The sequence below is a fragment of the Wigglesworthia glossinidia endosymbiont of Glossina morsitans morsitans (Yale colony) genome, from assembly GCF_000247565.1.
Taxonomy (GTDB): domain Bacteria; phylum Pseudomonadota; class Gammaproteobacteria; order Enterobacterales; family Enterobacteriaceae; genus Wigglesworthia; species Wigglesworthia glossinidia_B.
Genome location: NC_016893.1, coordinates 634,386 through 719,535, shown reverse-complemented (window position 1 = coordinate 719,535; position 85,150 = coordinate 634,386). Strand labels below are relative to the sequence as shown.

The window sequence follows — 85,150 nt, the reverse complement described above, 5'->3', positions numbered from 1 at the left end:
CATAGTATATAATAAGTTTTAAAAATTTTAAGCTTATAATATTTTAATTTTAAACTGATAAATAACAAATTATATATATTTTGATAATTACTATAATTTAATATATGAACAAACTTAATATGGAGTTTGGTTTATATATAAAATAATTAATAATTGATTTATTAAAAATGTTATTAATCCACGACAACTATTAAATCTTAGAGCATATTTTTAATTAATTTGCAAGTATACTTAATGTTAATTAGATTTACATATAACGATGATAAAAATTTTTATATTTATAAAAATGTAAATTTTTTAAAATTTATAAAACATTTAAAAATTTTTTATAAAAATGTAAAAATACTTTTTGTAGTTAACAAATTGTTTAATATTTAAATATTCTTCAATTATATTCTTTATATTTCGCTTTATTCTTAGTCAAAAATAAAAATAATTTTAATCTGTATTTAAATGTAATTAATTTTTATTTACAATAAATTTTAGTTTATTTAAAAAAATAATATATACATAATTTTCTATTAATACCTGAAATAAAAAATTTTTTTTAGAAAGAAAAAATAGTTATATAAAAAATTATTAAAATAAATAAAAAATAACTTATTAAATAAATTTTAATTAAAATAAAAATTTATAAAATTATAATTAATATTAATACTTTAGGACACATTTATGTCTTCATTGGTTTATTTTTCTAGTACTTCTGAAAATACTCACAGATTTATAAAAAAACTTTGTTTACCGGCAACAAGAATTTCTTTAAGTGTGCAAAAAAAACTAAAAATGCATACTCCATACATTTTAGTTTTACCTAGTTATAGTAGTAAATTAAAGAACATTGCAATTCCTAAACAAGTAATAAATTTTTTAAAAATTGTATCTAATCAATTTTTTTTACGTGGTGTTATTGGTTCTGGAAATAAAAATTTTGGTGCTGATTTTTGTATAGCAAGTAATTTTATTTCTAAAAAATATCATGTTCCTATATTATATAAATTTGAACTATTAGGTAATCCTGCAGATGTAATTCGAGTAAAAAATACAATAAATAAATTTTGGAAGAAACAAAATTTGGAGAAACAAAATAAAAATGCATAAGATCGATTATCATGCACTTAATGCTATGCTAAATCTCTATGATGACAAAGGTCATTTGCAGTTAGAAAAAGATGCTCTTGCAATAAAAAGTTATTTTAATAAACATGTGTTACCAAATACAAGAGATTTTATTTCTTTGCAAGATCGCATATCTTATCTCGTACAAGAAGGATATTATGAACTCAAAATATTAAATAATTATAAAAAAAATTTTGTTTATTCTCTTTTTAATCAAAGTAAAAAACAAGGTTTTAGATTTCAAACATTCATGGGAGTTTTAAAATTTTACAGTAGTTACGCGTTAAAAACATTTGACGGAAAATATTATTTAGAAAATTTTGAAGATCGTACATGCATGGTAGCGTTAACTTTAGGCGGCGGAAATGAATTATTTGCTATGAACATTATGAAAGAAATACTTTCTGGAAGATTTCAACCGGCTACTCCGACTTTTTTAAATTGTGGCAAAAAACAACGCGGAGAATACATATCGTGCTTTTTACTACGCATAGAAGATAATATGGAATCTATTGGGCGTGCAATTAATGCAGCTTTACAGTTATCTAAAAGAGGCGGAGGGGTATCGTTTTTATTAACAAATTTAAGAGAATCTGGAGCTCCTATTAAATATGTTAAACATCAATCTTCCGGAATCGTACCGATCATGAAAATGTTAGAAGATGCTTTTTCTTATGCTAATCAATTAGGTGCACGACAAGGAGCTGGAGCAGTATATTTACATGCTCATCATCCTGATATTTTAAAATTTCTAGATACTAAAAAAGAAAATGCTGATGAAAAAACTAGAATCAAAACTTTATCTTTAGGCGTTATTATTCCTGACATAACTTTTCAATTAGCAAAAGAAAACAAAGAAATGTATTTGTTTTCTCCATATGATGTTGAAAAAGTTTATCATCAACCATTTTCAGAATTAGTTATTAGCGAAATTTATCATAACTTATCTCAAGATAAACGAATTAAAAAAACTACAATTAATGCACGTAATTTTTTTCAAAAATTAGCTGAAATTCAATTTGAATCTGGATATCCATATATTATGTTTGAAGATACTGTAAATCGTACTAATCCTATTTTTGGACATATTAATATGAGTAATTTATGTTCTGAAATTTTACAAGTAAATAGCCCTTCAGAATATAATGAAGATTTAAGCTATAAAAAAATAGGAACAGACATATCTTGTAATTTAGGATCTTTAAATATTGCTAATACTATGGAGTCTTCCAACTTAGGTCGTACAGTAGAAATTGCTATAAGGAGTTTAACGGCAGTATCAGATATAAGTCAAATACATTCGGTATCTTCTATTTTAAATGGAAATAATAAATCTCATGCAATCGGATTAGGACAAATGAATTTACATGGATATTTAGCTCGGGAAAAAATTTATTATGGTAGTCCAGAATCAATTGAATTTACCAATCTATATTTTTATATTATTACGTATCATGCAATTCGAACATCAAATTTATTAGCTATTGAAAGAAAAAAAAAGTTTTGGGGTTTCTCAAAATCAAATTATGCAAATGGAAAATATTTTTTAAAATATACTACTCAAACTTGGAAACCCAAAAATCATCGAGTACTTCATTTGTTTAAAAAAAATAAAATTCATTTACCTACTCAAGAAGAATGGAAAGCTTTAGCAAAAAGCGTAAAAAAATATGGATTGTATAACCAAAATTTACAAGCTATTCCGCCAACTGGATCAATTTCTTATATTAATCATTCTACTTCTAGTATACATCCTATTGTATCTCGGATAGAAATTAGAAAAGAAGGAAAAATTGGACGCGTATATTATCCTGCACCGTATATGACAAATAACAACCTATGTTATTATAAAGATGCATATGAAATTGGTCCAAAAAAAATCATAGATGTATATGCTGCTGCCACTCAACATATCGATCAAGGATTATCTTTGACTTTATTTTTTAGAGATAATGTTACTACAAGAGATATTAATAAAGCACAAATATACGCATGGAAAAAAGGGATTAAAACATTATATTATGTTCGTATTCGTCAATTAACCTTAAAAGGCACTGAAGTTTCTGGATGCGTATCCTGTGCATTATAATATTAATAACTAACATCAGGAGTTATTTATGCATAATACTGAAAACGATCATAAATCACATATATATGCAATTAACTGGAATCGCTTAGAAGATGAAAAAGATTTAGAAGTATGGAATCATTTAACTTCCAATTTTTGGTTACCGGAAAAGATACCATTATCTAATGATTTTTCGTCCTGGAAAACTCTTACTTTGCAAGAACGTAATTTGACTATACGAGTATTTACTGGATTAACATTGCTAGATACTTTGCAAAATATAATCGGTGCTCCTTCATTAATGAAGGACTCAGCAACTATTCACGAAAAAGCTGTAATTTCTAATATTTGCTTTATGGAAGCAGTACATGCACGTTCATACAGTTCGATCTTTTCGACATTATGTTCTACATCTCAAGTAGATGCAGCTTATCAATGGAGTGCAGAAAATCAATTTTTGCAAAATAAAGTCAATATAATTTTAAAAATTTACTTAGAAAAAAACATTTTAAAAAAGAAGATAGCTAGTGTATTTTTAGAATCTTTTTTGTTTTATTCTGGTTTTTATTTACCTATGTACTACTCTAGTAGAGGAAAATTAACAAATACTGCGGATTTAATTAGATTAATTATTAGAGACGAAGCAGTTCATGGATATTATATTGGATATAAATTTCAAAAATCACTAATTATTTTAAATCAACAAGAAAAGAAAGATACGGAAAATTTTACATTCCTTTTATTAAAGGAGTTATATAATAATGAATTATTATATACTAAATCTTTATACGAAAAAATTTTTTCGACTTCAGATATTATTTCTTTTTTAAATTATAATGCTAATAAAGCTCTTATGAACCTCGGATATGAACCATTGTTTCCTGAATCTAAAACAAATGTGAATCCAGACATTTTATCCGCATTATCACCTAATTCAAATGAAAATCATGATTTTTTTTCTGGATCAGGATCATCATATGTTATGGGAAAATCTGTAAGTACAAAAGATGAAGATTGGATATTTTAAGTTTATTTTTTATATTTTAATTTGCATGCCTAAAGCAATTATACGATCTGAAGGAATTCCATATTTATCAAATATTTCTGAAGAATTTCGTGATAATAACATAAACAATTTTGCTCTTAGTACAAGATACCAAGGACGTTTATCTAATATCAATAATTCATAAGAAAGAAAAAAAGATGAATCCATAATTTGACATGACAATCCAGATAACTCACAAAAATGAAATACTTCTTTAATATCAGGTTTTTCTTTAAATCCATAACGTGCTATCACTTTCCAAAAATTATTTGATAAGCATTCTACATAAACTCGAGATGTATAATTAGAAAATGGAGAATCTTCTGTTTTAATAGTCAAAAATATTACTCTCTTATGCAATACTTTGTTATGATTAATATTATGTAATAAAGTTAATGGGATCATGTTTTCAACTTTAGACATAAACACTGATGTCCCTTCTACTCGTGCAAAAGAAATTTTGTTTAAACTTTCAATAAAAGATTTTAAAGAACCACTATTTTCATAAATTTTTTGTAATAGATTAAATCTTTCACTTTTCCATGTGATCATAATAATAAATAAAAATAATCCTAATAAAATTGATATCCATCCTCCATATTTAATTTTTAAAAACATTAAAGAAAATATTGTGCATTCTAGAATAAGAATGAAAAAAAATATAAAATTTTTAAAAATTTTATATCTTTTAAAATTTTTATTAAAAAAGAAATATGCAAAAGATGTTGTTAATATCATTACATTAATCATTCCCATCCCGTACATTAAAAGTAAATTATGTACATTTTGAAAATTTATAATCATTATAATTATTGAAATATACAGTAACCAATTAATACACGGAATGTAAACTTGTCTAGACTCTTCAGATGTATAAATAATGCGCATAGGTGGCAAGTATCCTAGTCTTACTGCTTGACGTATTAAAGAAAATACACTTACAATAATCATTTGAACAGATAATATAGAAATTATAAATGAAATAATAATTACTGGAATTCTAATTATTTTAGGTATAAGAAATAAAAACGGATTTATTAAAATATCTGGTTTTAATAATAAAACCGCACCTTGACCGAAATAATTTAGCATTAAAGCAGGAAAAATAAAAAATAACCAAAATTTTTGAATAGTTTGATGCTGAAAACGTCCTAAATTAATATATAAAATTTCTGCACTAGAAATTAAAAGAACAATTATTCCAAAAGTAAAGAATGTAAATTTTTTATATATCAAAACAAAATTTACTAAATATTTTGGATTTAATGCATGTAAAATTTCTGGATACATGCCAATTCCACGTACCCCAACTGCACCTATTAAAATAAACCATACCGTTATAATTAGCGAAAAAATTTTACTGTAATCTTTTTCAATCTTTCTTTGTGCAAAGAATATGCATGTTAATACTGTTATAGATAATGGTAAAATAAATTTATTAATTTTTATAGTATATGTGTCTAATATTTCTATCACTGAAACTATAGAGATAGTTGGAACAATAATTATATCTCCATACATTAAGCTAAAACCTAATAATCCAAAAATTACTATGATTAATGTCGATCTAGGTTTTGATTTTTGCCCAGATAATAACATTAATGTTAAAATTCCTCCTTCTCCATTATTATTTATAGAAATTACAAATATTAAATATTTCACGAAATAAATAATTATCAAAGACCAAAAGATAAGAGATAATATTCCAAATACTTCAAGTTTTTCAATTTTTAACCCTAAATTAAAACAAAAAATTTCTTTTAAAACATATATGGGGCTAATAGCTATTTCTCCATATACAATGCTAATTGTTAAAAATATTTTTGATAAAAATAATTTTATGTTATATTTTTTCATGAAAATTAAATTTTTTACTATACAATATTATTTTAAGATCATTAATGTATAAAAATTTATAATTTTTTTGTTTTAATTCAAAATTATTTGCTTTATAAGAAATTAATAATTAAATTTCATTTAAAATCGTTAGTTAATATTATATTATTTATAATAACATCTATTTTTTCTCTAAAATATATTGCTATATTCAGATCATAATAAATTTTATTTATTCAATATTTTGAATTTGTTCTCGAATTTGTTCAGTTAATATTTTTATTTCAATAGCAGATTTAATGATATTTATATTAATAGCTTTTGATGCAATTGTATTAGATTCTCGTATCATTTCTTGCAAAATAAAATTTAATTTCATACCTACTAAACGTTCGCTGTTAAGAATATCAAAAAATCTTTTAATATGTATTGAAATACGATCTATTTCTTCATTAATATCTGTTTTACTAATAATTATTGCAATTTCTTGCTCTAATCTATTAGTATCATATTTTACATTAATTTCGCGTATTTTATTGTTTAATTTTTTTCGATATTCTTTTAAGTAAGTAATCAAATTGGCACTTAGTTTGTTTAATTCTAGATTAATGCTAAATAATTTTTTTTCAACAATTTTTCTTAGTTCTTCTCCTTCGAATAAACGAAATTCTAATAATTTATCTAAAGTACATTCAAAATGCTTTAAAATTAATGCTTCATTTATATTATTAACATTTTGTTTTATAACAACACCAGGCCATTTTAATAGATCTATAAAATTAATTATTCCAAAATCAATTTTATTTTTTATTTTTAGTATTAATTTTACTAATTGATTAATTAAAATTTTATTTATTAATATATGATCTTGATTTTTTTCGATACAATAAATATATAAATTGCAGTCCAACTTACCTCTAAAAATATTTTTCTTAATTTTTTTAGAAATGACTTGTTCTAAATGTTTAATTTGATCTGGAAGATTAATAGAAATTTCAAGATATTTATGATTAACAGATCTTAGTTGCCAAATTATATTACAGTTATTTTTTATAATTTCGTACCTAGAAAAAGCAGTCATGCTATATATCATAATTATGCTCATTTAACTATAAAATGAACGATATTTTATACTATTTTTAAAAATGTTAAATATATTATTTAATGCGTACTAATATTTTATTCCCATTCAATTGTTGCCGGAGGTTTATTAGAAATATCATATACAACACGTGAAATTCCATCAATATTATTAATGATAAGACTAGAAATACGGTCTAATATTTTATATGGTATTTTAACCCAACGAGCGGTCATAAAATCTACTGTATGAATTGCACGAAGCGCAATTACCCATTCATATTTTCTTGAATCTCCCATAATACCAACAGATTGAATTGGCAAAAATATTGCAAAAGCTTGGTTAATATTAAAATATAAATTTTCTTTTTTTAATTCTGTAATAAAAATTTTATCTGCAAGACGCAGTAAATTGCAATATTCTTCTTTTATTTCTCCGATAATACGTATTGCTAGACCTGGACCAGGAAATGGGTGTCTAAAAATTATATTTTTTGAAATACCTAATTTTTTAGCAATTGTTCTTACTTCATCTTTAAAGAGTTTTTTCAATGGTTCTATAAGAGTGAGTCCTATTTTTTTTGGCATCTTACAAGCATTATGATGTGATTTAATTGTACATTGCATGCCTAAATCTCTTGAAGATTCAATAATGTCTGGATAAATAGTGCCTTGTGCTAACCACTTAGCATTTATTACTTTAGATTGTTCTCCAAAAATTTCAAAAAATATTTTTCCGATTTTCTTTCGTTTTTCTTCTGGATTATGAATACCAGATAAAGCGTGTAAAAATAATTTTTTTTTGTTTAAAATAATAAAATTAATGTTTTTTATTTTTTTTAAAATTTTTTGAACTTCTTTCAGTTCGTTCCATCTTAATAATCCATTATCAATGAAAATGCAAAATAAATTTGATCCAATAGCACGATGCATAATCATTGCAGTAGTAACTGAATCAATTCCTCCGGATATTCCTAAAATTACTTTGTCATTTTTAACAGTATTTTTAATTTTTAAGATTATTTTATCTATAGATAAATGATATTTTTTATTTGATATACAATGACAAATATTTTTAACAAATCTTTCTAAGATTACTGTGCCTTCGTAAGAATGAGTAACTTCTGGATGAAATTGTACACCATATAATGCATATTTCTTATTAAAAATTGCGGCATATTTACATTTTTTAGTGTTTGCAATATTTTTAAAATTTTTTGGTATTTTATATATACTATCTTCGTGACTCATCCATACTACAGGTTTATGTATTTTTTGAGATGATTCAGTATTATTTTTATTATATATTAAATCATTTTGAGTATTTGATATGTACAAAGTTTCATATCCAAATTCTCGCACTAAATTTTTTTTTATTATCCCACCCAGCTGGTGAACCATAGTATGCATTCCATAACATATTCCTAACACAGGTACACCATAATTAAGTATTTCCATAGAAATTTGAGGACTGTTATGATCGATTACACTACAAGGGCTACCCGATAAAATAATTCCTCTAGGCGCAAGATTTATAAGTTCTATTTTTGAAATATTCCATTTAGAAATAATAAAATTTATATGCATATCTCGTATTCTTCTAGCTATCAAATAAGTGTATTGTGATCCAAAATCTATTATCAGGATAGTATGTGTATTTTTTTTATTAATCATAAATTTGATGTTCTGTGAATAATTTATATATTATAAATATTTAGTTTTAAATGTAAATTTTATGTTAAATTGTAATTTGGAGCTTCTTTTGTAATAGATATGTCATGTACGTGACTTTCTTTTATACCTGCTTGTGTAATTTTGAGAAAAGTAGTATTATTTCTTAATTGATCTATATTAGCACATCCAGTTAATCCCATACACGATCTTAACCCGCCCATTTGTTGATATATAATATGTTCTACAGAACCTTTATATGGAACTCTTCCTTCAATTCCTTCCGGCACTAATTTTTCCATTTTGTTGTTTTTTTGAAAATATCTGTCTGAAGAACCTTTTAACATAGCGCCTACTGATCCCATTCCTCTGTATACTTTAAATGATCTACCATGATAAATTTCAATTTCTCCTGGACATTCTTTTGAACCTGCTAATAAAGAACCTAACATGACAGATTCAGCACCTGCGGCAATAGCTTTTGCTATATCTCCTGAAAATCGAATGCCTCCATCTGCAATTATAGGAATTTCGGTTTTTCCTATTGCTTCTACAACATCGGATATTGCAGTAATTTGTGGCACACCAACTCCGGTAACAATACGTGTTGTACAAATAGATCCAGGCCCAATGCCTACTTTAACAGCATCTACACCTGCTTGAATAAGTGCTAAAGCTCCTTGACCAGTTGCAACATTACCGCCTATAATTTGTAATTCTTTATGTATACTACGTATTTTTCTGATTTTTTTTAAAATATTTTCAGAATGTCCATGAGAAGAATCAATTAATAATATATCTACACCTGCAATTATTAGTGAATTAATACGGTCATGATAATCATTGCCTATGCCTATAGCTGCTCCTACGCGTAATCTTCCGTATTCATCTTTACAAGCATAAGGTTTTTTTTCTGATTTTTTAAAATCTTTAACTGTAATCATTCCAATTAAACGAAAATATTGATCAACTACCAATGCTTTTTCTACTCTTCTATCATACATTTTTGATAAAACTATTTCTTTAGATTCACCTTCATTAACAGTAACAAGTTTATCTTTCGGTGTCATAAGAGTATGAACTTCTTGGTTAATGTCTTTTGCACAACATGTATCTCTTCTAGTAATAATACCTACCAATTTGCCTTTTTTTGTAACTACGGGGTATCCTCCAAATCCATTAATATTAGTTAGATTTTTTACGCTTAATAAAGTTGTATGTGGTGTAACGCATTTTGGATTAAAAATAATGCCATTTTCATATCTTTTAACTTTTTTGACCTCTTTTACTTGATCATGAATTGACATATTTTTATGAATAAATCCTATTCCTCCTTCTTGCGCTACAGCAATTGCCATATTTGATTCAGTAACAGTATCCATGGCAGCAGACAATATTGGAATATTTAGTCTTATTTTTTTAGTTAATTGAGTGCTTAAATCAACATTTTTAGGAAGTACGTTTGAATGTGCTGGAAATAGCAATACGTCATCAAAAGTTAATCCAGTTTTAATAATGTGCAACATAGCAATATCTATCCTCATTAAAATAAATTAAAAAAATATTGCTATAAAAATATACAGAATATAAATCATGACCTCCAGTGTTTTTAATTTTTTTTAAAATTTTGATACATACTTGCAAAGTAAATACTTGAAATATTTATATTATTAAACTTTCAAAAAAAATAATTTTATTTTTAAAAATTTTGTGTAACTTTAATAAAATATAAGCATAATATTTTATGCATCGTGAAAAATAATTAAAAATCATTATATGATAAACATAATAGTGTATTGAAAGATGATATATTATCTTAAACTAAATTCAAATATTAATATTATATTTTAAAATATTATTGAGACTTAATATGTTAGAAAATACTAAAAATTATATTAATTTAAAAACTTCTAAGATAGCACCCAAAAAAAATAGCAATCCTCCTATAGATTTTGTGCTAATTGGCTGTGGTGTTATGAGTGCTACATTAGGAATATACTTGAAATTACTTGAACCCAGCTGGATTATTCATGCTTATGAAAGATTAGATAAAGTAGGCCAAGAAAGTTCACATGGTTGGAACAATGCTGGAACTGGTCATTCTGCATTTTGTGAATTAAATTATACTTCTATTCAAAAAAATGGCAAAGTTGATATATCAAAAGCAATTTCTGTAAATGAATCTTTCGAAATTTCTAAACAATTGTGGGCTTATTTAGTAAAAAAAGAAATTTTAAAAAATCCAAATACTTTTATTAATACTGTACCTCATATAAGTTTTGTATGGGGAGAAAACAATATTAAATTTTTGAAATCTCGTTTTCATGCATTAAAAAATAATGTTTTATTTAAAGGCATGCTGTATTCGGAGGATTATAATACCATTAAAAAATGGGCACCATTAGTTATGTATAAACGTAATTTAACGCAAAAAGTTGCCGCCACTTATATGTCAATAGGTACAGATGTAAATTTTGGTGAAATTACTCGTCAAATATTTTTATATTTAAATAATCATTCTAATTTTCATTTACATGTCAACCATGATGTTATAAATATCAAACAAAATCGAGATAAAACATGGAAAATACACATCTTATATAAAGATCTAATAAATAAAACTAAAAAATTAATATATATAGATACTAAATATGTTTTTATTGGATCCGGAGGAAATGCATTAAGATTACTACAAAAATCTGGAATTCAAGAATCTCATAAATATGCAGGTTTTCCAGTAGGAGGACAATTTTTAGTAACTAAAAATAAAATATTGACTAATCAACATTATGCAAAAGTATACGGCAAAGCCCCTATTGGAGCACCTCCAATGTCAGTGCCTCATATTGATACTCGAATATTAGATGGAGAAAAAGTGTTATTATTTGGGCCATTTGCTACGTTTAGTAGTAAATTTTTAAAAAATGGATCTTGGACAGATTTGTTTTGTTCTTTAACCTATAAAAATATTTTTCCTATTGTACAAGTAGGCATCAAAAATATTAGTTTAGTCCAGTATTTAATTGGACAATTATTAACTTCTAAAAAAGGAAAATTTATAACTTTATGCAAATATTTCCCAAATGCAAATATAAAAGATTGGCATTTAATTACAGCTGGTCAAAGAGTACAAATAATTAAAAATGATCCAAATCAAGGCGGAACATTACAGTTTGGAACTGAGATTGTTCACTCTTCAGACAAAACGTTATCAGCACTTCTTGGCGCATCTCCCGGTGCTTCTACATCTGCTGCAACTATGTTAGATTTGTTAAAAATTATGTTTAAAGAAAAAATTAATCACAATAATTGGAATACTAAACTGAAAAAAATGTTTATTTCATATAAAAAAAATATGCATAACAATTTCGAATTAACTGCTGAAATTAGAAATTATACTTCAAAATTATTAGATTTATAAAATATGTTTACAGAATAACAAAATTTCATAATTTAAGAATTGACTTTAAAAAATAATCATATTAAAGTATTTTATAGCTTGTTATATATAATAAATTTTGCAATAAAGTTCTTTAAAATTGCTACAAAGTAACCTGTGTAATACATATACATAGAATAATTTTAAAATAAGATTTTATATGCATTAAAAAACAAAAACTTTAAAATTATTTTAAAGTCAACTAAATATGTAAAACTGAAGAGTTTGATCATGGCTCAGATTAAACGCTAGCGGCAAGCCTAACACATGCAAGTCGTGCGGCAGCGTGAAGATTTTCTTTGACGGCGAGCGGCGGACGGGTGAGTAATATCTGGGGATCTACCTAAAAGAGGGGGATAACTACTGGAAACGGTAGCTAATACCGCGTAATATCGACCGATTAAAGTAGGGGACTAAATCAAAATTTTAATTTTGATAAAGCCTTGCGCTTTTAGATGAACCCAGACGAGATTAGCTAGTAGGTGAGGTAAAAGCTCACCTAGGCGACGATCTCTAGCTGGTCTGAGAGGACGGCCAGCCACACTGGAACTGAGACACGGTCCAGACTCCTACGGGAGGCAGCAGTGGGGAATATTGCACAATGGGGGCAACCCTGATGCAGCTATGCCGCGTGTGTGAAGAAGGTCTTCGGATTGTAAAGCACTTTCAGCAGGGAAGAAAGTAAATATGCTAATACCATGTTTATGTGACGTTACTTGCAGAAGAAGCACCGGCTAACTCCGTGCCAGCAGCCGCGGTAATACGGAGGGTGCAAGCGTTAATCGGAATTACTGGGCGTAAAGCGTACGCAGGCGGTTTATTAAGTCAGATGTGAAATCCCTAGGCTTAACTTAGGAACTGCATTTGAAACTAATAAACTAGAGTATCGTAGAGGGAGGTAGAATTCCAGGTGTAGCGGTGAAATGCGTAGATATCTGGAGGAATACCAGTGGCGAAGGCGACCTCCTGGACGAAAACTGACGCTCAAGTACGAAAGCGTGGGGAGCAAACAGGATTAGATACCCTGGTAGTCCATGCCGTAAACGATGTCGATTTGAAGGTCGTAGATTTATCTGTGATTTTCGGAGCTAACGCGTTAAATCGACCGCCTGGGGAGTACAACCGCAAGGTTAAAACTCAAATGAATTGACGGGGGCCCGCACAAGCGGTGGAGCATGTGGTTTAATTCGATGCAACGCGAAAAACCTTACCTACTCTTGACATTTAGAGAATTTAGCAGAGATGCTTTAGTGCCTTCGGGAACTCTAAAACAGGTGCTGCATGGCTGTCGTCAGCTCGTGTTGTGAAATGTTGGGTTAAGTCCCGCAACGAGCGCAACCCCTATCCTTTTTTGCCAGCGAACAAGTCGGGAACTCAAAGGAGACTGCCGGTGATAAACCGGAGGAAGGCGGGGACGACGTCAAGTCATCATGGCCCTTACGAGTAGGGCTACACACGTGCTACAATGGCGTATACAAAGGGTTGCAATCTCGCGAGAGTAAGCTAATCTCACAAAGTACGTCTTAGTCCGGATTGGAGTCTGCAACTCGACTCCATGAAGTCGGAATCGCTAGTAATCGCGGATCAGCATGCCGCGGTGAATACGTTCCCGGGCCTTGTACACACCGCCCGTCACACCATGGGAGTGAGTTGCAAAAGAAGCAGGTAGCTTAACCTTCGGGAGGGCACTTACCACTTTGTGATTCATAACTGGGGTGAAGTCGTAACAAGGTAACCGTAGGGGAACCTGTGGTTGGATCACCTCCTTATTTTAGTATCGATTATTCTATAATATTGTATTTGCATAGGTTACTTAGTGCATTATTGTTTTATCCTTTAGATTTAGGGCAAAATCAGTGTCCCCTTCGTCTAGAGGCCTAGGACATCGCCCTTTCACGGCGGTAACAGGGGTTCGAACCCCCTAGGGGACGCCACAAAAAATAAAAATTACGATGTCCAGTAATTCATGTTCTTTAAAAATTTAAAAACTATTTATAAACAACTTAGGGTTGCAAAGTTAAGTAATTAAGCGTGCACAGTGGATGCCTAGGTAGTCAGAGGCGAAGAAGGACGTGCTAATCTGCGAAAAGCGTCGGCTAGCTGATACGAAGCGTTATTAACCGGCGATATCCGAATGGGGAAACCCGATACAATTTTGTATCAGCATTAAATGAATTCATAATTTAATGCAGCAAACCAAGAGAACTGAAACATCTTAGTATCTTGAGGAAAAGAAATCAACCGAGATTCCCTCAGTAGTGGCGAGCGAACAGGGAACAGCCCAGAGCAATTGCAACACGTATGCTATAAGAATAGTATGGAAAGACTAGCAATAAAGAGTGATAGCCTCGTATTTTAAAGCATACAAAATTGTAGCTCTTATGAGTAAAACGAGACACGTGATATCTTGTTTGAAGATGGGGGGACCATCCTCCAAGGCTAAATACTCCTGACTAACCGATAGTGAACTAGTACCGTGAGGGAAAGGTGAAAAGAACCCCGGCGAGGGGAGTGAAATAGAACCTGAAACTGTGTACGTACAAGCAGTAGGAGCATTAAAACAACAATGTGACTGCGTACCTTTTGTATAATGGGTCAGCGACTTATATTTTGTAGCAAGGTTAACTGTCATAAGGGAGCCGTAGGGAAACCGAGTCTTAACTGGGCGTTAAGTTGCAAGATATAGACCCGAAACCCGGTGATCTAGCCATGAGCAGGTTGAAGGTTAGGTAACACTGACTGGAGGACCGAACCGACTAATGTTGAAAAATTAGCGGATGACTTGTGGTTAGGGGTGAAAGGCCAATCAAACCGGGAGATAGCTGGTTCTCCTCGAAAGCTATTTAGGTAGCGCCTCGTGCATTCATCTTCGGGGGTAGAGCACTGTTTCGGTTAGGGGTCTTATCCAGACTACCAATCCGATGCAAACTACGAATACCGAACAATGTTATCACGGGAGACACACGGCGGGTGCTAACGTCCGTCGTGGAAAGGGAAACAACCCAGACCGTCGGCTAAGGTCCCAAAGTCATAATTAAGTGGGAAACGATGTGGGAGGTCTTAGACAGCCAGGATGTTGGCTTAGAAGCAGCCATCATTTAAAGAAAGCGTAATAGCTCACTGGTCGAGTCAACCTGCGCGAAAAATGTAACGGGGCTCAAATTATGCACCGAAGCTGCGGCAATAATTTTTAAAATTATTGGGTAGAGGAGCGTTCTGTAAGCTTGAGAAGATATATTGTAAAATATATTGGAGGTATCAGAAGTGCGAATGCTGACATAAGTAACGATAAAGCAGGTGAAAAACCTGCTCGCCGAAAAACTAAGGATTCCTGTTCAACGTTAATCGAAGCAGGGTAAGTCGACCCCTAAGGCGAGGCCGAAAGGCGTAGTCGATGGACAACAGGTTAATATTCCTGTACTAAACATAGTTGTGATGGGGGGACGGAGCAAGCTAAATTCGCCAGGTGACGGTTATCCTGGTTCAAGCAGGTAGGTGGAAAAGTAGGCAAATCCGCTTTTTTTAACATCGAGATGTGATAACGAATCACTGTTGAGTGATGAAGGAATCTACGCTATACTTCCAAGAAAATCCTCTAAACGATATAAGCTATGTTTAATCGTACCTCAAACCGACACAGGTAGTTTGGTAGAGCATACTAAGGCGCTTGAGAGAACTCAGGTGAAGGAACTAGGCAAAATAGTGCCGTAACTTCGGGAGAAGGCACGCTGAAATATAGTGAGAAAGCTAGCCTTTTAAGCTAAAATCAGTCGAAGATACCAGCTGGCTGCAACTGTTTATTAAAAACACAGCACTGTGCAAACACGAAAGTGGAAGTATACGGTGTGACGCCTGCCCGGTGCCGGAAGGTTAATTGAAGAAGTTTACCCTACTACTTTGTAGGGAAATGCTTTTGATCGAAGCCCCGGTAAACGGCGGCCGTAACTATAACGGTCCTAAGGTAGCGAAATTCCTTGTCGGGTAAGTTCCGACCTGCACGAATGGCGTAATGATGGCCAGACTGTCTCCACCTGAGACTCAGTGAAATTGAATTCGCCGTGAAGATGCGGTGTACCCGCGGCAAGACGGAAAGACCCCGTGAACCTTTACTATAGCTTGATATTGAATCTTGAACATTAACGTGTAGGATAGGTGGGAGATAATGAAGTATAAACGCCAGTTTATATGGAATCGTCCTTGAAATACCACCCTTTAATATTTAATATTCTAATTCTGACCCGTAACCCGGGTCGAAGACAATGTCTGGTGGGTAGTTTGACTGGGGCGGTCTCCTCCTAAAGAGTAACGGAGGAGCACAAAGGTTAGCTAATCACGGTCGGACATCGTGAGTTTAGTGCAAAGGCATAAGCTAGCTTAACTGCGAGAGTGACAATTCAAGCAGATGCGAAAGCAGGTCTTAGTGATCCGGTGGTTCCGAATGGAAGAGCCATCGCTCAACGGATAAAAGGTACTCCGGGGATAACAGGCTAATACCGCCCAAGAGTTCATATCGACGGCGGTGTTTGGCACCTCGATGTCGGCTCATCACATCCTGGGGCTGTAGTAGGTCCCAAGGGTATGGCTGTTCGCCATTTAAAGTGGTACGCGAGCTGGGTTTAGAACGTCGTGAGACAGTTCGGTCCCTATCTGCCGTGGGCGTTGGAAGATTGAAAGGAGCTGCTCCTAGTACGAGAGGACCGGAGTGGACGTACCTATGGTGTACGGGTTGTCATGCCAATGGCACTGCCCGGTAGCTATGTACGGACGAGATAACCGCTGAAAGCATCTAAGCGGGAAGCTTCCCTTAAGATAAATCTTCCCAGAAACTTTTATGTTTCCTAAAGGGACGTTAAAGACTATGACGTTGATAGGTCGGATGTGTAAGCATTGCAAGATGTTTAGCTAACCGATACTAATGACCCGTGAGGCTTAACTTTGCAACACCTAAGTTGTTTAATTAATAATAATATCCTGACGATGTGAGCGCGATAGAACCACCTGAATCCATTCCGAACTCAGAAGTGAAATGTCGTAGTACCGATGGTAGTGTAAGGCTTCCTTATGTGAGAGTAGGAGATCGTCAGGAAATTTTTCAGGTAATTATTACTTTATCCATAATTCATGGTGCGGTAGTTCAGTCGGATAGAATACCGGCCTGTCACGCCGGGGGTCGCGGGTTCGAAACCCGTCCGCACCGTAAAAAGGGGCATAGCTCAATTCGATAGAGCATCGGTCTCCAAAACCGAAGGCTGAGAGTTTAAATCTCTCTGCCCCTGAAAATTATTTTTAAAAGTCTATTAAATAACAATATTATTACTATGATAATCGTAAAAATTTTTTAAAATACGGAATTTTTTATGTTTGAATTTACTAAACCAGCTCCTTTAGATCCAGTTTTAGGATTAAAAGATATTATTAATCAAGATCAACGTAAAAATAAAATAAATCTTGGTATTGGAATATACACAGATACATACGGGAATACACCAATTTTAGATTGTGTAAAACAAGCTGAATCAATTTTAATTGAAACAGAAACAACTAAAAACTACTTAAATATCGAAGGATTACCATCTTTTATAGAAAAGACAAAAAAAATTATTTTCGGAGAAGATACTATACAATATGAAAATATTGCTAGCGCGCAAACTCCAGGAGGAACTTCAGCTTTAAAAATTATTGCAGATTTCTTAATTAAGAATACACAAATTCGTCGTATTTGGATTAGCAATCCAAGTTGGCCAAATCATAAAAAAATATTTTATACTTCTGGTTTTGAAATTCGCGAATATCCTTATTTTAATAAGGACAAAAATGTAATAAATTTTTTTGAAATGAAAGATTGTTTAAATAATATCGACAAAAATGATGCAGTGATTTTACATGGATGCTGTCATAATCCTACTGGAATGGATCTTAAAAATGATCAATGGATAGAACTTGCGAAAATAGCACAAAAAAAATGTTGGATACCGATATTTGATTACGCTTATCAAGGATTTGCTTATGGATTAAAAGAAGATATGTTAGGAATTAAGGTTTTTTCAAAATTTATTCAAGAATTTATAGTATGTCATTCATATTCAAAAAATATCAGTATATATAACGAACGCGTCGGAACATGTAACATAGTTACTAAAAATCAAAAACATGCAAGTATCGTTTTTAGTCAACTCAAATCAGTTATAAGATCCAATTATTCTAATCCACCAGCGCACGGAGGATCTATAGTAAACTTAATATTATCAAATCATAGTTTGTTTAATTTATGGCTTAATGAATTAAGTAATATGCGTAATCGAATTATATTAATGCGAAAATTATTCGTCGAGACACTATACAATTTAAATTGCAAAAAAAATTTTAATTTTATTTTAAAACAAAATGGAATGTTTTCTTTTATTGGTTTAAATTACGAAAATGTATTAAAATTAAGAAAAATTTATGGAGTATATGTTGTTGACTCCGGAAGATTAAATTTTGCAGCGATGACAGAGAGTAACATTTTATATATATGTAAGGCAATCAAAAAAATACTAAAAAAATAATAAAAATTTATAAAAACGTTTTATGAATAAAATCAATATATTCTTGGTCCATGAAGAAAGTTTCTCCGTGACCAGGAAGAATTTTTACTCTGTCGCTTTTATTAAAGAGCGGAAATATTTTTTTAATTAAGGAATTTTTCATTTGCTTTGTATTACCTCCTAATAAATCAGTTCTGCCTATACTATATTTAAATATAATATCGCCGCTAATCAAGATTTTTTTTTCTATATTCCACAATGCTATATGTCCCGGAGAATGACCTGGACAATAAATTACTTTTAAAACAGACGATCCGACAACAATTTCATCACCATCTGACAACCATCTATGAGGAACAAAAGCACTTATTTTCGGATAAATATTAAAAATTTTAGATTGATTTGGAAGATTATTAAGCAAAAAATTATCATGAATGTGCGGTCCTATAATAGGAATTCTATATAATTTAGAAAAAAAAACCGCTGCGCCAACATGATCGATATGTCCGTGAGTAAGCAATATTTTAGTAATTGATATCTTTAAATTTTTAATAAATTTCAATAGCTTTTTAGGTTCACCTCCAGGATCAACTAATATAGCTTTTGTATTATTATAGCTCCATATGCAATAGCTATTTTCATGAAAATTGGTTACAACCTGAGATTTAAAATTTAACATATATATTTTTGTTTTATCTAATTTTGGAGCTATGCAGAGTTGAACTGCAATCTTCTATATGCCATACAGAAATTTTACCAATTAAACTATAGCCCCTGTATAAAAAATAATTTGTATAGTTTAGTTATATGTTTTATTTATTAGTAATAAACTGTAGTGCAATTTTAATTTTTTTTAAAGTATATATTTTTCCACATGTGTATATCAAAATATCAATCGATGGTGTATTTTCTCTGCCAGATAAAATAATCCTTAAAGGCATAGCAACATTTTTCATATTAGTATTAGTTTTTTGTGCAGTTTTTAATATTATATTTTTAATATCTTTAGTAGACCAAACTTGAATTATCTTTAAATTTTTATATATTAATTCTAAAATAAATTTTTGATTTATCAATAAATATTTACTTAATAAATTTATTTCTATTTTATAGATATCGCGATAAAAATATACTATTTGGTTAAATATTTCTTTTAATGTTTTGCTTCTACTTTTAAATAAATTTACAATTTTTTCTAAATTTGGACCGTGTTTAGTATCTATGTTATATGTTTTAAAATATTCTATAATTTTTGTTAAAATATTTGATGTAGGTATATTACTAATATAGTATTGATTGATCCATAATAATTTGCTTTTATTAAAAATACAGTTTGCTTTATTAATAGATTTAATATCAAATAAATTTTTCATTTCATCTATGTTAAAAATTTCTTGATTTCCACAAGACCATCCTAGACGTACTAAATAATTCAATAATGCTTCTGGTAAAATTCCATCGTCTTTATATTGTAAGATATCAGTATCTTGATTTTTTTTGGAAAGTTTTCTTTTATTTTCATCTAATATCATAGAAATATGTGCATATTTTGGTGGTATTAATTTTAACGCTTTAAAAATATTTAGTTGTCTTGGAGTATTATTAAGATGATCTTCACCTCTAATTACATGCGTAATATTCATTTCGTGATCATCAATGACAGCGCAAAAATTATATGTGGGTATACCATTACTTCTTAAAATTATTAAATCATCTAATTCAGAATTTTGAAATATTATTTTTCCTCGAATTAAATCATAAAAAGTTACGTAACCGATTTCTGGATTAGCAAATCTAATAACATAGTTTTTATTTTTTATACATTTGTTCTTTAATAAACGACAATGTCTATCATATTTAGGTTTTTTACCTGTTTTAATTTGTACAGATCGTAAATTATTTAGGCGTTCTTGGGAGCAGTAGCACGGGTATGCTAATCCGGAATCTATCATATTTTTAATAATAGCACGATAATTAGCAATTTTGCTTGTTTGAAAATATGGTCCTGAATCCCAATTTAAACCAAGCCATTGCATACTATTAATAATTGAATTAACAGATTCTTGATCAATGCGTTTTTGATCGGTATTTTCTATTCTTAATATAAATTTTCCATTAAAACGTTTAGCAAACAACCAAGAATATAATGCAGTACGAATACTCCCTAAATGCAATTTTCCTGTAGGGCTCGGTGCAAATCGAGTAATTACTTCCATTTATAATTTATACCTTTAAGTTGAATTAAAAACTTAAATTTAATTACTATAAATTTATATTAATTAAATTAAAATTGATTATAAAAAATAATTGAGATTTTTTTAAATATCATTTATTATTCACATATATTAGGTGATTAGCTCAGCAGGCAGAGCACCTCCCTTACAAGGAGGGGGTCGACGGTTCGAATCCGCCATCACCTAAAATATTAATAATTTTAAAAAAAATAAATTTTTAAAATTTTTATAACAATTAAAAAAAATATCAAACATTTTGACATAAAAATACTATTTAATCAAAAATTTGTTACTGATTTTTAATATACATTAATACTTTTTAATTTATTCTAAGAGAAATATTATGTTTAATTTAATTGCTGAACTTAGATATCAAGTCGGCAAAAAATCAAGTAGACGTACGCGAAAAATAAAAAACTACATACCTGCAGTAGTATATGGAAATAAAAAACCCACAATTTCTATAATGATTTATTACAATGAAATTGCAAATTTACAACACGAAAAAAATTTTTATCATGATAATATCTGTTTAAACTTTCAAAAAGAAAAAAAAATCATAGTGAAAATTCAATCTATTCAAAGACATGTATTTAAGCCAAAAATTATTCATATAGATTTTTTATATTCTTAATTTAAAAATCATGATTTTGATAATAAAAAAAATTTTTTTTCAAAAAAAATACTTTGAAAATATTTTTTTTCAAAGATTTGAAGCGTTTATACGATTAATGCGCTTAAATAATTTATCCGGATTTTTTTTGTTACTTTGGCCAACAATTTGGTCTTTATGGATATCAACACACGGTAAACCTAGTTGCAAGCAAGTTATTATTTTTGTTCTTGGATGTTTTTTTACTAGAACATCCGGATGCATTATAAATGATATTATAGATCATAAAATTGATAAAAAAATAAATAGAACAAAAAATCGTCCATTGCCTCAAAATATAATTAGATTAAAAGAAGCATTTTTTACTTTTTTAATTTTTGTTGTTTTATCTTTTAGTACTATTTTTTTTCTTAATATTAAAGCATTTTTTTTATCTATTTTAGTGTTAATCTTGATCTGTACGTATCCTAAATTAAAGCTATATAGCTATTTCCCACAAGTTTTTTTAGGAATAACTTTTAGTTGTTCTATATTGATAGTGTATGCTGCTACAAAAAATAACTTTCCAATAACTTGCTGGCTTTTATTTGCTGCAAATATCGCCTGGACTACAGCTTATGATACACAATATGCGCTTTTAGATTTAAATAATGATATCATGCATAACATAAAGTCTACTGCTGTATATTTTAAAAAAAAATCTAAAAATTTTATATTATTATTGCAACTTTTAATGTTATTAATTTTTATTATGATTGGATATATAGAACAATTAGGCATTATTTTTTATTTTAGTTTAATTTTATCTAGCATTGTATTTTATATGCAAAATATTTGGGTATCTAAAAATATCATAAAATATATTTATAATGTTTTTTTAAGCAATAATATAGTAGGGGTACTCATTTTTTTTGGAATATCTATTGGATATTTAAAATAAATTTTATTTTTCATACTTAAATTAAAGACGTTAATATTTTGATCAAAGAATTTATTTTTTTATTTGTATTATTAATAAAATAATATTTTTTGTATAAAATATTAACAAGCGCAAAAAAATTTTTTCTATCAAAATTTTCCAAGAATTGCACTTTGTTTAATAAAAGTAGTTTTTTTACTATACGAAAGCTTTTATTTGTTAATAATGTTTGACTACCGTACGATTCATTTTTTAATACACAACATATTATCATTAGTTTTCTCAAAAATCCTCTTGAATGAAATGCTAATAAATTTAAATTTGATAATTTATTTGTTAAAACATAAATATTCGATTTATGATTAATAATAAAGTTGTTTTTTATTAATATTTGTATAATAGTAAAAGATATATTTGAGATTTGATTTTCATGAAATCTTAAAAATAATTCTATTTTTAAAAAAGGATATAAAATATGCACAATATTATCTAAATCTATATAATTTATATTTTTATGAGTCAAAATGATGTTTGATATTAAGGACGGCAAAACTAATAAATGTTTAATAGTATTACTATGATAGTTTATTTTTATAATATTATGATTTGCAATAAATATTGTATCATTTAATTTATTTTTACCTTTTTTTATCACAAAAGTTTTTTTAAAAATGTCACTATCAAATAATCTTTTTAGATTTAAATTAGGCAATATAATATTTGATGTATACGGAAAATTTTTAAAAAGATTAAAATAAAAATTAATTTGCGATAAAACTTGATAAAATTGTAATGATAAATCAGGAGCAGATATTAATATACTAGAGAATATATCAATTTCATTTACTACTGTAGCGTTATTTATACGTACCATTAAATTAAATGCTAAATTTCCAGTTTTTTTATTTGTTTCATTAATAAATGATTGTTTTTTGTTTATCTGAATTTTTTTTGTTTTAAAAAATTTATTATCAAACCATTGATGCAAAAATATAGGTTTACCAAAATTTATATATGCTTTGCCCAAATTTTTTAATTTATATATTGTTTTTAAAATTAGATATATATTTTCTTTTTCTTTTTTATAACCTAGAATTTCTTTTTCGTAAGACTTCATTTCTATGATATCTTCATATCCAATATAAATTGGCATCAATGCCACTGGTCGATTAATGCTATGCAAAAAAGCTCGTATAGTCATGATGAGCATGCCAGTTTTTGGATATAAAAAAATTCCCGTGCGAGAACGACCACCTTCAATAAAATATTCTATTGAAATTCTTCGAATAAATAGTTCTTTGAGATATTCTTGTAAAATATTAAGATATAATTTATTTCCTTTAAAAGATCGACGAATAAAAAATGCGCCTAATAATTTTAATGTCATACCGATAGGCCAAAAATTTAAATTGATTCCTGCTGCAATATGAGGCGGCACAATACCTTGATTGTATAGTACATAAGATAAAATTAAGTAATCCATATGACTACGATGACATGGTATATAAATTATCGTATATCCTTTTTCTGCTAATTTTTTTATACTATTAATATTATAGATTAATATTTTTTTATATGCATATTTAAAAAATTTTTTTAATATTTTATTTGATACATATATAGCTCCATATGAATAATTAGCAGAAATTTCTTTTATTAAACGTAAAACAAAATTGTAATTTTGTTTTGCATAGTTTAATCTTTTAGATAAAGCTTGACTTATAGATGTAGAAAATTGAATTTTTTTCAATAATTTTTTTTTATTAAATAATTTCGGTCCAACTATAATAAACGTAATACGTATAAATTTAATCTTTAAGAGGCGTATAATTTTTTTCAAAAATATTTTATCTTTATTACACTTTAATGCTATATATTTCATAGATAAAGATTGTAAAAAGACTATTAAAGTATCTCTTCCGTGCCATAACATTAAAAAAAATTTTTTAAAAATTCTGTACAATTTATTTTTAAAATTTTCATTTAACAAAATTTCTTGATTAGGATTACGACCAAAAAAAATAGAAACTGGTATGAATATAATTTCCATAGATACTTTTTTTTTCTTCAAAATAGAATTTATATAAAACAGTTCTTGAATATTATAATTACGAATATTTTTAAAAAAGTTAAATTTTTTATAATGCTTAATAAATATACATCTTGGCAATCTAGTATCGCTAATTTTTATTGTGGATAAAGGATCGGGTAGATGATTTTTTAAACATTCTGTTCTTAATGTTAAGATATCTATAATAGAATAATATTTAAATATATATATTATATATTTTTTAGAATCTTTATTTAACAAATAAGTATTATACGAAATCGGCGCAATTTTACTTTTTATAAAAAAATTAATGAAAAAATTTAGTACTTTATGAAAAAAATTCGCAACCAAAATAGTTTATCCTTTTACTATAATTTAATAAAAATTAGATAAATTTTTATAAAAAATTATTAAATATTTTATATATAAAACAGTATAGTAAATAAAATATAAAATTTATAAAAATTTTAGTTATAATTAATTAAATATATGATAATTAAAGTATACATAAATTTTTAACAAAAATATTAATTTAAGATTTATACAGACATTAATTTATAAATTAAAAAATAAACATTTTATATTTTTAGGATCACATGAATATTAAAAAAATTTTATTTGAAAAAATTAAAAAATCCCAATTAATTTCTAAGGAAAATTATTTTGACTTTTTTAAAGTTAAACAATCTAAATTGTTGAAATTTGGTCATTATCAAATTGACGGAGTTTTAAGAGCTTCAAGAAAATTTAATATAGAGCCAAAAAAATTAGCAAATGAGATCATTCAATTATTTATATCAGATAATATATCAGAAAAAATTGAATTTGTTCAACCAGGATATATTAATTTTTTTTTAAAGCGTTCTTGGATAGAAAAACAATTGTACATAATATATTGCAAAAAAAATTTAGGAATATTTGCTTCTAATAAAAAAACTGTAGTTATTGATTATTCTTCTCCAAATATAGGCAAAGAAATGCACGTTGGACATATAAGGTCAACTATTATCGGAGATTCAATCGCACGTATACTAAATTTTTTAGGACATCGCGTTATAAAAGCTAATCATGTAGGAGACTGGGGAATTCAATTTGGAATGTTACTTGCAAGAATTAAAGAACTTAAAAGATTTAATTTTTCAAAAATTACGTGTTCTGATTTAGATAAATTATATTGCGAAGCTAAACAAAAATACGATTCAAATGAAACTTTCAAAAAAAAAACGCATTATTGCACGTTAAAATTACAAAAAAAAAATAAAAATTCTATATATATTTGGAAAAAACTAGTAGATATTTCGTTAAAACATAACCAAAATATATATGCACAATTACATGTTAGTTTAAATTATAAAAATACTATGGGAGAAAGTTTATACAACGATATTGTACCAAATATTATTACTGATTTAAAAAAGAAAAAATTAGCAACTATACAATCCGGAAACACTATAGTGATCTTGAATGAATTTAAAAATAAAAACGGATCTCCTATGGGTGTAATTTTAAAAAAATCAAATGGCATATATTTATATGCAGCAACCGATATTGCTTGTATAAAATATAGATATGATATTTTTAAAGCAAATAAAATAATTTATTATACTGATTTACGTCAGTCTCAACATTTATCTCAAACGTTCATAATTGTTAGAAAAGCAAAATATATACCATCATCAGTACAACTAGAACATCATACATTTGGTATGATTTTAAAAAAAGATGGCACGCCTTTTAAAACTCGATCTGGAAATACAATTAAATTATTAACATTATTAAAACAAGCTAAAGAAAAAGCGAAAAATTTAATTATAAACAAAAAATCAAATATTTCATCAAATGATATTGAATCACTCTCTCAAGCAATTGGTATTGGTGCAATTAAATATTTTGAATTATCTAAAAATCGAACTTCAAATTACGTATTTGATTGGAAGAATATGTTAAATTTTCATGGAAATACTGCTCCCTACATGCAATATGCCTATGCACGTATGATTTCTTTACTGAGAAAAAATAAATATAAAAAAAATAGAACTAACTTTTTTATGTTAAACAAAATAGAAGAAGAAAATTTAGCTATATTATTATTACAATTTGAAGAAAATATGATTAAAACTGTGCAATTTGGTATGCCTAATATTTTGTGTAATTATTTATATAATTTATCCAAAATTTTTTCAAAATTTTATGAAAAGTGTCCTATTTTACATACAAAAAATAAGCAATTAAAAATTAGTCGTTTACAGTTGATTTTATTGACTATACGTACATTACGTATTGGATTAAACCTTTTAGGTATTCCACTAGTTAATAAAATGTGAATTTATTACATTTTTCTAATGATCTTTAATTTAATTTAATACGTCCAATATTTAAAATGTCACTAATTTTTATACCAAATATTAATAAGGTAGAAAAATATGTAATACTACTAATTAAAATAATGCTACACATTCGTACTAATCTATAAAATAAGTTACCATAATTCCAATTATTAATTAATGAAGATAAATAAAACATCATCATTAACATAGTGAATAAGCTAAACAATATCGGTAAAATAAATTTACGCCATTTTGTATGCAATATTAAATATTTTTTTTTACGTAATTTCCAATACAACAATCCAGCATGAAAATATGCAGTAATTGAGATAGAAATTGATAATCCTGCATGTTGGAAGTAAGTAATCAATAATATATTCATACATTGTGTCATCAATAACATTGATATAGCGTAATAAATTGGAGTTTTAAAATTTTTATGCGCATAAAAAGCTAAAGTTAAAATTTTTACTAAAATAAATCCAGTTAATCCTATTGCATAACCTATAAGAGCTTTTTGGGTCATAGTAACATCAAAATCTGAAAAACTTTTATATTGAAACAATGTAATAATTATAGGACGTGATAATGTTATTAACATTATGGATATTGGCAAAACACATAAAAAACATATTCGAATACCCCAAAATAAAACGTTTGAATATTTTTTATTTTCGTTTCTAGATGAAAATCGTGATAAATATGGCAACAAAATATTAGTAATTGATACTCCTAAAATACCTATTGGAAGTTCAACAATACGATCTGCGTAATACATCCAAGAAATAGAGCCTGGAGAAAAAAAAGAAGAAATAGCAGTGTTTATTGAAATTAAAATTTGGTTAATAGAAATTCCAAAAATAGCAGGACCAAGTAAAATAAACATTTTTAAAATTTTAGGCTGTTTTAATCGAAAATAATTTATATTAATTTTATTTTTTTTCAAAAAAACAAAATTAAAGCAAATCTGCATTGCTCCGCCTATTAATACTGACCAAGCTAAAGCAATAATATTGTTTACATGTAATTTTGGTGCTACAAATAATGCAAATAAAATCATACTAATATTTAAAAAAATAGGAGAAATTAAAGTAACAAAAAATTGATTGAAAGAATTTAAAATAGATGCAAATAAAGAAGAAATCGAAATTAATACTACATAAGGAAATAAAATACGAATTAAAGCAACTGTTAATTGAAATTGTTCAAAATTTTTAGTAAATCCTGGAGCAATTAAGATAACTAAAATAGGAGCAATTATTATTCCTAAAATAGCAATAAGAGTAATTAACAGTGCTAACCACCTAAAAACACAAGAAATAAAAATATATGTTTCTTTCTTATTATGTTTTTTTTTATATTCGATTAATATAGGTACAAAAATTTGTGAGAATGCACCTTCTGCAAATATTCTTCTTAAAAGATTAGGAATCCTAAAAGATACAAAAAAAGCATCTGTATTTAATCCTGGACTAAACACAGAAGCAATAGCAACATCTCGAATAAATCCAAAAATTCGAGATAATAATGTAATAAAACTGGATAACAAAAATAATTTATTTATACGCATTTTTTTAAAATATAATAAATTTATTTCAAAAATTTCTAATAAAAATTTAATTTTTATTTAAAAAAAATTTTTTAAAAGTATTACATTTCATTAATTATTTTTTTTACTATAGATACACCGTGAAATACTAAACTAGAATATATTTGAATCAAAGAAGCTCCGGAATAAACTTTTTCTTTTGCAGACTCTGCAGAATCTATTCCGCCAGATCCAATAATTGGGATTTTACCTCTTAATTCTAAATTTAATTTTTTTATTATATTTGTACTAATGTTTTTCAACGGTGCTCCACTTAATCCGCCTTGTTCATGATATTTTGTTTCTTTTAACATAGTACGACAAATAGTTGTATTTGTCGCTATAACACCGTCTATTTTATAATGTATTAAGGTATCTGCAATTTGTATAAGTTCATTATCATTAATATCGGGAGAAATTTTTATTAATATTGGTACATATTTTTTATATAAAGAACATAAATTTTTTTGTGAAAATTTAACTTCTTTTAATAATTCATGCAATAATACACCAAATTGTAATTTCCTTAAATTTTTCGTATTAGGTGAAGAAATATTAATAGTAATATAATCTGCATACAAGTAAGCTTTTTTTATACAAATTAGATAATCTTCTTTCGCTCTTTCTAGAGGTGTACTATGATTTTTTCCTATATTGATACCTATTCTCGTATTAATATTTTTTATTTTTTTAATATTTTCTAATAAATAATCTATGCCATAATTATTAAATCCCATTCTATTAATTATTCCACATATTTCTGGAAAATAAAATAAACGTGGTTTCTTTCTTCCTACTTGAGAATTTGGAGTTACTGTACCTAGTTCAATAAATCCAAAACCCATCGAATCAAAAATTTCTATAAAATCTCCATTTTTATCTAATCCTGCAGATAATCCGAGAATATTTTTGAAATTCAAACCCATACAAATAATATTTTTTGTTGGTAGTTTATTTTTTATTAAAAATTTTAAAGGACTACGATGAATGTACTTTGTGTATTTTAAAACTAAATTTTGTTTTTTTTCTGGATCTAAGTAAAACAAAATTTTTTTAATTAATTTATATAACATATTGTTTTATAAAATTAGAGTAAAATGAATAATAAATTTTTATTAAAAATTATAATTATATTAATATTTAATAATTTTTTTGTATTATAACAGCTCTTTAAAATGTTTAAATATATTAAAAATATTTATTATCTAGTAAAATATATGAAATAAAATTTTTTTTAAAAAAAATATATATATCTATAAATTTTAATTTTTTAAATTTTAATTTAGAATGGAATATTATGGAATTAATAACAAACAATCATGTTCAGTTTTCTAGATTAAGACGTTTAAGAAGCAAAAAAAAAGTTCGCGTACTTTTTCAAGAAACCGAAATAAAATTAAGTGATTTAATTTTACCGATTTTTGTAGAAGAAGATTTAAATCATATGGCACCTATTTCTACTATGCCTGGAATTTTTAGAATTCCAGAAAAATTATTATCTTATGAAATTGAAAAATATGTAAAATCCGGAATTTGTTCGATTATAGTATTTGGAATTTCACATCACTTAGACAATGAAGGTAGTAATACATGGAATTCAAATAGTATAATTTCAAGAGCTTTACGTATTTGTAAAAATGTTGCACCAGAAATAGTTTTAATATCTGATATGTGTTTTTGTGCATATACTACCCATGGACACTGTGGAGTGTTAGATAAAAAAAATGTTAATAATGATCAAACTATCTTAAATTTGGAACGACAAGCTATTATTTTAGCAAGTTCAGGAGCAGATTTTCTTGCTCCTTCAGCTTCTATGGATGGACAAGTACAAGCTATTCGATTTGCATTAGATAGATCTGGATTTTATGAAACTGGAATAATTTCATATTCTACTAAATTTAAATCAGCATTGTATGGACCATTTAGAGAAGCTACATATTCAAATTTAACAGAAAATCGTTCCACTTATCAAATTAATCCGATGAATCGTAGGGAAGCAATTAGAGAATCTTTAATTGATGTAGAAGAAGGAGCAGATGCATTAATTGTTAAACCAGCAAGTAATTTTTTAGATATTATTCGAGATATACGGGAAAGAGTTTATTTACCGTTAATAGGATACCAAGTGAGTGGAGAATATTCGATGATTAAGTTTGCTTCAAAAGCTGGCGCTATAGAAGAAAAAAAAATTATTAGAGAATCTCTTGGATCAATTAAAAGAGCTGGAGCTGATGCAATTATTACGTATTTTGCGTTAGAAGTTGCAAAAAACAGTTTATTATAATAAATAATTAATATTTTGTTTTTTTTTGCCGAAGGTCGGATTTGAACCGACAAGTCGTGAGACGATTGATTTTGAATCAATTGCGTTTACCTAATTTCGCCACTTCGGCTTAAATGATAATTTATGTTTTTAATATATATTAAATTAATCAATTTTAATTATTTTATATTTTTTGCAAAATATTTTATCGTTCAAAACAATTTTGAATTATTAAATTTAAATATATACTGTATATATAGTGATTGTCAAAAAATTTATTAGAATAGTATTCTAGAATAATTATAACAATTATTTATATGCAATGCTAAAATATTATAGCAAGAATTAATAATTATTTAAATTAAAAATGATAAATCAAACTAAATATATTTTACCCGTAATTGCAATTTTTGATTCAGGAACAGGAGGGTTATCTATTTATAACAAGATTAAAAAATATATACCATGTGCAAAATATATATATATATTTGACAATGCAGAATTTCCATATGGTAAAAAGTCTAAAACATTTATATTGAATCGTATTGTAAAAATTATTACTAAAATTCACAAAATGCATAAAATAGATTTAACGATTCTTGCATGCAATACAGCAAGCATAATTGCGTTATCTTATTTAAAAAATAAATTATTAAATCCAATAATTGGAGTCATTCCAGAAATAAGTACTGCGCTTAATTATACAAAAAATAAAGTTATAGGGTTTTTAGGGACATCTATTACTATTAATCATTTTTCGTTATTCGAATTAGAATTAAGTGGTGTTAAAATTATTAAATTAGATGCTCATAAATTAATTTTATTATCAGAAGAAAAAATACTTAGAAATCATATTTCTTACAAATTAGTGCAAAATTGCTTAATTTCTTTTCTTCAAAATTCTCCTATTCCAGACACTATAATTTTAGGATGCACACATCTTTCGTATCTTATACCAGAAATTATTAAAAGTTTTCCTGAAAAAATTAAATTGATCGATTCTAGAAAAAAAATAAAAGATCAGTCTTGTTTATTACTATCAAATATTTTAAAAAACAAACCAGTCGTCAATAATATATCAGGAATTGCTTACTGCACGAAATTAATTTTTTCAAAAAAATTACGCAATATTTTAAAATCTTATAATTTTCAAACATTAAAAAAAATTAACATTAATTATAACCATATTAATTGCATATAAGTTTATTTTATAATATTTTTTTAATTAATCGATCGAAATGTATCACTTTAATATTTCGAATAATTCTTTGCACTTTTGCAGGATAATCAGAAATTTTTTCAATTTCTCGAAAATTTTTTATTCTTTTTGTATGCTTGCAAATATAAGATAGTTCTTTTTTACGTTGAATATAAATTTCTTGTTTTGGATCGTGTATTAAAATTGCATTTTCTAAATCTAACGCCCATGCTCGTGCATTAAAATTATTTCCAGTTAATAACATCCATATTTCATCAACCCAGATACCTTTAATGTGAAAACTATTATTTTTATTTTTCCATAATTTAATAATTAAATTTCCATCGTCTATATAATTTTGATAATTTTTCATAAAATTTCTTAAGTTAATTTCATACAAATACGGTATTATACTGATAATTTTGAATGTATGTTTGTTTGAAGTATAAAAATCATTTGCAATTTTATCACCAACAATAATTTCCACGGTTTTATGTAAACTTAAAATCTTTGATATATCTTTAATTAACAAAGGAAATAAATTAAAGTATGGCGTACATAAAATTAATTTATACTTTGTAGCACATACGAGATTATGTATCACGCGATTTAACAAATTATTTTTACCTAATCCTAAGATTGGTGCAATAGAAAGTTGATTATGGCATAGATCAGTGTCGTAATGATACTGGCTAGATTTCAATTTTTTACGTAATACTCTCGAGTAACGTCTAATAAAAAATTTTTTTTTTTATATGGTTTATAATTGTTTAAAAGCATTGAACTTTCAATTAATAATTTTGATTGAATAAAATTTAACATGGAATTAGCTAAAGCGTCATTGCAAATCATTTGATATCTATCATGACGGCATTTTTTATTAAATTGATTTAAATATGCATTACTAATACTTGCACCACTATAAAATACATAATTATCAACAATAAATCCTTTAAGATGCAATACTCCTAATGCTTCATTAAGATTTACAGGGATTCCATAAATTGGTACATTAATATTTTTATATATAGTCGCCATATCAGAATACCAATCAGCATTCGTTATACCTTGTTTTTTACCTAAAATTGTTCTGTGAGCTCTATACCAATCTACTAAGATTGCAACTTCTAAATTAGGGTTGTTTTTTTTTGCTTGATATATTGTTTTTAATATTTGCAAACCTGATTGATCTTTTTCTAAATATAATACGGCTAGGTAAATTAATTTTTTTGCTTCAGAAATTTTTTTTATAAGTAAATTAAAAAAATCTTGCGAATTATATATTGTTCTTATATTTTTTGAAAATTGTTTGATTTTAGGTAGTTCAATTAAATATTTTTGATATTTTTTTTGATTAAAATATATTGGTATTATCATAATTTTATAAAGAATGATGAATAAATTGTATGCAATATAAAATATATAAATAAATTGTTCAAGATCATTTGTTTTTTAACATATTTGAATAATATATAAAATTATTTTTATTACATTAACAAAATATAATTTTTTTCAATATAATTGAAAAGTTATTTTAAATTTAATTCTTCATAGTATTAAATATTTAATAAAATATTTTCATCTATAAATCTTTTATTTATAATTATTTTAATAACTTAAAAAATAATTTTTATTAAATCTGAGACATTAAAGTATATAATATTCCAGATAAAAGCATAGATACTGGTAATGTTAAAATCCATGCTAATAAAATATTTCTTACAGTTCTTTTTTGTATTTCTCCATGATCTATTAATACTGCTCCAGCAACAGCAGAAGATAATACATGAGTGGTGGATACCGGCATTCCAGTATAACTCGCAATTCCAATAGATAATGCAGAAGTAAATTGAGCAGATAAACTTTGAGCATAAGTCATTTCATTTTTACCAATTTTTTCTCCAATAGTTTGTGCAACACGTTTCCAAGATACCATTGTACCAAATGACAACGATAATGCTATTATAACTACAATCCAGATAGGAGAATATTCGATAATATACGTAATATCGCGACACAATTTTTTTAAAAATTTTTTATCTTTTTCTGATACTTCTGGGAGGCTAATCATTTTGTTAATTATATTAGATATAAACAACAAAGATTTTCTCAAATTAAATCTTTCTTCTGCACTTAATTGATAAAAATTTTTTTTATTTGATAATAATTCAGATGTATGTTCTATCACTAGAATAGTACAAGATTGTTTATAAACATTTTTATTTAACACGTTAGATATGCATTCTTCATATTTATTTTGTTTAAAATTAATATCTTGAGAAAAATGAGCATATTTTTCTTGAAAAATTTTTTCTTCTGTTTTAGGATCTGAATAATTTGCTAGTTTATTATGGTGACTTAAAAAATATTCATGTAAATTATTCACTGCATTTTTTGAATGATGTATATCATATTTATTAGCATCCATATTAATTACAAAACCTACAGGAAATACACCAATTAAAATTAGCATAATCAATCCTATTCCTTTTTGTCCATCATTAGCTCCATGAGAAAAACTGATTCCTGCTGCCGAAAAAATCAACGATATACGTATCCAAAAAGGCGGTTTTTTTTTCCCATCTTTCTTTTCTCTTTCGAGCGGAGTAAAATGTATTCTATTTATGTTTTTATTATTTTTCCAAAAATAACGTAAAATTAATATTAAAATGCCTGAAAGGAAAAATCCTATAAATGGAGAAATAATTAAAGATAAAAAAATATCAAACAATTTAGATAAGTTTAAAGTTTGATAAATTGATATATTTGTAAATTTTTGACTAAACAGTCCTACTCCAATAATTGCGCCGATTAAAGTATGTGAACTAGATACAGGCAACCGATAATACCATGTTCCAAAATTCCACATGATAGCTGCTAATAATATAGCAAACATCATTTTCAAACCATTTTTTGAACTAATGTTTAATAAAAGATCGTTCGGTAGTAAATGTACTATACTATAAGCTACACTCAACCCTCCTAATAAAACGCCAAAAAAATTAAATATTCCTGAGAAAATTACTGCTAATCTAGGTTTTAATGCTTTTGTATAAATTACAGTTACTACTGCATTAGCAGTATCATGAAATCCATTAATAAACTCATAAATTAAAACAAATAATATTGCTAATCCGAGCATACAGGCTGTATATAGCCCTAATTCTTGAAATAAATTTAAATATAACATGAAATGTATACTTTAATCTAAAATAGATTTTTATATTATCTTTTATAACTTAACTAAGGGAAAGAAAATATTTTAATTATTTTATTACTATTGTATTAAACTGAATTAATTAAATAATATAAATATATTTAATAATATATTTTAGCATAACTAATTTAAATAAATTTCAAAAAATATATTATTTAATAATAAAAAAATTTATAAAAGTAATTTTTATAATAATTATGCAAGATATAACTAATACAAAAATAGATTAAAAAATTAATATAAAATTTTTGTTTATTAATTTTGGTATAAATTATGCATATATAAAAAATAGAAAAACTAAAATTAATAAATATATTTTATTATTCCAAATTTAAAAAAATTAAAAATAGGAAATTATTATATGTCTATAAAAATTAGAAGAACAAAAATAGTTACTACTTTGGGTCCAGCTACAGATCTAAATAATAATCTAGAAAAAATGATATTATCAGGCGCTAATATAGTGCGTATGAATTTTTCTCATGGAAATTTTTCTGATCATTCTAGGAGAACAAAGGCAGTAAGAAAAATTTCACATAAATTAGGTAAAAATATTGCTATTCTTGGTGATTTACAAGGACCTAAAATTCGTATTTCAAGCTTTCAAAAAGGAAAAACATTTTTATCTCCAGGTAAACAATTTATATTAGATGCATCTTTAACAAAAGATCTTGGCACAAATTCGAGTGTAGGAATTGATTATAAAAAATTACCTCAAGACGTAATTCCAGGAGATATATTATTATTAGATGATGGACGTATACAATTAGAAGTAAAAAAAATTTTAAATCAAAAAATTTACACTACAGTACGTATTGGAGGTTACTTATGTAACAACAAAGGCATTAATAAATTAGGTGGCGGTTTATCTGCAAAGACACTCACACAAAAAGATAAGCAGGACATCATATATGCTACTAAAATGGGAATTGACTATTTAGCTGTTTCATTTCCTCGAACAGGAGAAGATTTAAAATACGCTAAAAATTTGTTAAAAAAATTAAATAGTCATGCAAAAATTATTTCAAAAATTGAACGTGCAGAGGCTGTAGCAAATAATGATATAATAGATGAAATTATTATAGCTTCCGATGCGATAATGGTTGCAAGAGGCGATTTAGGAATAGAAATTGGTGATCCAGAATTAGTTGGAATACAAAAAAAATTAATACAAAGAGCACATAATTTAAATCGCGCAGTAATCACTGCAACGCAAATGATGGAATCTATGATTAATAACCCAATGCCAACACGTGCAGAAGTCATGGATGTTGCTAATGCAGTATTAGATGGAACAGATGCAGTAATGTTATCAGCCGAAACTGCAATTGGGAAATATCCAATAGAAACAGTAATATCTATGGCAAATGTTTGTATAGGAGCAGAAAAAATTTCTAATAATAATACTTTAAAATATAGAGAAAATATGCAATTTCGATCTGTCGAAGAATCTATGGCAATGTCTGCTATGTATGTAGCAAACCATTTACAAGGTATACGTGCAATTATATCACTTACTGAATCTGGAAAAACACCTCTTATTATGTCTCGAATTAGTTCAGAATTACCTATTTTTGCGCTTTCTAAGCATGAATGCACTTTAAATTTAACGGCTTTATATAAAGGAGTAACACCGGTATATTTCAACAATAATGAAAAAGGTATTAATGCCGCGAACTCCGCTATTAATTTATTAAAACAAAAAGGATTTTTAGTTTCTGGAGATTTTGTAGTAATCACCCAAGGTGATGTGATGGGTACTGTTGGAAAAACTAATACAAGTCGTGTGTTACGTGTTTAATTTCGATTATAAAAAATTTAATTTTTATCCTATCTGCTTCCTAGCATTTCTAAAGATTCTCATCCATGGACTGTCTTCTTCGGCATAATTATGAGATAAATAAGAAAAATTTATACTTCTAAAACTTCTTTCTGGATGCGGCATCATAATATTTATCCGGCCATCGAAATTAGTAAGTGCTGCAATACCATGTTTTGATCCGTTTGGATTAGAAGGATATAGTTCTGTAGTACTACCATAATTGTCTATATATTTTAGTGTTACTAAATTTAATTTTTCTATCATTTGAAGATCTTTAACATTTTTAAATTTTACTCTTCCTGTGCTGTGTGCAACTGAAATAGGTATGCAAGAACCTTGCATATCTTTTAGTAAGATTGATGGACTATTTAATACTTCAACTAAAATAAAACGCGCTTCAAATCTACACGATTTATTTGCGACAAAATTTGGCCAATGCTGAGTTCCAGGTATAATTTCTTTTAATTCAGACATCATTTGACATCCATTACATATACCCAATGATAAAGTGTTCGGATTATTAAAAAATGATTCAAACATATCTCTCAATTTATTATTTAATAAAATTGATTTTGCCCATCCCGATCCTCCATATAATACGTCTCCATAAGTGAATCCACCGCAAGCTACTAAAATGTTATATTTTTTTAAAATATTTTCTGAACTAAACCGTAAGTCATTCATGTGTACGTCGATAGGTTGAAATCCTGCTCTATAAAAAGCAGCTGCCATCTCGGTATATGCGTTAGTACCTTGTTCTCTTAAAATAGCAATTTTTGGAAATTTTCTAATTAAAAAAAAAGGTGCTGAAATATCATTTTTTGGATTAAAAGTAAGTTTCATTCTTAATCCTGGATTAAAAGTATCTTGTCTTAGTCGATGTTCTTGATCAGCGCTATCTGCATTATCTCTTAATCTTTGAATTTTCCATGTTGTTTCTGACCACCATGCACGTAATACAGTTCTGCTATGCTCATATAAAATTTTTTCATTATTTCTTAATGTGAATTGATCTCCTGAATAAGCATATCCTATGTTATATAAACAATTTTCTAATTTGTTTTCTTTAAAAACATTTAATACGTATTCATAATCTTTTTTTTGAATTTGAATCAAGCCTCCTAATTCTTCATTAAATAATATTGATATTATATTATCTCCTAGATCATGCAAGTTAATATCAACAGAACAATTTCCTGAAAAAGCCATTTCAGCAAGAGTTACAAATAATCCACCGTCGGATCGATCGTGATAAGCAATTAATTTTCTTTTTTTTAATAATTTTTGCATAACATAAAAAAACTGTTTTAATTTTTTTGTGTTTCTTACATCTGGAGTATCGTTCCAAATTTTTTGATATGTTTGTGATAAAGCTGTTCCTGCTAATCCTTGATATTGATTTCCTAGATCAATAAATAATATAAAATTATCAACTTCATATCTTAATTGCGGAGTAACAGTGGCTCTTACATCTTCAACACGAGCACATGCTGATATTACTAAAGATGGTGGAGCAGAAACAGTTTTGCTATTATTTTTATCAATCCAATTAGTTTTCATAAACATAGAATCTTTTCCAACTACAATCGTTAAATTTAAATCGGGACAAAATTTTTCTCCTAGTTCTTTAACGGTTTGATATAATTTATAGCTATCTAAATTATTGCTAGAATCAATCATCCAATTTGCCGATAGTTTAATGTTTTCTATGTTTTTAATATATACTCCTGCAATATTAGTAATAGCTTCTCCAACTGATAAACGCGCAGAAGCGGCAAAATCTAATAAAGAAATCGGGCTACGTTCACCTATTGAAACAGCTTCTCCGTAATAACTTTCAAAACTTGATACTGTTACTGCAGAATCTGATACTGGAATTTGCCAAGGACCAATCATTTGATCACGTGTCACAGTTCCAGTAATACTACGATCGTTAATTGTAATTAAAAAACTTTTATCTGCGACAGATGGAAGATGTAAAATACGATGAATAGCATCACTTAAATCAATTTTACTTAAATCTAGTTTTTCATTTTTTATTGAAATTAGATTTTTATTAATTATTTTCGTCAATTTTACATGTTGATATAATTTTTTTACAGGTAAATTAATTGTCATATTATCGAAATATTCGTCATACACTATACATTTCAAAGAATTTGTAATTTCTCCTATTATAGCATATGGAGCATTTTCGCGCCTACAAATGGCATGGAATATTTTCAGCTTATTTTTATTAAGCACTAAGACATATCTTTCTTGTGATTCATTACACCATATTTCTAATGGAGTCATATTTTTTTCAATATTCGGGATTTCTCTTAATCTGATAAAAGCTCCGCATTTATTTTGAATTAAAATTTCTAAAATAGTAGTAGATAATCCACCTGCGCCAACATCATGTATAAACAAAATCGGATTATTTTTTTTCAATTCACAACAACGATTAATAACTTCTTGACATCTACGTTCCATTTCAGGATTTCCACGTTGTATAGAAGAAAAATTAGGATTGATATGATGTGATAAAGATGATGTAGATGCGCCTCCTAGGCCTACTTTCATGCCTGGATTACCTAAAATTATCAATTTATTTTTAGAAATAATATGTTTCTTAAATACATGGATTTCTCGAATTAATCCTAATCCTCCAGATAACATAATAGGTTTATGATATCCTCTTAATTCAATTTTATTGTTTATTTTTAAATATTTTTCATATGTACGAAAATATCCCGATAGACATGGTCTACCGAATTCGTTATTAAATTCAGATGCACCTAGAGGTGCATGTAACATAATATTTAAAGAATTATGAATATGTTTTGGATAGCTAAAATATTCTTCCCATGGTTGACGAAAAAATGGAATAAAAAGATTAGAAACAGAATACCCCGACCATCCTATTTTGGGGGTAGAACCTCTTCCAGTAGATCCTGAATCTCTAATTTCGCCTCCAACGCCTGTAGATGCACCAGAAAATGGCGATATTGCAGTTGGATGATTATGTGTTTCTGCTTTAATAACAATATGCATTTTTTCTTTATGAAATCCGTATTCTTTCGTTTTAGAATGTGAAAAAAATTGTTTTGTCATAGATCCTAAAATTACTGCTGCATTATCAGAATAAGCAGATAAAACATTTTTAGGTGTTTCAACAAGAGTATTTTTGATCATTTCAAAAAGAGATTGTTTGTATTTATTTTTGTTAAAAATCCATTTTGCATTAAATATTTTATGTCGACAATGTTCAGAATTAAATTGTGCAAACATGTATAATTCTGCATCATTAGGATTTCTTTTTAGTTGTTTAAATACTGTAAATAAATGCTCTATTTCTATATCGTTTAAGGCAAGTTGAAATTGATCATTAAATTTTTTTAAAGCATTTTTACCGTATTTTAATATGTTAACAATCTTTACTGAACTAGGATGATCTTTTTGTTTAAATATTTTTAATGCTTGTTTAATAGTTCTGCATACAACTTCTGAAGTATGATCATATAATAAATTTTCGATTTTTTTCCATTGTTGTATAGTGAGAATATTAGAATTAATATAGTATATTATACCTCTTTCAATTTTATCAATGTTATTTAAACCGCAGTTATCAAGAATATTTTTTATTTTTTGAGACCATGTAGAATTTGTTCCTGATATTGGAATTATTAAAAAAAACTTGCCTATTCTATTTTTTTTAATAGAATGATTATGACCTAACAAATATTTTAATTTTTTAATAGTACTAACTTTGATTTTATTTTTAGATTCTATAAAATAAATATATTCACAGTTAATATTTTTTATAGGTAAGTTAAAATAATTCAATTTTATTTTTATTTTATCTAAAATAACATTATGAGCTTCCTGACCTCCACGCAATAATTTCATGATTTTCTATGCCTCATAGAATATATTGTTTCATGATAAAACGATTTTGATTTATAAACTTTTTTAAAAATTATTAATTTTAAAAAAATTAAAATTTAATATTATTTTAAGTACAATTTAATTTTTCGCATGTATTCAAGTATGAATTTTAATTATTTTAAAATTAAAAAATCAAAGTATATTTGATTAAAAAAAATAAATTAATTTTTTTAAAATATTTTAATATTTAATGCGACGACAATAAAAAAAATTATGCATGGCTTCGGAGCATTCTTTTGCTAAAACTCCTTCTGTTAATACAAAATGATGATTTGATTCATTACTGTTTAATAATTTTTCAATAAATAAATTTTTTCTATTTTTTTTTCTAGCACCAAATATTAAACGATCTATACGAGCATTTATGATAGCTCCAATACACATGATGCATGGCTCAATAGTTGTATATATTTCTGCATTTATTAGTCGATAATTTGACATATATTTTGCTGCCTGACGTAGTGCAATAATTTCGGCGTGTGCGCTAGGATCTTGTCTAGAAATTGATTGATTCCATCCTTCTCCAATTATTTTATTGTTCAACACTACTACGGATCCAATCGGTACTTCTTGCATATTACTTGCTTGATGCGCTAAAAAGATTGCATGTGACATCCACTTGATATCATGCATATTATTTTTATTTGGTTGCATTATAGTGCTGATTTAATGAAAAATAAAAAAATTTTTTTATACAATATATGACATTAAAAGTGTCCAAATTTTATTTGGATTGAAAAAATTATTTTTTACAATATTAAAATTGTATAGATATGTATAAATTTTTTTTGCAAAATAATTTATATAACAATTAAAATAAAATTTGTCATGTGCTCTGATTAAAATATTCTTAAATAATAAATGCGTGTATTATGTTCATAAATAAAACAGATCATATTAATTTAATTTTAAAATATTTTTATTTTAACGTTTAGAAAATTGAGGACGACGTCTAGATTTTTTTAAACCTACTTTTTTTCTTTCAACACAACGAGAGTCTCGAGTAATAAAACCTGCTTTTCTCAAAATAGATCTTAATTGTATATTATATTGCACTAAAGCACGTGCAATTCCATGTCGAATAGCTCCGGCTTGACCAGATATTCCTCCACCTTTCACAGTAATGTAAAAATTTAATTTTTTTTCCATATCAATTAATGATATTGGTTGATGTATTATTTTTTGTAATGTTTCTTGTTTAAAATACTTTTTTATATCAATATGATTAATTGTAAATTTTCCATTTCCCTGTGTCATAAATATTCTTGCGGATGCTGTTTTTCTTCTACCAGTTCCGTAGTATTTATTGTGCATAAATAGTATTTATCCGATTAATTTAAAATTTTAGGTTTTTGTGCAAAATGATTATGGTGTTTTCCAGAAAATATTTTTAATTTTTTTAACATAAGTTTTCCAAGAGGTCCTTTCGGAAGCATGCCCTTGACTGCATAATAAAGAACTTTTTCTGGATTTTTTTCTAACATATGTTCTAAAGTTATTTTTTTTATTCCTCCATGGTATCCAGTATGATGATAATAAAATTTATTTTTTAGTTTTTTACCGCTAACTTTAATTTTTTTAGCGTTAATAACTACAATATAATCGCCCATATCCAAGTGAGGTGTATATTTTATATTATATTTTCCTTTTAAAATTTGAGCGAGTTTAGTTGAACATCTTCCTAAAATCTTATTTTCTACATTATATAAATGCCAAGAACTTAATATAAGATTTTTTTTCATCATAAATGTTTGCATATTAATATTTTCTTTACTTAATTTTAAATATATTTTTGTTATAAACGTTTAAAAAGTTAATCAAATTTTTTTAATTGAAATTTGAATTATAAATAAATTTTTTATTAAAGTCGAACTTTTTATTATGTGCATATTAAAGCACAAAATATTTTTCGCTTTGCATTTCATACAGTCTTGAAATACATCTATTATATTCAAATTTTAATAAATCACCATTATATATTTGTGATATGCATACAGATGATATAGTAATTAATTTCACTCGATTTGCATATAATGCATCTATTAAAAATAAAAATCTTTTGCCAACATCTTCCTGACTATTATCAATTTGAATTACGTTATATAGAAAAATAATAGCAAATTTTTGCGCAATTACAATATAATCATTTTGACTGCAAGATGATATGCATAGATCTTTAAAATTAAATGCTGATATTTTATTTGATAACCATAAAGTTTTAATTTTTCTATGATTAATTTCAATATTTACATTTTTTTTAAAATTATTTTTATTTCCAATAAATTTAAAAAAAAGTTTTTTCATTTTATTTATATTCTTTTCATTAATCGGATATAACCAAAATTTAGAAATATGCACATTTAACAAACGATAATCTACTCCAGAATCCAGATTTAGTATAGTATAATATTTGTAAATTAATTCAATAGTTGGTAAAAATTGTGATCTTTGCAAACCATCTTTGTATAAATCACATGGTGGAAAATTTGATGTTATGATTAATAATATGTTTACTTTTAAAAAGTATTTAATTAAATTTCCTAGTAGCATTGCATCTGCAATGTCTGAAATAAAAAATTCATCAAAACATATAATGTCTACTTTATTTTTGAAATTTTTTGCTACAATTTTTAATGGATTTTTTTTTCCTTGCAGTATATACATATCTTTATGTATTTTTATCATAAATTCATGAAAATGAATTCTCATTTTTCTATTAGTTGGTACTGATTGGTAAAATAAATTCATCAACCAGGTTTTCCCTCTTCCTACACCACCCCAGATATATAAATTGTGTAGTTTTTTTTTTATTAAATAATTTAAATAAAACTCTTTTGAAAAACATAATACTACTGTTTTTTAAATTATTATTTTTTGGCATAAAAGTTTTATAAATTTGATCTAAATGTAAAATTACATCATATTGGGATTTATCTAAATGATAATTTTTTTTACGAACTATATTGCGATATATTATGAATAAAGAATTTGTAAGCATGATATTCCTGAATTTAAATAATGATAAAGTAGTTCTTTTATAACATAATTTATCATAATAAATATAATTTTGCATGTTCATATGATGTTACTATTGAAATAGTATTTTTTTTAAAAATCACAGGAGGAAATATGCTATCACTATATATTATATTCGGATTTATTTTAGGAATGATCGTTAGTTTTTTTCTCATAAAATATGGTAATAAAAATATATGTAATAAAAATAAATTCAAAAAAAATCTAGATAAACATCGAGAAGAGTTAATAAATCATCAAATGGAATTGCAACAGTATTTTTTAAATAGCATAAAATTATTAGAAAATTTGATAAAAGATCATCATAATCTACATCAGTATACTTTAAAAAGTGCAAAAAATTTGCTTCTAAAAAAACAAAAAAAGTTTAATTCATCAGATGATGTGTTAAAAACTTTATATAATTACGAATTATCGTCTGGTAAAATACAACCTAGAGATTATCCGATGCAACAAAATGATAATATAATAATAAAAAAAAAATAAATGATGATTTTAAATATTTTATTTAATTTTATCTTAATATTAAAGATCACAAAAAATGAATATAAACTAATATTAAAATAAACAAAAGCGAACTAAAATGAAAATCAGTTTTTTACTTAAGCTCTTAACTATAATTAGTATAAATTTTATACCATATACCAATACACTAGCTTTTTTTTCTGAAGAAAATTCAAAAAATCAGCTGATGCCTAGTTTAGCACCTATGTTAACAAAAGTTTTACCTTCAGTTGTTAGTGTACATGTAGAAGGCACCCAAGCGGTAAAACGTTTTGTTTTACCAAAAGAATTCAAATATTTTTTTGGACCGGATTTACCTTTTGGTAATAATGGAATACGTCCATTTGAAGGATTAGGATCAGGAGTGATTATTGATGCTCAAAAAGGGTATATTATTACTAATCATCATGTAATTAATGGTGCAAATAAAATTAAAATTCAATTAAACGATGGAAGAGAATTTTTTGCTAAATTAATAGGTAAAGATGATCAAACAGATCTCGCGTTGTTACAAATTCCTGCACCTAAAGATCTCATTGAAGTAATCATTTCTGATTCAGACTTATTAAGAGTAGGAGATTTTGCTATTGCTGTAGGAAACCCTTTCGGATTAGGACAAACTGTAACTTCAGGTATTGTATCTGCTTTAGGTAGAAGTGGATTAAATTTAGAAGGATTAGAAAATTTTATTCAAACCGATGCTTCAATTAATCGTGGAAATTCTGGAGGTGCTTTATTAAATTTAAATGGCGAATTAATAGGAATTAATACAGCTATTCTTGCTCCTGGAGGTGGAAACGTTGGAATTGGATTTGCGATTCCTAGTAATATTGTAAAAAATTTATGTAATCAAATTATTCAACACGGAGAAGTAAAACGTGGACAATTAGGCATAAAAGGCACCGAACTAACCGCAGATATTGCTAAAGCGTTTAACATAAATGCACAGCGTGGAGCATTTGTGAGTGAAGTGATACCAAATTCTGCAGCATATAAATCAGGTATAAAAGCAGGAGATATTATTATATCTATTGATGGAAAATCTATCAAAAGTTTTGCTGAATTACGCGTAAAAGTAGGCATCACTGCACCTGGAAAAACAATTGTTCTGGGGATATTACGTAATGGTAATTTAAAGAATATTTCTGTAATTTTAGACGATAAATCAAATTTGACTAGCGAAGAAATTTTAATTCCTGCATTACAAGGGGTATCATTGACAAACGGATCTTTAAAAGATGGTACTTTAGGAGTTAAAGTAGAAGATGTTGTAAAAGATTCTCCTGCATTTTCAATAGGATTACAAAAAAATGACGTAATAATTGGTTTAAATCGAGAAAGAATACAAAACATCGATCAACTCAAAAAATCTTTAGATCAAAAGCCTGCAGTTATTGCTTTGAATATTGTCCGAGGAGATACAAAAATTTTTCTTTTATTACGTTAGATAAAAAAAATTCAAAGATTTTTAAAAATTTTGGTTTAACCAATTTTCTATTTTTTTTCTAATACCTTGGCTATCTAGTCCTAGAGATGATCTTATTTCTTGCTGGCTACCTTGCGATATGAAATAATCTGGCAAGCCAATGTTTAAAACAGGAATCAGTATTTTTTGGTACATTAAAAATTCGTTTACCGCACTACCTGCTCCTCCCATGATAACGTTTTCTTCTAGAGTAATTAAAGCTTGATGATTGATCGCTACTTTCTTTAAAAGTATTTTATCGATAGGTTTAACGAATCGCATATCTATCAAAGTAGCATCTAATTCATGAGCAACAGTATTTGCTTGAACTAATAATGTACCAAAATTTAATATTGCTATATTTTTTCCTTTTCTTAAAATTACTCCTTTGCCTACAGGAATATGATAAAGTTTTGTAAACTTCACTCCTATTCCACATCCTTTTGGATACCTTACTGCAGTAGGCCCAGATTGATGGTAACCTGTATATAACATTAAACGACATTCATTTTCATCACTAGGAGTCATAATAATCATATTTGGAATACAGCGTAAATAAGATAAGTCTAACGCACCTTGATGTGTGGGTCCATCAGGACCAACTATTCCTGCGCGATCAATAGCAAACAATACTGATAAATTTTGAATAGCAACATCATGAATAATTTGATCATAAGCTCTTTGTAAAAATGTAGAATAAATAGCAACAATAGGTTTATATCCACCAATTGCTAATCCTGCGGCAAAAGTGACTGCGTGTTGTTCAGCAATAGCAACATCAAAATATTGATGGGGATATTTTTTAGAAAATTTTACTAACCCAGACCCTTCTTTCATAGCCGGGGTGATAGCAATTAATTTTTTGTCTTTTTTTGCTGTATCACAAAGCCAATTTCCAAAAATTGTAGAATAAGTTTGTATAGAATTATTTTTGTTCGGAGGTATGCCAATTTTCAAATTAAACTTTGGTACGGCATGCCATCTAATTGGATCTTTTTCTGCAGGAGCATATCCTTTTCCTTTTTGTGTCAGAATATGTAACAACTTAGGTCCATGAGTGACACGTAATTTTTTTAATATAGTTATTAATGATGTTATGTTATGTCCATCATAAGGACCAAAATATTTAAATCCTAATTTTTCAAATAACGTTTCATTAGAAAAAATTTTGTTTAAATTTAACCCTATTTTTTTTATGAATTGCTTAAATTTAGGAATTTTGTTAAAAATTTTTTGACTATTTTTTTTTAATATAGATAAGATATTATTAGTTAAAAAATAATTCGAGTTTTGTTTATGCAATGCTCCCACATTTTCTGAAATCGACATTGAATTATCATTCAAAATAATTAATAAATTAGATCTAATATCTCCTGCATGATTCATAGCTTCAAATGCCATACCCGCAGTGATTGCCCCGTCTCCAATTACGCATACTACATGTCGATTTTTATTTTCTTTTTCTGCGGTAACCGCAATTCCCAATCCAGCACTAATTGATGTAGAAGAATGTCCAACAGATAATACATCGTATTTGCTTTCTTCTCGAAATGGAAAAGGATGTAATCCATTTTTTTTTCGAATACTTGTAATTTGATCTCTACGACCAGTTATAATTTTATGAGGATAAGCTTGGTGCCCGACGTCCCAAATCAAATAATCTATTGGAGTATTATAAACATAATGTAGCGCTACTGTAAGTTCGATGACTCCTAAACCTGAAGCAAAATGACCACTAGAATAGCTTACACTGTCAAGCAAAAAATCTCTGAGCTCCTGACATAGAAATTTTAGTTTTTTTTGTGGTAATTTTCTTAATGATTTAGGATTATTGATTTTTTTTAAAATTGAATATTTAATGTTATTCATATTTACTGTACTATTCATAGTATAACATATTCTTGATCATTGATCGCGTATTATAAAATAGTGCGCTAATGCTATTAATGATTTAGTATTATAACCTAATTTATTCATATATTCTAAAGTAATTAAGGCTTGTTTATATAAATTTAGTGCTTTTTTTTGGGCTTTTTTTAAACCTAATAGACTTGAATAAGTGTTTTTATGTGATTTTTTATCCGATCCTTGACGTTTTCCAGTTTTTTGAGCGGTACCAATGATATTCAAAATATCATCTTGTATTTGAAACGCTAAACCTATTAATTGAGCATATTTTTTGAGATCATAAGTAATTTTTTTATCACATATATTCCCGGCTAAAATTGTCATGTTGAGTGCTGCATAAATTAATGCACCAGTTTTATTTTTATGTATTGTTTTTAATTTTTTTATAGATATCGGCAAACCTTGTGTTTCTAAATCTAACGATTGCCCTAAGCACATGCCATTTCCGCCAATTGCATTTGCTAAAATAGATATAATTTTTATTCTCTTTAAAAGAGATACGTCCGGCATATCAATACTAGATAATATATGAAATGCTAAAGTTTGAAGTGCATCTCCAGCTAAAATCGCTAAATATTCTCCATATTTTACATGACAGGAAGGTAATCCTCGACGTAAATCTCCATTATCCATCGCCGGTAAATCATCATGAATTAAAGAATATGCATGTATGCATTCAATTGCAGCGGCAATATTATCTAAATTTTTTTTAGGAATTTTAAATAGTGCTCCTACTTGATAAACTAAAAATGCTCTTAATCTTTTACCTCCATTGCATAATCCATATTCCATAGCTAAAGTAAGTTGAGTTTTATTTTTAGAAAAACAATATAAATATTTTTTTAATATTTTATTAATATGTGTTTGACATTCTTTTAAAGAAATCAAAAAATTAGTCATTTTAATATTTACTATAGTGAATATCGAAAAAATTGATCATATCATGTAAATAAATTGAATTATTTAAAATAATATTAAAATGAACTTATGTATATAAAACATATAATACTTGATTATAAAAAAATATATACTATAATTTACTAGATTATACACGATCTATTTTATAAAATTATAACAATTTAAAATAAAAGATTTCATTCGTTTATTAATAAGTTAATAAAAATATGAAAGTTTACTTAATAAAATGCAAAATAAAAAAATAAAAAAAGTTAAAAATTCTAAATTAATCGCTGAAATACCATATTTTCAAGAAATTAATGATTTTACAAAATTAAATAAGTCAGATATTGTTTTAGATATTCGTGATTCAATGGAAAGTAACAAGCGTCCTTTAAAATTAAAGGATATTTCTGTCAGTAACTTTCCTTATTTTGAAATACATAAAAATTTTTTAAATTTAGATAAAAATAAATCTTATGTATTATATTGTAATTATGGAATGATGAGTCGACTACAAGCGATATATTTATACCAAAAAGGATTTAGAAAAATTAAAATATTTTCAGTTTCTATTTAAAAAAATAAGTATTATTATTTTAAATAAATTTTTTCTTTTTCTTTAATAAGTTCAAAAATATATTTGTTATATGGTACTCGAACTCCAAATTTCATACTAGAATATACAATATATCCGTTAATATAATCAATTTCAGATTTTTTATTAAAAATGAAATCTTGTAACATAGAAGAAACATTATTTTTTGTTATATATATAACACCTAAAATATATTTGAATAAAACATCTTTATCTATATAAAATCCATTTAGTTGCATAATTAATGCTATTTCATATGATAGAATATATATATCTGACTTATATTTTAATAAGTCTCCATTCTTACAATTATAAATTACACTTAATGGATTAATCACGCAATTAACAGCTAATTTTAACCAAATAAAATATAAAATATTTTTTTTCCAAATTACTTTTGGCAATATATCGTTTAAAATAAATAAAGTTGATTTATAAAAATACTTTGATTTATTGCCCGGTCCAATATACGTAGCGCCATAGTGAGTATGGTAAGTGATATGATTTTTTAAATATCCAGAATGTGTAGTGATTCCAAAAAATAGTGGTTGTTGGATTTTTTTTAATTGTTCCTGAATTCCTATACCATTTTGGATAATTACAATAGCACAATTTTTTTTTAATTTTGGTAAAACTTTTTTTATTGCTTGTATGGTTTGCCATGCTTTTAAAGTTACAAGCAAAATATCACTTTTTTGTAAGTGATAAACATCATTTGAATATATTTCATATTTTTTGTATTCATTGAAAATAGAAACTAATGTAAATTTTAAAAATTTTTTATTTTTTTTCAACCATCCTTGCACGAAATATTTTTTTTTCATAAAATGTGCGATCCAAATTTTTCCTATTACACCACATCCTAAAATAGTTATTTTCATAAGATTATTTTTCAAAAAAAATAAATTAATTTTTATAAAATTTATCTAAAATTATTATAATTAATATATAATTATTAAAACTTTTACTAAATTTTATTTATTTTAGTAATATAAGATATATGTTTCAAATTTATAAAAAATAATATATATCTGGATTAATTCATAAAAAAATATAGTGTATAATTTATTCAACTCAAATTAGTTTGTTTGCTTGAAAATTTTATTATTTTAAAAATAAGATTAATTTTTTTATGGAATAAAAAAATTTATGTAAATTTATTCTGACTACAGATAGTATATAATATACGATACAATTTTATAAAGGCTATTTAAATATGATAAAAAATAACATAAAAAAATTAAAAAATACTATTTTAGTATGCATTTTATTTTTTTTAAATAGCTGTAAAAATATAACTTTGATGAATCCTCAAGGATTGATTGGATTAGAAGAGAAAAAACTTATATTAATCGCCATATTTCTTATGCTCGGCATAGTATTGCCAGTAATTATCATGACGATTGTATTTGTCTTTAAATATCGTGAATCTAATACACGGTCAATATACTTACCAAATTGGCAACATTCTAAAAAAATTGAATATATAATTTGGGGTGTTCCAATATTTGCTATTATTTTTTTAGCAACAATTACTTGGAACTCAACGCATTCTTTAGATCCTAAAAAAGAAATTCAATCTTTAAATTCTACCCTCAATATACAAGTAATTTCTCTAGATTGGAAATGGCTTTTTATTTATCCAGATTATAATATTGCCACAGTTAACGAAATTGCATTTCCAAAAAATGTCCCGATAAAATTTAATATTACCTCTAGTTCTGTAATGAATTCTTTCTTCATTCCTCAATTAGGCGGACAAATTTATGCTATGGCAGGAATGAATTCAATTTTACATCTTGTATCTAATGAAACAGGAAAATATAAAGGAATATCTGCCAATTTTAGTGGGCCAGGTTTTTCCGAAATGAAGTTTATCGCTATTTCATTATCTGATAAAAACGAATTTGATACTTGGATAAAAAACATTCAAAAGTCTTCTAAAAAACTTGAAAATATGCAAGAATATCAAATTCTTGCTCATCCTAGTATTAATCATCCAATAGAACATTTTTCTCGAGTAAAACCGAATTTATTTGATGATGTAGTCAATCAATTTAAACATTCTCATAATATTTATAATTAAAACAAAAAAATTATACACATTAGTTAATATAGGATAAAAATTATGTTGGGAAAATTAAATTTTAATTCAATTCCTTATCAAGAACCCATCGTAATGGTAACAGTTTTTATTATTTTTTTAGTCATTTTAGGATTAATTTCCATAATTACTTATCATAAAAAATGGACATATCTTTGGAGTGAATGGTTAACCTCAGTAGATCATAAAAAAATCGGTATTATGTACATAATAATGGCGTTTGTTATGATGTTCAGAGGATTTGCAGATGCAGTTATGATGCGCGCCCATCAAGCAATTGTTTCTTCTGGTCAATCAGGTTTTTTACCTCCTCATCACTATGATCAAATTATAACTGCTCATGGTGTGATTATGATTATTTTTATGGCTACTCCTTTTATAGTAGGATTAATGAATTTAATTGTACCTCTTCAAATTGGTGCTAGAGATGTTGCATTTCCTTTTTTAAATTCTTTAAGTTTTTGGTTATTTATGGTCGGAGTAGTTCTTATTAATTTATCACTAGGTATAGGAGAGTTTGCGCAAACAGGCTGGACAGCATATCCGCCGTTATCAGAAATTCAATACAGTCCAGGTGTTGGGGTAGATTATTGGATCTGGAGTATTCAAATTTCTGGAATTGGTACGACTTTAACAGGAATTAATTTTTTTGTTACAATTTTACGTATGAGAGCGCCTAACATGTCAATGATGAAAATGCCAGTATTTACTTGGACTTCATTTTGCACTAACATTCTCATAATTGCTGCTTTTCCAATTTTAACTGTGACAATATTTTTACTCACTTTAGATCGTTATTTAAATACTCATTTTTTTACTAACGATATGGGTGGAAATATGATGATGTATATTAATTTGTTTTGGGCATGGGGCCATCCAGAAGTATACATTTTAGTACTACCTGTTTTTGGAATTTTTTCTGAAATTGTATCTACTTTTTCTAAAAAAAGCTTGTTTGGATATAATTCTTTAGTTTGGGCTACAATTGCAATTACATTACTTTCTTTTTGTGTATGGTTACATCATTTTTTTACTATGGGATCTGGGTCCGATGTAAATTCATTCTTTGGAATTATGACAATGATTATTGCTATTCCTACAGGCGTAAAAGTATTTAATTGGATTTTTACAATTTATAAAGGCAAAATAAAATTTCACTCATCCATGTTATGGACAATAGGATTTATAATTACATTTTCCATTGGAGGCATGACCGGAGTCTTATTATCAGTACCAGGAGCCGATTATGTGCTACATAATAGCTTATTTTTAATAGGTCACTTTCATAATGTTATTATAGGAGGAGTGGTATTTGGATGCTTTGCAGGTATGACATATTGGTTTCCAAAAGCTTTCGGATTTACTTTAAATGAAACTTGGGGAAAGAGAGCCTTTTGGTTTTGGATAATCGGTTTTTACATTGCTTTTATGCCTCTTTACGTTTTAGGATTTATGGGAATGACAAGACGTTTAAGTCAAAACATTGATTCAGAATTTCATATACCCTTATCTATTGCTGCATTAGGAACTATATTGATTGCATTAGGTATTATTTGCCAAATAATACAATTATTAATTAGCATAAAAAACAAGCATAAATATCGTGATATTACAGGTGATCCCTGGAATGGAAGAACGTTAGAATGGTCTACTAAATCACCACCTCCACTTTACAATTTTGCAATTATTCCAAGTGAATGCAATGTTAGAGATGCATTTTGGTTTATAAAAAAAGAAAAAAGCAAAAAAAATTATCAGATATCATATGATCCAATTCATATGCCCAAAAATACTAGTTCTGGAATTTTTATTTCCATTTTTTCTTTAATATTTGGATTTGCTATGGTATGGCACATATGGTGGATGTCGATTTTTGGAATATTTGGAGTAATAATGATATGGATATTCGATAGTTTTCAAAAAAATAAAGATTATTATATTCCTGTGAAAACTATATATGATATCGAAAATAATAAAGCAATAAAGTAGCAAATTACAAGGAATAAATCATGTTAATTAATTCATTTTGCTGTTCTAAAACCCAAAATGAACATAATCCGTTGCATTGTGAAGAACATAGCCAGAGAATAAAAATTCTGGGATTTTGGGTATATTTAATGAGTGATTGCATTTTATTTGCAACTCTATTCGCCACTTATTTTGTTTTGAAAAATAATATTGCAGGAGGTCCTTCAGGAAAAGACATATTCGAAATAAATATGGTTTTTTTAGAAACAATAATTTTATTGTCTAGCAGTATTACTTGCGGGATAGCATCACTATCAATACCTAATAAAAATTGGATTAATTTTTGGTTATTTATCACTGTTTTATTAGGAATATTTTTTGTTGCTCTTGAGCTACAAGAATTTTATCAATTAATTCATCATAATTATGGTCCAGAAAAAAGCGCATTTTTATCTATATTTTTTACACTTGTTGGAACTCATGGAATACATGTAGTATCAGGGATACTATGGATGATAATTCTTATTATGCAAACTTATCGTAATGGATATACCATCATATATAAGACACGTTTAAAATTATTAAGTTTATTTTGGCATTTTTTAGACGTAATTTGGATTTTTGTATTTAATATAGTATATTTATTAGGAGTAATTATATGACAATTTTATGCAAAAAAAAGTTATATATCATAGGATCTTTACTTTCTTGTTTTTTCACATTAGTTTCTTTCCTAGCAATAATAAAAAAAAATTATATTGATAAAAATTTTATTTTCTTAATCATAATATCTAGTGCTATATTGCAATCTATAGTGCAATTAATTTGTTTTTTACATATTTATAATACAGAAAAAATTAACTGGAAATTAATTTCTTTATTATTTACTATTTTAATTGTTTTTATTTTAGTTTTTGGATCTTATTGGATTATGTCTCATTTGCATGAAAATTTTATGTGAATTTATAAAATATTTTTGAAAAACTAAATGTATATATTAACAAGTTATTTTCAAATTATAAAACCAGGAATAATTTTAGGAAATCTTATTTCTACGACTGGTTGTTTTTTTCTTGCATCTCAAGGAGAAATTAATTTTTTTCTATTATTTAATACTTTACTTGGTACATCTTTCATAATTGCATCAGCATCAGTGCTTAATAATTATATAGATCGAGACATAGATAAAAAAATGCAACGTACTAAACATAGAGCATTAGCACGTGGATTAATTCAACCTAAACCTGCATGTTTGTATGGATATATTTTGTTATTTTTTGGGATATTTTTTTTATTTAAAATTAATCTTTTAACTTTAATGATTGCAGTATTTGGTTTTTTTATCTACGTAGTAATTTATAGTATATTAATGAAACGATATTCTATACATGCTATTTTAGTTGGAAGTCTATCTGGAGCAACCCCTCCAATGATTGGATATTGTGCAGTAACTAATTATATTGATTTAGGAGCATTAATTTTATTATGTATTTTCGGATTTTGGCAAATACCACATTCTTATGCAATTGCGATTTTTAGATATCAAGATTATCAAGCTGCATCTATTCCTATTTTTCCAATTAAAAAAGGAATTTTTAAAACAAAATTAAATATTATTTTTTATATTTTTTTATTTTTTGTTTCAACAATTATATTGTTCATTAAACAGTATGCAGGATATAAATATTTAACAATTTCTATAATTTTAAATATTATTTGGTTGTTTATTGCGTTGCAAGGTTTTAAATCTGAAGAAATGAATTTTAATATAGTTTGGGGAAAAAAAATTTTTTTGTTTTCTATTGTTATGATTACGATAATTAGCTTATTTATTGCAGTAGATTATAAAAAAGAATATAGTTAATTTTTAGTATTTTTCTAAAATTTTAGATTTTATCTTTGTAGAATTACGTAAATTAACTAATAATGCTTCTAAATTTAATGAAATTATTTGTTCTTTCCATTGATTAATTAATATATTTTTTTCTAGATTATTTGCTTTTTTAAAAGATATTTTTTCTAAAGCGACTAAAAAAATTTTATCATTATTATTAAAAATTTTGAATGTTATATTTTCTTTTGAAGGTTCTGGCATATTAAACACAAACTTTTTAAAAATATCTTCGTAATTTTCATCAAATATACTCACTTTTTTAATTTCAGAAATGATTAAACCCGTATTTTTTAATTGATTAATCGCTTCTGATGAATTTTTAGAATTTAGTTCAGTTATTATCTTTTCAAGATTTATTCGCGTTTGTAACATAAATTTTTTATTTTTTATTTCTTTTATAATTTTATCTTTTATTTCATTTAAAGGTTGTGTATATTTAGATTGAGAATTTTTTACGCAAAAAATTAAAATATTTTTATCGTCACTATATAACTGGTTTTTCTGTAAAAGATTATCGCATGAATTCAAATTTATATGATTAAAAAAATCAGATTTGCTCAAATTTAACTGTTTTAGTAAAAAATTTGATATCTTTTCAATCTTTAACAACCCAGTTTTATTTGTATTAATATGTAAATGAGAAGCAAGATCAATTAAATTCAATGAATTATTATTTATTAAATTTTCTATATTTTCTTTATGACGCTTAAACATGTTTTTAGATTTATCAGATTTGATTCGCTTTTCAACAATACTGTATACTGATTGTAAATTTTGTATATTTTTAAATTTTATATCCACTAATTTAATAATTAGGTATCCAGAAGAAGGAGATTTGATAATTTTAGATATTTCATTTTTATTTTTTAAATCAGCTAAGTGAATTTCTTCTATAAAAATATCATCAGATATCCATCCGAGATCTCCTGAATTTAAAGAGGAAAAAATATCTTTAGATCTTTGTCGTGCAATTTTAGAGAAATCTTCTCCGGCTTCAATTTGTTGCAAACAGTACTCCGCTTCTTCTTTTGTATGTGTTTGAATCACACTATATCTTTTTTGTTCTGGCAAAGTAAACATTTCAATATTTTTTTTGTACCATTTCTCCACTTCACTTGTATCAACAACAATATTATTGTTTATGTTTTCTAAATTTATTAGAATATAATCCATATTAAATTTTTCTGGTAATTCATATTTTTTTTGATTTAATTTATATTCTGCATAAATATCAGCTTCAGAAACATGCTGTTGATCAATTAATTTATATTTGTTATATGTTATAATTCTTACGTAACGTTCTTGAAAAGTATTAAATAAAACTTGATCAATTTCATATGGAAGAAAAAAAGATGTAAGATTAATATTTTTTATTAGTTCTTCTACTAATAGATGATCGTGTATTTCGTTAATGAACTCTTTCAATGTTAATCCAGAATTATTTAACGTAATTTTTAATTTCTCTAAATTAAATTTTTCTTCAGAATTAAAAAAAGATAGAGACTGTATTGTATTTTTTATTTTTTGATCTGATATAATCAAATGAATATTTTTTGCATATTGCTTTAATAAGGTATGATTAATTATTTTTAATATCGCTTCATTTTTTAAATAGAAAGAGTCGGATTTAGTAGTATCTAAGTTTTTTTGATTAGCATATAGATCCATCATAATTTGCTGAATTTTTTTGTACGGAATTTTTTCGTTTCCTATTTTTATTGCATAATTTTCATTTATTAAATATGCTCCTATTCCGGTTAATAAAAGAGATAAAATAATACAAATTAAAATAGTATGAGAAATAATTTTTTTTGATTTTAAAAAAATTTTTTTTTTCATTACTACATTATAATATTAACAAGTTTTAAGTGTATACAAGTTTTAAATTTTATTTAAAAATGCCTAAAAAATTTTATTAATAATTTTTTTAAAAAATTAGACTAAATTAGTAATTTGGAATCTTTTCTAAAGATAACTTCCATACCTCATCTATATTTTGTACTGGATAAATATTTAGTTCTTTAATAATACTTTCCGGCATATTTTCTAAATTACGTTTATTTTCATATGGAATTAAAACTGTTTTAATTCCGCCTCTTCGTGCTGCAAGTAATTTTTCTTTTAAACCCCCAATGGGTAATACGTGACCTCTTAAAGTAATTTCTCCAGTCATGGCTATATGGGAGCTAACAGGATTGCTCGTTAAACAAGATACTAATGCAGTACACATTGCTATTCCTGCACTTGGACCATCTTTGGGAGTAGCGCCTTCTGGAACGTGCACATGAATATCGTGCTTTTCATAAAAGTCTGGTTTTATACCTAGTTTATTTGCTCTAGCACGTACTACTGTCAGTGCTGCTTGAATAGATTCTTGCATAACCTCTCCTAAAGATCCAGTATAAGTCAGTTTTCCTTTTCCAGAAACACAAGCAGTTTCTATTGTTAATAAATCACCGCCAACTTCTGTCCAAGCTAACCCTACAACTTGACCAATTCTATTTTTTTCTTCAGCTTTTCCATAATCAAATCGTTTTACTCCAAGAAATTTTTTTAAATTTTTTTTATTTATATGAATTCTACTAATATCTTTATCCATTAAAATCATTTTAACAGATTTTCGACATAATTTAGAAATTTCTCTTTCTAAATTTCTTACACCTGCTTCTCTAGTATAGTATTGAATAATTCCCATAAGCGCATTATCTTCGATGCACAACTCATTTTTTTTAAGAGCATTACGGTGCACTTGTTTTGGTAATAAATGTTTTCTTGCAATATTTAGTTTTTCATCTTCAGTATAACTAGACAATCGAATTACTTCCATACGATCTAATAATGCTGCTGGAATACGCATAGAATTAGATGTGGCAACAAACATCACATCTGACAAATCATAATCTACTTCTAAGTAATGATCATTGAATGCAACATTTTGTTCTGGATCTAAAACTTCTAATAATGCTGAAGCTGGATCTCCTCGCATATCTGTAGAAATTTTATCAATTTCATCTAATAAAAATAAAGGATTTTTTACTCCAACTTTAGACATTTTTTGAATAATTTTTCCTGGCATAGAGCCGATATAAGTTCTTCGATGCCCGCGAATTTCTGCTTCATCACGAATGCCGCCTAATGCCATACGGATATATTTTCTTCCTGTAGCTCTTGCAATAGATTTTCCTAAGGAAGTTTTTCCTACTCCTGGAGGTCCCATTAAACATAAAATAGGTCCTTTTATTTTTGAAATTCTACTTTGCACTGCTAAGTATTCTAATATACGATCTTTTACTCTTTTTAATCCATAATGATCTTCGTCAAGAGTATTTTGAGCGATAACTAAATTTTTTTTCACTTTACTACGAGTATTCCAAGGTATAGATAACATCCAATCAATATATCCGCGTACCACTGTGGCTTCCGCTGACATTGGAGACATCATTTTTAATTTTTTTAATTCAGATTCTGTTTTTTGTAAAGCTTCTTTAGGCATTTTAGCTGATTTAATTTTTAATCTTAAAGATTCATGTTCATCTGGAGTATCTTCTATTTCTCCTAGTTCTTTTTGTATAGCTTTCATTTGTTCATTAAGATAATATTCTCTTTGACTTTTCTCCATTTGTTTTTTTACTCGATTACGAATTCTTTTTTCTATCTGCAATAAATCTATTTCTGATTCCATCATAGCCATAAGATATTCTAGTCTTTCTGTAATACTAGTCATTTCTAATACGGTTTGTTTTCCTGATAGTTTTAATGGCATATGAGCGGCAATAGTATCTGCTAATCTTGCTGGATCGTTAATGTTATTTAGCGAAGTTAAAACTTCAGGCGGAATTTTTTTATTTAACTTAATGTAATTTTCAAACTGATTAATTGCAGCTCGTACTAATACTTCTTGTTCTCGACTATCTGAAACAGTAATCACAAAATAATTTATTTCTGCAGAAAAATAATCTCCATTATCTTTTAAATTAATAATACTCGCTCGAGATAATCCTTCTACTAGTACTTTTACGGTTCCATCAGGTAGTTTAAGCATTTGAAGTACAGAAGAAATAGTACCAACCAAGAAAAGATCGTCAATGTTCGGTTCATCTTTTGAAGCTTCTTTCTGCGCAATTAACATAATTTTTTTATCTCTTTCCATAGAAATTTCGAGGCAACGAATCGATTTCTCTCTTCCTACAAAAAGTGGTACTACCATGTGTGGATATACGACTACATCTCTTAATGGAAGTACTGGAATATCTATTTTTTGGGAATGCTCAGCATTCATATCAAGTCTCTCTGAATATAAGCTTAAATATGCTTTTAATATTAACGATAAAATATTATTTTATATATAAAATTATTAAATTCCATAAATAATAATGCATTTATTGTTTATAATAAAAATCTTCATAAATTAAGATTAATTTTTTGATTTAGATAATGTATCTTTATTAAAGATCAATATAGGTTTTTCTTTTTTTAAAATTACTCCGTCATTAATAATTATTTTTTTTACATTTTGCGTGGAAGGTAAAGAATACATAGTATCTAGCAAAATATATTCTATAATAGATCTTAATCCTCGAGCACCAGTTTTTCTTTTTAGAGATTTTTTAGCAATAGAAACTAGTGCATTTTTTTTAAATTCTAATTCTACTCCTTCTAAGTTAAATAAAAATTGATACTGCTTAACTAAAGCATTTTTTGGAGAAACTAAAACTCTAGTTAATTCTGATATGTTTAATTCTTCTAATACTGACAGTATTGGTAATCGTCCTATAAATTCAGGTATTAAACCAAATTTAATTAAATCTTCAGGTTGCACTTTATTTAACAAGTTATTTTTATTACATTTTTCTGATTTTTTTTTCATTTCCGCAGTAAAACCAATGCTATTTTTTGCTATGATTCTTTGATGAATAATATTATTTAATCCAGAAAATGCGCCGCCGCAAATAAACAGTATACTAGATGTATCTACATGAAAAAATTCTTGCTGAGGATGTTTTCTGCCGCCTTTTTTAGGTACTGAAGCAACTGTGCCTTCTATTAATTTTAATAATGCTTGTTGTACTCCTTCTCCAGAAACATCTCTAGTAATGGATGGATTATCTGATTTTCTAGAGATTTTATCAATTTCATCAATATATATAATTCCGTGTTGAGCTTTTTTTATATTAAAGTCGCATTTTTGTAATAATCTTTGTATTATATTTTCTACATCTTCTCCGACATATCCAGCTTCTGTTAATGTGGTAGCATCAGAAATTATAAAAGGTACTTGAAGAAATCTTGCTAAAGTCTCAGCTAATAGTGTTTTACCGCTACCAGTTGGACCAATTAATAATACATTACTCTTACCTAATTCGACAGTATTTTGCAATTTTAAATATTTTAATTTTTTATAATGATTGTAAACGGATACCGATAATACTTTTTTGGCTTTTTCTTGACCAATCACATAACTATTTAGATAGTTAAATATTTCACATGGTTTTGGTAAAGTAATAAAATCATAACTAGATTCTAATTGTTGTGTTTCTTTTTTTATAATATTATGACATAGCATAATACATTCATCACAAATATATACTGACATACCTGCGATTAATTTACGTACTTCGTTTTGATTTTTTCCACAAAAGGAGCAGCAAAGAAATGTATTTGAAGCATTTTTACGGTTATCTGTCATGTAAGCAATCCTCTATTCGCTTTTTATTAATGTAATATAGAAAGATGCATATAATTTTTTGAAAAAAACTATTTAATTATTAAATTTTTAATTTTTATTTTCGACATGTCAATATGGAATCGATTAAACCGTAGCTGACTGCTTCTGAAGCAGAAAAAAATCGATCTCTTTCGGTATCTTTTTTAACTATCTCTATTGATTGTTCTGTATGTTGCGAAATTAATTTAATAATACGCTTTTTTATTTTTAAAATTTCTTTAGCATGTATAACAATATCTGTCGCTTGTCCTTGAGTACCACCTAATGGTTGATGAATCATGATACGTGAATTAGGTAAAGAAAAACGCTTTCCTTTCACTCCAGAAGTTAATATTAATGCAGCCATAGAAGACGCCTGACCTATGCATAATGTGCTGACATCACATTTAACAAACTGTATAGTATCGTATATAGACATTCCGGATGTTACCAATCCTCCTGGAGAATTAATATATAAAAAAATATCTTTTTCTGGATTATCAGATTCTAAAAATATCATTTGTGAAACAATTAAATTCGCCATATTATCTTCGATTTTTCCAGTTAGAAATATTATACGTTCTTTTAGTAATCTTGAATAAATATCGTAAGAACGTTCTCCATGTATACTTTTTTCTATCACTATTGGAATTAAATTCATATTTTTTAAATTTTTTATTTTAAATTTATTATATATCAGACGTTTACTGAGTAATATGATATAAGCATTTTAAATACTATTTACTTTATCGTATAAATTCATGTATATATGTTTATAAATTAACTGCGTTCTATTTTTTTTACAAGTAATTTAAATGTAATTTTTTCTTCTACAAAATTTGCTTGTTGCATAATAATTTCCAAAATTGCATTTTCTGATGCGATATCGATAGATTTTTGGATAAATTTTTTATTTTTTTTATATTTTTTCCAATTTTTCTCGGGTATTTTATTAATCTTCAAAAGATTATGCATGATATTTGTTAGATCATTTTGATTTATCTGTATTTTATTTAAATGCAAAATTTTCTGAAAAATAATTCTAGATTGTATTTGATATGTTAAACGATCAATTAATTTCTTATTTAAAAATGGCGAAAAATCTAACTTAGAAAATTTATTTAAATTATTTTTATATGTAGATTCTAAAAATATTTTTATTTCTTCATGTACTAATTGTACTGGAATTTTAATATAATTATCATTTAATATTTGATTAATTAATTGATATTTGATGTATATATGCACAAAATATTTTAATTGCATATTAATGCTTTTACATAATTCATTTTTCATTTTTTCTGGAGATTTAAAATTAATTAAGTTAATTTTTTCAAAAAATTTAGAATCCAATTTTGGTAATATTTTTTTTTCAACTTTTATAATATTTATTAAAAAATCAAGAATCATGTTATGATAACTGTTTTTTTCTAAATTTATGATTTTATAATTTAAAGAAAAAATAAAATATGTTTTTGATTTTTTTCCTATAATTTTTTTTTCAAGTTCGGTAGAAATTGTATTATTCCCTATAATAAAAGTTAAAAGCCGAATTTCTTCTTGAAAAATTTTATATTTTTGAATTGGTTTAATATTAATAGTTACACGATCATATTTTTCGATTTTTAATGTACTTGTTATCCAGCTTGCATGTTCTGAACGTAATTTATTAATTGTAAAGTTTACATCTTCAGGATTCACTGAAACTAATGGTTTATTAATTGTTATATGTGAAATATTTTTTATATTTATTTTTGGATAAATTTCAAAATTTATACGACAAATGCAACCATTTTTTTCCTGAAAATTTTTAATAACACAATTTAGTTTGCCTATTGGTTGAATATCATGTTCGTTAATAAATTTTAAAAATTTTTTGTTTATTAAATCGTTTAATACTTTTTTTCGTATATATGGTTCATATCTATTTTTTAAAATAGTTTTGGGTATTTTACCTTTTCGAAAACCATCTATACAAGCTGTTTTTCGCATTTTATCAAGCGCTTTTGAAACTTCTTTTTCAATAAGATTACATGAAATAAACATTTCTACTGTATGCTTAATATCTGAAATTTTTTGCATAGAAACTTTCATATTATTCCTCTAGATATTATTTTTTTTAAATTTTTTAAAAAAATTTCTGTATTTATTTTGATAAATTTAAAATGTATAAGTCTTAATTAGAATTAAAATTTATAAAATAAATTAAGCATACTTCAAAATGTTATTTTCTAAAAAATGTTAAATTAAAATGAGAATTACTTAATTTAAATTATAACAGATAGGCGTACTAGAAATGCATCGATTATTAATTTTCCATTCCACATCACAATAAGTATGCAAAGAAAGAGCGTGTATATCGTGGCGAAGTTCTCTTGATAAAATTTGATAAATTAATTGATGTCTGATTAATTGCGATTTATTTTTAAATTTTTTGCATACTATAGTGATGCTGAAATGAGTGTATGCATTTTTTGAATTTTTGTGTTTATAACTTTCGTTCTGAATATATAAAAAAGTAGGTGATAATATTGCATTAAGTTTTTTTTTTATTATTTTTTTCATAATATATATTACCTTTATAAATTAATTCATATATAAAATGTAAATTTAATTAATTTGAAACGAATTAATTTAAAAAATTTTATATTTAATTAGTTTTTTACAAAAAAATATGAAATTTGCATATTTTATTAAAATTGTTAGTTGCTGTTTATTCAAAATAATTCTTAATTAATTATATTATTAAAATTTTAAAATGTTAAATTTTTTTTTCCAATTTCAAACTAAAAATTATCCAAACTAATATCATAATACTTAAAAATAAAAAAACTAAAAATGCATTTTTATTGGAAAATAATAAACCTCCTATTATACCGCCAAAAGCTACCCCACAAAATTGACTTGTAGTATATATTCCCATCGCTGTCCCTTTATATTTAGAAGGAGCCTGCTTTCCTATATATGTAGGTAGCATTATTTCTAATGCACTAAATCCTAAAAAAAACATTGGTATACCTAAATAAGCAAAATAGATATTTTTACTACATAATAATAATGTTATTTCAGATATAAACAGTATAATTATAAAAAAATATAGTACTTGTTTTATTTTATTTTGTATTTTTTTTACATAACGCGAAAAAACTAATATTAAAAAAAATGTTGAGCATAATAAAGAAAAAAAATATATTTTCCAATGATCTATCTCACTATATCCCATTTTTTTAATTAAAAACGGAAATACTATAAAATTAGAAATTAAAATTGTATGAAGAAAAAAAATACAAAAAATTAAATAAACAATTAATTTGTTATTTAAAATATTTTTCATAGCATTTATAAATATTTTAGTATCATGATTTTTTTTCAATTTTTGATGATGTGGTACTATAAATAAAATCAAAAACATACTAATTACTGCAAGTAATGCAGTAATCCAAAATATGCTGCGAATTCCATAATATGTAGCTAAAATAGGACCAATAATGATAGATACTGCAAAAGTTATTCCAAAAACTAAACCGATAAAAGCCATTGCTTTGATTCTATTTTTTTCACAAATTAAATCAGTTAATAAAGCCATAACAACTGATGAAATTGCTCCAGATCCTTGCATAGCGCGTCCTAATATAACACCCCAAATATTGTTAGATACACCACTAATAATGCTTCCAAAAACTATTAATATTAATCCGACTAATATTAATGTATGCCTGCCATATTTATCTGATAACAATCCGAATGGGATTTGAAAAATTGATTGTGTTATTCCATAAATTCCAATAGCAAGGCCTATTAAAGAAGTCGTAGCTCCTTGAAATATCATTCCATGATTACTTAAAACAGGTAAAATCATAAATATACCAAACATACGACATGCAAATATTATACCTAAACTCAATATGGATCTTAGTTCTATACTATTCATATTTTCCTAATAATGTGTAAATAATATAAGTATGCAATAATTTTTGTTACAAATATTAATATAAGCAAATTTCATATAATAGTTTTAACAATTTTTGTAAGTATATAGACAATTCTCTTTTATATATTCAAAAAAAAATTAATTGAATTATTTTTACATATATTAAATTTATATTTATTTAAATGAATTAGCAATAATTATAAAATTGTTAAAAAAAATTTTCTGCAAATTTTAACATACGTATTAATGGTTTTAACGCTTTTTTTTGTAAGTTTTTTGGTACATGAATTTCATGCTTTTTTGTATCATGAGTCAAACTATTAATAATTTTTTTTAACGTATTCATCTTCATCCAAGGACACATGCCACAATTTAAACATGTCATGCCAACTTCAGAAGTTGGAGCTTCTAACAAAATTTTATCCGGACAAGCTTTTTGCATTTTAAACAAAATTCCACGATCAGTAGCAATTATAATTTGTTTTTGAGAAATTGATTGAGCAGATTTAATCAATTCACTGGTAGAACCTATAAAATCTGCAAGTGCTAGTACATTTTCTGGAGATTCTGGATGCGCTAATACTGCAGCTTGAGGATATATTTTTTTCATATTGTATAGTGAATGCGCTTTAAATTCATCATGTACGATACATGTACCGTGCCAACTTAAAATATCTGCTCCAGTTTTTTTTTGAATATAATGACCTAAGTGTTTATCAGGAGCCCAGATAATTTTTTTACCTAAACTATCTAAATAGTCAATAAGTTTAATTGCAATACTTGATGTTACTACCCAATGTGCACGTGCTTTAATAGCTGCAGATGTATTTGCATATACTACTACTGTGCGTTCTGGATGTTGATCACAAAATTTGCTGAATTCTATTTCCGGACAGCTCAAATCTAATGAACATTCAGCTTTTAATGTAGGCATTAGAACTATTTTTTCCGGATTTAAAATTTTAGCAGTTTCACCCATAAAACGTACACCAGCTACTAATAGTGTTTTCGCTGTATGATGTTGACCAAATTTAGCCATTTCTAAAGAATCTGCTACTTTACCTCCAGTAGAATCTGCCAATTCTTGAATTTCAGGGCTAGTGTAATAATGTGCGACTATAACTGCATTTTTTAATTTCAATAAATGAGATATATGCTTAAATAAATCAGCTTGTATATATTTTTTTTTTAATATAGATTGTTGTGATACAGCTATATGATCAATATTGTTTTTTTGATTCATTTGTATTCCTTAATAATATGAGAAATAAAAGTATTGCATTTATTCATTTAAATAACATTTTATACATACTAATATGAATTTAAAAGAAATTAAAATATTTAATATAACTAAATTATTTACATTAAAAAATATATTATTTAAACTAAAACTAATATATAATACAAGTAAAAGTTATTTAATACAATATATTCATGTTTGCAGTAAAAAATATCTAAAATGATATTGTACTTTTAGTATCTACATTTATTATTTTTAATAAATTTTTTAAAATTTTATAGATAATTAAAACTTAATTTAGTTTTCATTATATATTTGCTTTAAAAGCTTAATTTTCTTATAAAAGAAAACTCATATATAAATTATATAAAAATATTTTGCATAAAAAATTATATGTAATATAAAATATAAAAAATTTTATTTTTAAAAAAAAATTAAATATACTTTTTATATATGGTGCAATTAAAAAAAATAAAAAAAATATCGATTGTTATTCCAGTTTATAACGAACAAGAAAACCTTTCTATATTAATTCGACGCACTATATATGTATGCTCTAAATTACATATAAAATACGAAATCATGATTATAGATGATGGAAGTTATGATCAATCTCCTAATATTTTAGAAGCTGAAGCATCTAAACCTAACAGTTCAATTATAGCAATTTTTTTAAATAAAAATTATGGACAACACGCTGCAATTATGGCAGGATTTGCACATTCTAAAGGAGATTTAATAATTACTTTAGATGCAGATTTACAAAATCCACCAGAAGAAATTCCAAAGCTACTTTATGCAGCTCAAAAAGGATACGACGTGATAGGTACATTTCGTGTAAATCGTCAAGATAATTTATTTCGAAAAATTAGTTCAAAAATAGTTAATATTGCAATTCAAAAAATTTTAGGTAATAATATGACTGATTACGGATGCATGTTACGTGCATATCAAAAACATATTATAGATGCAATAATAAAATACAATTCCCACAATATTTTTATTCCAATTATAGCAAATATGTTTGCTAATAAAGTTATTGAAATACCAGTCTCGCATTTTAAAAGAAAGTTCGGATATTCTAAATATAATTATATTAAATTAATTAAATTAATATATAACTTATGCTTTTGTTTATTTATAAATATAATAAAAAAAGCAAAAATTCTTAAACAAATTTCACTTAAAATATTATATTGCGTTGTATTTTTGCTAATCTGTTTATATTTCTTTTTAGTAAGCACTAGGTTTTACATAAATATATTTTTAATAAATTTTCTACTGTTTATTGGAATAAAAAAAATTTTCATTAAAATATATAACAAAATTTACTTACGTCCCATTTATATTATAAGTCGTATTATTAAAAATGATATATCAAACACACGAGAAAAAAAATGAAAGCAATTATATTTGCTTATCATGATATTGGATGCATCGGTTTACTTTCTTTAATAAAATCGGGATATAAAATTTTAAGCGTAATTACTCATAATGATCAAAAAAATGAAAAAATATTTTTTAGTTCCGTAAAAAGTATTGCCTTAAAAAAAAATATCCCCGTATTCACATCTGAAACTATTAACAGTTTTATTTGGATCGAATATTTTAAAAAACTTGAGCCAGATGTTATTTTTTCTTTTTATTACCGTAATATATTATGTTCAGAAATTTTAAAAATACCAAAATTTGGATCATTTAATTTGCACGGTTCTCTTTTGCCAAAATATCGCGGCTGCTGTCCGTTAAATTGGTCTATAATACGTGGAGAATATCAAACCGGAGTGACACTTCATCGTATGACTACAAAAATTGATCATGGACCTATCATATCACAAGTCAAAATTAATATTAATAAACTAGACAACGCAATTTCTTTACATAAAAAAATATGTTATGCTGCTTATAATATGCTGAATAAAATAGCTCCTGTAATTCTAAAAAAAAATTTTTGTGAAACACCTCAAAATTGCCATAATACTAGTTATTTTGGAAAAAGATCACCCGAAGATGGTCTCATTGATTGGAACCAATCAGCAAAAAAAATATATAATTTAATCAGAGGATTAACAAAACCTTGGCCCGGTGCTTTTAGCTATCTCAACAACAAAAAAATAATTTTTTGGAAATCAAAAATAATAAAAAAAAAGTACGATATCGATCCTGGATTAATAATAAAAATTAACCCGCTTATTATATCTTGCAAAATTCAAGCATTAAATATTATTTCTGCACAATATACAAAACATACATTTAATAATAAAACTAACATATACCATTTATCTATGATTAAGAATAAAAAATACGTTATATATCCGAATTCAACATCAAAACCAATATTAAAAAAAATCTTAATTTTAGGTATTAATGGATTTATTGGATATCATATTACAAAGCGTTTGTTAAAAAGTAACAGTTACAAAATATACGGTTTAGATTTAAAAAAAAATTTAATTGAAAAATTTATAAATAATTCAAAAATAAAGTTTTTACAAAAAAACATAAAATCTTGTTCTCACTGGGTTAAAGAAAAAGTTAAAAAATGCGATATTATTTTGCCTTTAATAGCTATTGCAAGACCCATGCAATATGTTCAAGAACCCATAAAAACTTTCGAATTAGATTTTGAAGAAAATTTAAAAATTATACGTTACTGCGTTAAATATAAAAAAAGATTAATTTTTCCTTCGACTTCCGAAGTATATGGAATGTGTACAGACAAAGAATTTCATGAAACTAATTCAAATTTTGTTACAGGATCTGTACGAAATCAAAGATGGATTTATGCATCATCTAAACAATTACTAGATCGCATTATTTGGGCTTATGGAAAATCAAATAATTTACTTTTTACAATTTTTAGACCATTTAATTGGGTAGGATCTAGACTAGATGATTTTAAAATTGCTCAAATGAATCATGCAAGAGTTATCACTCAAATGATATTTAACATAGCTCACGGGTTACCGATTAATCTGGTTAACTGCGGAAAACAAAAACGTTGTTTTACAGATATTTATGACGGTATAGAAGCATTATTTAGGATAATAGAAAATAAAAAAAATAATTGTAATCAAGAGATTATTAATATCGGAAATCCAAAAAACGAGTATTCTATTTTAGAATTAGCAAAAATTGTTGTACATACTTTTCAAAAATTCACATCAAGCAATACTTTTCCTAAATTTTCTGGATTTAGAAACTTAAGAGGTGACGAATATTATGGTTTTGGCTATCAAGATATAGAATATCGAAAGCCAAATATTGGTATTGCTCAAAAATTATTAGATTGGAAACCTAAAATTCAAATTAATAATACTATCAATTATATGATAAAATTTTTCTTACAATTATAAAAGGTTTTTATTTTGAATAATTTAAAAAAAGTTGGTTTACGTATTGATGTAGATACATTAAGAGGCACGAAGTATGGGGTATTAAATTTATTAGAAATATTAAACAATTATCAAATTAAAGCTACTTTTTTTTTTACTGTTGGGCCAGATAACATGGGACGTCATTTCTGGAGATTATTTAAACCAAAATTTTTAATTAAAATGTTACGCATTAATCCTATTAAAACATATGGATGGAGTATTTTGCGTTGTGGCTTAATAGGAAAAAGCAAAAAAATAGGAGATGCCTGTAAAAACCACATTATTCTTGCTGCTCGTAAACATGAAATTGGACTACATGCATGGGATCATTTTGAATGGCAAAATTCTATTGATACTTGGAGGAAAGAAAATATTATTAATCAAATTACATTAGGTAAAAAATTTTTAGAATCAATAATAAATTCGCCTATTTTATGTTTTGCTGCTCCAGGTTGGAGAACAAGTGATTCCGCGTTGCAAGTGCAAAAAAAATTTAACTTTTCTTACAACAGTGATGTCAGAGGAATAAAACCATTTTTTCCATTACTTTCTGATAAAAGCTGTGGAAATTTGCAAATTCCAGTAACTTTACCAACTTTTGATGAAGTAATTAATAATCATACTACTTTAAAAAAGTATAACAACTTTATTATTAATCAAATGAAAAAACAATCTGATTATTCTGTTTATACTATTCATGCTGAAATAGAAGGTATTAAATATTTAAAAGAATTTAAAGAACTATTATATCTTGCTAAAAATGAAGGCATTCAATTTTGTAGATTAAATCAATTAATAGAAAAAAATCATGCAAATTTTCCGATATGTAAATTAATACGTAAAAAAATATCCGGTAGAGAAGGCTGGATTATGCATCAAAATGTATAACATGCACATAAAAAAAAATAAAACACAAAAAATAATAATTATTTTAATTTTTTTTTATTACTTAATTCCATTAAATTATCGTGATTTGTGGCAACCCGACGAAACTAGATATGCCGAAATTAGCAGAGAAATGTTAGAAAAGCATAATTGGAGTATTCCGCATTTATTAGATGTACGTTATTTTGAAAAACCAATTTTTGGTTATTGGGTGAACAATATTAGTCAATTAATTTTTGGAAAAAATAATTTCTCTGTACGATTCGGATCAACTTTTTTTACAATTTTATCTGCTATCTTTTTATTTTATTTTGTTCAATCTTTATGGAATAATAAAAATATATCTTATAATGCAGTAATAATATTTTTGTCTAATTTATTAGTATACATTATAGGAACATACTCTGTATTAGATGCAATTTTATCTTTTTGGATTAATGTATCTATGATATTTTTTTGGATGGCAATAAAATCTTCAGTAAAAAAAAATCGTATTTTTTATTATTTAATATTTGGAATATCCTGCGGAACAGGATTGATCACAAAAGGATTTATTGCATTAGTAATTCCATTTTTAAGTATTGTAATATGGTTAAAATTTAATCCAAAGTATACAAAAACAATTTTGATCCACAGCTTCATTCCATTAATATCTTCTATATTAATTTCGTTTCCATGGATATATAATATTCTTTCTAAAGAACAAGATTATGCTAGATATTTTATTTTTATCGAGCATATTCAAAGATTTTTAGGAGACAATGCGCAACATAAATTTCCGATATGGTACTATGTTCCAGTTTTAATTATTGGTATTTTTCCTTGGTTTGGACTTCTTTTTAAATCGTTGTATAGATCATGGATTTCAAGAAAATTTGATAAAATCAGTTTTTATTTATTAGTTTGGATTATAGTACAATTTTTATTTTTCAGCTTTTCTAAAGGCAAATTGCCAACTTATATTTTACCTTGCTTTTTTCCTATATCAATTTTAATTGCTAAAAATATTTTTTCTACTAAATTAAAAAATAACTTAATTCTATTAAAAATAAACTCTACAACAAACATTATTTTTGGTTGCATGATATTATTTTCAATTAGTATTATATATTGTATACCTAAAATTTATCCATATTCATTGTACTCTTATCAAGAATACAAAAAATTTATATTATTTGTAGTTAGTATTTTAATTTGGATCTCAATAAATGTTTGGGTAAAATTATTTGCAATAAAAATTTGGCAATGGACTGCAATGAGTATTTTTGGAATTGCTATTTTATTTGGATTCTATGTACCTGAACGAATTGTTTATTCTAAACAGCCGCAAGTTTTTTTAAACGAAATAAAAGATGATTTAAAAAAATCAGAATTAATTATTGCAAACAATATTGGTGTAGCAACTACAATTGCATGGGAAATGAATCGCAGTGATATTATGATTATTGATAACAAAGGTGAATTAGAATATGGATTAAGTTATTTAAACGAATTAAATAATAAATTTGTAACCAAAAAAAATTTTAAAAATTGGTTAAATAAAAATAAAAATAAATCTGTTGCATTAATATTTTTAATATCATCAAAAAGTTCGTTAAATGAATTAACACCATATCTCCCTGTTCCACAGTATACGGTAGAACACGGCAGATTTATATTATTCAAATATTAAATTTAGTTACTTATTTTTTTTAACAAAAATTAAGCAGTATTAAAAATCTTAGTTTTTGTCCAAAAATTTATTTTTTTTCTGACAGTGTTTACCCCATCTTGATTCAAAGAAGAAAAAGTACTTAAAAAAAATTCTGAAAAAATTTCGTGTTTGCGTAAATTAAAAAAATTTTGAACTTGTAATAATTTAAATTGACGATAACTTGTAGAAACTTTATCGGATTTACTTAATAAAAACAAAATAGGAATTTTTTTTTTAAAATTAAATGAATTATTTTTTCGTCAAAATCTAATATAGAACGCCTGATATCTTCTAAAAAAATTAAAATTTTTAATGATTGACGCAATCTAAAATATTGTTTTATTAAACATGCAATGTTTAATTTATTTTTTTTTGATACATTAGCATACCCGAATCCTGGAAGATCAATAATTCTTAATTTGTTATTTAATTTAAATACATTTAAAAACATTGTTTTTCCTGGTATTTTACTGCTTTTAGACAATTTATTATTTTTAAATAAAATATTTAATGCTTTTGATTTTCCAGCATTAGAACGTCCAAAAATAGCAATTTCACATCCGTTGTCTTGTGGAAGATCAGAAATGTTATTTGCACTTAATAAAAATTTAATATAAAAATAAGCATTCATGTTATTTAGAAAAATTATATTGATATAAAAATGTTTATCTTTAAGATTGATTAATTTTAATTTAAATTAAACAATTCAATTCATGTTTTGCATCCAACTATTTAAAATAATAGCGGCAGATTGCGAATTTATGAGTTTTTTTTTCAATCCTCGATATCCTTGAACATTAAATAGTATAGATTTTGCTTCTATTGTAGTAAGACGTTCGTCTTGCATATTGACTGGTATGATAAACTTTTTTCTTAGTTCTTGTGCAAATTTTTTTGCATAAATTGTAATTTTTTGTGTACTTCCATCCATATTCAGCGGTAGTCCGACAACGATAGCGTTTGGATGCCATATTTGAAAAATTTCTGAAATTTTTTTCCAATTTGGAATTCCACGGATAGATTTTATACAACTTAGCGGTTTAGACGTACAAGTAATTGTCTGACCGATAGCTACACCGATATTTTCAGTACCAAAATCAAATCCTATTAAAAAAATATTTTTAATTATTTTTACCTTTGATGAATATATATTTGTTGTGAGATTAAAAATTTTTTTTGATTAACATGTTTATTTAATTTTATATAATTTATTATTAGCTTTATCAAGTTTTAATTAAATTTTTATCAAAAAATTTTATTTAGATTATAGAGATATTGTGTACTCTACAGTAATTTTTTAAAAATATCAAAAATTATTACATTTTTTTATTTAAAATTTTTTCAATGTTATCTAATAATATTCCAGTAATTGAAACTGGATAAACAGATTCTATTTCTTGAACTCCAGTAGGACTAGTAATATTGATTTCTGTTAAATAATTTCCGATTATATCTATACCGACAAAAATTAATCCTGATTTTTTTAAAAATGAACTAATATTGTATGTAATTTCATAGTCTCTTTTTCTTAATAATTCTACTTTAAAAATTGCGCCAGCTGCTAAATTTCCTCTAATTTCTCCATATCCTGGAATACGCACTAAACAATAAGGCACAGGAATACCATTAATAATAATAATTCTTCTATCGCCATAAATAATTTCTGGAATATATTTTTGTATCATACAAAAACTATTTTGATAGTTAGTTAAAGTATCAATAATTACTGAAGTATTAAAATCGTTTTTTTTTACATAAAATACAGAAGATCCTCCCATGTTATTTAAAGGTTTTAAAATTATATCTCCAACTTCTTCTTGAAACAAACAAATAGATTTTTTGTTACAGCTAATTAGTGTTTTAGGAGCATCTTGAAAAGATAAAACAGACATTTTTTCATTGTAATCTCTTAAACTTTTAGGATTGTTAATAATTAAAACTTTACTTTTGTGCAAATATTCCAGTATATATGTTATATAAACAAACTGTAAATCAAACGGCGGATCTTTTCTCATTAAAATAACATCCAAAGATTTTAAATTAATAGTGTTCTTATGACTGAATTGATACCATTTTTTTGGATTTTTTTGAACAGAAATTATTTTTGTATTTCCATAAACTTCACTTTTACTATAATAAATATCTTTAACTTCCATATAATATAGAATATAATTCCTTTTTTGCGCTTCTAACATAATTGCAAAACTTGTATCTTTTTTGATCTGAATAGATTGTATTGGATCCATAATAATTCCTAATTTAATCAAAATTTCGCTCCTATATTATTATTAAAAATCACCAAAACGCATTTGTAATAAAGCAATTGCAGATAATACACTAGTTTCTACTCGTAAAGTTCTTGGGCCTATTCTGATTTTATAAAAATTGTTTTTCATAAGATATGCATTTTCGTATTTAGAGAATCCTCCTTCTGGACCTACTAATAATCTTGCTTGATTATAATGACTACGAATATCGTTCATTTTATTTTTTGATCGAAGATCAGTGTAAATGCTTAAGATGTTATTTTTTTTCTTACACCATTCTAACATTGACATAGGACAGTTAATCTTTAACAAAGATTTTCGACCGCATTGTTGCGAAGCATGAATAACTATCGTTTTCCAACGTTTCATTTTATTTTTTATTTGATAATGATTACCATTTATGTAACAATGTTCTGAAAATAAAGGTGTAATTTCATATACACCCAATTCTACAGATTTTTGAAAAATATACTCCATGCTCGTTCTATTACAAATTGATTGTCCCAAATATATTTTTAAAGGAGATTCAACATTACTATGTATTTTTTTTGTTAAACAAATATATATTTTTTTATTATCAAATTTTACGATTTTTCCGAGATATTCTTGATTTTTGTTATTAAATAATTTTATTAAATTTCCTAATTTCATTCTTAAAACATTTTTTAAATAATTCATAGATTGATCAGATATAATAATAGTTTTATTTAAACTTAATTCTTGTGAGTGATATATTCTAAAAATATGCATTTTAATAATTCAATTAACATAGATTAATTTATATAAATTTTACTTTATTATTTAATAAATATTATATTTAATTTTTATTAAAAAAACTTATAAAAATATATTTTAAATTCAAAAAAGAATTAATTATATACTTTTTAAAATTTTTCAATAATTGTAAAATTAAATTAATATATAAAATATAACAGTTTTATAATTGATTTTGTTTTAAAATATTATTAATATAATTTATATAAATTGTTTTAAAATTAAATTTTAAGAAAAAATTTGAAGTAAAAATTTGAAAATAATTGTACGAATAATAAACAATATACAGTTAATATAAAAATTTTTTAATTTTCAAATTTTATCACATCTTGTTTATGTAAAACAAAAATTCTTATTAAGACAATAAAAAATCAATAACTTTTTCAAATTGAGTTATAGGACTCCATTTGTTATGCAAAAAGATTATAATCATAAAAAAATAGAAAATTTTGTACAAAAATATTGGGAAGAAAAAAAAACTTTTGAAGTGACTGAAAACTCTGAAAAAGAAAAATATTACTGTTTATCTATGTTGCCATATCCATCCGGAGATTTGCATATGGGTCATGTCAGAAATTACATTTTAGGAGATGCCGTCGCAAGATACCAAAGAATGCTTGGAAAAAATGTACTACACCCAATTGGATGGGACGCTTTTGGTTTACCTGCTGAACATGCAGCAATAAAAAATAATACTTCTCCTGAAAAATGGACTTTGCAATGTATTCAAAATATGAAACAACAACTCAAATCTTTAGGATGCAGTTATGATTGGAATCGAGAAATTATTACATGTCATCCTAACTATTATCGTTGGGATCAATGGTTTTTCATTCAACTGTATAATAAAAATATAGCGTATAAAAAAAAATCTACAGTTAATTGGTGCTCAAAAGATCAAACAGTATTGGCTAATGAACAAGTTATTAATAATTCGTGTTGGCGCTGTAATTCTCGAATTAAAAAAAAAATAATTCCACAATGGTTTATAAAAATTACTAATTATGCAGATAGATTATTAAATGATATTCAAACGTTAGAAAATTGGCCAAAAAAAGTTAAAATAATGCAAAAAAATTGGATTGGCAAATCAAAAGGCATAGAAGTTGAATTATCAATTTACAATTACAGTAAAAAAATTAAAATCTATATAAATAACATAGCTACTTTTATGGGAGGAACGTTTGTAATAATTTCTTCTGATCATATACTGTTAAAATCAGTAAAAAGCTCAAATTATGATTTATATACATTTATACATAAATGTCAAACAGAAAAAAATTCTGAAACAAATATTAAACAGAATCATCAAAAAGGAATTTTTACATCTTTATTTGCAATTCATCCTATATCTCAAAAAAAACTACCGATATGGATCTGTAATTTCTTTTTTATACCGGATTCTTCTAATAATGCCATATTATCTGTTCCTGTATATTCTAAAGACCAATGGGATTTTGCTAAAAAATACAATTTACCAATACTACATGTACTAAAAGATAGTAAAGGTAATTTCATTAATTTTAAACAGAAAAAATTGATGCAGACTAGTACTTTATGTAATTCAGGGCAATTTAATGGATTAAAATTTTGTGATGGAAGTAAAAAAATATCTCAATTTTTAATTTCAAATCATATAGGAAAAAATATTATTCATTATAGATTAAAAGATTGGTGTATTTCCAGACAAAGATATTGGGGAGCGCCAATTCCTATAATTAAAAATAATAAAAACGAGATTTTTACTGTATCTGAAAATGAATTACCAGTCATTCTTCCAGAAAAGAATACTGATCAATTAGTTGATTCTTTAAAAAATTATGCTAATTGGATTAATATTTATTACAAAAAAAATCGATTTACAAGAGAAACGGATACATTTGATACTTTTATACAATCTTCTTGGTACTTATATCGTTATACTTGTCCTCATTACATACACGGTATGTTAAATACTAATGCTGTGAACTACTGGTTACCAGTAGATTTATACATAGGAGGCGTAGAACACGCGACCATGCATCTTTTGTATTTAAGATTTTATCATAAATTATTTAAAGATATGAATTTAGTAAATTCAAATGAACCAATAAAAAAATTATTATGCCAAGGTATGGTATTGTCAGATACATTTTATTATATCTCTAGCTCGGGAAGCCAAATTTGGACTACTCCAGTAAATAATAATTTTAAAAGAAATGAAAATAATCAAATTGTAAACGCTGTAGATTCTTTAGGGCATAAGCTTATTCATACTGGAATGCATAAAATGTCTAAATCAAAAAATAACGGTGTGCATCCAAATAATATCATTCGTAAATATGGCGCAGATACATTACGTTTATTTATTGTATTTGCGGCGCCACCAGAGGCTTCGTTAGAATGGACAGAAAAAGGAATTCAAGGAGCTTATCGATTTATTAAAAAAATTTGGAATATGACTTTTGATTATGTCGAAAAAAATAAAAATAATAAATTAAAAGAAACTTCTGAAAATAATCATGAATCTTCAAATTTAATACTTCAAACTCAAAAAATTATTATAAAAATTACTGAAAATTTTGAAAACAAATATAAATTTAATACTGTAGTTGCATTAATTATGAAACTTACAAATTACTTACGTAATGCTATTAAAAATAATAAATGTAATCGATCAATAACAAAAAAAATTCTTATGATTATTATACGCTTACTTTATCCATTTACACCTCATGTATGTTTCATATTATGGCGTGAATTAAAAGGTTCTAAAGATATTGATTATGCTGAATGGCCAAAAATAAACTCTGATGTTATAAAAAAGAAAAAAAAAATTATTGTTCAAGTTAATGGAAAATTTAAAAAAGTTATGATATTTAAATTTAAAAGTAATGAAAAATATATTAAAGAGAAAATTTTTAAAAGTATAATAATAAAAAATTCTTTAAAAAATAAAAAAATAAAAAAAATTATCTATATTAAAAATAAATTGATTAATTTTGTATTGAATGAATAATTTTATTAAAAAATTAATATTAACTATATTAGTTCCGGCTGTTCTGTATAGCTGCGTTAGTTTTGATAAAATAAAATTTTGTAAGAATTATAATATGCACGCATTATATTTTAAATGCATTAATACATGCAACATCCAATATTTAACTGCTTATAATGCATTTAGATCTTATAATATTCAATTAATAAATGCTAATTCAGAAAAAAATAAAATTCCTCTATTAAATATTATTAGCACTTCAGAGATAATAAAAAAAATAGAGTTTTCTAATTTATATAAGCTCTTAGAATATCAAATAATTTTTAATATTAAAGCAGAGTTGCGCTTTAGTATGCATCAAAATATTCCGGTCAACGTCACTATATCCCGTATCTATTTTGATCAAGATATTTCTCCTTTAGAAAAATATCAGGAAAAAATAAATTTTATCGCGGAAATTTATAGCGAAGCTATAGAAGTTTTAATACAAAAATACATTTTTTTAAGATGCAATAATTTTGCTTAATTTTTGAATTATTTTATTAATTGTATCTACTTTATTATATTAATAAATTCAATGTTTAATATCAAATTAAAAAATAAAAATCAAAAAAAATTATATATTTTAGTCGGAGATCAATTTTTTTTATTAGAAAAAATTATACAAAAAATTTTATTTAATATAAGATCTACTGAAAAAATTATTCATTACAAGTTTTATATCACTTCCAATATAAATTGGACTGATATTTTTAATAAATTTTATAATTTTGATTTATTTAATGCTAAAATTCACATTTTACTTATCTTTCCGGAAAAAATAACTATTGATATGCATCAAAATCTTTCTATACTAACGTCTTTATTAAAACAAAGTAACATACTTACTATATGTATAAATCAAATAACTAATTTAATTAAGAATCAAGTTTGGTTTAAAAATATAAAAAATAGTTCTACAATAATAGATTGTAATATTAATACTCAGAAAAAATTTTCTTCTTGGGTAAGAAATTTTAATCAAATATTAAAAATATCAATAGATGTTGATTCCGAAATTTTTTTATTTAAAATTTTTAAAAAAAATACATATGCTGCATTAAAATTATTGGAAAAATTCAGCATACTTTTTCCTGATCAATTAATAAATTTATCAAAAATAGAAAAAATAGTTAATTCTGAATTAATATATACAGTAGATCAACTAATCTCTGTTGTTTTTCAAAGAAATATTAATTTATCTATATTTATTTTGAGTAAAATAAAAATGCAAAAAATTTTTGATCCGTTAATAATTTTAAGAAAAATACAAAATAAAGTTGTTTATATTATAAAAATTAAAGAAAATTTAATTAATATAAATGATAATAAAATATGTCAAAAAAATTATAAATTAATTTTAGATTTTTCTGAAAAAATTAGTATTAATCAATTGAATTCTATAATTAATTTAATGTTAATTTTAGAAATTATTCTAAAAAAAAGTGGAAAAAAAATTTTAGTATGGCATTTTTTTAACGAAATCATTCTAATATTATGTGGTTATCATTCTCCTATAACAAAAATATATGAAAAAAAAATCAACTTTAATTGCTTTTTACGGAGGTACTTTTGATCCTATTCACAATGGACACGTCCAATCTGCAATAGCTATTGCGAAATTAGTTCGTCTCAATAAAATTATTTTATTGCCTAATGGAATTCCTGTGCATAGAAATATGCCAAAAACTTCTATAGAAGATCGTATAAATATGATACAACTCGCTATATCTGAAATTCCAGAAAATATTTTTAAGATAGATTATAGAGAAGTGCGTGATCTTATGCCATCTTGGACTTTCAATACTTTTAAAAATATTCGTTGCGAATACGGTCCATATAAACCTATTGGATTTATTTTAGGTCAAGATTCTTTTTTAAATCTTCCAAATTGGTATAGAGGATTAGAATTAATTAATTTCTGTCATCTTATAGTATGTTCGCGCTCAAAATATATATGTAATCCAAAATTAAATAAAATTCATCCGGATATTTTGCATTATCTTCCCTGCGGATTAATTTATTATGCGTTAACGCCGGTTTGGAACATATCATCTAGCATTATTCGTTTAAGATGTCATTTTGGAATGTCTTGTAATGGTTTAATTGCAACTTCGGTGCAAAAATATATTTTTAAAAAAAAATTATATTCTGATAAATAATTAAAATAAATATTTTAGTTTAAATATAAAAGTGAATTTATAATTTTTTTTATATAAATACTCTTAGATATTGAAAATATCAGTATATATATTATATTTACAATAACGTATTATAATTTTCAATACAAATATAATATTAAATAGGAATATTTAATATTTTATGAAAAAATAAATATAAATATGAAAGATAAATTAAATTATTATAAGCAATATTTTATTGAATCAAAAATTTTTTTAAATCGTATTATAATATCTTTTTTTTTATTATATTATTTACTGGAATTTTAATTTTTAATCTGTACTATCTACAAATTTCTTGTTTTTCTACATATCATAACAAATCTAATTTTAATCGAATTAAATTTATATCTGTCCCTCCTACAAGAGGTACAATTTTAGATCGTAATGGTATTGTATTAGCAATAAATCGTACTATTTATCAATTAGAAATTAATTTAAAGCAAGTAGAAAATATTAATCATACAATAAATGAATTAAAATCTGTATTAGATTTAAATGAATCAGATATTTTGTTTTTTGAAAAAGAAAAACAAAAATCTAATTACTTAAATAACGTGCTTATTAAATCGGAACTTACAGACGTTCAATATACTAAATTTTTTTTGAATCAATACCGTTTTCCCGGCGTATCAATAAAAAACTATCAACGCCGATATTATCCATATGGATCAGAAATAGCACATGTAATTGGATATATATCAAAAATCAATTATTCTGAATTCAAAAAATTGCAGTATAAAAAAGAATTTTTAGATTATTTCAAAAATCAAGAAATAGGAAAATTAGGTATTGAAAAATTTTATGAAAAAAAATTGCATGGACAACCTGGTTTTAAAGAAGTAGAAATAAATAGTAGAGGAAAAATTATTCGACAATTACGTTTTTCTCCACCAAAATCAGGAAAAAATATTACTTTAACGTTAGATTTAAATTTGCAAAGATATATTAAACAATTAATATCTTCTATGCGCGCTGCAGTGGTAGTATTAGATCCTAGAGACGGAGGAATACTTGCATTAGTTTCTAATCCAAGTTACGATCCTAATATATTTATTAATGGCATATCAAACAAAAAATATTTAAAAATAACACACGATATTAATCGTCCTTTTGTCAATCGTGTTACTCAAGGTATGTATCCTCCAGCGTCTACGATTAAACCATATGTTATTATTTCTGCATTGCATTCAGGAAGTATCAGTACAAACTTTTTTTTGTTTGATCCTGGATGGTGGAAACTACCAGGATCAGAAAAAATTTATCGTGATTGGAAAAAATGGGGTCATGGATATTTGAATATTACTAAAGCGCTAGAAGAATCAGCAGATACTTTTTTTTATCAAGTTGCATATAATATGGGAATTGATAAATTATCTGAATGGATGAAAAAATTTGGATATGGACAGAGTACAGGTATTGATTTGTTCGAAGAGAATATAGGGATTATGCCAGATCGTGAATGGAAAATAAAACATATCAAACAACCTTGGTATCAAGGAGATACAATTTCAGTAGGTATAGGACAAGGATACTGGACTGCAACACCAATACAAATATCAAAAGCACTCATGACTTTAGTAAACAACGGATTAGTACGTACACCGCATTTATTGTCTTCTATTCAAGAAGATAGTTATTCGGTTACTTACTATCACCAAAATTCATATGCACAAATAGGAGATTCTCGTACTGTTTTTTGGGATATTGTAAAAAATGGTATGTATGGAGTTGCAAATCGATCTAATGGTACAGCATATAGGAATTTTTATGATGCACCTTATAAAGTAGCAGCCAAATCTGGAACAGCGCAAGTATTTAGCTTGCAGCCATATGAAATATATGATCCGAGTAAAGTATCGGAAAAATTTCGAGATCATAAACTAATGACTGCATTTGCTCCATTTGAAAAACCAACAGTTTGTATTGTGCTAATATTAGAAAATGGGGAAGAACACATTTCTTCTGGGAAAATCGTACGTAAAATATTAGATTACATTTTGTTAAAAAAATAATAATTAATATTTAAAGGTTTTAAAGCATGTTTATTAATTTTCATAAAAATTCTTTTTATAGAAAAATTCATATTGATTTTATATTTATAACAGTCATCGTTATACTGCTTTTATATAGTATTTTACTCATTTGGAGTGCTAGTGGTAAAAATGTGGAAATTACTCAAAAAAAAATAATTCAAATAAGTATTGGAATTTTAATTATGTTTTTGCTTAGTTATATTACTCCTAATAAATATGAACAATTAGCACCTTATTTATATTTTATCTGTATTTTGTTGCTTGTTTCAGTTGACAGCTTTGGAAAAATCAGTAAAGGAGCAAAGAGATGGTTAGATTTAGGCATTTTACAATTTCAACCAGCTGAAATAGCTAAAATTGCAGTTCCATTAATGATTTCTAGATTAGTAAATCGTGCAAATATTCCTCTTTCTTTGCAAGACATTAGTATTTCTTTTTTTTTAATTTTAATTCCTTCCATATTAGTTGCAATACAGCCAGATTTAGGGACAGCAATTTTAATTTTTTTTTCTGGAATATTTGTTCTATTTTTATCTGGAATGAAAAAAAAATTTATCATATATTGTATATGTATCTTAACTTGTATAGTGCCATTATTGTGGAAATTTTTTATGCATGACTATCAAAAAGATCGTGTGAAAATTTTATTAAATCCTGAATTAGACGCTTTAGGTGCAGGATACCATATTTTGCAATCAAAAATTGCTATCGGATCTGGTGGATTATATGGAAAAGGGTGGTTATCAGGTACGCAATCTCAATTAGAATTTTTACCCGAAAGACATACAGATTTTATTTTTTCTGTTTTAGGAGAAGAATTTGGATTTATTGGAAGTGTTATATTATTATTATTATATCTTATTCTAATAATTAGAGGATTAATTATTGCTATGCAAGCAGAAAATACTTTTTGCCGAGTAATGACTGGAAGTTTGATGTTAACTTTATTTTTTTATATTTTTGTGAATATCGGTATGGTAAGCGGTATATTGCCTATCGTTGGTGTGCCACTACCTTTAATGAGTTACGGTGGATCTGCATTAATTGCTTTAATGTCTGGATTCGGCATAATAATATCAATTAATACACATAAAACAATGTTATCTCAAAAATTATAAAATAATATAATTTTATATTTAAATATGATTATTTTTTTTAAAAAAAACTACAAAAATTTTCTATACTATACAAAGTATATTTTTATAAAATTTTTAAATATGCATTTATTTATAATAAAAAATTTTATTTTTATTTTTTTATTATTGCGTCAATCATATGCAGAATATATGTACACTGAATTACGTCCTCCTAAAATAAATGCAGCATCTTATATTTTAATTGATTACAATTCGGGTCAAGTTTTATCAGAATTGAATGCAGATATGCAAAGAGCACCTGCTAGTTTAACAAAAATGATGACTAGTTATATTGTAGGTAAATTAATTAATTCAGGACAAATTAATCCAAACGATTTAGTAACTATTACCAAAGACTCATGGATGTTAGGCAATCCTGAATTAAAAGGATCATCACTTATGTTTTTGCGGCCCGGAGATCATGTATCTATATCAGAATTAACTCGAGGAATTATTTTACAGTCAGGAAATGACGCATGTGTTGCAATTGCAAATTATATTTCTGGTGATCAAAGATCTTTTGTAGAGTTAATGAATAATTATGCACATCAACTAAATTTAAAAAATACATTTTTTAAAAATGTACATGGATTAGACACTTCTGGACAATTTAGTTCTGCAAGAGATATAGCATTAATTAGTATTGCCCTAATTCGTGATGTATCACATGAATATATTAAGTATAAAGAAAAAGAATTTACTTATAATCATATTCGACAGATAAATCGTAATAATTTGTTATGGGATAAAAATTTACATGTTGATGGTATCAAAACAGGTCATACAAAATTGGCAGGATATAATCTTGCAGCATCTGCAGTAAATAATAACATGCGCTTAATTTCAGTACTACTTGGTAGTAATACTGCTCATGAAAGAGATCGTGGCAGCAAATCTTTGCTCCAATGGGGATTTAGATCATTCAATACTATTTTATCTTTAAAATCTGAAGAAATTTTTTTAAAAAAATCTGTATTTTTTGGGAATGTAGATAAAGTAAATTTAGGAGTAAAAAAAAATGTATATCTCACTATACCAAAAGGCAAAGATAAGGATATTGTGATAGAATATACATTAGATTCTAGTGTATTAAAAGCTCCATTAAAAAAATACCAAAAAGTAGGTAAAATAATTTTTAAATTGAATAACTCTATTATTACAGAAGTTCCTTTAGTGACTTTAGAAGAAGTTCATTCTGGAAATGCATTACATTACATTATTGATTATATTAAGTTAAACATTCAAAAATTCATATAATTCATAATACTAAATTAATTTATTAATTTTTTTAATTAATAAATAATATTATTTAATTCCAATAAAATTGATTTTAAAAAAATATTTATGAATACAACTAATATTCGTTTACTAGGTGTACACAAATACGAGCATATATTGCATGCTATGTATAATTATATTAATAAAAATAAAATAAATCATGTAAGCGAAATCTGGTTTCTAGAGCATTATCCGGTATTCACTTTAGGTAATTTGGATAAATTTCAAGCATCTTATATATCTAACATTCCAGTAATTAAAACTGATCGCGGAGGTCATATAACTTTTCATGCTCCAGGACAACAAGTTATAT

At 25.9% G+C, this 85,150-nt stretch carries 65 protein-coding genes, 6 tRNA genes and 3 rRNA genes (1 of these 74 running past the window's edge); 38 read left to right on the top strand and 36 right to left on the bottom strand.

Annotated elements, in window-relative coordinates; genetic code table 11:
- Positions 1 to 672: 672 nt before the first annotated feature.
- From nrdI to nrdF, 3 genes are read left to right on the top strand one after another with little or no spacing between them, the layout of a single operon-like run.
- A complete protein-coding gene (nrdI, locus tag WIGMOR_RS03415) occupies positions 673 to 1,098 on the top strand; it encodes a class Ib ribonucleoside-diphosphate reductase assembly flavoprotein NrdI (RefSeq protein WP_014354418.1) in 426 nt (141 codons plus the stop codon).
- On the top strand, positions 1,091 to 3,205 hold the full coding sequence (nrdE, locus tag WIGMOR_RS03410; RefSeq protein WP_014354417.1) for a class 1b ribonucleoside-diphosphate reductase subunit alpha: 2,115 nt from the start codon (positions 1,091 to 1,093) through the stop codon (positions 3,203 to 3,205). Before nrdI ends, nrdE begins: the two co-directional genes overlap by 8 nt.
- A 28-nt stretch (positions 3,206 to 3,233) precedes the next feature.
- Complete coding sequence (nrdF, locus tag WIGMOR_RS03405; RefSeq protein ID WP_014354416.1) at positions 3,234 to 4,211, top strand: class 1b ribonucleoside-diphosphate reductase subunit beta; 978 nt, start codon at positions 3,234 to 3,236, stop codon at positions 4,209 to 4,211.
- A 9-nt stretch (positions 4,212 to 4,220) separates the two neighbouring features.
- Here nrdF and WIGMOR_RS03400 read toward each other — a convergent pair whose 3' ends face one another.
- From WIGMOR_RS03400 to guaB, 4 genes are all read right to left on the bottom strand, one after another.
- Positions 4,221 to 6,086 (bottom strand): potassium transporter Kup, encoded by a 1,866-nt coding sequence (locus WIGMOR_RS03400; protein ID WP_014354415.1) that lies wholly within the window; start codon positions 6,084 to 6,086, stop codon positions 4,221 to 4,223.
- 211 nt (positions 6,087 to 6,297) lie between these two features.
- Positions 6,298 to 7,158 (bottom strand): YicC/YloC family endoribonuclease, encoded by an 861-nt coding sequence (locus WIGMOR_RS03395; protein WP_014354414.1) that lies wholly within the window; start codon positions 7,156 to 7,158, stop codon positions 6,298 to 6,300.
- An 86-nt stretch (positions 7,159 to 7,244) separates the two neighbouring features.
- Positions 7,245 to 8,819, bottom strand: a complete 1,575-nt coding sequence (gene guaA / locus WIGMOR_RS03390; RefSeq protein ID WP_014354413.1) for a glutamine-hydrolyzing GMP synthase — start codon at positions 8,817 to 8,819, stop codon at positions 7,245 to 7,247.
- Positions 8,820 to 8,878: 59 nt separating this feature from the next.
- Positions 8,879 to 10,342: an IMP dehydrogenase gene (gene guaB / locus WIGMOR_RS03385; RefSeq protein ID WP_014354412.1), complete on the bottom strand. Its 1,464-nt coding sequence runs from the start codon at positions 10,340 to 10,342 to the stop codon at positions 8,879 to 8,881.
- A 344-nt stretch (positions 10,343 to 10,686) separates the two neighbouring features.
- Between guaB and mqo the strand changes: the two genes are divergently transcribed.
- The 8 genes from mqo (at position 10,687) to WIGMOR_RS03345 (ending at position 18,803) form a co-directional block, all read left to right on the top strand.
- Positions 10,687 to 12,237, top strand: coding sequence for a malate dehydrogenase (quinone) (gene mqo, locus WIGMOR_RS03380; protein ID WP_081469475.1), 1,551 nt, complete (start codon positions 10,687 to 10,689; stop codon positions 12,235 to 12,237).
- Between the two features lie 231 nt (positions 12,238 to 12,468).
- Positions 12,469 to 14,024, top strand: a 16S ribosomal RNA gene (locus WIGMOR_RS03375).
- Between the two features lie 89 nt (positions 14,025 to 14,113).
- A tRNA-Glu gene (locus WIGMOR_RS03370) sits at positions 14,114 to 14,189 on the top strand.
- An 81-nt stretch (positions 14,190 to 14,270) separates the two neighbouring features.
- Positions 14,271 to 17,192, top strand: a 23S ribosomal RNA gene (locus tag WIGMOR_RS03365).
- A gap of 33 nt (positions 17,193 to 17,225) precedes the next feature.
- Positions 17,226 to 17,341: ribosomal RNA gene (gene rrf / locus WIGMOR_RS03360) — 5S ribosomal RNA — on the top strand.
- Together the 16S, 23S and 5S rRNA genes with 3 tRNA genes alongside form the textbook arrangement of a ribosomal RNA operon.
- Positions 17,342 to 17,378: 37 nt before the next feature.
- A tRNA-Asp gene (locus WIGMOR_RS03355) sits at positions 17,379 to 17,452 on the top strand.
- Positions 17,453 to 17,457: 5 nt separating this feature from the next.
- A tRNA-Trp gene (locus tag WIGMOR_RS03350) sits at positions 17,458 to 17,531 on the top strand.
- A gap of 81 nt (positions 17,532 to 17,612) precedes the next feature.
- Positions 17,613 to 18,803 carry an amino acid aminotransferase gene (locus tag WIGMOR_RS03345; RefSeq protein WP_014354410.1) on the top strand — a complete coding sequence of 397 codons (1,191 nt, stop codon included), beginning with the start codon at positions 17,613 to 17,615 and terminating at the stop codon, positions 18,801 to 18,803.
- A gap of 7 nt (positions 18,804 to 18,810) precedes the next feature.
- Here the strand turns inward: WIGMOR_RS03345 and WIGMOR_RS03340 are convergent, their stop codons facing one another.
- The 3 genes from WIGMOR_RS03340 to gltX form a co-directional block, all read right to left on the bottom strand.
- A complete protein-coding gene (locus WIGMOR_RS03340) occupies positions 18,811 to 19,461 on the bottom strand; it encodes an MBL fold metallo-hydrolase (RefSeq protein WP_014354409.1) in 651 nt (216 codons plus the stop codon).
- A gap of 24 nt (positions 19,462 to 19,485) precedes the next feature.
- Positions 19,486 to 19,557 (bottom strand) — tRNA-Ala (locus tag WIGMOR_RS03335).
- 37 nt (positions 19,558 to 19,594) lie between these two features.
- The gene (gene gltX, locus WIGMOR_RS03330; RefSeq protein WP_014354408.1) at positions 19,595 to 20,998 is read right to left on the bottom strand and encodes a glutamate--tRNA ligase; all 1,404 of its coding nucleotides are present in this window, start codon (positions 20,996 to 20,998) and stop codon (positions 19,595 to 19,597) included.
- A 131-nt stretch (positions 20,999 to 21,129) separates the two neighbouring features.
- Here gltX and WIGMOR_RS03325 point away from each other — a divergent pair.
- The 3 genes from WIGMOR_RS03325 to WIGMOR_RS03315 all read left to right on the top strand — a co-directional run bounded on the left by WIGMOR_RS03325 (position 21,130) and on the right by WIGMOR_RS03315 (position 22,569).
- Positions 21,130 to 21,202, top strand: a tRNA-Val gene (locus tag WIGMOR_RS03325).
- Between the two features lie 157 nt (positions 21,203 to 21,359).
- On the top strand, positions 21,360 to 21,650 hold the full coding sequence (gene rplY / locus WIGMOR_RS03320) for a 50S ribosomal protein L25 (RefSeq protein ID WP_014354407.1): 291 nt from the start codon (positions 21,360 to 21,362) through the stop codon (positions 21,648 to 21,650).
- Between the two features lie 10 nt (positions 21,651 to 21,660).
- Positions 21,661 to 22,569 carry a 4-hydroxybenzoate octaprenyltransferase gene (locus WIGMOR_RS03315; protein ID WP_081469474.1) on the top strand — a complete coding sequence of 303 codons (909 nt, stop codon included), beginning with the start codon at positions 21,661 to 21,663 and terminating at the stop codon, positions 22,567 to 22,569.
- Between the two features lie 16 nt (positions 22,570 to 22,585).
- On the opposite strand, the gene plsB is transcribed toward WIGMOR_RS03315, so the two are convergent.
- Positions 22,586 to 24,949, bottom strand: a complete 2,364-nt coding sequence (gene plsB / locus WIGMOR_RS03310; RefSeq protein WP_014354405.1) for a glycerol-3-phosphate 1-O-acyltransferase PlsB — start codon at positions 24,947 to 24,949, stop codon at positions 22,586 to 22,588.
- Positions 24,950 to 25,194: 245 nt separating this feature from the next.
- Here plsB and argS point away from each other — a divergent pair, with 245 nt between their 5' ends.
- A complete protein-coding gene (argS, locus tag WIGMOR_RS03305) occupies positions 25,195 to 26,922 on the top strand; it encodes an arginine--tRNA ligase (protein ID WP_014354404.1) in 1,728 nt (575 codons plus the stop codon).
- Between the two features lie 25 nt (positions 26,923 to 26,947).
- On the opposite strand, the gene murJ is transcribed toward argS, so the two are convergent.
- Both murJ and pyrD read right to left on the bottom strand, forming a co-directional pair.
- Positions 26,948 to 28,495: a murein biosynthesis integral membrane protein MurJ gene (gene murJ, locus WIGMOR_RS03300; protein WP_014354403.1), complete on the bottom strand. Its 1,548-nt coding sequence runs from the start codon at positions 28,493 to 28,495 to the stop codon at positions 26,948 to 26,950.
- Positions 28,496 to 28,575: 80 nt separating this feature from the next.
- A complete protein-coding gene (pyrD, locus tag WIGMOR_RS03295; protein WP_014354402.1) occupies positions 28,576 to 29,586 on the bottom strand; it encodes a quinone-dependent dihydroorotate dehydrogenase in 1,011 nt (336 codons plus the stop codon).
- Between the two features lie 224 nt (positions 29,587 to 29,810).
- Between pyrD and hemB the strand changes: the two genes are divergently transcribed.
- Positions 29,811 to 30,800 (top strand): porphobilinogen synthase, encoded by a 990-nt coding sequence (gene hemB, locus WIGMOR_RS03290; RefSeq protein ID WP_014354401.1) that lies wholly within the window; start codon positions 29,811 to 29,813, stop codon positions 30,798 to 30,800.
- A gap of 26 nt (positions 30,801 to 30,826) precedes the next feature.
- Here hemB and WIGMOR_RS03285 read toward each other — a convergent pair.
- Positions 30,827 to 30,909: transfer RNA gene (locus WIGMOR_RS03285), tRNA-Leu, on the bottom strand.
- A gap of 237 nt (positions 30,910 to 31,146) precedes the next feature.
- On the opposite strand from WIGMOR_RS03285, the gene murI reads away from it, so the two are divergent.
- Positions 31,147 to 31,980, top strand: a complete 834-nt coding sequence (gene murI, locus WIGMOR_RS03280; protein WP_014354400.1) for a glutamate racemase — start codon at positions 31,147 to 31,149, stop codon at positions 31,978 to 31,980.
- Positions 31,981 to 31,987: 7 nt separating this feature from the next.
- On the opposite strand, the gene pssA is transcribed toward murI, so the two are convergent.
- The 3 genes from pssA to WIGMOR_RS03270 all read right to left on the bottom strand — a co-directional run bounded on the left by pssA (position 31,988) and on the right by WIGMOR_RS03270 (position 35,167).
- The gene (pssA, locus tag WIGMOR_RS03585; protein ID WP_236607847.1) at positions 31,988 to 32,680 is read right to left on the bottom strand and encodes a CDP-diacylglycerol--serine O-phosphatidyltransferase; all 693 of its coding nucleotides are present in this window, start codon (positions 32,678 to 32,680) and stop codon (positions 31,988 to 31,990) included.
- Entirely contained in the window at positions 32,677 to 33,354 is a 678-nt protein-coding gene (locus WIGMOR_RS03580) for a phospholipase D-like domain-containing protein (RefSeq protein WP_236607846.1), read from the bottom strand. Before WIGMOR_RS03580 ends, pssA begins: the two co-directional genes overlap by 4 nt.
- A 256-nt stretch (positions 33,355 to 33,610) precedes the next feature.
- On the bottom strand, positions 33,611 to 35,167 hold the full coding sequence (locus WIGMOR_RS03270; protein WP_014354399.1) for an inorganic phosphate transporter: 1,557 nt from the start codon (positions 35,165 to 35,167) through the stop codon (positions 33,611 to 33,613).
- Between the two features lie 388 nt (positions 35,168 to 35,555).
- Between WIGMOR_RS03270 and pyk the strand changes: the two genes are divergently transcribed.
- A complete protein-coding gene (gene pyk, locus WIGMOR_RS03265; RefSeq protein ID WP_014354398.1) occupies positions 35,556 to 36,995 on the top strand; it encodes a pyruvate kinase in 1,440 nt (479 codons plus the stop codon).
- A 24-nt stretch (positions 36,996 to 37,019) separates the two neighbouring features.
- Here pyk and purL read toward each other — a convergent pair whose 3' ends face one another.
- The 6 genes from purL to WIGMOR_RS03235 all read right to left on the bottom strand — a co-directional run bounded on the left by purL (position 37,020) and on the right by WIGMOR_RS03235 (position 43,944).
- The gene (gene purL / locus WIGMOR_RS03260; RefSeq protein ID WP_014354397.1) at positions 37,020 to 40,907 is read right to left on the bottom strand and encodes a phosphoribosylformylglycinamidine synthase; all 3,888 of its coding nucleotides are present in this window, start codon (positions 40,905 to 40,907) and stop codon (positions 37,020 to 37,022) included.
- Positions 40,908 to 41,126: 219 nt separating this feature from the next.
- On the bottom strand, positions 41,127 to 41,600 hold the full coding sequence (gene tadA / locus WIGMOR_RS03255) for a tRNA adenosine(34) deaminase TadA (RefSeq protein WP_041944135.1): 474 nt from the start codon (positions 41,598 to 41,600) through the stop codon (positions 41,127 to 41,129).
- A 270-nt stretch (positions 41,601 to 41,870) separates the two neighbouring features.
- Complete coding sequence (gene rpsI / locus WIGMOR_RS03250) at positions 41,871 to 42,260, bottom strand: 30S ribosomal protein S9 (RefSeq protein ID WP_014354395.1); 390 nt, start codon at positions 42,258 to 42,260, stop codon at positions 41,871 to 41,873.
- A gap of 17 nt (positions 42,261 to 42,277) precedes the next feature.
- The gene (rplM, locus tag WIGMOR_RS03245) at positions 42,278 to 42,703 is read right to left on the bottom strand and encodes a 50S ribosomal protein L13 (protein ID WP_014354394.1); all 426 of its coding nucleotides are present in this window, start codon (positions 42,701 to 42,703) and stop codon (positions 42,278 to 42,280) included.
- 133 nt (positions 42,704 to 42,836) lie between these two features.
- Positions 42,837 to 43,694 (bottom strand): cell division protein ZapE, encoded by an 858-nt coding sequence (gene zapE, locus WIGMOR_RS03240; RefSeq protein WP_236607845.1) that lies wholly within the window; start codon positions 43,692 to 43,694, stop codon positions 42,837 to 42,839.
- The gene (locus tag WIGMOR_RS03235) at positions 43,663 to 43,944 is read right to left on the bottom strand and encodes a hypothetical protein (RefSeq protein WP_041944134.1); all 282 of its coding nucleotides are present in this window, start codon (positions 43,942 to 43,944) and stop codon (positions 43,663 to 43,665) included. Before WIGMOR_RS03235 ends, zapE begins: the two co-directional genes overlap by 32 nt.
- A gap of 131 nt (positions 43,945 to 44,075) precedes the next feature.
- On the opposite strand from WIGMOR_RS03235, the gene WIGMOR_RS03230 reads away from it, so the two are divergent.
- Together WIGMOR_RS03230 and WIGMOR_RS03225 are read left to right on the top strand one after the other, a co-directional pair.
- Positions 44,076 to 44,468, top strand: a complete 393-nt coding sequence (locus tag WIGMOR_RS03230; RefSeq protein WP_014354392.1) for a YhcB family protein — start codon at positions 44,076 to 44,078, stop codon at positions 44,466 to 44,468.
- Positions 44,469 to 44,565: 97 nt separating this feature from the next.
- Positions 44,566 to 45,933, top strand: a complete 1,368-nt coding sequence (locus WIGMOR_RS03225) for a Do family serine endopeptidase (RefSeq protein WP_014354391.1) — start codon at positions 44,566 to 44,568, stop codon at positions 45,931 to 45,933.
- A 21-nt stretch (positions 45,934 to 45,954) separates the two neighbouring features.
- Here the strand turns inward: WIGMOR_RS03225 and dxs are convergent, their stop codons facing one another.
- Together dxs and ispA are read right to left on the bottom strand one after the other, a co-directional pair.
- Positions 45,955 to 47,820 carry a 1-deoxy-D-xylulose-5-phosphate synthase gene (gene dxs / locus WIGMOR_RS03220; protein WP_236607844.1) on the bottom strand — a complete coding sequence of 622 codons (1,866 nt, stop codon included), beginning with the start codon at positions 47,818 to 47,820 and terminating at the stop codon, positions 45,955 to 45,957.
- A gap of 36 nt (positions 47,821 to 47,856) precedes the next feature.
- The gene (gene ispA / locus WIGMOR_RS03215) at positions 47,857 to 48,759 is read right to left on the bottom strand and encodes a (2E,6E)-farnesyl diphosphate synthase (RefSeq protein WP_014354389.1); all 903 of its coding nucleotides are present in this window, start codon (positions 48,757 to 48,759) and stop codon (positions 47,857 to 47,859) included.
- Positions 48,760 to 49,003: 244 nt separating this feature from the next.
- Here ispA and thiI point away from each other — a divergent pair, with 244 nt between their 5' ends.
- Positions 49,004 to 49,336 (top strand): thiazole biosynthesis protein, encoded by a 333-nt coding sequence (gene thiI, locus WIGMOR_RS03210; protein WP_041944133.1) that lies wholly within the window; start codon positions 49,004 to 49,006, stop codon positions 49,334 to 49,336.
- A 14-nt stretch (positions 49,337 to 49,350) separates the two neighbouring features.
- Here the strand turns inward: thiI and WIGMOR_RS03205 are convergent, their stop codons facing one another.
- Positions 49,351 to 50,235, bottom strand: a complete 885-nt coding sequence (locus WIGMOR_RS03205) for a ketopantoate reductase family protein (RefSeq protein ID WP_014354388.1) — start codon at positions 50,233 to 50,235, stop codon at positions 49,351 to 49,353.
- Between the two features lie 335 nt (positions 50,236 to 50,570).
- On the opposite strand from WIGMOR_RS03205, the gene cyoA reads away from it, so the two are divergent.
- From cyoA to cyoE, 5 genes are read left to right on the top strand one after another with little or no spacing between them, the layout of a single operon-like run.
- The gene (gene cyoA / locus WIGMOR_RS03200; RefSeq protein ID WP_014354387.1) at positions 50,571 to 51,440 is read left to right on the top strand and encodes a ubiquinol oxidase subunit II; all 870 of its coding nucleotides are present in this window, start codon (positions 50,571 to 50,573) and stop codon (positions 51,438 to 51,440) included.
- A 42-nt stretch (positions 51,441 to 51,482) separates the two neighbouring features.
- Positions 51,483 to 53,447 carry a cytochrome o ubiquinol oxidase subunit I gene (cyoB, locus tag WIGMOR_RS03195; protein WP_014354386.1) on the top strand — a complete coding sequence of 655 codons (1,965 nt, stop codon included), beginning with the start codon at positions 51,483 to 51,485 and terminating at the stop codon, positions 53,445 to 53,447.
- Between the two features lie 20 nt (positions 53,448 to 53,467).
- Positions 53,468 to 54,088, top strand: coding sequence for a cytochrome o ubiquinol oxidase subunit III (gene cyoC, locus WIGMOR_RS03190; RefSeq protein ID WP_014354385.1), 621 nt, complete (start codon positions 53,468 to 53,470; stop codon positions 54,086 to 54,088).
- Positions 54,085 to 54,387, top strand: a complete 303-nt coding sequence (gene cyoD, locus WIGMOR_RS03185; protein ID WP_014354384.1) for a cytochrome o ubiquinol oxidase subunit IV — start codon at positions 54,085 to 54,087, stop codon at positions 54,385 to 54,387. The genes cyoC and cyoD overlap by 4 nt, the downstream gene beginning before the upstream one ends.
- Before the next feature lie 33 nt (positions 54,388 to 54,420).
- Complete coding sequence (cyoE, locus tag WIGMOR_RS03180) at positions 54,421 to 55,290, top strand: heme o synthase (protein ID WP_041944185.1); 870 nt, start codon at positions 54,421 to 54,423, stop codon at positions 55,288 to 55,290.
- Between the two features lie 3 nt (positions 55,291 to 55,293).
- On the opposite strand, the gene WIGMOR_RS03175 is transcribed toward cyoE, so the two are convergent.
- The 8 genes from WIGMOR_RS03175 to nadA form a co-directional block, all read right to left on the bottom strand.
- Complete coding sequence (locus WIGMOR_RS03175; protein ID WP_014354382.1) at positions 55,294 to 57,159, bottom strand: SurA N-terminal domain-containing protein; 1,866 nt, start codon at positions 57,157 to 57,159, stop codon at positions 55,294 to 55,296.
- 106 nt (positions 57,160 to 57,265) lie between these two features.
- Positions 57,266 to 59,599, bottom strand: coding sequence for an endopeptidase La (gene lon, locus WIGMOR_RS03170; protein ID WP_014354381.1), 2,334 nt, complete (start codon positions 59,597 to 59,599; stop codon positions 57,266 to 57,268).
- A 135-nt stretch (positions 59,600 to 59,734) separates the two neighbouring features.
- Positions 59,735 to 61,006 carry an ATP-dependent Clp protease ATP-binding subunit ClpX gene (gene clpX / locus WIGMOR_RS03165; RefSeq protein ID WP_014354380.1) on the bottom strand — a complete coding sequence of 424 codons (1,272 nt, stop codon included), beginning with the start codon at positions 61,004 to 61,006 and terminating at the stop codon, positions 59,735 to 59,737.
- Between the two features lie 94 nt (positions 61,007 to 61,100).
- Positions 61,101 to 61,685: an ATP-dependent Clp endopeptidase proteolytic subunit ClpP gene (gene clpP / locus WIGMOR_RS03160; protein WP_014354379.1), complete on the bottom strand. Its 585-nt coding sequence runs from the start codon at positions 61,683 to 61,685 to the stop codon at positions 61,101 to 61,103.
- A gap of 119 nt (positions 61,686 to 61,804) precedes the next feature.
- Entirely contained in the window at positions 61,805 to 63,118 is a 1,314-nt protein-coding gene (gene tig, locus WIGMOR_RS03155) for a trigger factor (protein WP_014354378.1), read from the bottom strand.
- Between the two features lie 168 nt (positions 63,119 to 63,286).
- Positions 63,287 to 63,589, bottom strand: coding sequence for a BolA family protein (locus tag WIGMOR_RS03150; protein ID WP_014354377.1), 303 nt, complete (start codon positions 63,587 to 63,589; stop codon positions 63,287 to 63,289).
- Positions 63,590 to 63,785: 196 nt separating this feature from the next.
- A complete protein-coding gene (locus WIGMOR_RS03145) occupies positions 63,786 to 64,955 on the bottom strand; it encodes an MFS transporter (protein WP_014354376.1) in 1,170 nt (389 codons plus the stop codon).
- A 208-nt stretch (positions 64,956 to 65,163) separates the two neighbouring features.
- Positions 65,164 to 66,198 (bottom strand): quinolinate synthase NadA, encoded by a 1,035-nt coding sequence (gene nadA, locus WIGMOR_RS03140; protein WP_014354375.1) that lies wholly within the window; start codon positions 66,196 to 66,198, stop codon positions 65,164 to 65,166.
- Positions 66,199 to 66,648: 450 nt separating this feature from the next.
- On the opposite strand from nadA, the gene WIGMOR_RS03135 reads away from it, so the two are divergent.
- Genes WIGMOR_RS03135 through arnT form a run of 4 tightly spaced genes read left to right on the top strand, consistent with a single transcriptional unit; the run spans position 66,649 to position 72,129 of the window.
- On the top strand, positions 66,649 to 67,596 hold the full coding sequence (locus tag WIGMOR_RS03135; RefSeq protein WP_014354374.1) for a glycosyltransferase: 948 nt from the start codon (positions 66,649 to 66,651) through the stop codon (positions 67,594 to 67,596).
- Positions 67,593 to 69,551: a bifunctional UDP-4-amino-4-deoxy-L-arabinose formyltransferase/UDP-glucuronic acid oxidase ArnA gene (arnA, locus tag WIGMOR_RS03130; RefSeq protein ID WP_014354373.1), complete on the top strand. Its 1,959-nt coding sequence runs from the start codon at positions 67,593 to 67,595 to the stop codon at positions 69,549 to 69,551. Before WIGMOR_RS03135 ends, arnA begins: the two co-directional genes overlap by 4 nt.
- A 12-nt stretch (positions 69,552 to 69,563) precedes the next feature.
- Positions 69,564 to 70,460 carry a 4-deoxy-4-formamido-L-arabinose-phosphoundecaprenol deformylase gene (gene arnD / locus WIGMOR_RS03125; RefSeq protein WP_014354372.1) on the top strand — a complete coding sequence of 299 codons (897 nt, stop codon included), beginning with the start codon at positions 69,564 to 69,566 and terminating at the stop codon, positions 70,458 to 70,460.
- 1 nt (position 70,461) lies between these two features.
- Positions 70,462 to 72,129, top strand: a complete 1,668-nt coding sequence (gene arnT, locus WIGMOR_RS03120) for a lipid IV(A) 4-amino-4-deoxy-L-arabinosyltransferase (RefSeq protein ID WP_041944184.1) — start codon at positions 70,462 to 70,464, stop codon at positions 72,127 to 72,129.
- 29 nt (positions 72,130 to 72,158) lie between these two features.
- Here arnT and WIGMOR_RS03115 read toward each other — a convergent pair whose 3' ends face one another.
- The 5 genes from WIGMOR_RS03115 to WIGMOR_RS03095 form a co-directional block, all read right to left on the bottom strand.
- A complete protein-coding gene (locus WIGMOR_RS03115) occupies positions 72,159 to 72,368 on the bottom strand; it encodes a P-loop NTPase family protein (RefSeq protein WP_041944131.1) in 210 nt (69 codons plus the stop codon).
- Positions 72,356 to 72,781 (bottom strand): ribosome biogenesis GTP-binding protein YihA/YsxC, encoded by a 426-nt coding sequence (gene yihA / locus WIGMOR_RS03110; RefSeq protein WP_041944130.1) that lies wholly within the window; start codon positions 72,779 to 72,781, stop codon positions 72,356 to 72,358. Before yihA ends, WIGMOR_RS03115 begins: the two co-directional genes overlap by 13 nt.
- Positions 72,782 to 72,856: 75 nt before the next feature.
- Positions 72,857 to 73,276: a Holliday junction resolvase RuvX gene (gene ruvX / locus WIGMOR_RS03105; protein WP_081469473.1), complete on the bottom strand. Its 420-nt coding sequence runs from the start codon at positions 73,274 to 73,276 to the stop codon at positions 72,857 to 72,859.
- Between the two features lie 190 nt (positions 73,277 to 73,466).
- Positions 73,467 to 74,417, bottom strand: coding sequence for a glutathione synthase (gshB, locus tag WIGMOR_RS03100; protein ID WP_014354369.1), 951 nt, complete (start codon positions 74,415 to 74,417; stop codon positions 73,467 to 73,469).
- 21 nt (positions 74,418 to 74,438) lie between these two features.
- Entirely contained in the window at positions 74,439 to 75,167 is a 729-nt protein-coding gene (locus WIGMOR_RS03095) for a 16S rRNA (uracil(1498)-N(3))-methyltransferase (protein ID WP_014354368.1), read from the bottom strand.
- 436 nt (positions 75,168 to 75,603) lie between these two features.
- On the opposite strand from WIGMOR_RS03095, the gene leuS reads away from it, so the two are divergent.
- The 8 genes from leuS to lipB form a co-directional block, all read left to right on the top strand.
- Positions 75,604 to 78,189: a leucine--tRNA ligase gene (leuS, locus tag WIGMOR_RS03090; protein ID WP_014354367.1), complete on the top strand. Its 2,586-nt coding sequence runs from the start codon at positions 75,604 to 75,606 to the stop codon at positions 78,187 to 78,189.
- Positions 78,190 to 78,283: 94 nt separating this feature from the next.
- Positions 78,284 to 78,694, top strand: a complete 411-nt coding sequence (locus WIGMOR_RS03085; protein WP_184486941.1) for an LPS-assembly lipoprotein LptE — start codon at positions 78,284 to 78,286, stop codon at positions 78,692 to 78,694.
- 51 nt (positions 78,695 to 78,745) lie between these two features.
- Positions 78,746 to 79,783, top strand: a complete 1,038-nt coding sequence (gene holA, locus WIGMOR_RS03080) for a DNA polymerase III subunit delta (protein WP_041944128.1) — start codon at positions 78,746 to 78,748, stop codon at positions 79,781 to 79,783.
- Positions 79,737 to 80,369, top strand: coding sequence for a nicotinate-nucleotide adenylyltransferase (gene nadD, locus WIGMOR_RS03075; RefSeq protein ID WP_014354364.1), 633 nt, complete (start codon positions 79,737 to 79,739; stop codon positions 80,367 to 80,369). Before holA ends, nadD begins: the two co-directional genes overlap by 47 nt.
- A gap of 221 nt (positions 80,370 to 80,590) precedes the next feature.
- A complete protein-coding gene (gene mrdA, locus WIGMOR_RS03070) occupies positions 80,591 to 82,402 on the top strand; it encodes a penicillin-binding protein 2 (RefSeq protein ID WP_330216570.1) in 1,812 nt (603 codons plus the stop codon).
- 26 nt (positions 82,403 to 82,428) lie between these two features.
- Positions 82,429 to 83,541, top strand: coding sequence for a rod shape-determining protein RodA (gene rodA, locus WIGMOR_RS03065; RefSeq protein ID WP_014354362.1), 1,113 nt, complete (start codon positions 82,429 to 82,431; stop codon positions 83,539 to 83,541).
- A 168-nt stretch (positions 83,542 to 83,709) separates the two neighbouring features.
- Positions 83,710 to 84,816, top strand: coding sequence for a serine hydrolase (locus tag WIGMOR_RS03060; RefSeq protein ID WP_236607843.1), 1,107 nt, complete (start codon positions 83,710 to 83,712; stop codon positions 84,814 to 84,816).
- An 87-nt stretch (positions 84,817 to 84,903) separates the two neighbouring features.
- On the top strand, positions 84,904 to 85,150 hold the 5' end (the start) of the coding sequence (gene lipB, locus WIGMOR_RS03055) for a lipoyl(octanoyl) transferase LipB (RefSeq protein ID WP_014354360.1). Its footprint extends 404 nt past the window's final position; the window shows 247 of its 651 coding nt (coding positions 1-247); the start codon lies at positions 84,904 to 84,906; the stop codon falls past the right edge of the window.

Coding starts and splice junctions, on each gene's coding strand:
- cyoC (WP_014354385.1), top strand. CDS start 53,468: ATGTTAATTAATTCATTTTGCTGTTCTAAAACCCAAAATGAACATAAT.
- WIGMOR_RS03235 (WP_041944134.1), bottom strand. CDS start 43,944: ATGCTTACAAATTCTTTATTCATAATATATCGCAATATAGTTCGTAAA.
- argS (WP_014354404.1), top strand. CDS start 25,195: ATGAATATTAAAAAAATTTTATTTGAAAAAATTAAAAAATCCCAATTA.
- WIGMOR_RS03580 (WP_236607846.1), bottom strand. CDS start 33,354: ATGATAATACCAATATATTTTAATCAAAAAAAATATCAAAAATATTTA.
- WIGMOR_RS03400 (WP_014354415.1), bottom strand. CDS start 6,086: ATGAAAAAATATAACATAAAATTATTTTTATCAAAAATATTTTTAACA.
- WIGMOR_RS03060 (WP_236607843.1), top strand. CDS start 83,710: ATGTACACTGAATTACGTCCTCCTAAAATAAATGCAGCATCTTATATT.
- clpP (WP_014354379.1), bottom strand. CDS start 61,685: ATGAATTTAATTCCAATAGTGATAGAAAAAAGTATACATGGAGAACGT.
- gltX (WP_014354408.1), bottom strand. CDS start 20,998: ATGGAAGTAATTACTCGATTTGCACCGAGCCCTACAGGAAAATTGCAT.
- WIGMOR_RS03395 (WP_014354414.1), bottom strand. CDS start 7,158: ATGATATATAGCATGACTGCTTTTTCTAGGTACGAAATTATAAAAAAT.
- WIGMOR_RS03230 (WP_014354392.1), top strand. CDS start 44,076: ATGCTATCACTATATATTATATTCGGATTTATTTTAGGAATGATCGTT.
- nrdE (WP_014354417.1), top strand. CDS start 1,091: ATGCATAAGATCGATTATCATGCACTTAATGCTATGCTAAATCTCTAT.
- murI (WP_014354400.1), top strand. CDS start 31,147: ATGATAAATCAAACTAAATATATTTTACCCGTAATTGCAATTTTTGAT.
- pyrD (WP_014354402.1), bottom strand. CDS start 29,586: ATGTTATATAAATTAATTAAAAAAATTTTGTTTTACTTAGATCCAGAA.
- rplM (WP_014354394.1), bottom strand. CDS start 42,703: ATGCAAACATTTATGATGAAAAAAAATCTTATATTAAGTTCTTGGCAT.
- leuS (WP_014354367.1), top strand. CDS start 75,604: ATGCAAAAAGATTATAATCATAAAAAAATAGAAAATTTTGTACAAAAA.
- yihA (WP_041944130.1), bottom strand. CDS start 72,781: ATGAATGCTTATTTTTATATTAAATTTTTATTAAGTGCAAATAACATT.
- cyoA (WP_014354387.1), top strand. CDS start 50,571: ATGATAAAAAATAACATAAAAAAATTAAAAAATACTATTTTAGTATGC.
- nrdI (WP_014354418.1), top strand. CDS start 673: ATGTCTTCATTGGTTTATTTTTCTAGTACTTCTGAAAATACTCACAGA.
- arnA (WP_014354373.1), top strand. CDS start 67,593: ATGAAAGCAATTATATTTGCTTATCATGATATTGGATGCATCGGTTTA.
- rodA (WP_014354362.1), top strand. CDS start 82,429: ATGTTTATTAATTTTCATAAAAATTCTTTTTATAGAAAAATTCATATT.
- purL (WP_014354397.1), bottom strand. CDS start 40,907: ATGAAATTATTGCGTGGAGGTCAGGAAGCTCATAATGTTATTTTAGAT.
- WIGMOR_RS03315 (WP_081469474.1), top strand. CDS start 21,661: ATGATTTTGATAATAAAAAAAATTTTTTTTCAAAAAAAATACTTTGAA.
- hemB (WP_014354401.1), top strand. CDS start 29,811: ATGGAATTAATAACAAACAATCATGTTCAGTTTTCTAGATTAAGACGT.
- WIGMOR_RS03085 (WP_184486941.1), top strand. CDS start 78,284: ATGCACGCATTATATTTTAAATGCATTAATACATGCAACATCCAATAT.
- mqo (WP_081469475.1), top strand. CDS start 10,687: ATGTTAGAAAATACTAAAAATTATATTAATTTAAAAACTTCTAAGATA.
- WIGMOR_RS03205 (WP_014354388.1), bottom strand. CDS start 50,235: ATGAAAATAACTATTTTAGGATGTGGTGTAATAGGAAAAATTTGGATC.
- arnT (WP_041944184.1), top strand. CDS start 70,462: ATGCACATAAAAAAAAATAAAACACAAAAAATAATAATTATTTTAATT.
- tadA (WP_041944135.1), bottom strand. CDS start 41,600: ATGCAACCAAATAAAAATAATATGCATGATATCAAGTGGATGTCACAT.
- dxs (WP_236607844.1), bottom strand. CDS start 47,820: ATGAATAACATTAAATATTCAATTTTAAAAAAAATCAATAATCCTAAA.
- WIGMOR_RS03345 (WP_014354410.1), top strand. CDS start 17,613: ATGTTTGAATTTACTAAACCAGCTCCTTTAGATCCAGTTTTAGGATTA.
- cyoB (WP_014354386.1), top strand. CDS start 51,483: ATGTTGGGAAAATTAAATTTTAATTCAATTCCTTATCAAGAACCCATC.
- WIGMOR_RS03340 (WP_014354409.1), bottom strand. CDS start 19,461: ATGTTAAATTTTAAATCTCAGGTTGTAACCAATTTTCATGAAAATAGC.
- WIGMOR_RS03095 (WP_014354368.1), bottom strand. CDS start 75,167: ATGCATATTTTTAGAATATATCACTCACAAGAATTAAGTTTAAATAAA.
- WIGMOR_RS03225 (WP_014354391.1), top strand. CDS start 44,566: ATGAAAATCAGTTTTTTACTTAAGCTCTTAACTATAATTAGTATAAAT.
- holA (WP_041944128.1), top strand. CDS start 78,746: ATGTTTAATATCAAATTAAAAAATAAAAATCAAAAAAAATTATATATT.
- thiI (WP_041944133.1), top strand. CDS start 49,004: ATGCAAAATAAAAAAATAAAAAAAGTTAAAAATTCTAAATTAATCGCT.
- WIGMOR_RS03270 (WP_014354399.1), bottom strand. CDS start 35,167: ATGTTATATTTAAATTTATTTCAAGAATTAGGGCTATATACAGCCTGT.
- zapE (WP_236607845.1), bottom strand. CDS start 43,694: ATGAATTTATTTTACCAATCAGTACCAACTAATAGAAAAATGAGAATT.
- nadA (WP_014354375.1), bottom strand. CDS start 66,198: ATGAATCAAAAAAACAATATTGATCATATAGCTGTATCACAACAATCT.
- pyk (WP_014354398.1), top strand. CDS start 35,556: ATGTCTATAAAAATTAGAAGAACAAAAATAGTTACTACTTTGGGTCCA.
- clpX (WP_014354380.1), bottom strand. CDS start 61,006: ATGACAGATAACCGTAAAAATGCTTCAAATACATTTCTTTGCTGCTCC.
- lon (WP_014354381.1), bottom strand. CDS start 59,599: ATGAATGCTGAGCATTCCCAAAAAATAGATATTCCAGTACTTCCATTA.
- WIGMOR_RS03135 (WP_014354374.1), top strand. CDS start 66,649: ATGGTGCAATTAAAAAAAATAAAAAAAATATCGATTGTTATTCCAGTT.
- rplY (WP_014354407.1), top strand. CDS start 21,360: ATGTTTAATTTAATTGCTGAACTTAGATATCAAGTCGGCAAAAAATCA.
- murJ (WP_014354403.1), bottom strand. CDS start 28,495: ATGCGTATAAATAAATTATTTTTGTTATCCAGTTTTATTACATTATTA.
- cyoD (WP_014354384.1), top strand. CDS start 54,085: ATGACAATTTTATGCAAAAAAAAGTTATATATCATAGGATCTTTACTT.
- WIGMOR_RS03175 (WP_014354382.1), bottom strand. CDS start 57,159: ATGAAAAAAAAAATTTTTTTAAAATCAAAAAAAATTATTTCTCATACT.
- rpsI (WP_014354395.1), bottom strand. CDS start 42,260: ATGCACAATAAATACTACGGAACTGGTAGAAGAAAAACAGCATCCGCA.
- guaB (WP_014354412.1), bottom strand. CDS start 10,342: ATGTTGCACATTATTAAAACTGGATTAACTTTTGATGACGTATTGCTA.
- tig (WP_014354378.1), bottom strand. CDS start 63,118: ATGAAAGTTTCTATGCAAAAAATTTCAGATATTAAGCATACAGTAGAA.
- nrdF (WP_014354416.1), top strand. CDS start 3,234: ATGCATAATACTGAAAACGATCATAAATCACATATATATGCAATTAAC.
- ispA (WP_014354389.1), bottom strand. CDS start 48,759: ATGACTAATTTTTTGATTTCTTTAAAAGAATGTCAAACACATATTAAT.
- guaA (WP_014354413.1), bottom strand. CDS start 8,819: ATGATTAATAAAAAAAATACACATACTATCCTGATAATAGATTTTGGA.
- WIGMOR_RS03145 (WP_014354376.1), bottom strand. CDS start 64,955: ATGAATAGTATAGAACTAAGATCCATATTGAGTTTAGGTATAATATTT.
- nadD (WP_014354364.1), top strand. CDS start 79,737: ATGAAAAAAAAATCAACTTTAATTGCTTTTTACGGAGGTACTTTTGAT.
- WIGMOR_RS03150 (WP_014354377.1), bottom strand. CDS start 63,589: ATGAAAAAAATAATAAAAAAAAAACTTAATGCAATATTATCACCTACT.